Source organism: Klebsiella sp. Q2 (genome assembly GCF_009900705.1).
Classification (GTDB): Bacteria; Pseudomonadota; Gammaproteobacteria; order Enterobacterales; family Enterobacteriaceae; genus Klebsiella; species Klebsiella quasipneumoniae.
Genome location: NZ_JAAABE010000001.1, coordinates 1,134,699 through 1,250,041 on the forward strand (window position 1 = coordinate 1,134,699; position 115,343 = coordinate 1,250,041).

The 115,343-nt window shown below is 59.6% G+C and carries 101 protein-coding genes, 1 tRNA gene and 3 pseudogenes (1 of these 105 only partly in view); 44 read left to right on the forward strand and 61 right to left on the reverse strand.

Annotation, left to right across the window (positions count from 1 at the left end; translation table 11 throughout):
* The 4 genes in view from GT756_RS05585 to GT756_RS05600 are tightly spaced (each overlapping or abutting the next) and all read left to right on the forward strand, a layout consistent with a single transcriptional unit that may run on beyond the window.
* Positions 1-80, forward strand: partial view of an ABC transporter permease gene (locus GT756_RS05585; RefSeq protein WP_064178052.1) — the 3' portion only. The gene continues 943 nt to the left of window position 1, outside the view; 80 of the gene's 1,023 nt are visible here — the last part of the coding sequence; the start codon falls outside the window, past its left edge; the stop codon is at positions 78-80.
* Entirely contained in the window at positions 80-913 is an 834-nt protein-coding gene (locus GT756_RS05590) for an ABC transporter permease (protein WP_004885647.1), read from the forward strand. The genes GT756_RS05585 and GT756_RS05590 overlap by 1 nt, the downstream gene beginning before the upstream one ends.
* The gene (locus GT756_RS05595; RefSeq protein ID WP_160124588.1) at positions 906-1,742 is read left to right on the forward strand and encodes an ABC transporter ATP-binding protein; all 837 of its coding nucleotides are present in this window, start codon (positions 906-908) and stop codon (positions 1,740-1,742) included. The genes GT756_RS05590 and GT756_RS05595 overlap by 8 nt, the downstream gene beginning before the upstream one ends.
* On the forward strand, positions 1,729-2,433 hold the full coding sequence (locus GT756_RS05600) for an ABC transporter ATP-binding protein (RefSeq protein WP_049116395.1): 705 nt from the start codon (positions 1,729-1,731) through the stop codon (positions 2,431-2,433). The genes GT756_RS05595 and GT756_RS05600 overlap by 14 nt, the downstream gene beginning before the upstream one ends.
* Before the next feature lie 428 nt (positions 2,434-2,861).
* Here GT756_RS05600 and GT756_RS05605 read toward each other — a convergent pair whose 3' ends face one another.
* Positions 2,862-4,199: an aspartate aminotransferase family protein gene (locus GT756_RS05605; RefSeq protein WP_160124589.1), complete on the reverse strand. Its 1,338-nt coding sequence runs from the start codon at positions 4,197-4,199 to the stop codon at positions 2,862-2,864.
* Positions 4,200-4,379: 180 nt separating this feature from the next.
* Here GT756_RS05605 and GT756_RS05610 point away from each other — a divergent pair, with 180 nt between their 5' ends.
* Positions 4,380-5,144 carry an SDR family NAD(P)-dependent oxidoreductase gene (locus GT756_RS05610; protein ID WP_004885636.1) on the forward strand — a complete coding sequence of 255 codons (765 nt, stop codon included), beginning with the start codon at positions 4,380-4,382 and terminating at the stop codon, positions 5,142-5,144.
* 53 nt (positions 5,145-5,197) lie between these two features.
* On the opposite strand, the gene GT756_RS05615 is transcribed toward GT756_RS05610, so the two are convergent.
* Genes GT756_RS05615 through GT756_RS05630 form a run of 4 tightly spaced genes read right to left on the reverse strand, consistent with a single transcriptional unit; the run spans position 5,198 to position 8,172 of the window.
* A complete protein-coding gene (locus GT756_RS05615) occupies positions 5,198-5,959 on the reverse strand; it encodes an amino acid ABC transporter ATP-binding protein (protein WP_004885633.1) in 762 nt (253 codons plus the stop codon).
* A complete protein-coding gene (locus GT756_RS05620; RefSeq protein WP_004885631.1) occupies positions 5,952-6,617 on the reverse strand; it encodes an amino acid ABC transporter permease in 666 nt (221 codons plus the stop codon). Before GT756_RS05620 ends, GT756_RS05615 begins: the two co-directional genes overlap by 8 nt.
* 14 nt (positions 6,618-6,631) lie before the next feature.
* Complete coding sequence (locus GT756_RS05625) at positions 6,632-7,273, reverse strand: amino acid ABC transporter permease (RefSeq protein ID WP_160124590.1); 642 nt, start codon at positions 7,271-7,273, stop codon at positions 6,632-6,634.
* Between the two features lie 47 nt (positions 7,274-7,320).
* A complete protein-coding gene (locus GT756_RS05630) occupies positions 7,321-8,172 on the reverse strand; it encodes a transporter substrate-binding domain-containing protein (protein WP_004885627.1) in 852 nt (283 codons plus the stop codon).
* A gap of 240 nt (positions 8,173-8,412) precedes the next feature.
* On the opposite strand from GT756_RS05630, the gene GT756_RS05635 reads away from it, so the two are divergent.
* Positions 8,413-9,876, forward strand: coding sequence for a PLP-dependent aminotransferase family protein (locus tag GT756_RS05635; RefSeq protein ID WP_048323295.1), 1,464 nt, complete (start codon positions 8,413-8,415; stop codon positions 9,874-9,876).
* Here GT756_RS05635 and GT756_RS05640 read toward each other — a convergent pair.
* Positions 9,873-11,183, reverse strand: a complete 1,311-nt coding sequence (locus GT756_RS05640; protein WP_160124648.1) for a PLP-dependent aminotransferase family protein — start codon at positions 11,181-11,183, stop codon at positions 9,873-9,875. The genes GT756_RS05635 and GT756_RS05640 overlap by 4 nt on opposite strands.
* Here GT756_RS05640 and GT756_RS05645 point away from each other — a divergent pair.
* A pseudogene (locus GT756_RS05645) lies at positions 11,148-11,981 on the forward strand (DMT family transporter); the annotation flags it as partial. The gene GT756_RS05640 and the pseudogene GT756_RS05645 overlap by 36 nt on opposite strands.
* Before the next feature lie 106 nt (positions 11,982-12,087).
* Here the strand turns inward: GT756_RS05645 and GT756_RS05650 are convergent.
* From GT756_RS05650 to GT756_RS05675, 6 genes are all read right to left on the reverse strand, one after another.
* Positions 12,088-13,356 (reverse strand): Zn-dependent hydrolase, encoded by a 1,269-nt coding sequence (locus tag GT756_RS05650; protein ID WP_160124591.1) that lies wholly within the window; start codon positions 13,354-13,356, stop codon positions 12,088-12,090.
* Between the two features lie 94 nt (positions 13,357-13,450).
* A complete protein-coding gene (locus GT756_RS05655; protein ID WP_017899022.1) occupies positions 13,451-14,461 on the reverse strand; it encodes an ABC transporter ATP-binding protein in 1,011 nt (336 codons plus the stop codon).
* Positions 14,451-15,488 (reverse strand): ABC transporter ATP-binding protein, encoded by a 1,038-nt coding sequence (locus tag GT756_RS05660; protein ID WP_017899021.1) that lies wholly within the window; start codon positions 15,486-15,488, stop codon positions 14,451-14,453. The genes GT756_RS05655 and GT756_RS05660 overlap by 11 nt, the downstream gene beginning before the upstream one ends.
* A 3-nt stretch (positions 15,489-15,491) precedes the next feature.
* Entirely contained in the window at positions 15,492-16,385 is an 894-nt protein-coding gene (locus GT756_RS05665; protein ID WP_032455678.1) for an ABC transporter permease, read from the reverse strand.
* A gap of 2 nt (positions 16,386-16,387) precedes the next feature.
* Positions 16,388-17,341: an ABC transporter permease gene (locus tag GT756_RS05670; protein WP_160124592.1), complete on the reverse strand. Its 954-nt coding sequence runs from the start codon at positions 17,339-17,341 to the stop codon at positions 16,388-16,390.
* Positions 17,342-17,359: 18 nt separating this feature from the next.
* Positions 17,360-19,027, reverse strand: a complete 1,668-nt coding sequence (locus GT756_RS05675) for an ABC transporter substrate-binding protein (protein WP_160124593.1) — start codon at positions 19,025-19,027, stop codon at positions 17,360-17,362.
* Between the two features lie 326 nt (positions 19,028-19,353).
* Between GT756_RS05675 and GT756_RS05680 the strand changes: the two genes are divergently transcribed.
* Both GT756_RS05680 and GT756_RS05685 read left to right on the forward strand, forming a co-directional pair.
* On the forward strand, positions 19,354-20,469 hold the full coding sequence (locus GT756_RS05680; RefSeq protein WP_004202501.1) for a YbdK family carboxylate-amine ligase: 1,116 nt from the start codon (positions 19,354-19,356) through the stop codon (positions 20,467-20,469).
* Positions 20,470-20,516: 47 nt separating this feature from the next.
* Positions 20,517-21,236, forward strand: coding sequence for a phosphodiester glycosidase family protein (locus GT756_RS05685; RefSeq protein WP_004202500.1), 720 nt, complete (start codon positions 20,517-20,519; stop codon positions 21,234-21,236).
* A gap of 348 nt (positions 21,237-21,584) precedes the next feature.
* On the opposite strand, the gene GT756_RS05690 is transcribed toward GT756_RS05685, so the two are convergent.
* Genes GT756_RS05690 through GT756_RS05700 form a run of 3 tightly spaced genes read right to left on the reverse strand, consistent with a single transcriptional unit; the run spans position 21,585 to position 28,546 of the window.
* Positions 21,585-24,677, reverse strand: coding sequence for an efflux RND transporter permease subunit (locus GT756_RS05690; RefSeq protein ID WP_004202499.1), 3,093 nt, complete (start codon positions 24,675-24,677; stop codon positions 21,585-21,587).
* A 13-nt stretch (positions 24,678-24,690) separates the two neighbouring features.
* Entirely contained in the window at positions 24,691-25,770 is a 1,080-nt protein-coding gene (locus tag GT756_RS05695) for an efflux RND transporter periplasmic adaptor subunit (RefSeq protein ID WP_004202498.1), read from the reverse strand.
* A 52-nt stretch (positions 25,771-25,822) separates the two neighbouring features.
* Positions 25,823-28,546, reverse strand: coding sequence for a cation-transporting P-type ATPase (locus GT756_RS05700; protein ID WP_017899015.1), 2,724 nt, complete (start codon positions 28,544-28,546; stop codon positions 25,823-25,825).
* A gap of 501 nt (positions 28,547-29,047) precedes the next feature.
* Here GT756_RS05700 and GT756_RS05705 point away from each other — a divergent pair.
* Positions 29,048-29,296, forward strand: coding sequence for a DUF1158 domain-containing protein (locus GT756_RS05705; RefSeq protein WP_002893037.1), 249 nt, complete (start codon positions 29,048-29,050; stop codon positions 29,294-29,296).
* A 17-nt stretch (positions 29,297-29,313) separates the two neighbouring features.
* Here the strand turns inward: GT756_RS05705 and GT756_RS05710 are convergent, their stop codons facing one another.
* Together GT756_RS05710 and GT756_RS05715 are read right to left on the reverse strand one after the other, a co-directional pair.
* Positions 29,314-29,655: a RamA family antibiotic efflux transcriptional regulator gene (locus GT756_RS05710; protein ID WP_004202492.1), complete on the reverse strand. Its 342-nt coding sequence runs from the start codon at positions 29,653-29,655 to the stop codon at positions 29,314-29,316.
* Positions 29,656-29,685: 30 nt separating this feature from the next.
* Entirely contained in the window at positions 29,686-30,801 is a 1,116-nt protein-coding gene (locus GT756_RS05715; protein ID WP_025999133.1) for an MBL fold metallo-hydrolase, read from the reverse strand.
* 179 nt (positions 30,802-30,980) lie between these two features.
* Between GT756_RS05715 and GT756_RS05720 the strand changes: the two genes are divergently transcribed.
* The 9 genes from GT756_RS05720 to GT756_RS05760 all read left to right on the forward strand — a co-directional run bounded on the left by GT756_RS05720 (position 30,981) and on the right by GT756_RS05760 (position 37,593).
* On the forward strand, positions 30,981-31,562 hold the full coding sequence (locus tag GT756_RS05720) for a TetR/AcrR family transcriptional regulator (RefSeq protein WP_017899014.1): 582 nt from the start codon (positions 30,981-30,983) through the stop codon (positions 31,560-31,562).
* Positions 31,562-31,930, forward strand: coding sequence for an MmcQ/YjbR family DNA-binding protein (locus GT756_RS05725; RefSeq protein WP_004202487.1), 369 nt, complete (start codon positions 31,562-31,564; stop codon positions 31,928-31,930). Before GT756_RS05720 ends, GT756_RS05725 begins: the two co-directional genes overlap by 1 nt.
* 119 nt (positions 31,931-32,049) lie before the next feature.
* On the forward strand, positions 32,050-32,703 hold the full coding sequence (gene nfsB / locus GT756_RS05730; RefSeq protein ID WP_064188086.1) for an oxygen-insensitive NAD(P)H nitroreductase: 654 nt from the start codon (positions 32,050-32,052) through the stop codon (positions 32,701-32,703).
* 247 nt (positions 32,704-32,950) lie between these two features.
* Positions 32,951-33,385, forward strand: a complete 435-nt coding sequence (locus tag GT756_RS05735) for a PTS sugar transporter subunit IIA (protein WP_002893017.1) — start codon at positions 32,951-32,953, stop codon at positions 33,383-33,385.
* Entirely contained in the window at positions 33,378-33,848 is a 471-nt protein-coding gene (locus GT756_RS05740; RefSeq protein ID WP_004202482.1) for a PTS sugar transporter subunit IIB, read from the forward strand. The genes GT756_RS05735 and GT756_RS05740 overlap by 8 nt, the downstream gene beginning before the upstream one ends.
* A gap of 14 nt (positions 33,849-33,862) precedes the next feature.
* Positions 33,863-34,606 carry a PTS mannose/fructose/sorbose/N-acetylgalactosamine transporter subunit IIC gene (locus tag GT756_RS05745; protein WP_004183295.1) on the forward strand — a complete coding sequence of 248 codons (744 nt, stop codon included), beginning with the start codon at positions 33,863-33,865 and terminating at the stop codon, positions 34,604-34,606.
* Positions 34,607-34,608: 2 nt separating this feature from the next.
* Positions 34,609-35,463: a PTS system mannose/fructose/sorbose family transporter subunit IID gene (locus tag GT756_RS05750; protein WP_004176976.1), complete on the forward strand. Its 855-nt coding sequence runs from the start codon at positions 34,609-34,611 to the stop codon at positions 35,461-35,463.
* 17 nt (positions 35,464-35,480) lie between these two features.
* Positions 35,481-36,542, forward strand: a complete 1,062-nt coding sequence (locus GT756_RS05755) for an SIS domain-containing protein (RefSeq protein WP_064150539.1) — start codon at positions 35,481-35,483, stop codon at positions 36,540-36,542.
* Between the two features lie 64 nt (positions 36,543-36,606).
* Positions 36,607-37,593 carry an SIS domain-containing protein gene (locus tag GT756_RS05760; protein ID WP_064150541.1) on the forward strand — a complete coding sequence of 329 codons (987 nt, stop codon included), beginning with the start codon at positions 36,607-36,609 and terminating at the stop codon, positions 37,591-37,593.
* 52 nt (positions 37,594-37,645) lie between these two features.
* Here the strand turns inward: GT756_RS05760 and GT756_RS05765 are convergent, their stop codons facing one another.
* From GT756_RS05765 to GT756_RS05775, 3 genes are all read right to left on the reverse strand, one after another.
* Complete coding sequence (locus GT756_RS05765) at positions 37,646-40,375, reverse strand: sigma 54-interacting transcriptional regulator (protein WP_008805532.1); 2,730 nt, start codon at positions 40,373-40,375, stop codon at positions 37,646-37,648.
* Positions 40,376-40,471: 96 nt separating this feature from the next.
* On the reverse strand, positions 40,472-41,506 hold the full coding sequence (locus GT756_RS05770; RefSeq protein WP_160124594.1) for a DUF2157 domain-containing protein: 1,035 nt from the start codon (positions 41,504-41,506) through the stop codon (positions 40,472-40,474).
* A 28-nt stretch (positions 41,507-41,534) separates the two neighbouring features.
* Complete coding sequence (locus GT756_RS05775) at positions 41,535-42,401, reverse strand: helix-turn-helix transcriptional regulator (RefSeq protein WP_160124595.1); 867 nt, start codon at positions 42,399-42,401, stop codon at positions 41,535-41,537.
* A 108-nt stretch (positions 42,402-42,509) separates the two neighbouring features.
* Here GT756_RS05775 and GT756_RS05780 point away from each other — a divergent pair, with 108 nt between their 5' ends.
* Both GT756_RS05780 and GT756_RS05785 read left to right on the forward strand, forming a co-directional pair.
* Positions 42,510-43,937 carry an MFS transporter gene (locus GT756_RS05780; protein WP_160124596.1) on the forward strand — a complete coding sequence of 476 codons (1,428 nt, stop codon included), beginning with the start codon at positions 42,510-42,512 and terminating at the stop codon, positions 43,935-43,937.
* 70 nt (positions 43,938-44,007) lie between these two features.
* Positions 44,008-45,252 carry a mechanosensitive ion channel family protein gene (locus tag GT756_RS05785; RefSeq protein WP_004202471.1) on the forward strand — a complete coding sequence of 415 codons (1,245 nt, stop codon included), beginning with the start codon at positions 44,008-44,010 and terminating at the stop codon, positions 45,250-45,252.
* 2 nt (positions 45,253-45,254) lie between these two features.
* Here the strand turns inward: GT756_RS05785 and GT756_RS05790 are convergent, their stop codons facing one another.
* Positions 45,255-46,235 carry a LacI family DNA-binding transcriptional regulator gene (locus tag GT756_RS05790; protein ID WP_017900840.1) on the reverse strand — a complete coding sequence of 327 codons (981 nt, stop codon included), beginning with the start codon at positions 46,233-46,235 and terminating at the stop codon, positions 45,255-45,257.
* 248 nt (positions 46,236-46,483) lie between these two features.
* Between GT756_RS05790 and GT756_RS05795 the strand changes: the two genes are divergently transcribed.
* Positions 46,484-46,900 carry an Exc2 family lipoprotein gene (locus GT756_RS05795; protein ID WP_160124597.1) on the forward strand — a complete coding sequence of 139 codons (417 nt, stop codon included), beginning with the start codon at positions 46,484-46,486 and terminating at the stop codon, positions 46,898-46,900.
* 18 nt (positions 46,901-46,918) lie between these two features.
* Here GT756_RS05795 and GT756_RS05800 read toward each other — a convergent pair whose 3' ends face one another.
* From GT756_RS05800 to GT756_RS05830, 7 genes are all read right to left on the reverse strand, one after another.
* A complete protein-coding gene (locus GT756_RS05800; protein WP_049116868.1) occupies positions 46,919-48,070 on the reverse strand; it encodes a Gfo/Idh/MocA family protein in 1,152 nt (383 codons plus the stop codon).
* A 1-nt stretch (position 48,071) separates the two neighbouring features.
* On the reverse strand, positions 48,072-49,094 hold the full coding sequence (locus tag GT756_RS05805; protein ID WP_049004396.1) for a sugar phosphate isomerase/epimerase: 1,023 nt from the start codon (positions 49,092-49,094) through the stop codon (positions 48,072-48,074).
* A 16-nt stretch (positions 49,095-49,110) separates the two neighbouring features.
* Positions 49,111-50,316 carry an MFS transporter gene (locus GT756_RS05810; protein WP_025999301.1) on the reverse strand — a complete coding sequence of 402 codons (1,206 nt, stop codon included), beginning with the start codon at positions 50,314-50,316 and terminating at the stop codon, positions 49,111-49,113.
* Between the two features lie 187 nt (positions 50,317-50,503).
* On the reverse strand, positions 50,504-51,880 hold the full coding sequence (pheP, locus tag GT756_RS05815; protein ID WP_032455670.1) for a phenylalanine transporter: 1,377 nt from the start codon (positions 51,878-51,880) through the stop codon (positions 50,504-50,506).
* A gap of 107 nt (positions 51,881-51,987) precedes the next feature.
* Positions 51,988-54,171: a TonB-dependent siderophore receptor gene (locus tag GT756_RS05820; RefSeq protein ID WP_160124598.1), complete on the reverse strand. Its 2,184-nt coding sequence runs from the start codon at positions 54,169-54,171 to the stop codon at positions 51,988-51,990.
* A gap of 59 nt (positions 54,172-54,230) precedes the next feature.
* Positions 54,231-55,313 carry a YncE family protein gene (locus GT756_RS05825; RefSeq protein ID WP_160124599.1) on the reverse strand — a complete coding sequence of 361 codons (1,083 nt, stop codon included), beginning with the start codon at positions 55,311-55,313 and terminating at the stop codon, positions 54,231-54,233.
* Positions 55,314-55,710: 397 nt separating this feature from the next.
* A complete protein-coding gene (locus GT756_RS05830) occupies positions 55,711-57,195 on the reverse strand; it encodes an aldehyde dehydrogenase family protein (protein ID WP_017900837.1) in 1,485 nt (494 codons plus the stop codon).
* Positions 57,196-57,354: 159 nt separating this feature from the next.
* Here GT756_RS05830 and GT756_RS05835 point away from each other — a divergent pair, with 159 nt between their 5' ends.
* From GT756_RS05835 to GT756_RS05850, 4 genes are all read left to right on the forward strand, one after another.
* Entirely contained in the window at positions 57,355-58,656 is a 1,302-nt protein-coding gene (locus GT756_RS05835) for an FAD-binding oxidoreductase (RefSeq protein ID WP_017900836.1), read from the forward strand.
* A gap of 13 nt (positions 58,657-58,669) precedes the next feature.
* Entirely contained in the window at positions 58,670-59,035 is a 366-nt protein-coding gene (locus GT756_RS05840) for a cupin domain-containing protein (RefSeq protein ID WP_002892824.1), read from the forward strand.
* Positions 59,036-59,467: 432 nt separating this feature from the next.
* Complete coding sequence (locus GT756_RS05845; protein ID WP_002892820.1) at positions 59,468-60,967, forward strand: APC family permease; 1,500 nt, start codon at positions 59,468-59,470, stop codon at positions 60,965-60,967.
* On the forward strand, positions 60,945-61,484 hold the full coding sequence (locus tag GT756_RS05850) for a DUF3156 family protein (protein ID WP_160124600.1): 540 nt from the start codon (positions 60,945-60,947) through the stop codon (positions 61,482-61,484). The genes GT756_RS05845 and GT756_RS05850 overlap by 23 nt, the downstream gene beginning before the upstream one ends.
* Positions 61,485-61,501: 17 nt before the next feature.
* Here the strand turns inward: GT756_RS05850 and GT756_RS05855 are convergent, their stop codons facing one another.
* The 5 genes from GT756_RS05855 to GT756_RS05875 form a co-directional block, all read right to left on the reverse strand.
* Positions 61,502-61,864 carry a type II toxin-antitoxin system HigA family antitoxin gene (locus GT756_RS05855; RefSeq protein WP_023341146.1) on the reverse strand — a complete coding sequence of 121 codons (363 nt, stop codon included), beginning with the start codon at positions 61,862-61,864 and terminating at the stop codon, positions 61,502-61,504.
* A complete protein-coding gene (locus GT756_RS05860) occupies positions 61,865-62,167 on the reverse strand; it encodes a type II toxin-antitoxin system HigB family toxin (protein WP_004178884.1) in 303 nt (100 codons plus the stop codon).
* 83 nt (positions 62,168-62,250) lie between these two features.
* Complete coding sequence (locus GT756_RS05865) at positions 62,251-63,366, reverse strand: class II histone deacetylase (RefSeq protein ID WP_065696686.1); 1,116 nt, start codon at positions 63,364-63,366, stop codon at positions 62,251-62,253.
* A 16-nt stretch (positions 63,367-63,382) separates the two neighbouring features.
* Positions 63,383-64,555: an MFS transporter gene (locus tag GT756_RS05870; RefSeq protein ID WP_160124601.1), complete on the reverse strand. Its 1,173-nt coding sequence runs from the start codon at positions 64,553-64,555 to the stop codon at positions 63,383-63,385.
* A gap of 117 nt (positions 64,556-64,672) precedes the next feature.
* Positions 64,673-65,356, reverse strand: coding sequence for a response regulator transcription factor (locus GT756_RS05875; protein ID WP_004202446.1), 684 nt, complete (start codon positions 65,354-65,356; stop codon positions 64,673-64,675).
* Positions 65,357-65,781: 425 nt separating this feature from the next.
* On the opposite strand from GT756_RS05875, the gene GT756_RS05880 reads away from it, so the two are divergent.
* The 4 genes from GT756_RS05880 to GT756_RS05895 all read left to right on the forward strand — a co-directional run bounded on the left by GT756_RS05880 (position 65,782) and on the right by GT756_RS05895 (position 70,428).
* Positions 65,782-66,969: an anaerobic sulfatase maturase gene (locus GT756_RS05880; RefSeq protein WP_017900833.1), complete on the forward strand. Its 1,188-nt coding sequence runs from the start codon at positions 65,782-65,784 to the stop codon at positions 66,967-66,969.
* Positions 66,970-67,014: 45 nt separating this feature from the next.
* Entirely contained in the window at positions 67,015-68,748 is a 1,734-nt protein-coding gene (locus GT756_RS05885; protein WP_065878460.1) for an arylsulfatase, read from the forward strand.
* Positions 68,749-68,834: 86 nt separating this feature from the next.
* Complete coding sequence (locus tag GT756_RS05890) at positions 68,835-69,611, forward strand: SDR family NAD(P)-dependent oxidoreductase (protein ID WP_004202438.1); 777 nt, start codon at positions 68,835-68,837, stop codon at positions 69,609-69,611.
* A gap of 25 nt (positions 69,612-69,636) precedes the next feature.
* Positions 69,637-70,428: a MoaF C-terminal domain-containing protein gene (locus GT756_RS05895; RefSeq protein WP_004202437.1), complete on the forward strand. Its 792-nt coding sequence runs from the start codon at positions 69,637-69,639 to the stop codon at positions 70,426-70,428.
* A gap of 547 nt (positions 70,429-70,975) precedes the next feature.
* On the opposite strand, the gene GT756_RS05900 is transcribed toward GT756_RS05895, so the two are convergent.
* The 3 genes from GT756_RS05900 to GT756_RS05910 form a co-directional block, all read right to left on the reverse strand.
* On the reverse strand, positions 70,976-71,929 hold the full coding sequence (locus tag GT756_RS05900; RefSeq protein ID WP_008805510.1) for an aldo/keto reductase: 954 nt from the start codon (positions 71,927-71,929) through the stop codon (positions 70,976-70,978).
* A 128-nt stretch (positions 71,930-72,057) separates the two neighbouring features.
* Positions 72,058-72,834 carry an ABC transporter substrate-binding protein gene (locus GT756_RS05905; protein WP_004202434.1) on the reverse strand — a complete coding sequence of 259 codons (777 nt, stop codon included), beginning with the start codon at positions 72,832-72,834 and terminating at the stop codon, positions 72,058-72,060.
* A gap of 19 nt (positions 72,835-72,853) precedes the next feature.
* Complete coding sequence (locus GT756_RS05910; protein ID WP_004202432.1) at positions 72,854-74,032, reverse strand: M20 aminoacylase family protein; 1,179 nt, start codon at positions 74,030-74,032, stop codon at positions 72,854-72,856.
* Between the two features lie 233 nt (positions 74,033-74,265).
* On the opposite strand from GT756_RS05910, the gene GT756_RS05915 reads away from it, so the two are divergent.
* Positions 74,266-74,853 (forward strand): YSC84-related protein, encoded by a 588-nt coding sequence (locus GT756_RS05915; RefSeq protein WP_048294343.1) that lies wholly within the window; start codon positions 74,266-74,268, stop codon positions 74,851-74,853.
* 60 nt (positions 74,854-74,913) lie between these two features.
* Here GT756_RS05915 and GT756_RS05920 read toward each other — a convergent pair whose 3' ends face one another.
* Positions 74,914-75,369, reverse strand: coding sequence for an RcnB family protein (locus GT756_RS05920; RefSeq protein WP_048294342.1), 456 nt, complete (start codon positions 75,367-75,369; stop codon positions 74,914-74,916).
* Positions 75,370-75,547: 178 nt separating this feature from the next.
* A complete protein-coding gene (locus GT756_RS05925; RefSeq protein ID WP_002892699.1) occupies positions 75,548-75,937 on the reverse strand; it encodes a hypothetical protein in 390 nt (129 codons plus the stop codon).
* Between the two features lie 269 nt (positions 75,938-76,206).
* Between GT756_RS05925 and GT756_RS05930 the strand changes: the two genes are divergently transcribed.
* The 3 genes from GT756_RS05930 to GT756_RS05940 are packed head-to-tail and all read left to right on the forward strand — an operon-like array spanning position 76,207 to position 79,208.
* Positions 76,207-77,325: an ABC transporter substrate-binding protein gene (locus tag GT756_RS05930; RefSeq protein WP_094334200.1), complete on the forward strand. Its 1,119-nt coding sequence runs from the start codon at positions 76,207-76,209 to the stop codon at positions 77,323-77,325.
* Positions 77,326-77,385: 60 nt separating this feature from the next.
* A complete protein-coding gene (locus tag GT756_RS05935) occupies positions 77,386-78,414 on the forward strand; it encodes an iron ABC transporter permease (RefSeq protein WP_074194124.1) in 1,029 nt (342 codons plus the stop codon).
* A complete protein-coding gene (locus GT756_RS05940; protein ID WP_160124602.1) occupies positions 78,411-79,208 on the forward strand; it encodes an ABC transporter ATP-binding protein in 798 nt (265 codons plus the stop codon). The genes GT756_RS05935 and GT756_RS05940 overlap by 4 nt, the downstream gene beginning before the upstream one ends.
* Positions 79,209-79,249: 41 nt before the next feature.
* On the opposite strand, the gene GT756_RS05945 is transcribed toward GT756_RS05940, so the two are convergent.
* The 3 genes from GT756_RS05945 to GT756_RS05955 all read right to left on the reverse strand — a co-directional run bounded on the left by GT756_RS05945 (position 79,250) and on the right by GT756_RS05955 (position 81,515).
* The gene (locus tag GT756_RS05945; protein WP_160124603.1) at positions 79,250-80,392 is read right to left on the reverse strand and encodes an HlyD family secretion protein; all 1,143 of its coding nucleotides are present in this window, start codon (positions 80,390-80,392) and stop codon (positions 79,250-79,252) included.
* Complete coding sequence (locus tag GT756_RS05950; protein WP_004202413.1) at positions 80,392-80,736, reverse strand: DUF3302 domain-containing protein; 345 nt, start codon at positions 80,734-80,736, stop codon at positions 80,392-80,394. The genes GT756_RS05945 and GT756_RS05950 overlap by 1 nt, the downstream gene beginning before the upstream one ends.
* Before the next feature lie 137 nt (positions 80,737-80,873).
* A complete protein-coding gene (locus tag GT756_RS05955; RefSeq protein ID WP_167878469.1) occupies positions 80,874-81,515 on the reverse strand; it encodes a Crp/Fnr family transcriptional regulator in 642 nt (213 codons plus the stop codon).
* Positions 81,516-81,753: 238 nt separating this feature from the next.
* Here GT756_RS05955 and GT756_RS05960 point away from each other — a divergent pair, with 238 nt between their 5' ends.
* From GT756_RS05960 to GT756_RS05980, 5 genes are all read left to right on the forward strand, one after another.
* Positions 81,754-82,677, forward strand: coding sequence for an aminoimidazole riboside kinase (locus tag GT756_RS05960; protein WP_017898799.1), 924 nt, complete (start codon positions 81,754-81,756; stop codon positions 82,675-82,677).
* 164 nt (positions 82,678-82,841) lie between these two features.
* Complete coding sequence (locus tag GT756_RS05965; protein WP_004202408.1) at positions 82,842-84,359, forward strand: carbohydrate porin; 1,518 nt, start codon at positions 82,842-82,844, stop codon at positions 84,357-84,359.
* 104 nt (positions 84,360-84,463) lie between these two features.
* Positions 84,464-85,834, forward strand: coding sequence for a sucrose-specific PTS transporter subunit IIBC (locus GT756_RS05970; protein WP_017898801.1), 1,371 nt, complete (start codon positions 84,464-84,466; stop codon positions 85,832-85,834).
* Positions 85,834-87,234, forward strand: a complete 1,401-nt coding sequence (locus GT756_RS05975; protein ID WP_160124604.1) for a sucrose-6-phosphate hydrolase — start codon at positions 85,834-85,836, stop codon at positions 87,232-87,234. Before GT756_RS05970 ends, GT756_RS05975 begins: the two co-directional genes overlap by 1 nt.
* Positions 87,235-87,257: 23 nt before the next feature.
* Complete coding sequence (locus GT756_RS05980) at positions 87,258-88,268, forward strand: LacI family DNA-binding transcriptional regulator (protein WP_017898803.1); 1,011 nt, start codon at positions 87,258-87,260, stop codon at positions 88,266-88,268.
* A 53-nt stretch (positions 88,269-88,321) separates the two neighbouring features.
* Here GT756_RS05980 and GT756_RS05985 read toward each other — a convergent pair.
* From GT756_RS05985 to GT756_RS06005, 5 genes and pseudogenes are all read right to left on the reverse strand, one after another.
* Positions 88,322-88,925: pseudogene (locus GT756_RS05985) on the reverse strand (hypothetical protein).
* A 184-nt stretch (positions 88,926-89,109) separates the two neighbouring features.
* Entirely contained in the window at positions 89,110-90,132 is a 1,023-nt protein-coding gene (locus GT756_RS05990) for an ABC transporter permease (RefSeq protein WP_025999105.1), read from the reverse strand.
* Between the two features lie 19 nt (positions 90,133-90,151).
* Positions 90,152-91,636, reverse strand: coding sequence for a sugar ABC transporter ATP-binding protein (locus tag GT756_RS05995; RefSeq protein WP_004202401.1), 1,485 nt, complete (start codon positions 91,634-91,636; stop codon positions 90,152-90,154).
* 32 nt (positions 91,637-91,668) lie between these two features.
* Positions 91,669-92,592 (reverse strand): sugar ABC transporter substrate-binding protein, encoded by a 924-nt coding sequence (locus GT756_RS06000; protein ID WP_002892597.1) that lies wholly within the window; start codon positions 92,590-92,592, stop codon positions 91,669-91,671.
* A gap of 429 nt (positions 92,593-93,021) precedes the next feature.
* Positions 93,022-94,041, reverse strand: a complete 1,020-nt coding sequence (locus GT756_RS06005; protein WP_048294337.1) for a LacI family DNA-binding transcriptional regulator — start codon at positions 94,039-94,041, stop codon at positions 93,022-93,024.
* Positions 94,042-94,144: 103 nt separating this feature from the next.
* Between GT756_RS06005 and GT756_RS06010 the strand changes: the two genes are divergently transcribed.
* Positions 94,145-95,152, forward strand: coding sequence for a Gfo/Idh/MocA family oxidoreductase (locus tag GT756_RS06010; RefSeq protein WP_064178028.1), 1,008 nt, complete (start codon positions 94,145-94,147; stop codon positions 95,150-95,152).
* A gap of 205 nt (positions 95,153-95,357) precedes the next feature.
* Here GT756_RS06010 and GT756_RS06015 read toward each other — a convergent pair whose 3' ends face one another.
* From GT756_RS06015 to iolE, 3 genes are read right to left on the reverse strand one after another with little or no spacing between them, the layout of a single operon-like run.
* A complete protein-coding gene (locus GT756_RS06015; RefSeq protein ID WP_160124605.1) occupies positions 95,358-96,389 on the reverse strand; it encodes a Gfo/Idh/MocA family protein in 1,032 nt (343 codons plus the stop codon).
* Between the two features lie 9 nt (positions 96,390-96,398).
* Positions 96,399-97,571, reverse strand: a complete 1,173-nt coding sequence (locus GT756_RS06020) for a Gfo/Idh/MocA family protein (RefSeq protein WP_004202397.1) — start codon at positions 97,569-97,571, stop codon at positions 96,399-96,401.
* Positions 97,568-98,488: a myo-inosose-2 dehydratase gene (iolE, locus tag GT756_RS06025; protein WP_004202396.1), complete on the reverse strand. Its 921-nt coding sequence runs from the start codon at positions 98,486-98,488 to the stop codon at positions 97,568-97,570. The genes GT756_RS06020 and iolE overlap by 4 nt, the downstream gene beginning before the upstream one ends.
* 573 nt (positions 98,489-99,061) lie before the next feature.
* On the opposite strand from iolE, the gene GT756_RS06030 reads away from it, so the two are divergent.
* The gene (locus GT756_RS06030) at positions 99,062-99,487 is read left to right on the forward strand and encodes a hypothetical protein (RefSeq protein WP_043521403.1); all 426 of its coding nucleotides are present in this window, start codon (positions 99,062-99,064) and stop codon (positions 99,485-99,487) included.
* A 131-nt stretch (positions 99,488-99,618) separates the two neighbouring features.
* Here the strand turns inward: GT756_RS06030 and lysS are convergent, their stop codons facing one another.
* The 7 genes from lysS to GT756_RS06065 form a co-directional block, all read right to left on the reverse strand.
* Positions 99,619-101,136 (reverse strand): lysine--tRNA ligase, encoded by a 1,518-nt coding sequence (gene lysS / locus GT756_RS06035; RefSeq protein WP_004202393.1) that lies wholly within the window; start codon positions 101,134-101,136, stop codon positions 99,619-99,621.
* A gap of 338 nt (positions 101,137-101,474) precedes the next feature.
* On the reverse strand, positions 101,475-102,950 hold the full coding sequence (gene dtpD / locus GT756_RS06040) for a dipeptide permease DtpD (protein ID WP_004202391.1): 1,476 nt from the start codon (positions 102,948-102,950) through the stop codon (positions 101,475-101,477).
* A gap of 59 nt (positions 102,951-103,009) precedes the next feature.
* Positions 103,010-105,157: a lysine decarboxylase CadA gene (cadA, locus tag GT756_RS06045; protein WP_002892486.1), complete on the reverse strand. Its 2,148-nt coding sequence runs from the start codon at positions 105,155-105,157 to the stop codon at positions 103,010-103,012.
* Positions 105,158-105,239: 82 nt separating this feature from the next.
* Positions 105,240-106,574 (reverse strand): cadaverine/lysine antiporter, encoded by a 1,335-nt coding sequence (cadB, locus tag GT756_RS06050; RefSeq protein ID WP_004202389.1) that lies wholly within the window; start codon positions 106,572-106,574, stop codon positions 105,240-105,242.
* Between the two features lie 365 nt (positions 106,575-106,939).
* The gene (gene cadC, locus GT756_RS06055; RefSeq protein ID WP_017898812.1) at positions 106,940-108,508 is read right to left on the reverse strand and encodes a lysine decarboxylation/transport transcriptional activator CadC; all 1,569 of its coding nucleotides are present in this window, start codon (positions 108,506-108,508) and stop codon (positions 106,940-106,942) included.
* Between the two features lie 289 nt (positions 108,509-108,797).
* Positions 108,798-109,070, reverse strand: a complete 273-nt coding sequence (locus GT756_RS06060) for a DUF1471 domain-containing protein (protein ID WP_004202387.1) — start codon at positions 109,068-109,070, stop codon at positions 108,798-108,800.
* A gap of 100 nt (positions 109,071-109,170) precedes the next feature.
* Positions 109,171-110,091 carry a Kdo(2)-lipid IV(A) acyltransferase gene (locus GT756_RS06065; RefSeq protein WP_017898813.1) on the reverse strand — a complete coding sequence of 307 codons (921 nt, stop codon included), beginning with the start codon at positions 110,089-110,091 and terminating at the stop codon, positions 109,171-109,173.
* A gap of 508 nt (positions 110,092-110,599) precedes the next feature.
* On the opposite strand from GT756_RS06065, the gene GT756_RS06070 reads away from it, so the two are divergent.
* The gene (locus tag GT756_RS06070; RefSeq protein WP_004202384.1) at positions 110,600-111,466 is read left to right on the forward strand and encodes a GNAT family N-acetyltransferase; all 867 of its coding nucleotides are present in this window, start codon (positions 110,600-110,602) and stop codon (positions 111,464-111,466) included.
* A gap of 72 nt (positions 111,467-111,538) precedes the next feature.
* Here the strand turns inward: GT756_RS06070 and GT756_RS06075 are convergent, their stop codons facing one another.
* Positions 111,539-112,843, reverse strand: a complete 1,305-nt coding sequence (locus GT756_RS06075) for a citrate synthase (RefSeq protein WP_064150565.1) — start codon at positions 112,841-112,843, stop codon at positions 111,539-111,541.
* Between the two features lie 45 nt (positions 112,844-112,888).
* Positions 112,889-113,029 (reverse strand): hypothetical protein, encoded by a 141-nt coding sequence (locus GT756_RS25780; RefSeq protein ID WP_053087926.1) that lies wholly within the window; start codon positions 113,027-113,029, stop codon positions 112,889-112,891.
* A 302-nt stretch (positions 113,030-113,331) separates the two neighbouring features.
* On the opposite strand from GT756_RS25780, the gene GT756_RS06080 reads away from it, so the two are divergent.
* The gene (locus GT756_RS06080) at positions 113,332-113,502 is read left to right on the forward strand and encodes a hypothetical protein (protein ID WP_023319874.1); all 171 of its coding nucleotides are present in this window, start codon (positions 113,332-113,334) and stop codon (positions 113,500-113,502) included.
* A gap of 78 nt (positions 113,503-113,580) precedes the next feature.
* Here the strand turns inward: GT756_RS06080 and uraH are convergent, their stop codons facing one another.
* Positions 113,581-113,982 (reverse strand): hydroxyisourate hydrolase, encoded by a 402-nt coding sequence (uraH, locus tag GT756_RS06085; RefSeq protein ID WP_160124606.1) that lies wholly within the window; start codon positions 113,980-113,982, stop codon positions 113,581-113,583.
* 392 nt (positions 113,983-114,374) lie between these two features.
* A complete protein-coding gene (locus GT756_RS06090; RefSeq protein ID WP_004202381.1) occupies positions 114,375-114,668 on the reverse strand; it encodes a hypothetical protein in 294 nt (97 codons plus the stop codon).
* A gap of 298 nt (positions 114,669-114,966) precedes the next feature.
* Here GT756_RS06090 and GT756_RS06095 point away from each other — a divergent pair.
* Positions 114,967-115,104, forward strand: a pseudogene (locus GT756_RS06095) (integrase); the annotation flags it as partial.
* Positions 115,105-115,119: 15 nt separating this feature from the next.
* Here the strand turns inward: GT756_RS06095 and GT756_RS06100 are convergent.
* Positions 115,120-115,196: transfer RNA gene (locus GT756_RS06100), tRNA-Arg, on the reverse strand.
* Positions 115,197-115,343 lie beyond the last annotated feature (147 nt).

Consider the following 115,343-nt stretch of genomic DNA (forward strand, 5'->3'; position numbering starts at 1 on the left):
TGCTGATTGGCGTGAGCTTTGTGCTGATCAATAACCTGACCGACCTGCTGGTGCGGTTAACCGACCCGAGGGTGCGCTGATGCCGACTTATCTGTTTTTACGCCGTCTGCGCCGATCACCCGCCGCCTTCAGCGGCCTGGCCCTGGTGATCCTGCTGGTGCTGACCGCGCTATTCGCCCCGTGGCTGGCGCCGCACGATCCCAACTGGCAGGATGCCGCCGCCCGTCTGCAGGGACCTGGCGCGGGGCACTGGCTCGGCACCGACAGCTACGGCCGTGACCTGCTGTCGCGCCTGCTCTACGGCGCCCGTCCGGCGCTGGGTCTGGTGGCGCTGGTAACCGCCATTACCCTGCCCGTCGGGCTGCTGGTGGGTATCCTCTCCGGCTACTATGGCGGGTGGCTGGAGCGAATACTAATGCGGTTTACCGACGTGGTGATGTCGATGCCGCGGTTGATCCTCGCCTTCGCGTTCGTGGCGATGCTCGGCCCGGGGCTGGTCAACGGCGCGCTGGCGTTAGCCCTGACTACCTGGCCGGCTTACGCCCGTCAGGCGCGCAGTGAAATTCAGCGCCTGCGCCATAGCGACTATCTCGCCGCGGCGGAGATGCTGGGCATCCGCGGCGGGCGGCTGCTGGTCGGCCATATTCTGCCGCTATGTCTGCCGTCGGCAATTGTCCGGCTGGCGCTCGATCTGGCGGGTATTATTCTCGCCGCCGCCGGGCTCGGCTTTCTCGGCCTTGGAGCTCGCCCGCCGATGGCGGAGTGGGGAGCGATGATTGCCGACGGGATGCAGGTGATTTTCGACCAGTGGTGGATCGCTGCCATCCCCGGCGCGGCGATCCTGCTCGCCAGCCTGGCGTTTAACCTGCTGGGCGATGGCCTGCGCGATATTCTGGAGCCGCAACATGACTGACATCCGACTGACCGTGCAGGGACTCGCTGTCGACTACCCCACCGCCCGGGTGGTGGACAACGTCAGCTTCACCCTCGGCAACGAGCGGCTGGCGCTGGTGGGCGAATCCGGCTCCGGCAAATCCATGACCGCCCGGGCGCTGATGGGCCTGGTGCGCAAGCCCGGGATAGTGAGCGCCGAACGGCTGGAGGTGCTGGGGCGTGATGTGCTGACCCTTAGCGCCCGCGGCTGGCGCGAGCTGCGCGGCAACGATATCGCTATGGTGCTGCAGGACCCGCGCTATGCGCTGAATCCGGTGCAGTCCATTCAGACGCAGCTGGAAGAGGCGTTAACCCTGCATCAGCGTCTCAGCCGCCGCGGGCGCGCCGAGGCGGTCAAAGACGCTATCGCCGCCGTCGGTCTGGAGCTCCCGGTCCTCAGCCGCTATCCCGGCGAACTCTCCGGCGGGATGGGGCAGCGGGTAATGATCGCCCTCGCGCTGCTCAATAACCCGAAGGTGCTGATAGCCGACGAGCCGACCTCAGCCCTTGACGCCCGCCTGCGCAACCAGATCCTCGAGCTGCTGGTGGAGCAGTGCGCGCAGCGGCAGATGGCCATGTTACTGATCAGCCACGATCTGCCGTTAGTGGCCGCGCATTGCGATCGCGTGCTGGTGATGTACCAGGGGAGACAGGTCAACGAGATGCCAGCGCGAGCGCTACCGACGGCGACGCACCCTTATACCCGCACCCTGTGGACCTGCCGGCCGAATGCGCATACTTACGGCCAGATGCTGCCGACCCTCGACAGAACTCAGGACTTTACGGAGACGGCCCATGGCGATCGTTAATCTTCAGGATTTACAGGTAACATTCGGCGCGAAGACGGCGGTCTCCGCCGCCAGTTTCCGTGTCGACGCCGGGGAAACCTTCAGCCTGATCGGCGCCTCGGGCTGCGGTAAATCGACGATTTTGCGCGTGCTCGCCGGATTACAGCGCGAATGGCGCGGCAGCGTGGATCTGCTCGGCCAGGCCATTACGCCGGGCGCCCGCTTTCAGGGCGAGCTGCGGCGCAACGTGCAGATGGTGTTTCAGGATCCGTATGCTTCGCTGCATCCCAACCATACCCTGTGGCGCACCCTGGCGGAGCCGCTGCAGATCCACGGCATCCGCGACGTTGCCCCGCGGGTGACCACCGCCCTTGAGCAAGTGGGTCTGGCCGCCGACGCCGCGCGCCGCTATCCGCATCAGCTCTCCGGCGGTCAACGGCAGCGCGTGGCCATTGCCCGCGCCCTGCTGCTGCGCCCGCAGCTCCTGCTGCTGGATGAGCCGACCTCGGCACTGGATATGTCGGTACAGGCGGAAATCCTCAATCTGCTTAACCGCCTGAAACAGGAGCACGGCATGACCTATCTGCTGGTCAGCCATGATGCCGACGTCATCGCCCATATGTCCGATCGGGCAGCGTTTATGGCGGAGGGCGTGATCCAGCGCTTTTTCGATCGCGACGCGCTGGTCAACGGGGAACACCGAATGAGGTGAAGGCAGCGGATGCGCCGTTGTTTTGTCGGGTGGCGCTTCGCTTACCCGACCTACGATTCGTGCGACCTGCCGTTAATTTACCCACTTGCGGCGACTGAAACTGCCGGTGCTGGCGGCCTCAAAATCGCTGAGACGTTCCCGGAAGGCCGGGGGTACAGGGGGCGGCGGCGACTGGCCGCCCCCTGTGCGCTCCTTGCGCCATGATTGACATAACGCAGAAGAAATATTGGGAGCGCAATCTGCCCGGAATTAACACAGAAGCTGTAGCCCTGCCAGACGCAGCGCGAACAGGGAAATATTCAGTTGTGACGTTATTTCGCCGGGTGGCGGCTGCGCCTTACCCGGCCTACGGGATCCACACACAGGCTCATACCCCGTAGGCCCGTGCAAACGCAGCGCCGCCGGGCAACAGTATCCGGCCCCCTCCCCTACTTCGCCAGGCTGGCAAAGCGGGCGAATACCGCATCAAAAATCGCCAGCCCCTGCGCCACCTGCTCAGCAGTAATGGTGCACGGCGGCACCACGTGAATGCGGTTCTCCACCACAAAGACCAGCAGCCCGGCCTCGGTCAGGGCCCCTTTGATCGCGGCCATGTCGGCGGCGGTCAGCGGCGCTTTTTGTTTACGGCTGTTTACCAGCTCCAGCGCCTGGAACAGGCCGCGACCGCGCACCTCGCCGATAATGGCGTGCTTCTCCGCCAGCGCCTCGAGGCCGGGTCGCAGCACCTCGTTGCCGATATAGGCCGCGTTCTCAACCACCTTCTCCTCTTTCATCGCGTCGATGGTGGCGACAATCGCCGCCATCGCCAGCGGATGGCCGGAGTAGGTCAGCCCCCCGGCAAAGAAGTGGTCGTCAAAGTAGCGGGCAATCGGCTCGCTAATCAGCACCCCGCCCGCCGGCACGTAGCCGGCGTTAACCCCCTTGGCAAAGGTCACCAGATCCGGCACCACGCCATCCTGTTCGAAGGCGAACCAGCTGCCGGTGCGGCCAAAGCCGGCCATCACCTCATCGAGGATCAGCACGATGCCAAACTCGTCGGCCAGAGCGCGCACGCCCTGCATATAGCCTGCCGGCGGCACGAGGATCCCGGCGGTGCCGGGGATGGACTCCAGCAGGATCGCCGCGATGGCCGTCGGCCCCTCGCATTCAATGATCCGCCGCAGATGCGCCAGCGCGCGCTGGCACTCCTCTTCCTCAGTCGCGGCGTTGAACTCGCTGCGGTAAAGGTAGGGGTTGAAGAAGTGCACATGGCCGCGGGAGAACTCATTCGGCACCCGGCGCCAGTCGCCGGTGGCGGCGATCGCGCTGCCGGTGTTGCCATGGTAGGAACGATAAGCCGAGAGCACCTTGTCGCGCCCGGTATAGAGCCGCGCCATGCGAATCGCGTTCTCATTGGCATCCGCCCCGGCGTTGGTGAAGAACACCTTGCTGAAGCCCGCCGGCGCCAGGTCGACGATGCGCTTCGCCGCTTCGCCGCGGGCAAGGTTGGCGGTGGCGGGCGCGATGGTGACCAGGGTCTCCAGCTGAGCTTTCATGGCCGCCAGCACCCGGGGATGTTGATAGCCAATGTTGACGTTCACCAGCTGGCTGCTGAAGTCGAGCCAGGTATTCCCCTCATAATCCCACAGCTCGCAGCCTTGCGCCCCGGCGATGACCAGCGGGTTGAGATTGCCCTGCATCGACCATGAATGAAACACATAGGCGCGATCCAATTGCCGAACTTCGTCATTGCTTACCGCGACCTCGTTGTGAATTGCCAGCTTCATACCCTGCCCTCTCTCATGTCGTAGTGGTTGGCTTCATCATTGGCCGCGGCCGCGCAAATCGGATAGAGCCAGTGCGCGCAAAACGATGTGACACGGTGTCACATCCCCGCCCGTCGTCTGGCCCTGTGCCTTGCCGTCCGGCGTTTTTATAGTGAAGAGACAACCGCACAGGAGAATGAGATGGCAACGAGCAACGTAGTGTTTATCACCGGGGCGACCTCGGGTTTTGGCGAAGCGGCAGCGCAGGTGTTTGCCGACGCGGGCTGGTCGCTGGTGTTGAGCGGGCGCCGCTATCCGCGACTGAAGGCCTTACAGGACAGCCTCGCCGCTAAGGTGCCGGTGCATATTATTGAGCTTGACGTTCGTGACAGCGAGGCAGTGGCTGCCGCCGTGGCGTCGCTGCCCGCCGATTTCGCCGATGTCACCACCCTGATCAACAACGCCGGGCTGGCGCTGTCGCCGCTGCCGGCGCAGGAGGTGGCGCTGGAGGACTGGAAAACGATGATCGACACCAACGTCACCGGTCTGGTGACGGTCACCCACGCCCTGCTGCCGACGCTGATTCGCCATGGCGCCGGAGCGAGCATTATCAATATCGGCTCGATCGCCGGACAGTGGCCCTATCCCGGCAGCCATGTCTATGGCGCCAGCAAGGCCTTCGTGAAACAGTTCAGCTATAACCTGCGCTGCGATCTGCTTGGCACCGGCGTGCGAGTCACCGATCTGGCGCCGGGGATTGCCGAGACCGAATTTACCCTGGTGCGCACTAAGGGCGACCAGGCGGCATCGGATAAGCTCTATCGCGGCACCACGCCGCTGAGCGCGCGCGATATCGCCGAGCAGATGTTTTATATCGCCACGCTGCCGGCGCATATGAACATTAACCGGGTAGAAGTGATGCCGGTGCGTCAGGCGTGGCAGCCGTTCGCCATCGACCGGGATTAAGTAAAGTCTGACGTTTCCCCTGCCGGCGTTGCCGGCAGGGGGGACAGGCCGGTCTAGCGGCTGCTTTGCAGAAACTGCCTGACGCGTTCGGAGTCAGGTTGCGTGAAGAACTTCTCCGGCGGCGCCTTCTCAATCAGCAGCCCCTTCTCCAGAAACACCACCTCATTGGACACCTGGCGGGCAAAATCCATCTCGTGGGTCACCACCACCATGGTGTAGCCCTCGGCGGCAAGGGCTTTCATCACTCCTAACACCTCGTTCACCAGCTCCGGATCCAGCGCCGAGGTCGGTTCATCGAAGAGGATGACTTCTGGCGACATCGCCAGCGAACGGGCGATCGCCACCCGCTGCTTCTGCCCGCCGGAGAGGGTGATCGGGTAGACATCGGCTTTGTGCGCCATGCCGACTTTCTCCAGCTGCCGCATAGCCATGGCCTTAGCCTCGTCTCGTTTCATGCCCTTAACGCGCAGCAGCGCCTCACTGACGTTTTGCTGCACGGTCAGATGCGGCCACAGGTTAAAACTCTGAAACACCATCCCCACCCGCTCGCGGATTTTGGCCAGCTGGCGGTGCGACATCGCCCGGCCGCGCTGTTCATCAATCCCCAGCCGCTGACCGCCGATATGAATTTCACCGCGGTCCGGCTGTTCCAGCCAGTTCATACAGCGCAGCAGGGTGGATTTTCCCGACCCGGACGAGCCGAGAATACTCACCACGGTCCCCTTCTCCACCGTCAGGTTAATATCCCGCAGGACTTCCACATTATCGAACTGCTTGGAGACGTTTTTGACGCTTACGGCAATAGACTCAGGCATGGCTCATTCCTCGTTTGGCTCCCCAGGCGGTCAGGCGCTTAATCAGCAGTTCCAGCAGAATGCTGATCGCCCAGTAAAGCCCAATGGCGACGATAAAGGCGTTAAACGGAATAAAATAGGTCGCCTGGACGCTGTTGGCGGCGGCGGTGATCTCCTGAACGGTAATAATGCTCAGGAAAGCGGTGTCCTTCAGGCAGATAATCAGCTGATTGCCGATCAGCGGTAAGGCGGAAGAGACGATATTGGGTAAAATAATCCGCCGAAAAATGGCATAGCGAGAAAAGCCCTGAGCAATCGCCGCTTCAATATACCCGCCGGAAAATACCCGCCGCTGGCTGCGCAATATTTCAAAGAAGTAGGCGCCATGATAAATAATCAGGGCCAATAAACCGGCGGTCCACGGCTCCATGCTAATACCGAGCTGCGGCAGTCCGTAATACAGCAGATAGGCGAGGATCAAAAAAGGGATCGCGCGCATCAGGCTGACAAAGCCAATGATAACCCGGTTAAGGACTTTCTTTTGATATTCACTCAAATAGCACAGCGCAATACCGATAATAAGGGCCGCCAGGGCGGCGGTAATAAACAGTTCGAGGGTCGCGAATAACCCGGCAATAAAGCTATCGCGTACCGACCAGATAACGCCCCACTGATTCATAATACCTCCCGTTGCTAGCGCGCCAGGCGCCTGGCTTTCCGTTCCGCGATCCCCTGCAGCTTCAACAAACAGCCGATGATCGTCACATACAGCAGGCCGGCGGCGAGGATCGGCGACAGCGGCTCGTAGGTGACCGAGGAGATACGGTTGGTCACCCGGGTAAGATCCACCACGCCAATCACGGCGATCGCCGGGCTACCTTTGATCAAAAACGACATTTCATTGACCAGCGCCGGCAGGCTCTCGATCCACATCTGCGGCAGCATGATGTAGCGGAAGTAGGTCCAGCGGCGCATTCCCACCGACTCCGCCGCCTCCCGCTGTTCGCGCGGAAAGGTACGGAAGGCGTTGCGCCAGATCTCAGCGTTAAACGCCGACGTGTTAAGCGTCAGCGCCACGATGGCAGCCACGTTCTTGTCGAGGTTAATACCCATCGTGGGCAGCGAAAGAAACAGAAACAGCACCAGCGTCACCAGCGGCGTCGCGCGGGCCAGGCTGATATAGACCACCAGCAGCTGGTCGATAACCGGCAGACGCAACATCCGCACCAGGGCGATCAGCAGCCCCGCCACCACCCCGAAGGCGATAGCGATGGCCGAAATCCAGAGGGTCGTCCATGCGCCTTCGATTAATAACTGCCAGGAAATTGCATCCATGAGGCCCTCCTTCTCAGCAACAGGCGGCGGTCGCCCGCCGCGGAACATTACAGACCGGCAAGCTTATGAAACTGTTCCGGGCTGGTGATCGCCTCGGTGGGCAGGTTGTCATAGGTTTCGCCGAACCATTTTTTCTGCAGCTCGGCGAGCTTGCCGGTCTCCTTCATGTAGTTCATAAACTTGGTCATATAGGCCAGCAGCTGCGGCGAGTTTTTCGGGATCGGCCACGCCATATAGCCCGGTCCGGAGACGGCCAGCCCTTTGGCGAAGACCTTCGGTTTGGCTTTCGCCAGGTCGTTTACCGAGATAACCACGTTAATCACGTAATCCAGCCGCTTATTCGCCAGGTCGGCGTAGGCTTCCGGATAGGAGGGGTACTCCACCACCGGTCCCAGCTTGCCGCCGGTCTTCTCCAGCATCGCCTTCAGCTCCGGCAAACGCGCCAGCAGCGCGCTGCCTGCCTGCACGCCCACTTTTTTGCCGCTGAGATCGGCAATGGTATTTAGCGAGGTATCGCCAGCGCGTTTGACGAAATAGTGCTGCGCGGAGGCCCATGGTGGGGTGAAATCAAAGACTTTCAGCCGCTCATCGGTAATAACCGCCCCGGTTAAGGCCATATCGTATTGTCCGGTGGAGACAGCCGCTAATAATCCGGTCCACGGTAATATGCTCTGGTCGACATGAAATTTGGCGTATTTACGTAACTCCTCAAGCATATCTTTGTTAAAGCCATCGGCCTGGCCATTATTCATAAAGTTAAACGGCGCATAATCATCTTCCGTCGCCACTTTCAGGGTGCCGGATTTTTCTATTTCCGGCAGATCGGCCGCGACGGCGTGATAAGAAAAAGCAACCGTTAATACAGCGCTCAGACATATTGATGCCAATGATTTTTTCATTATTTCACCCCTGATGGATTGGCCAGACGGGTTCATTCCAGAACGCGAAAAGGTTTATGCAAAATAGAGGCCGGGAGGTTCCGGTCCACGGCGGCTGAATGCGTTTTTAATGTGGGAGCGTTTTGCAATTCCGTATAGAGCCAGATGGGCCGCATCGCTGTGTCAGATGGCGGAAGGGTGGTATGGAATTTGCTGAGCTTAGCGGGTGGTCGCGATGCGTTATTGCCAGAGGAGCCCCGTATGATCCGTCACCTGTTACACGTTGATTTTGAGCCTGGCCGCGGTTTGCAGGAACAGGTGCGAGAGACGCTGGTGAATGCCATTCTCAGCGGGATCTTCGCCGCCGACACCCCGCTCCCCTCCTGCCGCCAGCTGGCCAGCCAGCTGCGCGTCTCGCGCAACACCACCGCCCTGGTGTTCGAAAGCCTGGTCAACGAGGGCTACCTGATTAGCCGCCCGCGAAGTGGTTACTACCTGCACCCCGACTATCACGATGCTTCGCCGCCCGCGGTCGAGAGTGCACCGCAGCGCGAAGCGGCTGCACCACGCTGGGGCGACCGGCTGCAGATGACCCCCAGCCAGCAGGAGTCGATCCTCAAACCGGCGGGCTGGATGCACTACCGCTACCCGTTTATCTACGGCCAGCCCGATACCCGGCAGTTCCCGCTGGCCACCTGGCGCTCGGCGGCGAACTGGCTGCACGGCGGGGTGCGCGACCCGGCGTGGGTCATCGACCATATTGACCAGGATGTGCCGATGCTCATCGAGCAGATCCGCACCCGGGTGCTGCCCAAGCGCGGCATTGTCGCCGCCCCGGACGAAATTCTCATTACCCTGGGCTCGCAAAACGCCCTCTACCTGCTGACCCGGCTGCTGCTCTCCTCCACCACCCGCATTGGCGTCGAAAACCCCTGCTTTCGCGAAGCCATCAACACCTTTCTGCTCGCCGACGCCGAGGTGGTGCCGCACCCGGTGGATGAAGAGGGGATCGTGCTTAACGAACGTCCCTGCGATTACTACTATGTCACCCCCGGCCACCAGGTGCCCACCGGGGTGGCAATGAGCAGCGCGCGCCGCCGCCAGCTGCTGGATCATGCCGCCCGCCATGACGCGGTGATCATTGAAGATGATTATGACTCGGAAAGTAACTTTACCCTCAACCCGCTGCCGGCGCTGAAGGCCAGCGACCGCAGCGGCCGGGTGGTGTATGTCAGCAGCCTGTCAAAGGCGCTGTCGCCGGGGCTGCGGCTGGGATTTATGGTCGCCGACCCGGACCTGATCGACGAGGCGCGCGCCCTGCGCCGGTTGGTCTATCGCCATCCGCCGACCAACATTCAGTACCAGATGGCCCATTTCCTCGCCCAGGGCCATTATGAAACCCATCTGCGGCGCTACCACTACGACTCCGCCCAGCGCTGGGAGCGCCTGCACGCCGCCCTGCAGCGCTATCTGCCGTCGTGCCGCGCGCTGGCGGGGAGCGAACACGCTAACGCCTTCTGGCTGCAGACACCGGCGCAGATCAACACCCAGCAGCTCACCTGGCGCGCCGCCCACGCCGGCGTGCTGATTGAGCCCGGGGCGCGCCATTTTCTCAGCGCCGCGCCGCCGGATAACTACTTTCGCATGGGTTTCCACGCCATTAACCCCGACGCCATCGCCCAGGGGGTGGAGGTCCTGCGCGGCCAGCTGGAGCAGATGGGTTAGCGAAATTGTTCGTACTCAACGGCATCGCGCACGCTGAGCAGCGCCGGGCGCAGACTGTCGAAAGGCACCGATCCGAGCGCAATGCGCAGCGCCTGTGGAATCGTGGCGGAGACGCAGAACGGCTCGGCGGTCGACACCGAAATACGCCGTTCCATCAGCGCGTTCGCCAGCCGATCGGCCCGGCTCTCTTCCCCCAGAGGCAGCCAGACGAAGTACGAATCGGGATGACTGACAACGGGAAGCCCACAAAGCACCTCGCGGGCCACCTGTTGCCGCTGCCGCGCATCCTGGCGTTTCTGCGTTTCAAAGCGGGCCACCGTGCCATCTTCAATCCAGGCGCAGATCAGCGAACTTATCAGCGTCGGCGTATTCCACGTCGTGGCCCGGATGGCGCGCTCAATCTCCGGCCGATAGCGCGGCGGAGAAATCACCACCCCCACGCGCAGTCCGGTGGCGATATTTTTCGAAAAGCCGGTGACATACACCGTTCTTTCCGGCGCATAGCTGACCACCGGCGGCGGCGGGCGGCTCACCAGCCTGGCGTAAGCCGCATCTTCAATAATCAGCAGATCGTGCTGGCGCGCGAGGTCGGCCAGCGCCTGCCGCTGCCCGGCGTTGAGCACCCAGCCCAGCGGATTGTGCAGCGTCGGCATGGTATACACCGCCCGCACTCGCCGCTGCTGGCACAGCGCATGAAGCGCCTGCAGGTCCGGCCCCTCGGCCCCACAGGGGATGGCCGCCAGCTCCAGATGATAGAGCGCCGCCAGAACCTTGAAGCCCGAATAGGTCAGAGCATCAACCGCCACCACATCGCCCGGACGTAACAGCCCCATAACGGTCACCGCCAGCCCGTGCTGTGCGCCGTTAACGATCAGGACATTTTCCGCGGCCGGCGCAAAGTGTCGGCAGGTCAAATGGCGGGCGATAATGTCCCGCTCGGCGAGCCGCCCGGCGTGAGGCTGATAGCGCAGATGCGAATCAATATCGCCCGCCATCGCCAGCTGCCTGAGCGCCTCGCGCAGCGCATCGCCCTGCGCCGGCAGCGAAGGGTAGTTGAAGTTAAGATCCACGACGTCAGCGGCCACCACCTGCTGATCGACCCCATGCCCCGGCGGCAGCGCGAGGTCGCGCACGAAGGTGCCGCGGCCGGTTTCGCCGCTAACCAGCCCCATCTCTTCCAGTTCACGGTAGACGCGGGTGGCGGTGGCCAGCGAGAGGCGTTCATCGGCGGCAAGGGTACGGTGCGTTGGCAGACGGCTGCCGGCGGGCAGCTGCCCGCGACGCGGCTGGCGGTGCAGGATATGGATCCGTTGTTATTGACCTTTCTGCGCGCCTCCATCGCCGGACTGCTTGCCATCGCCCTGCTGGTCGGCTTTCGCCAGAAACGCCCGCGCCTGGCGCAGCTTGTGCCCTTGATCATCGTCTCATCAGGGGTGGTGATCGGCTTTCCCCTGCTCACGGCGCTGGCCCTGCAGCGCATCACCTCGGCGCATTCGATTGTGTTTATTGGTCTGCTGCCGCTGATGACCGCTATTTTTGGTGTGCTGCGCGGCGGCGAGCGTCCACAGCGCGCTTTCTGGATCTTTTCGCTGCTGGGCAGCCTGCTGGTGATGGGATTCGCCCTGACGCAAAGTGCGGCGACGTCGCTCAGCGGCGATCTGCTGATGCTGGCGGCAGTTATCGCCTGCGGCCTCGGCTATGCGGAAGGGGCGAAGCTGACGCGGGAGCTCGGCGGCTGGCAGGTGATCTGCTGGGCGCTGGTGATTGCCCTGCCGTTGATGCTCCCCGCCTCGCTGATGGTTCAGCCTGCGTCCTGGCATGCCATATCGGCCTTATCCTGGGCCGCACTCGGCTATGTGTCGCTCTTCAGTATGCTGATCGGTTTTATCTTCTGGTACAAAGGGCTGGCCGCGGGCGGGATCGCCGCCGTCGGCCAGCTCCAGCTATTGCAGCCGTTCTTCGGGCTTGGCCTGTCGGCGGCGCTGTTGCACGAAACCGTCAGCCCCTTGATGCTGGCGGTTACCCTCGGCGTGGTGCTGTGCGTGGTGGGCTCGCGCAAATGTGGCCGCCGGCGGGTTAGCGCAGAGAGCAGGAGCAGTGATTGACCGCCCCTACATCCGCCGTCCCGGGTTTCGGCGGCGTAACCGCTGACCCGGACTACCGCATGACAAACGGCTGAAAACAGGTCGCCCCGCCGGGGAGGGCGACCGCCTACAGCGGCCGCGCGTACTGAAGCATCACCTGCAGCAGCACGTTGGCGCCGGCGGCGACGTGCTCCGGCGAGGCATACTCCATTTCGTTATGGCTGATCCCATCCTTGCAGGGGATAAAAATCATCCCGGTCGGCGCCAGGTAGCTCATATACACTGCGTCATGCCCGGCGCCGGAGACGATCGGCCGCGCCGGGTAGCCCAGCCGCTGCGCGGCATCGGCAATGGCCTGCTGGCATTCGCCATCGAAGGGCGCCGCCGGATAGTGGCTCACCTGCTTCAGGGCCACCTGCAGACCGCTTTCCCGCTCAACCTCCGCGATAAACGCCCGCAGCTGGCGATCCATTTCATCCACCAGCGCATCGCTGAGATTGCGCATATCAATGGAGAAGGTGACCTCTCCGGGCACCACGTTGCGGCTGTTGGGCCACACCTGCACGCTGCCGACGGTGCCGCGTCCCTCTTCGCTGCGTCCGGCAATCGCTACCACCTCCTGCATAATGCGGGTCGCCACCTGCAGGGCATCCTGACGCAGGCGCATCGGCGTGGGCCCGGCATGCGACGCCTGACCGGTCACCACGCAGTCGTACCAGCGGATCCCCAGCACGCCCTGCACGATACCGATGGTTTTCGCTTCATCTTCGAGAATCGGCCCCTGCTCAATGTGCGCCTCAAAATAGGCGCCGACGGGATGCTCTCCCGGGGTCTGCTCGCCGATATAGCCGATCTGCGCCAGCGCCTCGCCGACGCTGACGCCCTCTTTATCCGTGACGGCCCAGGTCTCCTCCAGCGGGAAGACCCCGGCAAAGACCCCGGAGCCCATCATCACCGGCACAAAGCGCGACCCCTCTTCGTTGGTCCAGAACACCACCTCAATCGGCGCCTCGGTGGCAATCTGCAGATCGTTGAGCGTGCGCACCACCTCCAGCGCCGCCAGCACGCCGTAGTTGCCGTCAAATTTGCCGCCGGTGGGCTGGGTGTCGATATGGCTGCCAGAGACGATGGGCGGCAGGCTGGGGTTGCGCCCTTCCCGACGCATAAACACATTGCCGATTTTATCGATGGTGACGCTCATCCCGGCCTCCCGTGCCCAGCCAATCACCCGGTCCCGCCCATGACGGTCGAGGTCGGTGAGGGTCAGACGGCGGCAGCCGCCCTTCGGCGTGGCGCCGATCTGCGCGAGATCCATTAACGACGCCCACAGGCGGTCGCCATTGATGCGCCAGCCGGTGGTGTCGGTCGCGGGGGTAAAAAGTACATCACAGCTCATGGTGGTCTCCTGACATCAAGGTCGCCGCCAGCGCAACCGGCGGTGGGAAAAAAGGCATCAGCGCCTGGTCTTCATCGTGGTGTGTTGCCGCCGGTCAGACGGCCAGGGCCTGCGCGTTGGCGTCAATCGCCAGCTCGCGCCAGCGGTGGCAACTCACCGCATGGCGCTCCGCGACGGATTCCGTCGGCGGCAGGCTCTGCTCGCAGACCGGGCGACGGTGCGGGCAGCGCTCGGCAAAGGCGCAGCCGGGCGGCAAGCGCGCCAGATCCGGCGGCGCGCCGGGAATGCAGTGCAGGGCATCGCCTTTCTTAAGCCCCTCTTTCGGCCGGCTGCCCAGCAGCACCCGGGTATAAGGATGGCGTGGGTGGCGCAGGATCTCACTCATAGAAGCCTCCTCGACGATCCGCCCGGCGTACATCACCGCCACCCGGTCGGCGATCTCCACCGCGGCGCCGATGTCGTGGGTCACAAACACGATCGACAGCCCGCGCTGCTTTTGCTGCTCGCGCAGCAGGATCAGGATCTGGATTTGCACCGTGGCGTCGAGGGCGGTGGTCGGCTCATCCGCCAGCAGCAGCTGCGGGTTACAGGAGAGCGCGAGGGCGATCATCGCCCGCTGGCGCATCCCGCCGGACATCTCGTGCGGGTAAGCGTCCAGCCGCCGCTCGGGGCTGGGAATGCGCACCTGGCGCAGGGCCTCCAGCGCCCTGTCCCGGGCCGCCTGGCGCGACAGCCCTTCGTGGCGACGCAGCCCTTCAATAATCTGCTGCCCAACGGTGTAGACCGGGTCGAAGGCCAGTAGCGGCTCCTGAAAAATCATCGCGCAGCGCCCGCCGCGGTAGCGCCGCAGCTGGCTGGCGCTCATCGTCAGCACCGCGTCGTCACCCACCCGCAGGGTGCCGGAGAGCTCACTGCTCCCCGGCGGGTGCAGGCGCATCAGCGCCCGCAGGGTCACGCTCTTGCCGGAACCCGACTCGCCAATCAGCGCCATCACCTCCCCCTTTTGTACGTCAAAGGAGACCCCGTTGACCGCGTTGATGGTCTGCCCGTCGCGGCGAAAGACGACCCGCAGGTCGCGCACATGGACAAAGGCGTTATCCGACATGGCTGACCTCCTTAAGGGGGATGCTCTGATGCCAGAGCGAGGCCGGCTGCGCCATCAGGCAGGCGCTCTGGTGCCCCTCCCCGACCGCCTCCAGCCGCGGTTTCACTTCGGCGCAGACCGCCTTCGCATGCGGGCAGCGGGTGTGAAAGCGACAGCCGCTCGGCGGCGCGATGGGGCTGGGGGGATCGCCGCTCAGCGGCGAGGTCAGGGTGCGGTGTTCCGGGTCCATGGAGGGCATGGAGCTTAACAGCGCCCGGGTATAGGGGTGGGCGGAGGCGGTAAACAGCTGCTCCGCCGGGCCGATCTCTACCACTTCGCCAAGGTACATAACGAGGATCCGATCCGACAGCCAGCGAACCACGTGCAGATCGTGGCTGATAAACACATAGGTCAGCTCGAGGGTGCGTTTTAGCTCCTGCAGCAGCTGCAGCACCTGGGCTTCCACCGATTTATCCAGCGCCGACACCGCCTCATCAAGAATGACCAGCCGCGGCTTCATCGCCAGCGCGCGGGCGATATTCACCCGCTGCCGCTGGCCGCCGGAGAGCGCATGCGGGTAGCGGTCGGCAAAGCGCGCCGGTTCAAGGCCGACGTGCGCCAGCAGATAGCGGGCGTATTCGCTGGCCTCTCTGGCGCTGACGCCGTGGACGCGCTGGCCGAAGGCGATGCTCTCCTCCATGGTCATGCGCGGATTGAGCGAGGCATAGCTATCCTGGAAAACCATCTGCACCTGGCGACGGTAGGCTTTCATGGGCAGACGCGACGAGCCAACCTCCAGCCCGTCGAAGATCAGTTCGCCGCTGTCCTGGGTGAGCAGCTGCATCAGCAGTCGGGCGGTGGTCGATTTGCCGCAGCCCGACTCGCCGACCACCCCCAGGGTTTCACCTTTCATCACCGTGAAGCTGATATCGTCCACCGCCTGGACCACCTCCCGGCCTTTGCCGCCGCGGAAGTACTTCAGCAGGTGATTGACCTTCAGCAGCGGCTGCGCCGGCCCGCCGAGATCGATATTGATAAAGGGTTGCATCGCTTACTCCTTAATCGCCATTGCCGCACGCAGGCGGTCCGCGAGGATATTGAACGAAATGGAGGTGATAAAAATCATCAGGCCCGGCAGGGCGGCCACCCACGGCTGGGTATAGATTGCCGTGCGCAGGGTATTGAGCATCAGCCCCCACTCGGGCTCCGGCGGCCGCACGCCGAGGCCGAGAAACGACAGGCCGGAGGCGAGGATCATGCACACCGAAATCAGCCCGGTGGAGAAGACGAAGATCGGCCCGAGCACGTTACCCAGCACCTGGACGCGGATAATGGTCAATGCGCTGGCGCCGGTGGCCCGGGCGGCGTCGATATAGTCCATATGCCGTACCTGGGCGGTCACGCTCTCGGCAATCCGCGCCACCTGCGGGACAAACACCAGGGTCAGCGACAGCAGCGCATTACCGATGCCCGCCCCCAGCGCCCCCGACAGCGCAATCGCCAGCAGGACCGAGGGAAAGGCATAGAACACATCCACGGTGCGCATAATCACGGTATTGATTTTGCCGCCCATGTAGCCGGCGATGATCCCGATGGCGCCGCCGATAAAAAAGGCGAACACCACCGGGACAATCCCCATAAACAGCGACAGCCGGGTGCCGAGAATCAGTCGCGACAGCATGTCGCGCCCCAGCTCATCAGAGCCCAGCGGGAAGCCGTCGCTGCCGATGGGCTTCAGGCGCAGGAACATTGACGTTTGATAGGGGTCTTTGACGATAAGCCATGGCCCTAACAGCGCCAGGGCCAGCAGCAGCAGGATCACTACCCCCACCACCACGCCGCCGGGATCGCGCAGTAAGCGGCGCAGCACGCCGCGCCAGTAACCTTGCCGGGAAGCGTTGGCCGGCGCGGCCGGGACCGCTTTCGTCGTTGCCGTATCCACCATGGTCAGCTCCTCTTAATGCGCGGGTCGAGGGTGGCCTGCAGAATATCCACCAACAGGTTGAGCAACACGAAAAACAGCGCCAGCACCCAGATAGTGCCCTGCAGCAGGGGCAAGTCGCGCTGCAAGATGGCGGTATTGAGCAGCAGCCCGGTCCCCGGCCAGGAGAAGACGGTCTCCACGAGGATCGAGCCGCCCATCAGATAGCCCACCTGCAGCCCCATCACCGCCAGCGCGGTTGGCGCGGCATTTTTCATGACGTGGACAAAGATGCGCGATTCGTTAAGGCCGCGGGCGCGCAGGCCAACGATAAACTCCTGGCTGAGGATATCGGCTACCTGCGAGCGCACGGTGCGGGCGATAATCCCGGTCGGGATCACCGACAGCGTGATGGCCGGCAGCAGCATGAACTGCAGGTGCGCCCAGTCCCATTGCCAGCCCACCTCGCCTATTGGCCCGCCGCCGGTGGCCGGCAGCAGCGCGAACTTGACGCTGCAGAGGATCACCAACAGCATCCCCAGCCAGTAATGCGGCACGCTGACGCCAAACACCGACAACACCGAGGCCAGACGGTCAATGACGCTGTTGCGAAAATAGCCGGCGACAAAGCCAAACAGGCTGCCGAGGACGAAGCCGATCGCCGTCGCCAGCAGCGCCAGGCGCAGGGAGTAAGCCACTGCGGTCATCACCTCGTCTATCACCGGGCGGCCGGTGGCGACCGACATACCGAGGTCGCCGTGCAGCGCCCGCCACAGCCAGTGGATAAACTGCAGAGGCAGCGGCTTATCAAAGCCGTAGGCCTGCATCAGCGTCTGGCGCAGCGCCTCCGAGGCGTCCGGCGGCATCACCGACACCAGCGGGTCGCCCGGCGCGATCTGCACCAGCATGAAACAGATCACCGCCACCCCAAGCATGGTGGGGATAGCCAGCAGAATGCGGTATAGCAGCGTATTGATCATCGGTTGCCCCTTTCGCGATTACTCTTTTTTGCTCACCAGGCTGAGGTCGATAAACCAGCTCTGCGGTTGCACCACTCCGGCCACCGCGGGCGAAATCGCGCGCGGCCCGACGTCGTGGGCGACAAACAGGAACGGCACCTGATCCACCAGCGCGGCGTGCAGATCGCCGGCGGCTTTATTCATCGCTTCCGGGGTAAAGGCGTGCTTGACGGCGGCGGCGAGTTTTTCCGTCTCTGGGGTGGCGAAGTAGCCCCAGTTGGTCGCCACCGGCGGAAACGCTTTGGCGGTCGAGAAGCGGATCAGGCCAAAATAGGGATCATTGACCGCGGCGCTGACGTTGATCGCGTCGATCCCTTTTGCCGAGGGATCCCGGGCGCCCAGGCGCCAGTTGGTGAACAGGGTGTTCCATTCCACCACTTTAATATCCACATTGAAGAAGCAGCTCTTCAGGCTCTGCTGGATATACTCGTTCATCGGCAAGGGCTGCATCTGCCCGGAGCCGGAGGCCGAGGTGGCCACCGTGACGGGCAGCGGCTTGCCGGCGCTGTATCCAGCCTCGGTCATCAGCTGACGGGCGGCGTCCGGGTCATATTTGATCTGGAAGGTGGGTTTGCCATGCCACGGGCTGTCGGCCTCGTAGACCCCGGTGGCCTCGGTCATGTAGCCGCCGAGGTAGCTCTTCAGCTCGGCGCGGTTCAGACACAGGTTGGCCGCTTTGCGCACCCGAATGTCCTGCCACGGCGATCCTTTTTCAAAGGAGAACTGCCAGGGCCACAGGTGCGGCTGGGTGTTGGCGTAAAGGTGAAAACCCTGAGACTTGATCTGATCGATGGCGTCCGGCGCCGGGGCTTCAATCCAGTCCACCTGCTTCGACAGCAGCGCTGCGGTGCGGGCGTTGGCCTCCGGCAAAGGGATCAGCACCACCTTATCCACCCGGGGAATGCGATCTTTGTTCCAGTAGTCGGGGTTTTTCGCGAGGATCAGCTGCTGACGCGGCACCAGCTTCTCCAGTTTGAACGGGCCGCTGCCCACCGCATGGGCGGCGAAGGCGGTCCACGCCTGTTTGCTGCGCGCGGCGCTATCCCCCGCGCTGGCCGGCACCGCGTCATACTGCTTTTGCCACGCCGTGGGCGAGACAATAAACAGGTTGGTGATGTTGTACGGCAGCAGCGCGTCCGGTTCCGAGGTGGTCAGCGCCACGGTGTGGTCGTCAATTTTCTCCGCGCCGGTGAGGGTCGGCATGCGCGACAGGGTGTTGCCGATCTGGCCCGGGGCGTACTGCGGCGCTGCTTTATTGAGCACCTTATCCACGTTCCAGACGATGGCGTCGGCGTTCACCTCCGTCCCATCATGAAACTTCACCCCCGGACGCAGGGTGAAAATCCAGCGGCTGGTGTTCTGCGGATCGATGTGCCACTCGGTCGCCAGCCCTGGCACCAGACCGCTGGGCTTTTCACCTTGCGACAGATCCCACTCCACCAGCGCGTCATACAGCGGGATGCCGGTAAAGCGGTTGCCCTCATAGCCCTGATCCGGCTGGCCGAGGGTTAACGGAATATCCGCGGCGGTCATGGCGATCCGCAGCGTGGAGGCGTTGGCAGGTAAGGCGGCGCCCGCCAGGGCCAGTGCGCCGCTCACCGCCACGGCGAGACGACCGGCACGCGAAAATAACGTTGTTTTGTGCATCACATGATCCCTGTTAAATAAAGTGTCACGAATTAACAGGCAAAATGCGTACCAGCTCTTGCGCGGGCGGAAATAGGCCGAAACCGACCGGTAAAATAAGAAGGACTTATATTATCACCATGATAATTATGGGAAAATAATTGCACCTTATTCCGTCGCACCGCCAGCGGGAAATATGTTGCAGAATTGCACCAGTCGCTATATGGCAAATTTCAAATAATCACTCTGCGTCACTTTTTTATTCATCCCCGTCCTCCGCCGCGGCGTATTCTCCGTCGGGATCAATCCCTTCTATACTTCAGGGAACACATCGACCGGGAGAGACTATGCCTTTAGCCGATTTTCACCGCTCCGATCCTTTTACCCTCGGTATCGAACTGGAGCTGCAGGTGGTGAACCCGCCGGGTTACGACCTCAGCCAGGATGCCTCGACGCTGATTGCCGACGTCCAGCATGAGCTGACCGTGGGAGAAGCCAAGCACGATATCACCGAGAGCATGCTGGAGATCGCCACCGGGGTGTGCCGCGACATCAGCCATGCGCAAATCCAGCTCAGCGCCATCCAGCAGGCGGTCCAGCGCGCGGCGCTGCATCATCATCTGCAGATCTGCGGCGGGGGTTCCCACCCCTTTCATGCCTGGCAGCGTCAGCAGATCAGCGACAATCCGCGCTATGTCAAAACCGTCGAGCATTTTGGCTATCTGGCGCAGCAGGCGACGGTCTTTGGCCAGCATGTGCACGTCGGCTGTCAGAGCGGCGACGACGCCATCTATCTGCTGCACGGCTTGTCGCGCTTTGTGCCGCACTTCATCGCCCTCAACGCCGCCTCGCCGTGGTTCGACAGCACCGACAGCCGCTTCGCCTGTTCGCGCCTCAACCGCTTCTCCTCTTATCCCGACAACGGTCCGATGCCGTGGGTGGCCGACTGGCAGGGGTTTCGTCGCCTGTTCCGCCAGCTGAGCTACACCAGCATGATCGACAGCATGAAGGATCTGCACTGGGATATTCGCCCCAGCCCGCAGTTTGGGACCGTCGAGGTGCGGGTGATGGACACTCCTCTGACCCTCGCCCAGGCGATCCATATCGCCGGCTTTATACAGACCCTGGCCTGCTGGCTGTTGACGGAGCGCCCCTTTAAGCACCAGCCTGATGATTATCTGCTGTACCCTTTTAACCGCTATCAGGCCTGCCGCTACGGGCTGGACGGGACCCTTACCGACGTGCGCAGCGGGGAGCAGCGCAGCATCCGCCAGGAGATCCTGCAGCTCGCCGACCGGCTGGCACCTTTCGCCCATCAGCTGAAGGCGACGGCGGCGCTGGAGGCGGTGGTTCGCCAGGCGAAATCGCCGCACAGCGAGGCGCAGCAGATGCGCGAGTTTATCGCCAACGGCGGTTCGCTTTCCGGGCTGGTGCAAAAACACTGTGAGATTTGGGCGGCATAAGACAGCGAGGCGGGTATACTCGGCGCAGACCATAGAAAGGATTGCCCATGTTATTACGCTGCCTGCTCCCCCTGGCGCTGCTGCCCCTGGCCGCCGTCGCCAGCGCCGCCTGTACCCTCACCGACCCGACGCTAACCCTGCAGAGCTATCGGGTGGATGCGCAGAAAGAGCGCATTGCAATGTACTGGCTGGATCGGCACGGTAAAGCCTGGGGTTCCCTGCGTTCGCTGCTGGCGGGTATCGATGGCGATGGCCGGGTGCAGATGGCGATGAACGGCGGCATTTACGATAAGGCCTACGCGCCGCTGGGGCTGTATATCGAAGACGGCAAACGCCTGACGCCGGTAAACCGCTCCGCCGGCGGCGGGAACTTCTTTATCCGCCCCGGCGGCGTATTCCTGGTGGAGAACGGCCGGGCGAAAATCGTGCCGCTGCCGGCGTACAAACGCTCTCCCGCCATCCGCTATGCGGTGCAGTCCGGCCCGATGCTGATTGAGAATGGCGTCATCAACTGGCGGCTGAAGCCCTCCGCCAGCTCGCGCAAACTGCGCAACGGGGTTGGCATCGATAAGCAAGGCCGGGTGGTGTTTATGCTCAGCGATCGCGAGACCAACTTCTATGATTTTGCCTGCTATGCGCAGTCAAAGCTTGGGGTGCGGCAGATGCTTTATCTCGACGGCACCCTGTCGAAGATGTACCGCAAAGGCGGCAGCGTGCCGTGGCAATATCATCCGTTCGTGACCATGATAACGGTGGAGAGGAAATAGCGGGCGCGTTTGGGGGCGGCCATTCCAGCCAGGAGAGTGAATAAATTAACGGCAGGCCGGGCAAGGTATTGCCGCCGTGCCCGATGTCCTTGCCCGGTGGCGCTGCGCTTACCGGGCCTACAGAGTCTGTTCGCTATGATATGGCCCCTGAAATCTACGGGCGTGCAGCAGGGCCGATTCCCGCTGAAATCGGCTAACCGGAGGTCGGCAGATAAGGCGGGGCTCACGCCCAAACGCAACGTGAACGCAAAACCCCCCCTCACCCTCCCCCTCTCCCTAAGGGAGAGGGGACCGCCCGGTAGTCGTTGCAGCCTGGAGTATCCCCGTTACCGACCGGTAACGCCGCGCTTACCCCCGCCGATGTGCCCACTCGCGCATACGCTGAAACAGAACATACAGCGAAGGAATAAACAGGATGCCAACCATCGTCGCCACCAGCATTCCGCTGAACACCGTGGTGCCGATGATCCGCCGGCTCTGCGCCCCGGCGCCGGTGGCGAGCATCATCGGCATGATGCCGATAATAAACGACACCGCGGTCATCATCACCGCGCGGAAGCGGCGGGTGGCGCCCTCGCGCGCGGCGTCGACTATCGACAATCCCTCTTCGCGCCGGCTGCGGGCAAACTCAACGATCAGAATCGCATTCTTCGCCGCCAGGGCGATCAGCAGCACCAGTCCTATCTGGACATACACATCGTTGGCATAGCCCGCCGTCCACAGCCAGAGCAGCGCTCCGCCGATGGCGAACAGCACCGAAAGCATGACGCTCGCCGGCAGCGTCCAGCTCTCATACTGCGCCACCAGGAACAGCCACGCCATCGCCACCGCCGCCAGCACGATCCACACCGCCTGATTGCCGGTCTGCTGCTCCTGCCAGGAGATGCCGCTCCAGGCGTAGTCATACCCCGGCGGCAGATGGGCCTGCAGAATCTGCTCCATAGCCGCCATCGCCGTACGGCTGCTGACCCCCTCGGCCGCTGAACCGCTCACCGATACGGACGGGAACTGGTTGTACTGCTGAATAAACGGCGCCCCCACCGTCGGCGTAATGGTGACCAGATTGCTCAGCCGCACCCGCTCGCCGTCGCGGCTGCGGACGTACAGCTCGCTAATCTGCTCAGCCCGCTCGCGCCACTGCATCTCATTTTGCATCACCACATGATAGACACGGTTGTTAAGGCTGAAATCACCGGCGCGCGTGCCGCCGAACGCCGTCTGCAGGCTGCTGAAGATCTGCGCCACCGGCACATCCAGCAGCGCCGCCCGGTCGCGGTCGACCGTCAGGGTCAGCTGCGGCACGTTGCTGCTCCAGGTGGTAAACACCCGGCTCAGCTGCGGATGCTGGTTCGCCAGTTGAAGGATCTCCTGCGTCACCTGCTCCAGCTCCGCCGACGACTGACCGGCCTGCGCCAGGATGCGCAGATCAAATCCCGAGGCATTGCCCAGGCCCGGCAGGGTCGGCGGCGCGAAGGTCATGATCGTCGCCTCCGGCAGCGACAGCAGCTGGCGCTGGATATCCGCCATCACCGCATCCAGCGGCGGCCGCTGATGCCAGTCCTTGAGCATTACCGAGATAAACCCGCCGTTAGAGGCGCTGGTGCCGTTGAGAATGTTGAAGCCGGACACCTGAATCACATCCTCCACCGCCGGGTTAGCCGTCAGCAGCTTGCGCGCCTGGGCCATCACCGCTTCGGTGCGCTCCAGCGACGCCGCCTCCGGCAGCTGCACGCTGGCAAACAGGTAACCCTGATCTTCCTGCGGCAGGAAGCCTTTCGGCATTGAGCTAAAGCTGAACGCCACCAGCGCGCCCGCCGCGACCGTCGCCGCCAGCGCCAGCCAGGGGCGGCGGTTCATCCAGCCAACCAGCCGGCCATAGCCGTCGCGGGTGCCGTCGAGGAGACGGTTAAACGCCCGCCACACCGCCGCCGGCCGGGCGGGACGCGGGCGCAGCAGTAGCGCGCAGAGGGCTGGGGTTAGGGTTAACGCCACCAGGCTCGACAGGGCCACCGCGGTGGAGAGCGTCACGGCAAACTGCCGGTACAGCTCGCCGACGATCCCCGGGAGCAGCGCCACCGGCACAAACACCGCCAGCAGCACCAGGGTCGTAGCGATCACCGGCCCGGCGATCTGCCGCAGCGCCTGGGCGGTGGCCTGCAGGCGATCCAGCCCTTCCGCCATTTTGGTTTCCACATTCTCCACCACCACAATGGCGTCATCCACCACCATCGTCAGGGCGAGAATAATTGCGAACAGGCTGAGGGTGTTGGCGCTGTAGCCCAGCAGATAGAGTACCGCAAAGGTGCCGATCAGTGACACCGGGATTGCCAGCACTACGATCAGCGTCGCCCGCCAGCTCTGCAGGAACAGCGACACCACCACGACCACCGCCAGCAGGGTCAGCGCCAGCGAGACGCCGATCTCTTTGATCGTCGCCGCCACAAAGCGGGTGGTATCGAACTTCACCTCCCAGGTGAGATCCGCCGGAAAGCGGGTGTGCAGGCGGTTAAGCTCAGCGCGCACTGCGCTGGCGACCTGCAGGGCATTGGCGGTGGGCGTCGGGTAGATACCCAGATAGGCCGACGCTTTACCGTTGAGCTGCGCGCCGGAGCTGTAGCTGCGGGCGCCCAGCTCGATGGTCGCCACGTCGGTGAGGCGCACCAGCTGTCCCTGCGCGCCGCGACGGAGGATAATCTCGCCAAAGCTGGCCGCCTCGTTCAGACGCCCCAGCCCGTTGATGGTCAGCGTCTGCTGCTGACCGTTGAATACCGGCGGGGTGCCCACCTGCCCCGCCGCGCCCTGCACATTCTGCTCGCGCAGCGCCTGGGCAACGTCATCCGTGGTGATGTTGAGGGCGTTCATGCGGTCCGGACGCAGCCAGATGCGCATACTGTAATCCCGGGCGCCAAACATCTGCACCTCGCCGACGCCGGGCAGGCGCGCCAGCGCCTCGCGCACCTGGGTGCTGGCGTAGTTACTGACAAACAGCGGCGACAGCGTGCCCAGCGGCGAGTAGAGGCTCACCCCCATCAGCAGGTTGCTGGCGCGCTTGCGTACCTGGACCCCATTCTGCTGCACCTCCGCCGGGAGCTGAGCCAGCGCCTGCGACACCCGGTTTTGCACGTCGATCGCCGCCAGGTCGGCGTCGGTGCCCGCCGCGAAGGTAATACTCAGACGGTACGTTCCCTCATCCGAGCTGGTGGACTCCATATACAGCATATGATCGACGCCGTTGAGCTGGGTCTCCAGCGGGGCGGCGATAGCCTCCGCCACGTCTGACGCGCTGGCGCCTGGCCAGCTGGCGGTAACGTTCACCACCGGAGGCGTGATCGCCGGGTACTGCTCCACCGGGATCAGCTTCAGCGACACCGCGCCGACAAAGGTCAGCAGCAGCGCGATCACCATGGCAAATCGCGGACGACGGATAAAAAAGGTCAGCATCCCTTCTCCTTACTTAGTTCAGCACCTGTACCGCGGCGCCTTCGCGTAAACGCTGCGCGCCGTCGGTGATCACCTGCTCGCCCGCCTGCAGCCCTTTCTCAACCGCAAACTGCTGCCCCTGCTGCCCGGCGAGGGTCAGACGACGCTGCCCGGCGGTATGGTCCGGCTTCAGCACCCAGCTGAAAAAGCCCTGCGGATCCTGCTGCACGGCGGCGGCCGGGATCATCACCCGTGACTGCAGCTCCTGCGGACGGAACAGGATTGTTACGCTGCCGCCCGGCAGCAGACGGTGCTGCGGATTGGCGAACTCCGCCCGCACCGCCACGCTGCCGGTGCGGGCGTCAATCCGGTTATCGATGGAGGTCAACACCCCATCGCGCCGTTTGCCATCCACGTCAATCTGCGCCAGCCACGCCTGCTTCAGAGCGTGGATGTCGGCATGCTGGCCGGTTTTGCTGAAAAACGCGGCTTCGTCGAGGGCGAACGAGACCCGCACCGGATCCAGCTGCACAATGTCCACCAGCACGCCGCTGGATGGGTTAATCAGCGTCCCGACGTGAAAGGCGCTGTGGCCCACCCGTCCGGTCACCGGCGCCGCAATCCGGGTATAACTGAGCACAATCTGCTGGGCCTCGACGCGGGCTTTCGCCTGCTGCACGGCAGCGGCGGCGACGTCGCGCTGCATCCGGGCTGTGTCGACGTCGTTGCGGCTGATGGAGTGGTTGTTGATGAGTCGCTCGTAGCGAGTGAGCAGCTGTTGCGACTGGCGTAATGAGGCCTCTGCGCTTTTCAGCTCGGCCTGCGCCAGGGCCAGCGCCGCGCGGGGCTGTGCGTCGTCGAGGGTAAACAGCAGGTCGCCCTCGGTCACATACTGCCCGTCCTGGAAGTGGCGCTGAACAATCACCCCTTCGGTGCGCGCGCGAATGTCGACGGCGCGGATTGCCTCGACCCGTCCGGGGATGGCGCGTTCTTCAGCATGAGGAGCCAGTTCGGCCGTGGCGACGCGGACCGGCACCGCCGGCGCGGCGGTGGCCGTCAGGGCGCTGCTGGCCAGGGCGCTAGCCAGCAGCGCAAAGCGGAAGGTTTTAATCATAGGGGATCCTTGCGACAGTAACGCGCGCCTGCGGCGAGGCGCGCGAGATCGATCAGGCCGTTTTGCGGAACCGGCGCGTCAGACGCTTCTCGATTTCCACCACCAGGAACATGGCGATGCCGATGACCAGGGTGACAAACCAGTAGCGCAGCGGCAGCGCTTCCGTGCCAAACATGTTCTGCATCAGCGGGACATAGATAATCACCAGCTGCATCAGCAGCAGGACACCGGTCACCAGCCAGATGCCTTTGTTGCGCAGCAGGCCCATGCTCAGGGAGAAGCTGTCGCTGCTGCGGCAGTTGATCATGTAGACCCACTGCGCCGTCACCAGCATCTGCAGCAGCACGGTGCGGATAAACTCCGGACTGTGGCCGCGCGGCGCCAGCCAGGCCTCAAGGATAAAGGCGGCAATAGCAATCATAGACCCGACAAAAGCCACCCGCCACACGGCGAAACCATCCATCACGTGCTGGCCGGTTTTACGCGGCGGGCGGTTCATCACGTTGCGCTCCGCGGCCTCAAAGGCCAGGCCGAAGGAGAGCGTCGCCGACGTCGCCATGTTCATCCACAGGATCAGCACCGGGGTCAGCGGAATCATGTTCCCCGCCAGCAGGGCGATGATGATCAGCAGCCCCTGCGCCAGGTTGGTCGGCATGATGAAGAGGATGGTCTTCTTCAGGTTGTCATAGACCCGACGGCCCTCTTTTACCGAGCTGGCGATGGTGGCGAAGTTATCATCGGTCAACACCATGTCAGCCGCCTCTTTGGTGACTTCGGTCCCTTTGATACCCATCGCGATACCCACGTCGGCCTGGCGCAGCGCCGGCGCGTCGTTGACGCCGTCGCCGGTCATGCCGACCACTTCGCCGTTATCCTGCAGGGCTTTCACCAGGCGCAGCTTATGCTCCGGACTGGTGCGGGCAAAGATGTCGTACTCCACCGCCGCCTTCGCCAGCGCCGCATCGTCCATGTGCTCCAGCTGGTAGCCGGTCATGGCCTGGCTGCTGTTGGTGATCCCCAACATCTGGCCGATGCTCATCGCCGTCTGCGGGTGGTCGCCGGTGATCATCTTCACGCGGATGCCGGCGGTCTGGCAGGCGTGGATAGCGTCAATAGCTTCCGGACGCGGCGGATCCATCATTCCGGCGATGCCGAGGAAAATCAGTCCCTCCTGCAGATCCTCATGGTTCAACGTGGTGGCATCAAGGCTGGCCGGCTTACAGGCCGCCGCCACCATGCGCAGCCCCTGACGGGCGAAGCGCGCCATCTCCTCTTCCCAGTACTGCGCCTCGAACGGCACCGCGCCCTGGCGGCTCATCTGCTCACGGCACATGCCGAAGATGACGTCCGGCGCACCGGTGATTAACACCCGGGCATCGCCATCGATGTGCTGCAGTGTGGACATATATTTGTACTGCGAGTCAAAGGGGATCTTGGCCACCAGACGGGCCTCCACCGCCGGGAGCTGCGCTTTCGCCGCCAGCACCTTCAGCGCCCCTTCGGTTGGCCCGCCGGTGATCCCCCACAGGCCGCGCTCATCCTGGATAAGCTGGCTGTCGTTGCACAGGTCGATGGTGCGCAGCCAGGTCTCCAGCACGGTACCCGGCTGAACCTGCACGGGCTCATCGCTCCCCTCAAGGAAGATCCGCCCCTGCGGCTCATAGCTGTCGCCTTCCACCCGGTAGCAGCAGTCGGCGGTGATGATCGCCTTGACGGTCATTTCGTTCATCGTCAGGGTGCCGGTTTTATCCGAGCAAACCACGGTCATGGCGCCGAGGGTTTCCACGGTCGGCAGCTTACGGATAATCGCCCGCTTGCGCGCCATCGTCTGCACGCCGAGCGACAGAATAATTGAGATGATCGCCGGCAGTCCTTCCGGTACCGCGGCCACCGCCAGGCTAATCAGCGACAGCAGCAGCTCGCCCATCGGGATATCCCGCAGCGCGAGGCTGAAGATAAACAGCGCCACCATCATGGCGAGGATAATGACGAAAATCGCTTTGCCGAGCTTATCCATCTGCACCAGCAGCGGGGTGCGGTGCTTCTCAATGCCCGCCATCATCTGGTTAATGTGGCCGAGTTCGGTCTGCGCGCCGGTGGCGGTCACCACGCCGACGCCGCCGCCGGCGCTGACGGTGGTCCCGGAGAAGACCATGTTCACCCGGTCGCCCAGCGGCAGGTCGCCTTCCAGCGCGTCGGTGATTTTATCCACCACCGTCGACTCGCCGGTAAGGATCGCCTCTTCCACCCGCAGGTTGTGCGTTTCAATCAGCCGCATGTCCGCCGGCACGCGGTCGCCGGCGCGCAGGATAACGATATCCCCCGGAACCAGGTCGCGCGTCGGGATAGTCTCATGTTTGCCGTTACGCTGGACGCGGGCATCGCTGGAGAGCATGTTGCGGATCCCCTGCAGGGACTTTTCGGCGTTGCTCTCCTGGATATGGCCGATCAGGGCGTTAATCACCGTCACGCCGAGGATCACCAGGGTATCGACCCAGTGCCCCATGATGGCGGTCAGCGCCGCGGCGGCCAGCAGCACGTAAATCAGTACGTCGTTAAAGTGGGCAAGAAAGCGCAGCCAGGCCGGTTTCCCTTTCTTTTCCGGCAGCGCGTTCGGCCCACAGCTATTCAGGCGCTCGGCGGCGTCTGCGGAACTTAACCCAGCGGCCTGGCTTTTGGTCTGCGCCAGCACTGCGTCAACGGTCTGCTGCCAGACCTGCCGTGGCGCGGTGTCGCCCGAGGGCGTCGTAAACTTTGGGTTATTCATCTTGGTCAAATTACATTTTCCTTATAAATTCCGTGAGTCGGAAAGCCTGAAATCATTCCTGGCCAATGCAGTAAAAGGTGGCGAAAAAGCCGATAAAAATGTGAACCAATACAAGCCTAAATTTTTCGCAAAATAAAAAATATGTGGTAAGTTAATTCCACGAGCCAACTATTACAGAATATTAATAAACCAAAACTAAACGAGGTTAAATATGTTTGGAATCTACCGCGGACGCCGTCTGGCGCTGTACATCTTGCTGGCCATCATCGCTGCCACGCTGGTGGGATATAGCACTTATAGTTTTGTAAAAGCGCTGGCATAATAATGACAGTAATTTACAGGAGACTGATTTTAATTTAATTACAAATTATTTCAGATTAATTAACATGGGAATAAAAGGCAGGCCATAATATTAAACAGAAGCGCATTAAGGCGAGTAAAATACAAAGCATATTGCGTTAGGGATTATTTTGCCGGACAATATGTTTTTTAACTGATGATTAACATGACATGAAACATCCGCTGGAAACGCTCCTCTCCGCCGCCGGGATCCTGCTCCTGGCTCTGCTCTCCTGTCTGCTGTTGCCCGCGCCGTCGCTGGGCCTGACGCTGGCGCAAAAGCTGGTTGAGACATTCCATATGATGGATCTCAACCAGCTTTATACGGTGTTGTTTTGTTTGTGGTTCTTAGCACTGGGCGCCATTGAGTATCTGGTGCTGCGCTGGGTGTGGCGTCGCTGGTTTTCGCTCGAACGCTAAACCAGGAAGGGCGCGCCTCAGTGGGCGCGACTGTGGTTCTCTTTACGGTAGGCGCCCGGCGGCAGATTGAAGGTCCGGGTGAAGACGCGGGTAAAGGTCTGTTGCGAATCGAAGCCATACTTCAGGCAGATATCGTAGACCCGCTGATCGGTGTCACGCAGATCGCGGGCGGCCAGCAGCAGCTTCCTTTCGCGAATATAGCGCCCCAGGCTCTCCCCTTTATACTGTAAAAACAGCCGTTGCAGATGCCATTTCGAATACCCGGCATGGCGAGCGATATCATCAATACGCAGCGGTTGATGCAGGTTGTCATCAATCCACTCGACGATAGTATCAATCACCTGAGCGGAAATCGTCATATGCTCTCTCCTCTGATACTGCACTGGCGCTTAGCGCCACCAGGCGTTAAATGATTGCGTCTTATCGGCGACCCACACCGGCTCGCCCTGCACAGGCGTCAGCAGACGCCAGGCCCTTCCTTCGCTGGCAGCCGCCAGCCGTTGATACGGTTCATCCCAGCTGTGTTTCGCCAAAACGAATCGTCCTGCATGCCCAGGCAGCACCGCGCGAGCGCGCAGGTCGTCGGCGGCCTGAGCTGTTTCATCCGGCATCATGTGAATATATTTCCAGTCCTGGTCATACTGCCCGTTCTCCATGATCGCCAGATCGACCGGACCAAATTCATCGCCTATCGCTTTAAAGTGCGGCCCATAGCCGCTGTCGCCGCTGTAATAAATCTTTTGCTGCGGGGTAACGAACAGAAAACTGGCCCACAGCGTCTGATTGCGCTTCAGCCCACGACCGGAAAAGTGCCGCGCCGGCAGGACGTGGACGGTGAGCTCGTCGTTAACCGGAATCGCCTGCTGCCAGTCCGCTTCGGTAATCAGCGCCCCGTCCATCCCCCAGTAACGCAGGTGCGAGCCAACCCCCAGCGGCGTAATGACCCGCTTAATTTTCGGCAGCAGAGCGCGGATGGTGGCGTAATCCAGATGGTCGTAATGATCGTGGGAGATGATCAGCAGATCGATCTCCGGCATCCCTTCCGCCCGCCACGGATAGTCGCCGGGGAAAGCTTTATTAATAAAGGAGAACGGCGCCGCGTAATCGCTGAACACCGGGTCGATCAGGATGCGTTTTCCCGCCAGCTGCAGATACCAGGAGGAGTGGCCGAGCCAGACCATCACGTCCTGCCCGAGGGGCAGCGTCGCCAGATCGGTCTTTACCAGCGGCAGCGGCTGCGCGGGACGGGCGTTTTCCCGTTTAGTCATCAGGAAATCCCACCATGCCGCCAGCATATTTTTTTGCCCGGTGAACCCCGGCGTGGGCAGCTGGTTATGGAACTGGCCATCCCGGTAGTGGGGGGACGCTTCCACCTGGCTAAGCTGTGCCCCCTGCGGCGCCTTACCAAAACCGGCATTGAGGACAAACGGCAATGTCGTTGCTGCTGCGAGTAACATGATGGCGACCACGCTGAAAGTGACACGGTTCATATCCTGACCAGACAAAAGCCCCCATCCCGGAGGCTTTATGATATAACTTGATTATGAGTGAGTACGCACTCATTATTAGGAATGTGATGAAAGTCGTCAAGACGATTTTCAATTTTTGCGTTCCGCCGTTGCAGCAACCAGGTCAGACGTGCAAAGATCGGCGGTTTGTTTAAACCTGCGTGAGGAAAAAAGTAGTGGCTCGTCCAAAGAGTGAAGATAAAAAGCAAGCGTTACTGGAAGCTGCCACCGCGGCTTTCGCCCAGTCCGGCATCGCCGCCTCGACGTCGGCCATCGCCCGCAGCGCCGGTGTGGCCGAGGGGACGCTGTTTCGCTATTTCGCTACCAAGGATGAGTTGCTCAACGAACTGTACCTCGCCATTAAGCTGCGCCTGGTGCGCACCATGATCGCCGGGCTGGATCCGGACGAGAAGCGACCGAAAGAGAACGCGCGCAATATCTGGAACAGCTATATCGACTGGGGAGTGCGCAACCCGATGGAGCACAAGGCGATCCGCCGTATGGCGCTCAGCGAGCGCATCACTGACGAAACCCGCCGCCAGGTGAAAGAGAGCTTTCCGGAGCTCAACGAAATGTGCCAGCTGTCGGTGAAAGAGATATTCCTCAGCGAGGCGTATCGCGCCTTTGGCGACGCCCTGTTTTTGTCGCTGGCGGAAACCACCATCGAATTCGCCAGCCACGATCCGCAGCGCGCCCGGGAGATTATCGCCCTCGGTTTTGAAGCCATGTGGAACGCCCTGCATGAGGCGGACGCCTAATGACGCCGGAAACACTGCATCCCTGCGCTCACCGTATCGCCCTGACCTACCCGTTTACCGAACATTGCTGGCCCTTTGGGCCGGAGTACGATGTGTTTAAGGTCGACGGCCGCATCTTTATGATCACCATGACCATTCGCGGGCGGGCGCTGGTCAACCTGAAGGCCGAGCCGCAGAAGTCGCTGCTCAATCAGGAAATTTATCGCAGTATCGAACCCGGCTACCATATGAACAAGAAACACTGGATCACGGTGGTGCCGGGCGACGACATCAGCGAGGATCTGCTGGCCGAGCTGATTGACGATTCGTGGCACCAGGTGGTGAACAAGCTGAGCAAAAAGGCGCAGCAGCGCCTGCGTCCGCGCTGATTTTCAGCCAAACGCGATAAGTGTTATCGCATTTTTCACCCTTATCATTTTGCGATCTTCGCTGTACTCTTCCTCTCCTGAACGCACCGGTAAGGTGCTGTAAACTGTGAGGAAGAGTTATGGATATCGTATCGGTCGCTTTGAAGCGCTATTCCACCAAGGCCTTTGACGCCACGAAAAAGCTGACTGCCGGGGAAGCGGAACAGCTGAAAACGCTGCTGCAGTACAGCCCGTCAAGCACCAACTCCCAGCCGTGGCACTTTATCGTTGCCAGCACCGATGAAGGCAAAGCCCGCGTGGCGAAAGCCGCCAGCGGTACCTACGTGTTCAACGAACGTAAAATTCTTGACGCCTCGCACGTGGTGGTGTTCTGCGCGAAAACCGCGATGGACGACGCCTGGCTGCAGCGCGTCGTGGATCAGGAAGAGGCCGATGGCCGTTTCGCCACTCCTGACGCAAAAGCCGCTAACCACAAGGGTCGCACCTTCTTTGCCGATATGCACCGCAAAGAGCTGAAAGATGACGATCAGTGGATGGCGAAGCAGGTGTATCTCAACGTTGGCAATTTCCTGCTGGGCGTAGCGGCGATGGGCCTCGACGCCGTGCCGATCGAAGGGGTTGATTTTGCGATCCTCGATGAGGAGTTTGACCTGAAAGCCAAGGGCTACACCAGCCTGGTGGTGGTCCCGGTTGGCCACCATAGCGTGGAGGATTTCAACGCTGCCCTGCCGAAGTCGCGTCTGCCGCAGTCGACGACCATTACCGAGATTTAATTCCCTTCTGCCGGGAACGCCCGGGCCATGGCGCAGCAGCGTCTCGCCCGGGACTTTCTTCCCCCACTCTTTCCCCTCTTTTTCTGCCGTTTGTGCCAGGTTTCTGGCGCTAATGAGCCCGCTTGTGCCAGGAATAACGCCTTTAGTGTGAACCAGCTGGTTTAATTAATTGATAAATAATATTTTTTATTTCTGGCACGCCCTTTGCTCTTAACAGATACCGCTATCTGGATGAAGGAGAAACCGGGTGAAACATATCTATGTGGCCAGCCACGGCCATTTTGCTCGCGGACTGGTGAACAGTTTGTCGCTGCTGATTGGCGATGAACACGGCGTTATCCCGGTCTGCGCCTATGACGAAGATATCGTGACCACCGAACAGCTGGAGCAAACCCTGGAGCATCTCATCGTCCAGGCGAATGGTGATGAAGTGGTGATCTTCACCGACCTGCTTGGCGGCAGTATTAACAATAGCGCCGTGAGCGTCTTGATGCGACATCGCAACGTTTTCGTGGTCGCCGGCATCAATCTGACTCTGCTGCTGGAGTTTCTGCTGTGCGAAGAAGCCACTACCGAGGCCGCGATTATCTACGCCACCAGCGCGGCGCGTGAATCCATTGTTTTCATCAATCCTCTAATAACACAACCATCCTCTGACCCACAGGGAGAATCTCATGATTAAACTCGTGCGCATTGATTATCGGCTGCTGCACGGCCAGGTGGTTTTTGCCTGGACCCGAGCGCTGGATATCGACCATATCATCGTCGCCAACGCCAAAGCCGCGGCGGATGCCTTCATTACGATGTCGCTTAACCTGGCAAAGCCAGCGGGCGTCACGCTGGACATCGCCACCGTTGAACAGGCGGCGGAAAAGCTTAACAGCGGCAAGTTGGATCATAAAAAAGTCATGGTGGTCCTTGGCAATACTGCGGAAACCCTCGCGCTAGTGGAAAAAATCCCGGAAATTAGCGCAATTAATTACGGTGGTCTGCCACAGAAGGAAGGGGCAAGACAATTCGGCAAGGCCATCTATCTGACCGACGAGGAAATCGCCCATAGCAGAGCGCTAAAAGAAAAAGGCATTCGGCTGGAGATGCGTCAGGTACCCGCCCACTCGGCTGAACTCCTTAACGACCAACTTTAACTTCGGAGGTCACTATGTTGCTCACCGCAACGTTACTCGGCCTGATCGCCGCTCTGGGGATACTTGATGGCCGCCTGCTTGGGGTATCAATGATCGATCGACCGCTGGTGATGTGCGCCCTCACCGGTCTGGTCTGCGGTAATTTGCATGAGGGGATTCTGATTGGCGCTACGCTGGAGCTTATTTTCCTCGGCAACGTCGCCATCGGCGCCGCGCACCCGCCAGATATCGTGACCGGCTCCGTATTGGCCACCGCGTTTTCGATCATGTCCGGCCGCGGTCCGGAGGCTGCGCTCACCATCGCCATCCCTGTCTCAATGCTGGCGCAGACGCTGGGCATCCTGGTGCGCGTGGTGAACGCCCGCTTTGGTCATCTGGCGGATCGCTATGCGGCACAGGGTAATACCCGAATGGTCGGCCTGATGCACCTCGCCGGTCCGACGCTACTCTATTTTTTAAACGGATTTCTACCGGTTTTTTTTGCCATTCTGCTTGGTTCTTCGGCGGTAAGCTGGTTCCTGGAGGCCATTCCACCGGTGATAACCAACGGATTGATCGTCGCCAGTAAGATCCTGCCAGCGCTCGGCTTCGCCCTGCTGATCAGCATGATGCTCAGCAGCAAACTGATGCCGTATCTCGGTCTGGGATTTCTGATAGCGGCATATACCAAACTGGATATCATCGCCATTGCGCTGTTCGCTGTGGTGTTGGCATTTATCATCAGCCAGTTCCTTAATCTTAAGCAGCAGGAGAGCTAATCATGAGCGAAATGACGCAAACTGTGACTGGCGCTACCCAGCCGCAAAGCGATGACGCAAGCCGCATCACCGCCCGCGATTTACGCAGCGTGTTCTGGCGCTCCTTTACGCTACAGGGCTCGTGGAACTACGAGCGCCAGCAGCATATGGGCTACGCCTTCGCCATGTCGCCAGCCCTGAAGCGTATCTATCAGGACCCAACGGAGCTGGGGCGCGCCCTGCAGCGTCATCTGGTGCTGTTTAACACCACGCCCCATCTCTCGACCTTTATCTTCGGCCTGTCGATTGCCATGGAAGAAGAGAACCAGCGTAACCCCGAATTTAATGAGGAGTCGATAAACGCAATTAAAACCAGCCTGATGGGACCGCTGGCGGGCATCGGCGACTCCATTTTCTGGGGATCATTAAAGGTTATCGCCGCCGGGATGGGTATCTATTTCGCCCAGCAGGGCAGCCTGCTGGGACCGATACTGGCGCTGTTAGTTTATAACCTGCCGCATCTTTTGTGCCGCTGGTATGGCCTGAAGCTCGGCTACCGGGCGGGTACGACCTGGCTGATGAGAATTTACCAAAGCGGCCTTATGGACCGGGTGACCTATATCGCATCAATTGTTGGCCTCATGGTCGTCGGCGCGATGACCGCCAGCATGATAGATATCACCACCCCGCTCAGCTTTACCGCCGGGCAGACCACCATGAAGGCGCAGGAGTTTATTGACAAAATTCTTCCTTCGCTGCTGCCGCTGCTTTTCACCCTCGGGATGTACAAGTTGATCCGTAAGGGAGTCAATATTAACTGGATCCTGCTAGGAACCGTCGCGTTTGGCATGGCGGCCAGCGCGCTAGGCCTGCTTTAAGAAGAGGAATATCACCCATGCACGTAGAAGACTATATGAATGAAACACCCGCCCGTCTGCTCGCTATGCTGACGCAGACGCGGGAAGATCTCTGGCAGGCGGCGAAAGCGCTAACGGAGCGCGGCGTCACGCGTATTATCCTGACCGGCTCCGGTACCTCTTATCACGGCGCGCTGACCGCCCGCTCGTTTATGCAGCAGTGGTGCGGGCTACCCGTTGATGTCTACTGGCCTTTTCTGCTGGATGATTCGGCGCTGACCCTCAGCGACAAAGCGCTGGTCATCGGCATTTCTCAGGGAGGCGGCAGCCTCTCTACCCTCGCCGCAATGGAACGCGCCCGGGCAGCCGGGCATCTCACCGCTTCCATGGCCGGGGAAGCGCCAGCCGTTATCGACCGGGCGGCAGATTTGGTCTTAACAGTACCCTGTGGAGAAGAACGGGCTGGCGCTAAAACCAAAGGGTATCACTGCACCATACTTAATCTGATGCTGCTGGCGCTTGCTGTCGCCAGTCGCCAGCGGCGCCTGAGCGATGAGGAGCGCAAAGCGCTACTCATCCGCATGGATACCACGTTTAATCATTTGCCGACGCTCATTGAGGCCTCGCAGGCGTGGGTTCTCAATCATGCCCGACCGCTTATCGACAGCGCGGACATTCGCCTGACCGGTCCGGCAAGGCTGTTTGGCACCGTTCAGGAAGGTGCGCTAAAGATGCTTGAAACGCTACGCTGTCCGGTTGCCGGTTACGAATTTGAGGAGTTCATCCACGGGATCTATAACGCCTTCGACGAGCGCTCTACCCTGATCATGCTCGATCCGTTTCCCGATGAACGTCAGGATCGCCTGGCGGAAATACTTGGCGGCTGGACTCAGCATATTTATCGCATTGGTCCACAAGTCGAAAATAACGGCAAAAATATGCCCTTCGCATTTATTAACGATCCAGACTTTGCGGTCTTTGAATATATCATTCCGTTACAAATGGTTTGTGCCCGACTGCCACCAGTGAAGGGCATCGATCCCGCGATACCGAAGGATCCGCAGTTCCACCAGAAAATGAAAAGTAAACAACCCAATTAATTGACGCATAGTAAAAGTTATCCGCTATTCAGCGGAGGACCCGTTACATCTCAAGGAGACCAATATGTCTATAGCTCATAAAAACGCACATACTATTATTCGCGATATTTTATCTAAGCAGCACATTGAGCGCGTATGGTTTGTTGGCTGCGGTGGTTCATTAACCGGTTTCTGGCCGGGGAAATATTTTCTCGATTGTGAAGCTAAAAAGCTGGCCGTCGGCTATGTTACCAGTAATGAATTTGTCCACGCGACGCCGAACGCGTTAGGTAAAAACAGCGTAGTGATCCTCGCCTCGCAGCAGGGCAACACCGCTGAAACGGTGGAAGCCGCCCGCATCGCGCATCAGAAAGGCGCCGCCACTATTGGACTGGTATATACCCCCGGCACGCCGCTGTGCGAACACAGCGATTACACTATTGAATACTGCTGGGCGCGCTATCCCGAAACCGTCGATCCGACGCAGCAAAAAGCGGCATACAGCCTGTGGCTGGCGCTGGAAGTGCTTGCGCAAACTGAGGGATACGCCCATTACGATGAGATGGTCAGCGCCTTTGCCAGTTTTGAATCCGTGGTACGCGGCGCTCAGCAGCAGGTTCAGGCGGATGCGCGCCATTTTGCCGAAGCCTGGAAGAGCGAAAAGGTCATCTACATGATGGGCAGCGGCCCCTCATTCGGCGCCGCGCATCAGGAATCCATCTGTATTCTGCTGGAGATGCAGTGGATTAACTCCGCGAGCATCCATAGCGGCGAGTATTTCCACGGTCCCTTTGAGATTACCGAAGCGGGAACGCCGTTTATTTTATTAAAAAGCAGCGGCCGCACACGCCCGCTGGATGACCGCGCGATCCGCTTTATCGAACGTTACCAGGGAAAACTGCAGATTATTGACGTGGAAAAGGTGGGAATCGACACACTGCACGCCAGCGTGCGCGAATATTTCTGCGGCCTGCTGCACAACTGCGTACTGGATGTTTACAACCTGGCGCTGGCCACAGCCCGCAACCACCCGCTGACCACCCGCCGCTATATGTGGAAAGTCGAATATTGATTCGCTAACCGCCTGCCAGCCCCGGCGTAATTCTCCGGGGCTGCGTTGAGAATTACCAGCTAAAATCTTCAATACGTAATTCAAAAATATCGTGAATATAGCCAATTTCCGCTACCGGTAGCGCCACGTTATAGAGTATTTTCAGGCGCTGGAACGAGTGATTCACCATGGCAATAAATTCGCCATGCTGGCGGGTAAATTGCTCAAGATCTTTATAATGGCTAATTTCATTACGCATTACCAGACGCTCAATCATACAGCTGAGATGCACATATAAACTGATAATTAAGTTATTATTAAAATGAAAACCAAGCGTATTTTGCCACTCAGCGATAATGGTTTCGATATGCCCCATGGTTTTTCCGGCATTCAGTATCGTCAGAGAGTTGACAACGTTATGCAGCGAAAACTCACGAACCATATTTTTATTAATCAGCGCAATTTGCTTTTCATTAAGATAGCCACTTAAGAGCTGACTCAGATGTCGATGCCCCTGCTCGCCAAGTAGTTCCTCAATGCCAACCCAGGGCACTCCGGCCAGCTGCGGGTCGTGGGTACCCACGACCGCAATAACTTCATACTGGTGGAGCAACGATACCGCCGTACGACTGTTTTTTAAGCGCGTATACTCGCAGGCGATGATGTTAATATCAAAATCGTTGAGCAGGCTCTTCTCCATCAGATTTTTAAATTTAAATGCGGTACCGATACCTGTAATACAGGTCACCAGCAGCGCACGCTCTTTTTTTTCTGCGGGCCAGAACACATCCCAACGCGACTGATTAAGCGGCACGATCTCTTCGGCGATTTGTTCGATGTTTTTTCCCAGCGCGATCTCGCTGGCAACGTTCAGCGCCATGCGGGTCGTGACGTTATCCACCACCACCAGCGGGCCGTGAATCACCGACAAAAGCGCATCGGCAATCTCCTTGGTGTAGCCCATATCAATAAGCACCATCACACCCGCACGCGTGTCCGTATGCTGGAGATAATCAACCACGGCGCGACTGACATCGTTAAACGCCACCTCCATCGGCATATCCATGGCCTGGTAGATCTTTTCGCCAATCAGGCGGTTGGCAACGCCGGCAATGCTGCTGGCGGTCGAATAACCGTGGGCGATTATCAGCGCTTTCACTTTTCCGCCGCTGGTCGCATCAATCGCATTGCTGACGATAGCGGCAACCGCCAGGCGGTCAAGCGTATCGATGAGCAGATCGTATTTATTATTGACGACATCCAGTAGTTTCTCCGCGATACGCTGCGCCAGCCCCGCCGAGGAGTCCAGCCAGCGCTGCATCACCAGACGCACGGGCTCAGCAACGCTACGCGGCGCCAGAGGGAGGCTGGTGAGGTAGCGGCCGGTAAGATAAGCGAATTCGACATTTAGCTGAAGGTCATAATTGACAGCGATTGCTTTGCCCACATCTTCAATAAAGCGCAGCCGTTTGTCCTGCAGAGAGACCGTACTCTCCTGATTCATCAGCGCATCAAGATAGAGCGTCACGTTCTGATAAATAAGCTTTTCAAAGGTCCGCACGCTAATATTATCCTGAGCCAACTCCTCGCACAGGCTACAAATATTTTCCGTTAGCCGTTGGTATTCATGGTGACGACCAGAAAAAAGAGGCTGCGCGTCGCCATCGCGGTAAATCATAACCCGCTCGCTATTTTGCTGAAGGGAAAAAGGCGCATCCGCCAGTAATCGGTCGGGCAGCAAACCCGCTTTTATGTGTAAAAGACCGCTATCACGTTCGCCAAATGTCCAGGCGCTGGCGCAAATATTGCGAATCAAATTTTCCAGCCCACCGACATTTCCTTCAAGCGTTTCACGCATGAGCTGGCTGACGATTTCGCCATCCAGCGCCAGATCGTGGTTCAAACGCTGGGCTTCACGGCGGAAAAAGTGGTGGATAAACGCCAGCCGCTCGAATTGGCCGCGTTCAGCGATCGGCAGAATTTTTACAATTACCGGAATACGGCGAATAAAGGTCGCCAGGAAATGTTTTTCCAGATCCTCGGTTGAAGCAAAAATTAGCCGCACCGTGGCGCTGCGCTCATCGGTGCTCTCCCCCAGCCGGCGCCAGCTACCGTTATCCATAAAATGAAACAGCTTTTCCTGACCTTCGGGCGGCAGCCGATGAACCTCATCGATAAACAACACCCCACCGTTGCTGGTCTCGATAAGACCAGGAACGGCTTTATCGGCGCCGGTAAAGGCCCCCTTCGCATGACCAAATAACTTCGAGGTCAGTAGTTCTGGATTATTCGCGTACTCGGCGCAGTTAAATACGGTAAAAGGCGCATCGGCAGGTAAAATGCCTTCATCTATTGCGTAGTGCCAGAGCTGGCGAGCTAGAAAACTTTTCCCAGTGCCAGTAGGGCCCCGCAGCAGCAGCGGCAGACCTGCGCCAGGGTAGCTGATGGCAGCCTTGCACTGGCGCAATGCTTCCTGCAGGCTGCCCTGCGCGCCAATCAGCTGCGCCAGACTATCCTGACGCTCCGCGCACAGCGCCTGAATGGAGGCGTATTCGCCGTGCCGAACCGCCAGGCGGTGATGATCGCGCAGAACGGTAACGGGTAAAAACAGCACCGGGCGACCATTCACTTTGACCACCCGCTGCTCGCGATGGAGATTATTCAGATGATGGCTGATGATGCTGCGTTTTTGCTTCAAGCTATCGGCAATGGCCATAGCGTTAAACTCGCCCAGCGCTTCCGCCGTCAGCGCTCGCCCGGCGATCCGTTGTTCTAGCTGGCGAAAAATCGACTCCTTGTTCATCTCGCTCCCCTGTCAAAAGCGTAAAATTCGCTTATACGACAATTCGCGCAGGACGTCGCTGCCGTCAGCCACACTTCTTTAAAAGCGCTTAATTTTTCATGGCTTAACGTTCCCCGCGTGCCAGATGCGCTCGGCATAACGGCCAATCACCGCCAGCGAGACGGCAAGGATCAGGAAAAACAGCACCTTGTGCATCCCGTTCCAGAAAAACTCAAAGAAGCGGGTATAGAGATTGATCGCCAGGAAGGTTAACGCAAAGCCGCGCAGCATTGCGTCATCGGTTTTCAGACTGATAAAAATGCAGACGCCGGCCGCCGCGGCAAACAGCAGCCCCCACGGCAGGAGTCGCGCCTGGCTTACGTTGTACCAGCTGTCAGCGTCGTAATTGCCGAAAATCGACAGGATCCACAGCGCAATAAACAGATACGTGAGGCCCATCGCCTTGCTGACGGTAAACAGCTGCCGCTGGCGAAGCAGGGACTGCGCGCCGTAGCAGAGCGCCAGCAGCGCGCCGCCGAACAGGACGAAGCGAATCGGGTAGTTCATGCCCAGCCAGTAGGCGCCCCACCCCGAGACGTAGCCGGTTTCTGCGCCAAACCAGTTACCCAGCGCCAGCAGAAAAAAAAGCCACACCAGCCCGGAGCGGGCAACATAGCCGATAGCGCCGTAAATCATGCATCCGGCCAGAAACAGCGGCGCGATATGGCCGCTGCCGTTATCCAGCCGTTCACCCAACTGCCATAGCGCCACCGCGGTAAAGACGACGCCCAGAAACAAAATCGCCTCGGTGCTGTAGTGCCACTGCGTCTCCCGCTGCTGGCGGCGAAAACCCCAGCCGTAGCAGGCGACTGCCAGCAGTGCAGGCAGCAGGATCCGCGTCAGCGCCGAGTGGCTGAACAGGCTCAGCAGCCACGCCACCAGTTCGCTGTCGGCAAACAGACTGCCCAGAGCAATCAGCACGCAGGCCAGCGCGGTCCAGAAGGCATAGCGGCTCAGGCGCCGCCAGTCGAAGGGGGAGACGCGCAGCGTGTGCGCCAGCCGCTGACTGTCCCCCGGGGTTAACTCCCCGCTGGCCTGCCAGGCATTCAGCGCGCGCTGAATAATGCGCTGCTCTTTTCGGGTTACGTTCATCTGCTTTCCTTGTCCTTATTCCTTGTGATTAATGTTGATCCAGCCACGCCAGCGCCTGCTCGCCCGCCTCGTCCATCGGCAGGTAGACCAGCAGACGCGAACCATTGCGCGGCGCCGAATACCAGTACATCTGCTGCAGGCTGAATCGCCCGAGCTGCGGGTGGTTAAAATGTTTAATCTGGTTTTCCACGCCGCGCACCTCGTAGCGCTGATGCCACAGCGCTTCAAACTCCGACGAGGCGGCGAAAAAGCGCGCCAGTTTATTTTCCCATGCCGGATCGCCACGGTGCTCGGCCATCGCGGCGCGGAAATAGGAGACAAAAGTCGGCAGCACATCGCGATTTTCAATCCGGCTGCGCCAGGTCTCATGGGTCAGATACAGATAAATGCAGTTGCGATCTTCTTCCGCAAGGGTGGCGAAATCGACACCCATCAGGCGGCAGAAGCTGTCGTTCCAGGCCACAATATCAAAGTTCGGTTTTTGAATGCTGGCCGGCTGCGGCATCAGGCTGTCCAGCATGCGGCGGGTGCCGGGGCTGATGCCTTCGCACGCCGTCACCTGGGGGGCTTCCGGCGGGGTCAGCCCGGCGAGCACGAACAGATGCCGGGTCTCCAGCGGACTGCACTGCAGGGCATTCGCCACCCCCACCAGCACTGCCTCCGACGGATTCACCTCCCGCCCCTGCTCCAGCCAGGTGTACCAGGTAACGCCGACGTCGGCGAGCATCGCTACCTCTTCCCGGCGCAGACCCGGCGTGCGTCGGCGGCCCACCCGGGGTAACCCCAGGCGCTGCGGATCGAGGCTTTCACGGCGGGCGCGCAGAAACGCCCCCAGCTGTTTGCGCCGATCGTCCGGCACGGCGAACGTCGACTCCCGTTGCGGCATCGTGGTCATCACCCCTCCAGCATGGTAGTTCCAGTACCAGTATAGACAGGAACTGGTACCCGTTTAATTTATCGGTAATGCTACGTCGGTCTGCTGAATGACGCAATGGAGATTCCCATGAAAACGTCTGCTGTTTCACCCGGCCGCGTCGGTCTGTTGCTGCTGCTGGGCGGCCAGATGCTGCCGCTTATTGATACCTCGATCACCAATGTGGCGCTGGACGCCATCACCCATACCCTGGCGGCCAGCGCCACGCAGCTGGAACTTATCGTCGCGCTCTACGGTGTCGCCTTTGCCGTCTGCCTGGCGATGGGCAGTAAGCTTGGCGATAACTATGGCCGCCGGCGCCTGTTTATGTGGGGCGTCGCGCTCTTTGGCATTGCTTCCCTGCTGTGCGGCATAGCGAACAGCATCAGCGCCCTGCTGGCCGCCCGCACTCTGCAGGGCGCCGGTGCGGCGCTGATTGTGCCGCAGATCCTCGCCACCCTGCACGTCACCCTCAAAGGCCCGGCCCACGCCCGGGCTATCAGCCTGTACGGCGGGATCGGCGGGATCGCCTTTATTGTCGGACAGATGGGCGGCGGCTGGCTGGTATCGGCGGACATCGCCGGGCTGGGCTGGCGCAACGCCTTTTTTATCAATGTGCCGATCTGCCTGCTGGTGCTGGCCCTGAGCCGCCGCTATGTGCCGGAAACCCGTCGTGAGACGCCGTCGCGGATTGACTGGCAGGGCACGCTGTACCTCGCCCTCATCCTCTGCTGCCTGCTGTTCCCGATGGCCCTCGGTCCGGAGCTGCGCTGGCCGCTGTGGCTGCAGCTGATGCTGGTGGCGGTCCTGCCGCTGCTGTTCGCCATGCGTCAGAGCGCCCTGCGCCAGCAGCAGCGTGGCGATCATCCCCTGCTGCCGCCGCGTCTGCTGCAGTTGACCAGCATCCGCTTCGGGATGGCCATCGCCCTGCTGTTTTTCAGCGCCTGGTCCGGCTTTATGTTCTGCATGGCGCTGACCATGCAGGAGGGGCTGGGGATGGCGCCGTGGCAGTCCGGCAATAGCTTTATCGCCCTCGGCGTGGCCTATTTTATTTCGGCGCTGTATGCCCCGCGGCTTATCGCCCGCTACAGCATGGGGCGGATCCTGCTGACCGGTCTGGCGGTGCAGATCGCCGGTCTACTGCTGCTGTGCGCCACCTTCTCCCGCTTCGGGATCGCCACCACCGCCCTGACGCTGGTCCCCGCCACGGCGCTGATCGGCTACGGCCAGGCGCTGATCGTCAACAGCTTTTACCGGATTGGTATGCGCGATATCAGCGCCAGCGACGCCGGGGCCGGGAGCGCCATCCTCAGTACCCTGCAGCAGGCGACTCTCGGCCTTGGGCCGGCTATCCTCGGCTCGCTGTTCCTGGCGCTGGCCCGTCGCGGCGGCGGAAACTATCCGCAGGCGCTGATTGATTTTCTGCTGGTTGAGGTGGCTATGATGCTATTGCTGGGGGCCATCGCGCTGTGGCTGCGTCATCATCTCAACCGACAGCCGGCGACGGTAGCGTCGTAATACCGGCGGCGGTGATTTGCATAATCGTTATCCAGCGGTCATCATACCCGCTGGATATTCAGGAGACGTTATGCAGGAATTAATATCGCAAATTGCCGCCTTAGGAATCGAAATAACTCCCACCCGCTCGCTGATGATTATCTTCGGCATTATCTTGTTCACCGCCGTCGTCGTGCATCTGATATTGCATAAAGTGGTGCTTCGCGCTTTTGAAAAACGGGCATTGGCCAGCAGCCATCTGTGGCTGCAAATCATCACGCAGAATAAACTCTTTCACCGACTGGCCTTTACCCTGCAGGGGATCATCGTCAACGTGCAGGCGGTGCTGTGGCTGCAAAAAGGCAGCGAGGCCGCGGAAATATTAACCACCGTGGCTCAGCTATGGGTGATGATATATGCCATGCTGTCCTTCTTCTCACTGCTGGATGTGATCTTAAAGCTGGCGCAGAAATTTCCCGCCGCCTCTCAGCTGCCGCTGAAGGGGATATTCCAGGGAATTAAGCTGGTGACGGCGATTATTATCGGCATCCTGATTATTTCCCTGCTGATAGGCCAGTCGCCAGCGATCCTGATTAGCGGGCTCGGCGCCATGGCCGCGGTGCTCATGCTGGTATTTAAAGATCCGATCCTTGGCCTGGTGGCCGGTATCCAGCTCTCGGCCAACGATATGCTCAAGCTTGGCGACTGGCTGGAGATGCCGAAATACGGCGCCGACGGCGCGGTGATCGATATCGGCCTCACTACGGTCAAGGTACGTAACTGGGATAATACCATCACCACCATTCCGACCTGGTCGCTGGTCTCCGACTCGTTTAAAAACTGGAGCGGCATGTCGGCCTCCGGCGGCCGCCGCATTAAGCGCAGCCTCAACATCGACACCACCAGCATTCATTTCCTCGATGAACAGGAGCAGCAGCGCTTGATCCGGGCGAAGTTGCTTAAACCCTATATGGATTCGCGCCACGAGGAGATTAGCGCCTGGAACCAGCAGTATGCCGGGGAACAGTCGGTTCTCAATGAGCGGCGAATGACCAATGTCGGCACCTTCCGCGCCTATCTGCAGGAGTATTTACGTCATCATCCGCGCATCCGCCAGGATATGACCCTGATGGTGCGCCAGCTGGCGCCGGATGCCAACGGCTTGCCGATCGAGATCTATTGCTTCACCAACACCGTGGTGTGGGCGGAATATGAGGGGATCCAGGCGGATATTTTCGATCATGTCTTCGCCGTGGTGGAGGAGTTTGGCTTACGCATTCATCAGACGCCCACCGGCAACGACATTCGCGCGCTGGCGGGCGCCTTCTCCCGCTGACCTCAGGCGCTGGCGCGGGCTATCACGCGCCAGTCCATCATCACCCGCTCGACGGCAGCGTCGGGATCGTCGATGCGTTTCATTAACAGATCCACCGCCGTGCGGCCGATCGCCCGGGAGGGCTGTTCGACGGTGGTCAGCTGCGGGGAGACCACTTCCGCCAGCTCGGTGCCGTCGAAGCCGATCACCGCGATATCCTCCGGCACCCGCAGTCCAGCCTGGTCAATCGCCCGTAGCGCCCCGGCGGCAAGGGAGTCCGAAACGGCAAACACCGCGTCAGGCTTCTCGTCTTGCGACAGCAGCTGCTCCATCGCCCGTTTACCGGCCGCCGCGCTAAGATCCTGCGCGTAGGTCACTTGCTGATACGCCAGGCCATGCACGTGCAGCACGCTTTTATAGCCGCGCTCGCGCAGGCGGGCGTAGCGATAGCTGAGGTCGTGATTAATGAGCGCGATGCGGCGGCGGCCGCCGTCGGCCAGTCGGGACACCGCCCCCTGAGCCGCCTCGACGTCGTTAATCCCGACGCAGGAGATGCTGCCGGTGTCGGCATACTCCGCGCACTGCACCCAGGGTGCATCGCCAATCATGGTGGTCAGTTCCGGCAGGCTGGAGAGCGCGTTCATGGTAATAATGCCGTCGACCATTTTGCCGGAGAGCAGCTGCAGTCCCGAGGTCGAGCGGGCCAGATCCGACCCGGAATTACACAGCAGAATGCGGTAGCCGTTCTTCTCCGCCTCTTCTTCTATCCCTTTCACCACCTCGGCGCAAAAAGGGTTAGCGATATTGGAGACCATCACCAGGATCATATTGCTGCGGGCGGTTCGCAGCTGACGCGCCAGCAGGTTCGGCTGATAGTTGCTCTCTTTGATCGCCTGCAGCACGCGCTCACGGTTTTTGGCTTTTACCGTATCGCTGTTGTTCAGCACCCGCGACACCGTAGCCACCGAGACGCCGGCCAGACGAGCAATTTTCTGAATAGACATAAACCCTGCACTTCCTGCGATAGAGGTGGATCCTGCAGGCTATCATAAATGAGCTCTGGTTGGCCTGCCAGCCTGGCGCGAAAGCGTGGCTCAGTGAGACGGCGTCTCGGGACACTATTAATAATCAGGGCTTCTCTCCCGCCCCGATAACGCGCATCCTTTTGCCGTTTCATATTCTCATTAGCGCAGGAGGCGCAACAGACCGCCTGCGCCCCATTTGTTCTTTTATGATTAAGGATGATATCCCCATGAGGCTCTCCACCGCGATTCTCGCCCTCAGCTGTGCCCTGGCAACGATCACCGGCTGCACCTCGTCAAAATCGTCACCGGAACGCCACGCCTACGCGTTCGTCGCCCACCGCTCCGATTTTGTCGGCGGCAACTTCACCGTCAACCGTCAGGAAAATTACCGTTTAAACCTGCCGACCTTCACGGCGATGTACGCCCGCGGCCAGCAGGATAAAGCCGCTGGCATGAGCGAAAGCGACGCCCGCCACACCGCGGAGGCCATCAAACAGCAGGCGGCGCAGGGCACCCGCATCGAGCACGCCTTTACCGGCAACGCCAGCGACAAATGGGATAATGCAATGGAAAATAAAGATGCCGTCCTGTTCGGCAACGAACTCTCCGGTGCCTATCTCGACGGCTATCTTGGGGTGAAATAATCCTTCGCTCCCCCGCCCTCAGCGTTCGACGCTCACCCAGCGCTGCTGCTGATGGCTTTTGACGATCGCTTCGATGATGTACATCACATCGGCGCCGTCGTCGAAAGCGGCGAAGCGTCGGGCCCCGGCCTCCGGCATCTTCCCGGCGCGCACCGCCTGATAAAAATGCCCCATCATATTCTTAAAGGCGTCCGGCCAGCCCTCAATATGGCCGCCGGGGTAATGGGCGCTGTCAGCGATCTCCGGCCACAGCAGGCTGGGGTCGTCGCTGAGCCGCCGATCCGGCTGCTCGCGGTGGCCGATCCACAGCCGCTGGGGCACTTCCTGATCCCAGGCCAGAGAACAGCGGCTGCCGTTAACCTCCACCGCCAGACGGTTTTTCCGCCCGGCGCTCACCTGAGAGACCATAAAGCTGCCTTTGCTGCCATCGTCAAAACGCAACAGCACCGAGCCAAAGTCCTCGGTATCGACAGGCCGGGTTTCATATCCCTGCGCCTCATGAACGGCGCTGAAGGTCGCTTTGCCATTGACCGGCGCTTTACGCGTCGGCCAGACGATAGACAGATCCGCCATCACCTCGACAATCCGCCGACCGGTCATAAACTGCACGGTATCGCACCAGTGGGAGCCGATGTCAGCCACCGTCCGCGATGCGCCGCCCTGCGCCGAATCAACCCGCCAGTTGTAATCGGTCTCCAGCAGCATCCAGTCCTGTAAATAGCTGCCGTGCGCCGCGAAGATCCTGCCGACCTCGCCATGGCGGATCATCGCCGCCGCCTGCTGGACCATGGCGAACTGGCGATAGACGAAGCTGACGCCATGCACCACGCCGGCCCGGGCGGCAAGCGTCACCAGCTCCCGCGCCTCCTCCGCCGTCATACACAGCGGTTTTTCGGAGAAGACGTGCAGCCCGGCGGCGAGGATCTGCCGGTTAATCTGGGCATGCAGATGGTTCGGCGTACAGTTATGCACCACCTGTAGCCCCGGATGGGTCAGCAGCGCTTCCACGCTGTCGTAGGCATGGGCAATATTCAACGCTTGCGCCTTGCGCTGCGCCGCCTCAAGGCTGCTGTCGCACAGCGCCACCACCTCGATATCCCCCAGCCGCCGCAGCGCCTCCAGATGCGCCGGGCCAATAAACCCAGCCCCAATAATCGCAACCTGAATCATGTTATTCCCTCCCACCGGCGGCAAAGTCATCGAAGGCCCGTCCGGCAACGGGAATTATATGGCGACGAATAAACTCGCTGCCCTCGCGCGCGCCGGTCTCGGCATCCTTCAGGCAGCACTCCCACTCCAGCACCGCCCAGCCGTCAAAATCATATTCGGTCAGCTTACTGAACACTCCTTTGAAGTCGATCTGCCCGTCGCCGGGAGAGCGGAAACGGCCAGCCCGCTGCTGCCAGGGCTGATAGCCGCCGTAGACGCCATTGCGCCCGTTGCGGCGAAATTCGGCGTCCTTGACGTGAAACGCTTTAATACGCGCATGATAGATATCGATATAGGTCAGGTAATCCATTTGCTGCAGATGCAGGTGGCTCGGGTCATAGAGCATATTGCAGCGCGGATGGTTATTCACCCGCGCGAGAAAACGCTCAAAGGTCACGCCATCGTGCAGGTCTTCGCCGGGGTGGATCTCGTAGCAGACATCGACCCCCTGCTCGTCGAAGAGGTCCAGCAGCGGCCGCCAGCGCCGGGCCAGCTCGGCAAAGGCCTCATCCAGAAGCGACTGATTATGCGGCGGCCACGGATAAAAAAAGGGCCATGCCAGCGCCCCGGAAAAGGTCGCATGCGCCTGCAGCCCCAGGCGGCCGGAGGCCACCGCCGCCTGGCGCACTTTCTCCACCGCCCAGCGCTGGCGCGCCTGCGGATCGCCGTGCAGCGCCGCCGGGGCGAAGGCGTCAAACGCCGCGTCATACGCCGGATGCACCGCCACCAGCTGTCCTTCAAGATGAGTGGACAGCTCGCTGATGACCAGCCCATGCTCCGCCAGGGTGCCGCGGACCTCGTCGCAGTAGGTCTGGCTCGCCGCCGCCCGCTCGACATCGAAAATCGCCGGGTGGTTGCAGGGGATCTGCAATGCCTTGTACCCCAGGCCGGCGGCCCACTGCGCCATCCCCGCCAGAGTGTTGAACGGCGCCTGCGGGCCGATAAACTGCGCCAGAAAAATGCCCGGTCCCTTGATCGTTTTCATACCCCCTCCTGTAAAATTAGTGCGGCTCTTTCTCGTTGTACTGGAAAGAGAAAAGGAAAATCAGCGCGATAACCGCGGCGGCCACCGCCGGGATCCACCAGAAGGTCACCCAGGCCTGCGGCACGCTCTGGCCGGCCACCAGATGGTTATACAGCGCGCCGGAGATCTGCGAGCCCAGCAGCATGCCGATCCCGTAGGTGAACATCACAATCATGCTCTGCGCCTGGCCTTTGACCTTCTCGCCCGCCACGCGGTCGGTGTAGATAAAGCCGACGACAAAGAAAAAGTCATAGCACACGCCGTGCAGCAAAATACCCAGATAGAGCAGGAAGCGCCCCTCTTCGCTGACCCCGAGGGCGAAAAAGGCATAGCGAACAAACCACGCCGCCATGCCGATAAGCAGCATGTATTTCACCCCGAGGCGACGGAACAGCAGCGGGATCACCAGCATAAAGACGATCTCTGACATCTGGCCGAAGGACATCGCGGTGCTGACATCCTTAACGCCGGCATCCGCCAGATACGACGCGGTATAGGCGTAATAGGTGCCTAACGGCACGGAAATTAAGGTGGCGCAGAGGGAGAAAATCAGGAAATGGCGGGTTTTCAGCAGCGCGAAGGCGTCCGCGCACAGCAGATCGCGAAACTGAACCGGCATGCCTTTGGCCGGCGCCGGGGTGTGGGGCAGCGTCAGGCTGTAGATCGCCAGCGCCACCGAACAGAGCGCCGCCACGGTGAAGATGCCGGTGGTGTCAGAGATGCCGGTCACCCCGATGCAGATCCCAGCGATAATCCAGCCGATGGTGCCGAACACGCGGACCACCGGAAAGGTTTTATCGACGTTAGCCAGGCTGTGGAAGGCGATATTGTTGGTCAGCGCCAGGGTCGGCATATAGCACAGCGTATAGCCGAACAGCAGGCCAATCAGCAGCGCGCCATTCTGCGCCACCAGCGCCTGGGGGACAAACCACAGGATCGCCGCCCCGGCCAGGTGCATCACCGCCATCACCTTCTGCGAGGCGAAAAAGCGATCCACCAGCATCCCTAGCACAAAGGGGGACAGGATGGAGGCGATCGGCCCGGCGGAGAACGCATCGCCGATCAGCAATGACATCTCATAGCGGGTCATCACCAGCCCCAGGGTCACCGACCAGCTGCCCCAGATAAAGAACTGCATAAACATCATTAACGACAGCCGCGGCACCAGAAAACGGTGGCTCACGCGGACACTTTCCCGACCTTCTGTTGTTGTGACCATGTTGCTCGCCCTCAGAAAAGTAATCGATTACAAAATCGCTCCAAACAAAAGTAATCGATTACAAAAAGAAGATCGCCAGGCAAATGCCCCACCTGCGAAGAGGATCACAATAAAAAGCCAGGCAGCCCCGCCGGACGGCGGGGCATCTCGCTTACGCCGGGCGGCGCAGCAGTTTGAAGGCGATAAACAGGAACAGGATCCACACCGGCAGCAGGATCGCCGACAGGCGCATCCCGTCGATAGTGCACATCAGCGCCAGAATCAGCCCAAGGAAAGCAATGCAGAAGTAGTTGCTGGCGGGCGCCAGCAGCGCTTTAAACTTCGATTCACGCCCTTTGCGGCGCTGGGCGGCGCGGAACTTCAGGTGCGCCATACAGATCATGATCCAGTTCAGCAGCAGCGTCGCCACCACCAGGGCCATCAGCAGTCCCAGCGCTTCATGCGGCAGCAGGTAGTTCAGCACCACCACCAGTGAGGTGATAATCCCCGAGAGCAGCAGAGAGTTCACCGGCACGCCGCGCTTGCTGACGCGGGCGAGGAACGTCGGCGCATTGCCCTGCACCGACAAGCCGAACAGCATCCGGCTGTTGGAGTACACGCCGCTGTTATACACCGACAGCGAGGCCACCAGAATGACGAAGTTCAGCGCGGAGGCCACCAGGTTGCTGTCGAGATGATGGAAAATCATCACGAACGGGCTACTGTCGGATTTGACCTCCACCCACGGGTAGAGCGCCAGCAGCACCACCAGCGAACCGATATAGAACAGCAGGATACGATAAACCACCTGGTTGACCGCTTTTGGAATGCTCTTTTCCGGGTTTTGCGCTTCAGCGGCGGTGATGCCGATAAGCTCCAGCCCGCCGAAGGAGAACATGATCACCGCCAGCGACAGGATAAGACCGTGCCAGCCGGTGGCGAGGAAGCCGCCGTGTTTCCACAGGTTGTCGAACCCGGCTTTGCTGCCGCCGTGGCCGCCAAACAGCATCCACAGGCCAAAGGCAATCATGCCGATAATCGCCAGCACTTTTATCAGCGCAAACCAGAACTCCGCTTCGCCATACAGGCGCACGTTGACGAGATTGACGGCGTTAATAATAAGGAAGAAGGCCGCCGCCCAGATCCAGGTCGGGACGTCGGGCAGCCAGTACTGCATGTAGATCCCGGCGGCGGTCAGCTCCGCCATTCCCACCAGCACGAACATCACCCAGTAGTTCCAGCCGGAAAGGAAGCCGGCGAACGGGCCCCAGTATTTGTAGGCAAAGTGGGCAAAGGAGCCGGATACCGGCTCTTCCACCACCATTTCGCCCAGCTGGCGCATGATCAGAAAAGCGACAATCCCGGCAACGGCGTAACCCAGTAATACCGCCGGACCGGCCATCTGGATAGCGGGACCAATGCCGAGAAACAGCCCGGTGCCAATCGCGCCGCCAAGGGCGATAAGTTGAATGTGTCGGTTCTGTAAACCGCGATGAAGCGTCGGGCCGCTCTCTTCTACGGCATCCGACGACGTTGACGCGTCTTTCACGTCGTTCCCCTGTGTGTTTTTGCGAAGGGGCACCTTTTATCACTAAGGGGGGATTGTCGCAAGTTGCGAGGGGCGAGCGTCAGCCGCCCGCCCCGCTTTTTTTAGCGTCAGAAGTCGTAGCTCATTGAGACGCGAACGGTACGCGGATCGCCTTCGAACAGGTAAGTACCGGTATCATCAATGCCGGACCAGTACTTCTCGTTGGTCACGTTGGTCACCCCGACGCGCCAGGTCATTTCGTTCTGGTCGGCGTTCAGACGCATACGATAGCGCAGGCCTAAATCCAGGGTGGTGTAGCTATCCAGCTTTTTAGTGTTGGCCGCATCGGCATACTGCGGACCGCTATGATTCACACGCGCGGTCGCGGTCAAGCCTTCCACCGGCTTGATGTCATACTCGGCGCCGAGCACCGCGTAGAAGTTTGCCACCCCGATGGCATCTTTACCGTCGGTTGCGCCTTCAGCGGTTTTAGTCTGTTTTGCATCCAGCCAGACGGTACTGGCGTTAAGACGCAGTCCCAGCATCGGCTCGCCAAAGACGTTCATCTCTACGCCGCGGTTACGCTGCTCGCCGTCGAGGCCGTAATTGCCAGCGGTATCGGAAATGGCGTTCGGTTTTTTGATTTCAAACAGCGCCAGCGATCCGCCGATCGTACCGTAGTCGATCTTGACGCCCACTTCGTCCTGCTTCGAGTGCGCGATACCGGTGCTCTGACCGGCATTGGCCGCTGTCGTCGGCGCCACGGAACCCGGCTGCAGCGCTTCAGTATGGTTAGCATACAACGACAGCGACTCCCACGGTTTGTACACCAGGCCAAACGTCGGCATCCAGCGGCTTTGGGTATAACGCGAGGAAGTATCTTCCAGTCCGGTGGCGTTGCTGTAGTTGCGCACGACCACTTTCTGATGGCGAGCGGCGGCGGTAAACAGCACTTTATCGTTAAAGAAGCCGAGGGTATCGCTCAGCAACCAGCCCTGCGTACGACTGCGTGAGGTGACCAGCGGATCGTGGTAGTTACCGCCAAAATAGGCGTTATCCGGCATGGCCACATCGCGGTTGTCATAGATATTGGTGGTCGGATTCTTCGCCGACATCCGCCAGGCGGTGGCATCGGTATGCACCTGCGCCGCATAGCCGAGGTTCACCTTATGCGAAATCGCGCCGGTATTAAAATCGCCGCGAACCCCGCCCATGCCGCTTATCGCGTCGATGATGCGGTTAGTATCCAGGCGGCCAACCGTGGCATCGCCGTTTTTATTGAGCAGCTTCGGCGCGCTGTAGGTGCCAATTTCATGCGAATGCTGGCCGCCAAGGGCGCTGTATACCGTCCAGCTATCGGTCAGGTCATATTCTGCCTTCGCCATGCCGAATTCGCTTTCGATATCGCTATAGCCCCACTTCTGGCTGTAGTTTTTGCTGTTGTCCGGCAGCGCCGGGACGAAATCCACGCCGCTGATATTGACGCCCATCGTACCGCCGTGGAACGTTTTCTTCTGGTAGCCGAAATCCAGCGAGGAGCGGAAACGGTCGCCACGGTAATCAAGTCCCAGCGAAGCCAGCGTGGTACGGCGTTTATCGTTATCGATAGCGCCTTCACCCTCGCGATGCACCAGGTTGACCCGGGCGCCGAACTGGTTGTTGTCGCCGAAACGCCGCCCAAGGTCGAGGGTGCCGCCCACCTGAGAATCAGAGGTATAGTCGACGCCAACGCGCGCGGTCGGCAGATCTTCCGCCCGTTTCGGCTCAAGGTTAATCATCCCGCCGACGCCGCTGCTGGCCGCACCGTTAAGCAGGCTATTGGCCCCTTTAAAGATTTCAACGCGCTCCAGCATCTGGGTGTCCATCACCTGACGCGGCACCACGCCCGCCAGGCCGCCAATGGTCATATCGTCGCCATCGAGCTTAAACCCGCGGATTCGATAGGTCTCGGCGAAGTTGCCGTAGCCCTGTACGGCCTGCACGCCAGCGTCGTTACTGACGACATCGGCGATGGTTTTCGCCTGCTGATCCTGAATCAGTTTCGAGGTATAGCCGATAACGTTAAAAGGAACGTCCATCGCCTTTTGTTCGCCAAGCATCCCCAGACGACCGCCGTGAGCGATCTGCCCGTCGAGGAATGCCGGAACCACCAGGTCGCCGCCGGATTTAAAATCGCTGGTTTCGTTAGCCTCGACGATCAGAGTCTCTTCGCCAGGCTGCTTCGCGTCCACCGCCGCCTGGCTGGCGGCGCCGATGGCTAAGACCAGCAGCGTTTTACGCAGCGGGAAGGATGAATAGAGCGTGGTGTGCATAATTTGCCCCGTGGATGAGGATAAATGAATCAAAGGGCCCGTCGTCGGACCCGTTATTTTTATTGCGCGTTCAGGTCAATGCGTACGACGCTGTCCGGGCCTTTTGTGGAGTGGTCTTTATTGAAGGGCTGTTTGACGGTGACAAACAGCGTCTGACCATCGGCGGAAAGCAGCATACTGTTAGGATTGGCCGGTAACGCCCAGCTTTTCTTCAGCGTGTAGCGGCTGGCGTCAAGGCTGATGACCTTGCCGGATTCTCGCTGTGAAATATAAATTTCCTGGCGTTTCTTATTGAACTGCACCGCCAGCGAATCGCCGACGTCGAGCTGTTTAAGCAGCTTGCCGCTGTGGATATCCAGCACCAGCGTGGTTTTCGCTTTCGAGTTATCGGTCACGAACAGGCGGCCGGTGTCGCTATCTTCAGCCATATTAAGGAGCAGCGCTGGCTTGTCGCCCAGTGGCTTCCAGCGCTGTTCAATGCGCTGGTTATCTGGGTTGATCACCAGAATTTCACCGCTGCCGTTAGCGGCATATACGCGCCCGGTTTGTGCGGAGTAGTGCAGGCCGGTCATCCATTTACCGGTATTTGCAATGCGTGTTTTCAGCTTCAGGGAGGTGGCATCAACCACCCAGATTTGCGCCGGGTCGGCGACCGCGCCAACGTAGAGAGTATTGTTCAGCAACAGCAGCTGACGCGCCCCATAAGGGCGTCCTTTTTCATTGCGCTCGCTGAACAGCAGGCGGTTTTTGACCTTGCCGGTAGCGGTATCGATAGCGCTGATGCCGCCGTCCAGCGAATTGCTGACATAAAGCGTTTTACCATCCGCAGAGAGCTGCAAAGCGAAGTTTTTCAGATCGGTATGCGTCAGGCCGATGGTGTTGAGGGTTTGCGGATCCAGTGTGTAAACCGCCCCACCCTGCACATGTTTAAAGCCTTCGGCGCTGGCGACGTACAGCGCATCACCCTGCGGGCTTAGCGCCATCTCGTACAGTCCTTCCGCTAGCTGGCGCTGCAGCGGTTGCGCCACGTTAGGGGCTGGAGAGTCGATAACCGATTGGAAAACGGCAGAGGAATGATGCGTCGCGCAGCCGCTTAACGCCGCACTGATGGCCAGCATCAACGCCGGAAGTGTGTATTTCATTGGATCAACCCTATAAAAAATCAATGACCCGATGGACGCGCAGCGGCCGATATTGTGTGTTTCCAGCCTGCTGTCTTTACGTCACCCTACGCCTTCGCGACTCTTTGTGAACGACTCACTGGCGCAGCTCGAACCTTGCCTGACATGCAAATAAAAAAGAGAATGAGAACTATACGCATTATCTAATGTCAGGCAAGCCCTGGCGGGCAAAAAAGATAATCTGCTAATTTTTTTTACGGCAATGGCGGATAACGGGGGGAAGAAAGGATCCGCGAAGGGAAAAAGAGTCCCGGAAGCGAGGCAGTGCCCCCTCCCGGTTTCAGGGCCAGAAGGCGCAGGATGTGTCGCCCATCTGGCGCAAAACGACAAATGCCTGCGCTATTTCGCTGAGCGGCGGTTAATAGCGCACCATCACCGACTTCAGCTCCGTGTAGTCATCGATAAACGCGCTGCCGAATTCGCGCCCGATGCCCGAGCCCTTCATGCCGCCGAACGGTACCGCCGGGTCGAGGAAAGTATGCATATTGACCCACACGATGCCGGCCTCAATCGCCTCCGAGTAGCGTAGCGCCAGGCGAATATTATCCGACCAGACGCTGGCCGCCAGGCCATACGGCGAGGCATTGATCCGCGCCAGCGCCTCGTCTTCACTGTGATAACCGATAAAACTGCACACCGGGCCGAAGGTCTCCTCGCGCATCAGGGTGCTCTCTTCGCTGCGCACTTTGACCGCCGTCGGCTGCAGGAAATAGCCCTCCCCCGGCAGGGCTTCGCCGCCGCAGACGATGGTATCGCCCTCGTCGCGCGCGGTCTGAATGAGCCGCAACACTTTGTCATACTGCTGGCGGTTGGCCAGCGGCCCCATCAGCGTGCGCTCATCCAGCGGCGATCCCGGCGCGAAGGCGCTGAGCTTATCTTTCAGCAGCGCCAGCACCGCATCCAGTTTACCCTGCGGCAGATAAAAGCGCTCCGCGGCGGCGCAAATCTGCCCCTGGTTCAGGTAGCCGGCTTCCAGAATGCCGTTGACCATCGCCTCCGGCGTCAGATCATCCAGGAACAGCGCGGCGTTTTTGCCCCCCAGCTCAAGGGTCACCCGTTTACCTGACGCACTGGCCGACTGCTGGACTTTCTCGCCAGTGGCCACCGAGCCAGTGAAGCTCACCTTGGCGCAGGCCGGATGGGTAATCAGCCGCTGAGCAATCTCGCCGCCGGCGCCGTTGACCACGTTAATCACCCCGTCCGGAATACCCACCGCTTTCGCCAGCTCCGCCACGCGCAGCAGCGTCAGCGGCGTATACTCGCTCGGCTTGAGAACAATGGTGCAGCCGCAGACCAGGGCCGCCGCCAGCTTCCAGACGGCAATCATGATGGAGAAGTTCCACGGCACGATGCCCACCACTACCCCCAGCGGCTGACGGCGAGTGAAGGCGGTATATTTCTCCCCGGCCATCGACGGCAGCGACACATTCAGGGTTTCGCCGGTGACTTTCCCCGCCCAGCCGGCGAAGTAGCGCAGGAAAGCGACCGATTGATCCAGCTCGAGCATGCGCGCCAGCGTGATGGTCTTGCCGGAGCAGAGACTTTCCAGCTGCGCCAGCGCTTCGCGATGCTCAGCCAGGGCATCCGCCAGCTTCAGCAGCAAGGTTCCGCGCGCCAGCGTCGGCATTTCGCGCCACTGATTAAACGCCTGGCGGGCACTCTCTACCGCGCGATCCGCCTGGTCGCTATCCGCCGCGGTGACCTCGGCGATCGCCCGCCCGGTGGCCGGGTTGATCACCGCAAACGGCGCGCCGCGGCCCGCCTCTCGCTCACCGGCGATAAACTGCCCGTGCGGCTGGCGTAAAAAGGCGGTCACTTCCGCCAGTAAGGTTATCTCGCTCATCGTCAGTACCCGTTTTTTCAGCAACGTTGGCCCATCACAGCACGGCTTCCCGCCGCCGCCTATCGTTCTAAAGAACGTCATTCTTCCGGACGATATTCAACGCCCGCGCGGCGTGCTGTGATGAGGCACTTGAGCGAGGCAAGACCACAGGGTAACGCGATGAACATCAAAATCGATGCGCTGAACTACTACGGCGCGACGAAGAAATACCACCTCCATTTTCCGGCGCTGCGGGAAGATATTGAAGCCGACGTGGTGATTATCGGCGGCGGCTTCTCCGGTATTAACACCGCCCTTGAGCTGGCGGAACAGGGCATCACCAACGTGGTGGTGCTGGAAGCGCGCCATCTCGGCTATGGCGGCACCGGGCGCAACGGCGGCCAGGTGATGGCCGGTATCGGTCACGACATCGAAGCGGTGAAAAAGCACGTCGGCAAAGAGGGGCTGGAAACGCTGTTTAAAATCGCCAACCTTGGCGCGGGCATCATTCGCGAACGCATCCGCAAATATAATATCGACGCCGATTTCGTCCCCGGCTACGGCTATCTCGCTTATAACCAGCGGCAACTGAAAACGCTGCGCCAGTGGGAGAAGGAGTTTAAGGCTGCCACCCCGGATGAAGAGATCGAGCTGTATACCGGGAAAGAGGTGCAGCAGGTGGTGGGCTCCGAGGTCTACTGCGGCGCGCTGAAACATATGGGCGGCGGCCAGATCCATTCGCTCAATATGCTCCTCGGCTCGGCGCAGGCCGCCCATTCGCTGGGAGTGAAGATCTTCGAATCCTCGCCGGTGGTGGAGGTGAATTACGGCAAACAGGTGCGGGTACGTACCGCGATGGGCAGCGTCAAAGCCGCCAAACTGCTGTGGGCCTGCGACAGCTTCCTCAACAATATGGAGCCGGAGATCTACAACAAAACGCTGGTCACCTACTCCTATCAGGTATCGACCGAGCCGCTCTCCGATGAACTGATCGAGCGCATCAGCCCGCTGCGCGGCGCCTTCAGCGATATTCGCCCGGTGATTAACTACTACCGCGTCACCCGGGAAAACCGCCTGCTGTTCGGCAGCGCCACCCGCTTTGTGGAGTATACGCCGAACGATTTCGCCGCCTGGAACCGCACCCTGCTGGCGGAGGTCTTCCCCTATTTGAAGGATGTGAAGATCGATTTCGCCTGGGGCGGGCCAATGGCCTGTAGCGCCAACCTGTTTCCACAGATCGGCACGCTACGCGATCACAACAACGTCTTTTACGTCCAGGGGTACTCCGGCTTCGGCGTCACCCCATCGCACATCGTGTGCAAAATCCTCGCCGAAGGGATCAACGGCGGTTCAGACCGCTATCGTCTGCTGAGCAGCATCCCCCACGCGACCATCCACGGCCGTGACAGCCTGCGCCTGCTGCTGGTCACCGCCGGAAAATTGATGCATCAAACCGCCGGTTTCTGGAAAGGCCGGAGTTAACCAGGAGAACGCTATGCACGCTTTTAAACTTAAACACCCGGTGCCCGACCTGCAGCCAATCGGCAGCGTCAGCCTGCTCGGCGCGACGCCGACCGCCGGCGACCCGCAGGTGGCCGGGGCGATGATCTACGGCGAGCCGCAGGATGCCTTTACCTGCGGACTGTTTTCGTCCACTGAGGGGAGCTTTACCATGACCTATCCGTTTACCGAACACGCCACCGTGCTGGAAGGCGAAGTAGAGCTGACCGTCGCCGGCGGTGAACCGCAGCGCTTTGCGCCAGGCGATAGCTGGTTTGTTAAACAGGGCACCGAAGTGGAGTGGAAAATCCTGACGCCGCGCTTTGTGAAGCACTACCTGGCGAACGTCGAGACGCGCTAACGCGCTGATACTGCCCGGCGGCGCAGGGGGGGGACCCGGAGGCGACGCATTGCGCCTTCTCCGGGCTACCAAATCGCACAGCGCTGTAGCCCCGGTAAGCGGCAGCGCCACCGGGAGTTTTGAGGCCGCCAACACCGGCAGTTTCAGTCAGCATGGTGAATAAATTAAAGGCAGGCCGCGCGGATCGTAGGCCGGGTAAGGCGCAGCCGCCACCCGGCAGAAACAGGCGCAACGTGGCAAGACGGATGGCCCCGGTTTTCGGGGTCATCTTGTTTATCCACCCTCACATTCATGGACTGCGTCACAGAATCATGCGCCACCCTCCACCTTCCGGACGATATTCGTTGAGCAGGATGCCCGCCTAAATTATGACTATCCGGGAGTGGCGCTGGCTATTCCCTGCCCTACCCCATTATTGTGCAGAGGTTGACTATGTTTAGTAACAGACTTGCCAGCCATCTTGAGCGCGGCGTCGTCGGCTTCCCGACCACCCTCGCCAGCTCCGTCGGGCTGATTATGGCCAGCCCGGTGATCCTGACGGTGACCAGCGGCTTCGGCATGGGCGGCGATACCTTCGCGCTGGCGGTGCTGCTGGCCTTTATTATGATGCAGGCGCAGGTCACCACCTTTGCCGAGGCGGCGACGCTCATTCCCACCACCGGTTCGGTGTACGACTATATCTCCTGCGGCATGGGCCGCTTTTTCGCTATCACCGGCGCGCTGTGCGCCTATCTGATCGTCCATATTTTCGCCGGGACGGCGGAGACGATCCTGGCGGGCATTATGGCGCTGGTGAACTTCGAATCGATCAACGCCCAGATGGCCGCTCACCAAAACACCTGGATGGTGGGCGTCGGCATGGTGGTGATTTTCGGCCTGCTGAACGCCATCGGCGTGGAAATCTTCGGCAAGGTCGAAGTGGTGCTGACCTTCGGCATGTGGACCACGCTGACCATTTTCGGCCTGTGCGGCATTTTTATGGCGCCGGTGACTCATCTTTCCGGCTGGTTCGGCACACCGCTGAACGTTAGCGATATCAACGGCCTGTTCGGCTATATCGGCATGGCGATGTTTATGTTCGTCGGTTGCGAACTGGTGACGCCGATGGCGCCGGAGATCAAACAGGCCCACCGCACCATACCGCGGGCGATGGCGCTGGGCCTGCTGGGGGTCGCCAGCTGCATGTTTATCTACGGTGCGGCGATCAACCGCCAGGTGGAGAATACCGTGCTCGACGCGGCCAACAACGTCCATCTGCTGGATACGCCGATGGCGATCCCGGCCTTCGCCGAGCGGGTGATGGGCCACGCCGGCCAGTACTGGCTGGGGGTCGGGCTGCTGCTGGCGGGCTGCGCCACCATCAATACGCTAATGGCCGCCGTGCCGCGCATTATCTACGGTATGGCGCTGGACGGCGCGCTGCCCCGCTTCCTGACCTGGCTGCATCCGCGCTTTAAAACGCCGGTAATCGCCATCGCCATCGGGGTGGCGATCCCCTGCCTGCACGCCTGGTATCTGAACGGCGATCTGGACCGCATCGTGCCGCTGATCCTCGCCGCGGTCTGCGCCTGGGGCGTCGCCTATCTGCTGGTGACGCTGTCGGTGGTGATGCTGCGCATTCGCCGCCCGGACCTGCCGCGCGCCTACCGCTCGCCGTGGTTCCCACTGCCGCAGATTATCTCCAGCGTCGGCATTATCATCGCTATCGTCAATATCACCCCGCCGGGGATGGACAGTCGCCAGGTGCTGGTGCCGTTCGGCATTATGCTCGGCCTGACCGCCGCCTACGCCCTGTTCTGGACGGTGTGCGTGCAGCGCGTCAATCCGTTCAAGCCGCTGGTGGTGGAAGAGGTAGTGGAGCGCGCCATCAACAACTACGAAAAACAGACCCGCGGGGAGATGACGCCAGATGTCCTCCGTCCCCTGGTTTGAAACGCCGTTAATGAACGCGGTGCAGCGCGATCTGGCCGGCTGGCCCTGCGAAAAGCTGAGCGAGCGCAGCGCGCTGCGCTTGAACAACGCCACCGCCGTGACCTTCAGCGTGCGTCAGAAGCGGCTGTTTATGGCCAGCATTCACAGCTGCGAGTTTGTCGTCGAGGGGCCGGTGACCCGGCCCGTGCGCGGTAACATTCGCGCCCATCAATCCGGCTGGTGGAAACGCCAGCCGATCCGCTTTATCGGCGGCAAAGGCAGCGAGGTACTCGCCGGCTATCTCAATGGTTTCCCTAATCTCCAGCAGACCTTAAGCGAGCTGGACTACCGCCGCTTTTCGCTGACCTTTGACGGTCGCGGCTGGCGCTGCAGCATTGAACCCTGGGCCGCCAGCGAAGTGGTCTGTAAAATGCCGCCGCTGCGCCGTTATTTGCGGCTGGAAGCGCAGCAGCGGATGCTGCTGCTCAGCGTGCTGGCGATGATTAATCAGGCGGTAAGTCAGTGGATGCATGAATGAGCCGGATGCCCGCGCCATCACGCGCCGATCAGGCTCTCCAGAGGAATGCCGAACTGTGCGTGAAGTCGGCGAATCATCGGGAGCGTCAGGTTACGCGTACCATTGAGAATTTCATACACGCGATTAGATTTACCAATCGCCGGCTCCAGATCTTTGACGGTCAGCCCCTGCTGCTCCATGCGAAACTTGATCGCCTCTATCGGCGTCGGCGGCTCGATGGGATAGTGCTTTTTTTCATACTCAGCAATCAGCAGGCACATCACCTCAAAAAAATCCCCTTCCGGCGTGTCCGGCGCAGGTTCATTATCAAAAAAAGGTTCGACCGCGCTTAACGCGGCTTCGTAATCTTGTTCAGTGCGGATAGGCTTCACATTCATCATTTACTTCCTCTCTATCGTCTCAGCGTTTATCTCGTCATATTCCTTATGCGAACCGATAAACTTAACGAACACCCACCCCCGCAGATAAGCAACGGCTACGATTAACCGGTAATCATTTCCTTTAATGTTGAATACCACCCGCTTATTTTTCAGAATACTTGCGCTGCGGTATTGGTCCTTTATCTCCGCCGGGGTTTTCCAGTCTGCTTTTGTCGCTTCGTCTACCCAGGCCTTTAGCGGTTGTTCAGCGTCGGGATTCTCCGCCCAGAAGTCCCTTAAGGTTTTCACTGAGATTATCTTCATGTGCAGAGACTAGTCCCATTTCGGGACTAAGTAAAGTAAAAGTCCCATATTGGGACTTTAGGGATCAACGTGAGCGGGAGCGACTACTGCAGGCCAAACTGCTGCGCCAGCCGATCGAGAGCCTGCCTCTGGAACTGCGCAAACTCCGCCCGCGGCTGTTGTTGTTGAATAAATTCCCGCAGCGGATCCTGGACCTCGGTGCGGATGCCGCTCAGAGCCTCCATCACCGCCAGGCCGCAGAACGGCACGTAGGATTCGGCGTAGCCGCCTTCGTGCACCATCACCAGTTTCCCGCCGCACAGGCGATCCGCCGCCTGCTGGACCTGTTCAGTCATCGCCCGGAAGCTGTCGCTGTGCAGCTGCATGCGCGCCAGCGGATCCATGGCGTTGGCATCATAGCCGCAGGCGATGATAATCAGCTCCGGCTCAAAGCGCGCCAGCGCCGGAATAACGATGGTTTCCAGCGCATAGCGCCAGCTGTCATCCCCCGCGCCGGCCAGCAGCGGAATATTGATGTTGTAACCCTCCCCCGCCCCCACGCCGCGATCCTCCTCACCAGAGTAGCCCGGCGGGAAGCAGCCGTCCTGATGCAAGGAGATAGTCAGCACGTCGTCGCGCTGCAGGTAGATGTGCTGGGTGCCGTTGCCGTGGTGAACGTCCCAGTCAATGATCGCCACCTTGCCGAGCCCGAGCAGCGCTTTCGCTCGCTCCACGGCAATGGGGATATTGGCGAGAAAACAGAAGCCCATCGACTGGTCCGGCAGGCAGTGGTGTCCGGGCGGACGCGACAGCGAATAGGCGTTATCCAGTTCCCCCTTCAGCACCGCTTCCACCGCCGCGCAGGCCAGCCCGGCGGAAAGACAGGCGATTTCATAACTGCCCGGCCCCAGCGGCGCCTCTTTGCCGAGCATGCCGCCGCCGTTATCGCTTATCGCCTTGAAGCGCTCCAGATAACTGTCGGGATGGATCCGCCGCAGGTCCGAAAGGCTCGCCGGCGCCGCGCTGCGCAGCGCCAGCTGCGGCGTCAGCCCGGAGACATCCATCAGGTTTTTCATCCGCCGTTTGGTCTCCGGCGATTCGGCATGACCGCCGCCGGCGGGTGGCTGTACCCACCCGCCCACCGGCAGCGTCACTGCGTGCAGCCCGGTACTGTGCCAGAAACAACGTTCATCAAAGAAGAAACCGGTTTTTCTTTTCACTCTATCCTCCCGTGGGCTAACCCTTCCCGGCGGCGGAAGCCGCCACAATTAAAATCAGTGACAGCAGCGCGCAGACGCCTGCCGCCGCCAGCAGCGGGTCGGCGCTGGCGAAGTGTTGCAGTAAGGCCCCCGCGAGCGCCGGGCCGGCCGCCATGCCGCCGCCGATCACCAGATTGATGCTGTTCATCAGCCGACCGCTGTTATCGAGCCCGGCGACGCGGGCGAGAATAAAGGGCAGCACGAAGGTCCAGGTGAACTTAAACAGCAGCGCCGCGATGGCGTAGCGCGCCAGCAGCGGCTGGCCAACCAGCAGCCCGACGCTGACGATCAGCAGGCCGTAGCCCAGCCACACCAGTAAGCGATCGTCGCGCCGGGTGCCGCGCAGGGCCGCGCCGCCGGCGCCGATAATGCCGCAAACCGTCGCCGCCGCCAGCACCAGCCCCACCTGCGTCGGGCTCAGCCCCGCCGTGCTGCCGATGGTGCCGATAAAGGTCCACACTGCGCTGAGGCTGATATAGAAAGTGAGCACCGCCAGCACCGCCAGCGCCTGACGCCACAGCGCCGTCGACGGCTGCTGGCGGGAGGCAGAGAGCGGTTGAAAGCGCGGCGGGAAAGCGGAGACCAGCGGCAGGCAGCAGAGCATGATGGCGGCGAGGATCAGATACACCACCTTCAGGCCAAAGGTCGCGAACAGGCCGGGCAGAGCCAGCAGGCCAAGCATCCCCAACAGTAGTTGCCCGAGCACCCAAAAGGCGTAGACCCGCGACGGGTTCGGCGTTCCCGCCGCGCAGCTGATGCACAGAATCATCAGCGTGCCGCCCGCCAGCGAGGCGATAAAGCGCGCCGCCAGCAGCGTCTCATACTGGGTGACCACCGCCGAGGCGAGGTTGGCGGTCAGAAACACCGCCCCGGCCGTCAGGGCGACCCGCCGCCAGTCGAGGCGACTCATCCACCACCACGCCGGGAGCGTCGCCAGGCTCATCGCCCCCAGCTCCGCTGAGAACAGCCAGCCTACCTGCCCGGGTTTTAGCTGCCATTCGCTGGCCAGCTGCGCCGCCACCGCCGGCGCGGTCATCAGAATACCCGGCGCAATAGCGGCAAAAATCACAATCGCCGCCAGCAAACGCAGGGACACCACCAGCCCGGCGTGCCGGGAAAGCGCATTATCAGTGACAGGTGTACTCGACATCGTAGGGCGTGCTCCGGTCAAAAAAGCCTCCCCCCGGAGGATCCTCCAGGGAGTGATACCCACAGGCATCAGGAAAACGCCGTGTTGCCACGGCGCGCGCGGGATGTGAAAGTCAGATCACAGATGCAGCGTACGCTGAGCAGCCGGCATCCAGGTTCGGGAAACCAGTTCGGTACGATTGACCACTTCGGTCTTGGCGAAGATATTGCGCAGGTGCGTTTTCACCGTCGAGAGCGAGATATCCAGCTGGCGGGCAATCAGCTTATTACTGGCCCCTTCGCGCACCATGCCGACGATTTCCCGCTCTTTGGCGGTCAGGATAGCGGGCAGGTCATCTTCTTCCTGCAGGCAGTCGCGGATCGCCAGCTCCACCAGCGGCAGCACCGCCTGGGCCCGATGACGCTCTTCGCTGGAGAAAGGCACGTCGCGCATCAGCGAGATACCGGCGATGATCCGCCGCTCGCGGCGGATGAAGATCTCGGTCATGTCACGCACGTTATTCGGCAACATAAATTCATGATAATAATGTCGGTTGCGATCGCAGAGCCGCGGCGTCATCGCCGCCACGGTGGTGTTCTGGTGGCTAAAGTGCGCCGGTAAATGCGGATCCAGCGGCTGGAAGTTTTCCAGATATTGTTGGTGCGTATTATCGGAAATATTATGCAATATATAGTTTTCGGGTTTTAACCGGTTATTTACTCGATAAAACACCGCTGAAGTCAGTGGAATTAACTGAGAAATAGTCTGTAAACAACGGGCTATTATCGCATCATTACGGCTGGCTTTTAACAAAGCAGACATGATAGGGCCTCCCCGTCGAGATGATGGTGCATGACACATGGATGACTACCGATAATTGAAGCATACATTTCACATTTAAGTAACACAATCATTAACATATTAACAATGTGATAGCCGTTACAAAATTTTCAGCAATGCATTGTTATATAAAGCATTTAAAAAACACACTCGCCATGCCTTACGATAGCGGCGTTAAAACATAAACAAAAAAGATTAATACCCGGCGTACCTGCCTCTGGTGATAAAAAAACCCTATCCCGGACGCGTCTCTCTCATCCTTAAGAACGATGGATTTCTGTTTTTTTTCACTTATACCCTTAACAGGATGCCATTAATTTTCGCCGCGGCTTAATCATGTGATTACGCCTGACCCGCTGTTGCCAAAATAATAGCAACAGCGCCGGTCATTAACCGAGGATAAGCCGATGCTGAATATCGCCGCCCTGCGCCAGCAGCAAATTCCGCTGGCCGCTGAGCCGCGCTCGCCGGTGCCGTTTCATATTCTGATGAAGCCGATTGGCCCCGCCTGCAATCTCGCCTGCCGCTACTGCTATTACCCCCAGGATGAAACGCCGGTCAACAAAATGGACGAGGCGCGGCTGGAGCAGTTTATCCGCCGCTACATCGCGGCCCAGCCCGTCGGCGCGCGGGAAATCAACTTTGTCTGGCAGGGCGGTGAGCCGCTGCTGGCCGGCCTGAGCTTTTACAAAAAAGCGCTCGCCCTGCAGGCGCGTTATGCCCCCGACGGCGTCACCATCAGCAACAGTCTGCAGACCAATGGCACGCTGATCAACGACGCCTGGTGCCGGCTGTTCCGCGAGCATCGCTTTATTATCGGCTTGAGCCTCGAAGGCAGCGAAGCGCTACAGGACCAGCATCGTCCGGATAAACGCGGCCGGGCCAGCTGGCCGGCGGCACTGCGCGGCATCGGCTTTCTCCACCAGCATCAGGTGGATTTTAACCTGCTGGTGGTGGTGCATAACGAGATGGCGGCCCACGCGGCGGCGATTTATGACCGGCTGGTCAGCCTCGGCGCGCGCTATCTACAGTTTCAGCCGCTGATGAGCGAAGGCGCAGCGTTGCGCGAGGGCTATCAGCTGAGTGCCGATAACTGGGGGCGTTTTATGGTCGGCATCTGGCGGCAGTGGCAGAAGCGCTGCGACAAGGGGCGGGTGTTCGTCATCAATATCGAGCAGGCGTGGGCGCAGTACTTCACTCACACCAGCGGCAGCTGCGTGCACAGCGCCCGCTGCGGCAGCAATCTGGTGATGGAGCCCGACGGAGAGCTCTACGCCTGCGACCATCTGATTAACGCCGAACATCGGCTGGGCCGCCTTGACGACATGACGCTGGCGCACGCGGTTGACGCCTCGGTGCAGCTGCCTTTCGGTCAGCAGAAAAGCCTGCGCCGCGAATGCCAGACCTGCGCGGTCAAAATGGTCTGCCAGGGCGGCTGCCCGGCGCATCTGAACGCCGCGGGCAACAACCGCCTCTGCGGCGGCTACTACCGCTTCTTTAGCGAAATTCTGGCGCCCGTGCGCCCCTTTTCCCGCGACCTTCAAGGGCTACAAGCCTGGCGGGCCGCGTTTGTCGGGGCCGCGCATCCGGCGTAGCCCATTGCTCTGAAAGTGATACCCGCAGAAACAGGAGAATCCGTTGTGAATAAAACAGCCATGGCCGCGGCGGTCAGTGTGATCCTCGCCGGTGGCGCGCACGCCGCCCAGCAAGAGCGTCCGAACGTCATCGTGATTATCGCCGATGATATGGGCTACTCTGACATCAGCCCCTTCGGCGGCGAAATCCCCACCCCCAACCTGCAGGCGATGGCCGAGCAGGGGATGCGCATGAGCCAGTATTACACCTCGCCGATGTCGGCCCCGGCGCGTTCGATGCTGCTCACCGGTAACAGCAACCAGCAGGCCGGGATGGGCGGTATGTGGTGGTACGACAGCACCATTGGCAAGGAGGGCTACGAGCTGCGGCTGACCGACCGCGTCACTACCATGGCCGAGCGCTTTAAAGACGCGGGGTATAACACCCTGATGGCCGGCAAGTGGCACCTCGGTTTTGTTCCAGGCGCCACGCCGAAAGATCGCGGCTTTAATCACGCCTTCGCCTTTATGGGCGGCGGCACCAGCCACTTTAACGACGCGATACCCCTGGGGACCGTTGAAGCCTTCCACACCTACTACACCCGCGACGGCGAGCGCGTCTCCCTGCCGGACGATTTTTACTCCAGCGAAGCCTACGCCCGGCAGATGAACAGCTGGATTAAAGATACGCCGCCGGAACAGCCGGTCTTCGCCTGGCTGGCCTTCACCGCCCCGCACGACCCGCTGCAGGCCCCCGACGAGTGGATCAAGCGCTTCAAAGGCCAGTATGAGCAGGGTTACGCCGAGGTCTATCGCCAGCGCATCGCCCGCCTGAAAGCGCTGGGAATTATCCATGACGACACCCCGCTGCCGCACCTTGAGCTGGATAAAGAGTGGGAGGCGCTGACCCCGGAGCAGCAGAAATATACGGCGAAAGTGATGCAGGTCTACGCGGCGATGATCGCGAATATGGACGCGCAGATCGGCACCCTGATGGAAACACTGAAGCAGACCGGACGCGATAAAAATACCCTGCTGGTCTTTTTAACCGATAACGGCGCCAACCCGGCGCAGGGTTTCTACTACGAATCTACCCCGGAATTCTGGAAGCAGTTCGATAACCGCTATGACAACATCGGCCGCAAAGGCTCGTTTGTCTCCTACGGCCCCCACTGGGCCAACGTCAGCAACGCCCCCTACGCCAACTACCATAAGACCACCAGCGCCCAGGGCGGGATTAACACCGACTTTATGATCGCCGGTCCCGGGATCACGCGCCACGGTCACATCGACGCCTCGACGATGGCGGTGTACGACGTAGCGCCGACCCTGTATGAATTCGCCGGTATCGATCCGAACAAATCGCTGGCGAAGAAGCCGGTGTTGCCGATGATCGGCGTCAGCTTTAAGCGCTATCTCACCGGCGAAGTACAGGCGCCGCCGCGCGGGAAATACGGCGTTGAGCTGCACCATCAGGCGGCGTGGGTCGATGGTGAATGGAAGCTGCGGCGGCTGGTGCCGCGGGGCCTCACCGCCGGTGACGCGCCGTGGCAGCTGTTTAATCTGCACGACGACCCGCTGGAGACCCATGACGTCGCGGCCCAACATCCCGATCGGGTCAAAGCGATGAGCGAGGCCTACGAGGCGTTCGCCAGACGCACCATGGTCACCCGGGCGCAGGGCAAGATGATCGATTACGTCGGTATCGACAGCAAAACCGGACGCTATCTGGCGGTTGATCCCGCCACCATGAAGCCGGTTCCGGCGCCGCAGGCGATCCCGGTGAGCGAGATCCATTAACCCCGCGGCTATCGTTCTTCCGGGCGATAGCCGGGAGCTGACGCGCTTTTTAAGGTAATCGGAAACCCCATTACAGGAGAGAGCGAATGGCGAGAGTCGTGGTGATCACCGGCGGCGGAACCGGAATTGGCGCCGCCTGCGCGCGGCTGATGCGCGCCGCAGGCGACCGGGTGTTTATTACCGGACGGCGCGAGGCGCCATTGCAGGCTGTTGCCGATGAGACCGGCGCCACGGCGCTGATGGGCGATGCCGCCGACGGCGAGGTGTGGCGCCAGCGGCTGTTGCCGGCCATTCTCGACCAGAGCGGCGGTGTTGATGTCCTCATCTGCAGCGCCGGCGGGATGGGCAACAGCCCCGCCGCCGAGACCAGCGACCGCCAGTGGCGCGAGGCGCTGGACGGCAATCTCACCAGCGCCTTCGCCAGCGTTCGCGCCTGCCTGCCCTCGCTGATTACCCGCCGTGGCAACGTGCTGTTTGTCGCCTCCATCGCCTCGCTGGCCGCCGGTCCGCAGGCCTGCGGCTACGTCACCGCCAAACACGCCTTAATCGGCCTGATGCGCTCCGTCGCCCGCGATTACGGTCCCCAGGGGGTGCGCGCCAACGCCGTCTGCCCCGGCTGGGTCACCACGCCGATGGCGGATGAAGAGATGCTCCCGCTGATGCAGGCGGAAGGGCTATCGTTGACTGAGGCTTATCAGCGAGTCTGTCGCGACGTTCCGCTGCGCCGCCCCGCCAGCCCCGAGGAGATAGCCGAGGCTTGTCAGTTTCTCTGTTCGCCGCAGGCCGCCATCATCAGCGGCGCCACGCTGGTCGCCGACGGCGGCGCCAGTATCGTCGATGTTCCCACTCTGGCGTTTGCCTAACGCCCTACTCTGTTCAGGAGCCCCTATGACTTCAGAAGCCGTATTTATCCAGGTCGGCGCGCTGGCCGATGGTTTTGCGCCACACGGTAATTTACTCGCCACCGCCAGCCTGCCCGCAGGCGAGCGCTTTACCTTTTATGTCGCCGGAAGTGAGCCACAGCAGCTGATCATCGAAGATGAGCAGACGCTAAGCTGGAACGGCAAGCGCGCCCCCTGGCGGGCGACCGCCCTGCGCCCGGATATTCTGTTTATCGACTTCCTTGACCCGGAGCGGGATAACGCCAGCGTCAGCGCGGTATGCAACCTGACGCAGCGCAACGCCACCCTGGTCTACGGCCAGCTGCCGGACGAAGCCGCCGCGCGGCTGGACGCTTTCAGCCGGGTGGAGCGAGGCCTGCCGCTGACCGCGGTAGAAGCGCGCTTTGTCTTCGCCCGCCTGGATGCGCAGCCGGGGCCGCTGCCGGGCTTTACCGATGCGCTGGTCGGCATGCGCAATCAGTACACCTACAGCCCGACTGAGCGCTATGAGCACATCTATCTCAACGACAATTTTTACGCCTGGCAATGTCTGGACGGCGTGGAAAAGGGGCTGGCGGATGTTGACCGCTGCCACTACGTGCAGGTGGCGGAGGATCTCTATCTGTTTGTCTGGCGGGAGAAAATCATTCCCACGCTGGGGGTGATCCTGATCGATCTTCAGCAGATGCGCACCGACGGCAAGATCATGGGCTATCAGGGCAGCGACTTCGGCGCCCTCAGCAATTTCCCGGTCGGCGCCAGCGCGAAGATCCTCAACCTCACCCGCCATCAGGAATAAAGGGCCGCCGCCGGGCACGCTTTCAGGCCCCCTGCCCGTCATGTTGCCGGGTGGCGGCTGCGCCTGACCCGGCCTACAGGGTTCGTGCGACCTGTCCTTGATTTACCCACTTGCACGACTGAAACTGCCAGTGCTGACGGCCTCAAAATCGCTGAGACGTTCCCGGAAGGCCGGGGCAGCCCGCATGGATGCGGGCTGAGGGCCGTGTTTTGCACGGACGCTGCCTCGGCCCGACCCGAAGCCTGCAGGGATAAGTCGAAGGGACCGCGCAGCGGCGATTTTGCTGGCCGGAGCCCGGGGGTACAGGGGGCGGCGGCGACTGGCCGCCCCCTGTGCGCTCCCAGCGCCATAAGAGACATAGCGCAGAAGACATATCGGGAGCGCAATCTGTCCGGAAATCACATAGAAGTTGTAGCCCTGCCAGGCGCATTGCAAACAGGGAAATTGACGATTGTGCCGTTATTTCGCCGGGTGGCGGCTGGCGCCTTACCCGGCCTGCGGTCCGCGCCATTTGTCCACCCTCTCCCCGCCGGGAAGAGGGCGTGACTCAGGCGCTGGCGCTATCCAGTCGCGCCACCTGCTCCGCGCTCAGGCTCAGCGCCGCCGCGCGGGCAAAACTTTCCACCTGGGCCACGCTGGTGGCGCTGGCGATCGGCGCGGTCACCCCTTCGCGGCCGATCAGCCACGCGAGGGCCACTTCCGCCGGCTTCGCCCCCTGCTCATCCGCGACCGCCACCAGGGTATCGATAATCCGCATCCCGCGCGGATTCAGGTACTTACCAATCCCCCCTCCGCGCTGGCTCTGCGCCAGATCCGACGGCTGACGGTACTTACCGGTTAAGAATCCCGAGGCCAGGCTGTAGTAGGTCACCACCCCGATATCGCGGCTGACGCAGAGATCGCACAGCGCGCCTTCAAACGCGGAGCGGTGATAGAGGTTATATTCCGGCTGCAGCACCTGCCAGGCAGGCAAGCCGCCCTTGCGCGCTACCTCCAGCGCCCCCGCCAGCTGCATTGCATCGAGGTTAGAGGCCCCCATCGCGCGAATTTTCCCCGCCTGTTGCAGGCTGTGGAAAGCCTCCAGCGTTTCCGCTACCGGGGTTTGCGGATCCGGCCAGTGGGAAAAGTAGAGGTCGATATAGTCGGTATTGAGGCGGCGCAGGGAGTCGTCTACCGCCTGCTGGATCCAGGCTTTGCTGAGTCCCTTATGGCCGGGAAGGCCGAGATCGGAGCCGACTTTGGTGAAGATTTTGACCTTATCGCGCATGCCGGGACGCGCCTGCAGCCAGCGGCCAATAATGGTTTCGGATTCGCCGCCCTGGTTGCCCTCTGCCCAGCGGGAATAAACATCCGCCGTATCGATAGCGTCAAAGCCGTGGTCAACAAAAGCATCAAGAAGGGCAAAACTGGTTTTTTCATCAATGGTCCAGCCAAAGACGTTACCGCCAAACACTAACGGGGCGATGGAAAATCCGGTTTTGCCCAAGGGACGTGTCATCATGCCGAGTACTCCTTAGCTTATATTCTGCTTCCCTCAGGTAACCACAATGGTCAGGAGAGGAGGTCGATTGGATAATCAGAAAAGGAATCTTACGGCGGGCGATCCATGCCCGCGGGTACACTCAGACATTATGTCCCGGAATAAACATCAAAGCTAAAATATTTGCTGGCTAATTTTTTATAGGTGCCGTCGGCAAGGATCTTCGCAATCGCGCCGTTTATTTCCTGACGCAGCGCCTCATCGTCTTTACGTAAGCCGATAGCCGCCCCGGCGCCAAACAGCGTATCATCCTGCAGATGGCCGCCGACAAAGGCGAATTCCTTACCCTGCGGCTGCTGCAGGAAGCTGTAGTCGGCCATCATGCCGGAGAGTACCGCGCCGTCGATGCGCCCGGACTCCAGATCGCGCACCACGCTATCGGCCCCCTGGTAGGCCACAATGTTGATCCCCTGCGGACGCCAGTGCTGATTAACGTAAGTCTCCTGCGCCGAGCCCTGCTCGACGCCAATGGTTTTGCCCTTCAGCTGCTCCGGCGTATTGCCTTTCAGGGTATTTTTACGCGCCACGAGGAACACCGGCCCGTTATACAGCTTGTCGCTAAAGGCAATCTGCGCTTTACGCTTCTCGGTCATGTACATCCCGGAAAGGATGGCGTCGAATTTCCGCGCCTTCAGCGCCGGGATAATGCCGTCGAAATTGCTTTCCACCCACACGCATTTCGCCTGCAGCTGCTGGCAAATGGCGTTGCCTAAATCGATATCAAACCCCGCCAGCTTGCCCTGCGGATCCTTCCATTCAAACGGCGCGAAGGTCGGGTCGACGCCAAAGCGGATCGCCTTTCCCCCTTCGGCCAGCGCCGACGTCGACGCCATTAACGCCAGCCATAGCAGTAGTGATTTTTTCATTCCAGTTCTTCTCCAGAGGTTAACGGCAGTGCTTTTCCACCAGACGGGCGAACAGCGTCGCGCCGGTGGTGATAATGTCATCGTTGAAGTCGTAGCCGGGGTTATGCACCATGCAGCCGCCTTTCTCCCCCTTCTCGCCGTTGCCCAGCAGGAAGTAGCAGCCCGGACGTTCGCGCAGCATAAAAGCGAAATCCTCGCTGGCGTTCATCGGCGAGACCGACTCCAGCACCCCTTCGCGGCCAAACACCTCCAGAGCCAGCGCCCGGGCGAAGTCAGTCTCTTCAGGGCTGTTGGTTAATACCGGGTAGGAGTCGTAAACCTCCACCGCGCTGCTGGCACCATAGCTTTTAGCGGTAAATTCGCTGAGCTCGTGAATACGTTTGATCAGCAGGTCGCGGATTTCCGGCTTCATCGCCCGCACGCTGAGCTCCATCACCGCGCTCTCCGGAATGACGTTGGAGGCGATACCGGCCTGGAAGGTGCCGACGCTGACCACCGCCGTTTCGCCCGGCGGCACGTTGCGCGCCACGATGCTCTGCAGGGCCATCACCAGCGCCGCGCCGGCGACGATCGGGTCGACGGTGCGCTCCGGATGGGCGCCGTGGCCGCCGTAGCCGGTAAGGGTGATTTTGACGGTGTCCGCCGAGGCCATAAAGTTGCCGGCATAGAAGCCCAGCTTACCCACCGGCAACCCCGGCATGTTGTGCAGACCGAAAATGCGTTCGCAGGGGAACTGCTCAAACAGGCCGTCTTTAATCATTAAATCGGCGCCGCCGATAGCCTCTTCCGCCGGCTGAAAAATCAGATGCACCGTGCCATTGAACTGACAGGCCGGCGAGGCGATGTATTTCGCCGCCGCCAGCAGAATGGTGGTATGGCCGTCATGACCGCAGGCATGCATTTTCCCCGATACCGTACTGGCCCAGGGTAAACCGGTGGTTTCCTCGATCGGCAGTGCGTCCATATCGGCGCGCAGGCCGATGGTGCGCGGCGAATCGCCTTTGCTCAGGCTGCCGACCACCCCAGTCTTGCCAAGGCCGCGCGTCACCTGATAGCCCCACTCGGTCAGCTTGCTGGCGACCAGTTCGCTGGTATTAAACTCTTCCAGACTTAATTCCGGATTGGCATGTAAATAATGACGCAGAGAAATCATTTCCGCTTCCGTCGCTTTAATTTCTGGAATTACATAATCACTCATGCCGCTCTCCGGGAAATATCGTAAGGACTTAACACGGTATCGTGGTGAAAACTTTATGCAAGCAGGATTTCTAATATCGGAAATGACGGCATCTTATTTAATAATGCGTTCGCGGCAGTGTAAAAAGCATTCGAAACGGTGAAATTTAAAAATAAATGTTTATTTTATGGAGGATTAACCGTTATTTACCCTACTATTTCCGGCCGTATTCAGATTTAAATAAAAAGACTTCTATGAGATTACAGACGCTTTTCCTCGTCGCCATGACCGCGCTGGCGGGCTGCAGCGCGCAGGGGGATACCGCCAGCCAGCAGCGGGCCAGTATTCAGAAGATGCGCAACGAAACCCTCAATAAACTTTACACCGTGCAGCCCGAGGCCCGCAGCGATATTCAGCATGCGAAGGGTTATGCGGTCTTCGCCAACAACAGCAGCAAGATCCTGCTGTTCGGATTTGGCAGCGGCTACGGCGTGGTGCGGGATAAGGCCACCGGGAAGGACACCTATATGAAAATGGCCCAGGGCGGCGCCGGCCTGGGGATGGGGATTAAACAGCAACGCACGGTGCTGGTTTTCCATGATAAAGCGGCCCTGGAGACCTTTATCCGCCAGGGATATATGGTCGGCGCCGATGCGAACGCCGCGGCGAAATATGATGACAAAGGCATCGCGCCGATCGCCGCCTCCGCGAACGGCGTAGCGAAGGACACCTCCTCGCTGCCGTCAAAAGTGAACGTCTATGAAATCACCGACAAGGGGCTGGCCGCCCAGGCGATGGTCAATGGCTATAAATACTGGCCGGATGACGAACTGAACCCGTAGCCCCGGCGGTGATCCATCGCCGAGTCAGGTGTTCCCTGCCCGGCGTTGGGAGACGTGCATTTAGTGGCCGAGGGCGCCGCTCACCAGAATCGAGGTGATGATCCCGGTCGCCGCGGCGATCAGCACATAGTTACCGTCGATATAGGACCAGTGATGGCCCTCCGGCGGGGGCGGCAGGCCGCGGTCGCTCCAGTCACGGACGCGATACTCATCGCCACGGAACGGCGCCGGAGCCGGGTGGCCTTTGCGGAAATCGTTACCGCGCCAGGCGAAATGGTCCTGCTCATGCCGTGCCTGATCGCGCTTGTCATGCCCGTCACGATCCGGGCCACGCTGGTCATGGTCACCCTGACGATGCGCGTCAGGTCCGCCCTGCGGCGCATGCCCATGATGATCCGAACCGTTCTGCCACACCGTTGGCTGCCCCGGACGATGGCCGTCGTTTGGGCCATCGGCAAAGGCCTGGACGCTCAGCACAGTGGATAATATTACCGCCAGAGAAATCATCTTTTTCATCGTACACCTCCTGATTGAAGTTCTTTGTAACGGGAAAATGTGAAGAAAGAGTGAGTATCCGCTTAACCAGGACGATTCCTGGCATCTGGGGTTTCTGCTGTCGGGGAAGGCATTATGGGGGAGTACGAGCAATAAAAAAGGCCGCTCTCGCGACCTTTATTCAGACTGATATCAGGACTTACTCAGTCACTTTATTTTTTAACTCTTCAGCGCCGGTTTTGGTTTTATCCCAGCCCTTTTCTGCGCCGGATTTGGTGGCGTTCCAGCCTTTTTCGCTGACCTCTTTGGTCTTATCCCAACCTTTCTCAGTCCCTTCTTTGGTCTTGTTCCAGGTCTTCTGCGCGCCTTCGCTCACCTGGCTGCCGACGCTATCCTGTTTGCCTTCGGCCGCATGTTTCGCCTTCAGCTGCTGCTCTTCACCTTCGTGCTGGGCCTGATGCAGCTTCTCTTTGGCGGTGTTGGCGTTGGCATTGGCCGCCGCGACGGTATCATCTGTTGCATGTGTTGTCGCAGCAAAAACCGGAGCCGCAACCAGAATAGCCGATAACGCAATCATTGCTTTTTTCATAATATCCTCTCTCACGTGTCGTGTTATGAGTCGTATTCAGGATGGCACAACGAACCGGGGATGACATTAGGAATTAGCCTGAAAAACGTCTTCGACCTGCAACCATGGCAGAAAATGCTGCCGCTGCGCACCCTGTCGGCGTTGGCATAATTTCCATCATGTTTGTTACATTTCGTGAAATTTGCGCTTGATATACTTGCCGTTGACGTTTACTCGAGAATAATTCTCAGAATCATTATATTTATAAATTGGCAAACGGAACTCATTTTATGGCAAGAAAATCAGTAAGATCGCTGTTGCTTACTGCGCTGATCGCGACTCCCTTCCTCAGCTATGCGACCCAATATCCTCTGACGGTTACCGACCTTGACGGCCGGCAAGTCACCCTGGCTAAAGAGCCGCAGCGTATTATTTTGCAGGATGGCCGCGACATTATGACCCTCGCCCTGCTGGACCGGGACAATCCGTTTAAGCGGCTGGTGGCATGGAATAATCTGGCGAAAAAGCAGGACGTTGCCACCTGGCAGATGCTGAAAACGACGTGGCCGCAGTCGGCCACGATCCTTGACATGGGCTTCAGCGACAAGGGGAATGTCGATCTTGAAAGCGTCATCGCCCGCCAGCCGGATCTGATGATCGCCCAGCTGCGCGCCAGGCCAGCGCTGATGGAGAGCGGCGTCATCGACAAGCTCAGCGCCCTGCACGTTCCGGTGCTGTTTGTCGACTATGAGATCGACCCGGCGAAAGATACCGCTCCCAGCATCGACCTGCTGGGCAAAGTCCTCAACCGCGAGAGCCAGGCCAAAGCCTTTACCGATTACTATCGTCAGCAGCTGCAGTCGATTCGCCAGAAAACCGCGACCATCACGCCGAAGGCCAACGTCTTCGTGGAAGCGCTGGCCGGCAACAGCGACGCCTGCTGCTTTACTCACGGCCACAGCGGCTGGGGGGGGCTGGTGGAGGCGGTCGGGGCGAACAATATCGGTTCGCAGCTGCTGCCGGGCGCCTCCGGGTTCGTCTCGCTGGAGAAAATCATCAGCATGAAGCCCGACGCCTGGATAATGACCGGCTCGAAGCGCGGAAACAGCCAGGTGCTGCCCCTCGGCTATGAGGTTAAGCCGGAGGCGGTGAAAGCCCAGGCCCAGACGCTGCTGGCGCGACCGGGGGTCAGCCAGATCCCGGCGGTACAGGAAAAGCGGGCCTATGGCATCTATCACCACTTCTATAACCATCCGTGGAATATTGTCGGCATGGAATATCTGGCGAAAGATATCTATCCGCAGGCCTTCCGCGATCTCAACCCCGATGAGACTTACCATTATATCGTGCGTCACTTCACCGACCTGCCGGACCAGCCGTTCGTCTTTTCCTGGCAGCAGAGCGAGTAATCCGGCATGCGTTTAACCTCCGACTCCGTGCTCGACGAGCTGCCCGCCGGGACTTCTGGCGTGATGGATCATTATCGCCATATCGTGCGTCGCCGCCTGCTGCTGTTGCTGCTGCTGGCGCTGTTGATTGTCGCTTCACTGCTGTTCGATTTTATGCTCGGCCCTTCCGGACTGCCGCTGCAGAGCCTGTGGCAGACGTTAACCGATCCGGCCAGCGCCGATCCGGGCATTCGCGCCATCGTCTGGGATATCCGCCTACCCTATGCGGTGATGGCGATTATCGTCGGTCTGGCGCTGGGACTGGCTGGTGCCGAAATGCAGACCATCCTCAATAACCCGCTGGCCAGCCCGTTTACCCTGGGCGTCTCCTCGGCTGCGGCGTTTGGCGCCGCGCTGGCGATTGTGCTGGGTATTGGTCTGCCCGGTATTCCCGGCCAGTGGTTTATCTCGGCCAACGCCTTTATCTTCGCCCTGCTGGCGGCCCTGCTGCTGGATGGCATTACCCGCTGGACCCAGGTGGCTACCTCCGGCGTCATTCTGTTCGGCATCGCGCTGGTCTTTACCTTTAACGCCCTGGTCTCGATGCTGCAGTTCATCGCCAATGAAGACACTCTGCAGGGGCTGGTGTTCTGGACCATGGGCAGCATCGACCGCGCCTCCTGGAGCAAAGTCGCCATCCTGCTGGTCGCCCTGGCGCTGGTGATGCCCCTGTCGCTGCGCAGCGCGTGGGCGCTGACCGCCCTAAGGCTGGGCGAGGACCGGGCCATCAGCTTTGGCATTAACGTTCGCCGTCTGCGCCTGAGTACGCTGCTGCGGATCAGCATTCTGTCGGCGCTTTCGGTGGCCTTTGTCGGGCCAATCGGCTTTATCGGCCTGGTGGCGCCGCATATTGCGCGGATGCTCTTCGGCGAAGATCATCGCTTTTACCTGCCCGCCAGCGCGCTGATCGGCGCCCTGGTGCTCTCCCTGGCCTCCATCGCCTCGAAGAACCTGATACCGGGGGCCATTATTCCGGTGGGGATCGTCACTTCCCTGGTAGGGGTCCCGTTCTTTTTGAGCATTATTTTACGTCACCGGGGGCAAGTATGAGCGACCAGACGTTATCCGGGCTGTCGCTGTCTCACTTCAGCGCTGGCTACCCCAGACGCAAGGTGATCGAGAACCTGACGGTTCCCCATCTGCCGCGGGGGAAAATCACTGCGCTGCTGGGGCCAAACGGCAGCGGTAAATCGACGTTAATGCGAGCGATGGCGGGGCTGGGCCCCTGCCGCGGCGAGCTGCGCCTGGAGGGAGAAAATCTGCTGATGCAGCCGTCCTCACGTCGCGCAGAACAGGTGGTCTATCTTCCGCAGACGCTGCCCGCCGGCGTGCATCTGCATGTGCTGGAGTCGATTATCGTGGCCCAGCGCGCCGCCGGGGGACGCCACAGCGCCCAGCAGCAGGAAGAGGTAATGGCGTTGCTGCGACAGCTGGGAATTGCCCACCTGGCGATGAGCTACCTCGATCAGCTCTCCGGCGGGCAAAAACAGTTGGTGGGTCTCGCCCAGTCGCTGATTCGCCAGCCGCGCCTGCTACTACTCGATGAACCGCTCAGCGCGCTTGACCTCAACTACCAGTTTCACGTGATGGATCTGGTGCGCCGGGAGACCCGGCGGCGCAACATCGTGACTCTGGTGGTGGTGCACGACATCAATATTGCCCTGCGTCACGCCGACCACGTGCTGATGCTCAAAGCGGGCCAGCTGCTCGGCGACGGCACCCCGGCCACGGTCATCACCCCTGAGACCCTGGCGGCCGTCTATGGCGTGCGCGGCCGTATTGAACCCTGTTCGCAGGGGGTGCGGCAGGTGATTATTGACGGGCTGGTGGACCGCGAGGCCTGACCGCGGCGCGGGGATGGTTGGTCCTCCCCGCGCCCGCCGGCTTAGTGATCGAGATAGATGTAGTTTTCCCAGCTCTTCATGCGGATCAGGATCTTCCTGATCAGCGACAGCTCTTTCAGGTGATCTGAGTAGACCGCCGCCTCGAGGGTAGCACCCTGCGGCAGAGCGTATTCGGCAAAACGTGGATCGGTCACCTTTAGTACCACCAGCGCCCGGCCATGGGTATTGAGCGCGTCCGTGGTCAGCAGTTTGCCCTGGCCCTGAAACTGACTCTCGCCAATCGCCGGCAGCACATCGGCCACTTCCCCGCGGAAGACGGTGCCCGGGATGGCCGGAAACATCAGCTCCGCGGGCTCGCCTTTGTACAGACGCTGCAGGGCGTTCTGGCGAAATGCCGCGACATACTCCCGCGAGGCGTCGCCCTCCACCGGCACAAAGGTCATCAGCGGCAGCATTCCCAACGCGGTGGACATGGTGCCTGGCCGTAAGCCGAGGGTGCTGACATAGCCGTCTTCCGGGGCGCGGACGACGGTGTTATCCAGCTGAAACTGCGCCTTCTGCAACTGCGCCAGCAGGGAGGCCACGGTGGTATTTTTGCCCTTCACCACCGAGTCCAGCGCGTTACGCGCCTGAACCACTTTCGCCTGAGCCGCGCTGACGCTGGCTTCATCGGCTTTCCACGTCTGCAGACGGGTATCGACCATTTGATCGGAGAAGGCGCCCTGGGCATGCCCCTCCCGAAAGCGGGCATACTCCCGCCGCGACTGGTCGCGCTGAGCCACCGCTCTGCTCAGCTCGGCCTCCGCCTGGCTTAACGCGGCGTTGAGGGAGAGCGCATCCTGGCTGGCCGCTTTAATCTGCGCCTGCAGATCGTCCACCTTTGCCTGGAACGGCGTCGGGTCGAGAGTAAACAGCACATCGCCCTTATGCAGCCTCTGGTTAGGTCTCACCGGTACGCTCTGCACCCGACCGCGCACCTGCGACACAATCGGTACGGTGCGAAACACCTGATTGCCGACGTCGGTATAGGGGAAGTTGTAATTCATCCCGAAGATCACCGCGCCAATCAGGGCGATACCGCCGAGCACCGCCGTCGGCACGGTCCACTTATTGAGCGGGATGCGGAAGACTTTAAACACCACGATGCATAGCGCGGCGTAGGTCAGCAACATTAACGTTTCCATTATTTTGCCTCCTTCGCTTTCAGAAGGTCCACTTCGCGCTGCACCTGCTCCAGCCGCTGGACCACCGTTTCCAGACGCTGATGCAGCACCTGCTGGTCGTCGGCGATGCGGCGCATCCCCCATCCGCGGTCTTCGCGCCACAGCGTCGCCCAGATCCACAACAAGGGCCACAGGGCATGCAGGGTAAATAAGCTGACCCAGCCGGCATAATGAATCGCATCCTGATGAGGATGGCGCCGCTCTTTGGCGATTTCATAAGGAATATCGTGAATAACAATCACGCCATAAAAAAGTATTAAGGCCACGGCGATCAGAATCGCCAGCGCCACATAGTCCAGGGTCATAAAATAACTCCAGAGTGCAAGGTTAAATAAATAAAACGGCCAGATTCAGGCGTAGCAGGGCCGGGAGAAAACGCGCGCTTAGCGCTTTCCCCGGGCGGGTTTTAGCGACGTTATGTCGGGGAACCGACGAATCTGAATCAGAATTTCTCAGGAATAGGGCGGTCGATGGAAATCAGTTTGCCTTTTTTCACCGTGATATATCCCCCCTCGCGCAGGGCGGCCAGCACCTGATAAACATAGCTGCGCGAGAGATTGGTCCGTTTAATAATAAATGCCGACAGACTTTCATGTTGCCCACCATCGATTTCAGCGCGATATAAATAGCGCGACAGCATCGACTTAATAGTCTGAAAGCTAGTCTGGCTGCCGCGTTCATAGTGGGCATCAAGGGCAAATATACCCATATAGGCCAGGATCGTGGTCAGCTCTTGCATATAGCCCGGCGACAAATGAAAGAATATCCGTTCAAAATCGCTGGCGGATATTTTCGCCAGCTGGCATTCGCCCAGACACTGATAATAGAGCGCCACCGACGGACAATAATGTTCCAGCAACCCTAACGGCATATGCGCGATAACAATCCCAATAAGGTTCTGCTCGTCACCAAAGGCCAGCGTCATTTGCCCCTGCAGCAAAAAATAGAGATAGCCCGGCTGCGGCAGAAACGGCTGGTCTTTACTCAGGCTCAGGGTTTCACTGCAGGCGATCACCGCCGGCAGGTGCGTGGTCAGCGTCAGCTTCTGGTACCGATCGTAAATATCGCCAAAACTGGGGTTCATCGCGCTACGCACTCCTTCACCTTTTATCACCGCGGCGGGGCTAACCGCGGCCTGTGGAACTATACCTAAGCGGGTCAGGAAGGAAAAGTCCAGATCTGGAGTGGCGAAATATTCCGCCTGGCTCACATTTTTCAGCCTCGCCCCGCCCTTTCGTCCGCCAATCGTTCCGCTTGCCGCCAGGCTGTGCTTTAATTAGCTAAAACGGTTTAACAAAGTTTAGCTAAGAGGAACTAGTCCTATGAATGGTAAAATCTGGGTACTCGGCGATGCGGTCGTCGATCTCCTGCCCGACGGAGAGGGCCGCCTGCTGCAATGCCCCGGCGGCGCGCCGGCCAACGTCGCGGTCGGCGTGGCGCGGCTCGGCGGCGATAGCGGGTTTATCGGCCGCGTCGGCGACGATCCCTTCGGCCGCTTTATGCGTCACACCCTGGCGCAGGAGAAGGTGGATGTGAACTATATGCGCCTCGATGCGGCGCAGCGCACCTCCACGGTGGTGGTCGATCTCGATCGCCACGGGGAGCGCACCTTTACCTTTATGGTCCGCCCGAGCGCCGACCTGTTTCTTGCGCCTGAGGATCTTCCGCCGTTTGCCGCCGGTCAGTGGCTGCACGTTTGCTCTATCGCTCTCAGCGCGGAGCCGAGCCGCAGCACGGCATTCGCGGCGATGGAGGCGATAAAGCGCGCCGGGGGCTATGTCAGCTTCGACCCCAATATCCGCAGCGACCTGTGGCAGGATCCGCAGGAACTGCGCGACTGTCTCGACCGGGCGCTGGCCCTCGCCGACGCCATAAAACTCTCGGAAGAGGAGCTGGCTTTTATCAGCGGCAGCGACGACATCGTCAGCGGCATCGCCCGGCTGAACGCCCGCTACCAGCCGACGCTGTTGCTGGTGACCCAGGGCAAAGCGGGGGTGCAGGCCGCGCTGCGCGGGCAGGTTAGCCACTTCCCTGCCCGCCCGGTGGTCGCCGTCGATACTACCGGCGCCGGCGATGCCTTTGTCGCCGGGCTGCTCGCCGGACTCGCCGCCCATGGTATCCCTGACAACCTCGCCGCCCTGGCTCCCGACCTCACGCTGGCGCAAACCTGCGGCGCGCTGGCCACCACCGCCAAAGGCGCCATGACCGCCCTGCCCTACAGGGACGATCTTCAGCGCTCGCTGTGATCCCGTTGGGCCGGCTAACGGCCCACTTTGCTGGCGACATCACAATTCTTAAACCGGTTTAGCAATTTTTATTTTCACCGCATTACCGACATGTTTACCATATTAACTAAACCGGTTTAGCAAACGTTAGCACACTCACTGATTTACCTTTGGATGTCACCAACATGTATAAAAAACGGAAGTTAGCCATTCTTATTGCTTTGCTAACCGGCGCCGCCGCCGCCCATGGGCAGACAGACCTGAACAGCATTGAAGCGCGTCTCGCCGCCCTGGAAAAACGTCTGCAGGATGCCGAGACTCGCGCCAGCACTGCCGAAAGCCGCGCCGCCTCGGCGGAGCAGAAAGTTCAGCAGCTAACCCAGCAGCAGCAACAAACCCAGGCCACCACCCAGCAGGTGGCCAAACGCACCACCCAACTGGAAGAAAAAGCCGAACGGCCCGGCGGCTTTGAGTTCCACGGCTACGCCCGCTCCGGGGTGATCATGAACGACTCCGCCGCCAGCACGAAATCCGGGGCCTATATGACCCCCGCCGGAGAAACCGGCGGCGCCATTGGTCGTCTGGGCAACCAGGCCGACACCTATGTGGAAATGAACCTCGAACATAAGCAGACCCTGGACAACGGGGCGACCACCCGGTTCAAAGTGATGGTGGCCGACGGGCAAACCACCTATAACGACTGGACGGCGAGCAGCAGCGACCTGAACGTGCGCCAGGCGTTCGTCGAGCTGGGCAACCTGCCGACCTTCGAGGGTCCGTTCAAAGGCTCGACCCTGTGGGCCGGGAAGCGCTTTGACCGCGACAACTTCGATATCCACTGGATTGACTCGGATGTGGTGTTCCTCGCCGGGACCGGCGGCGGGATCTACGACGTGAAGTGGAACGACAGCCTGCGCAGCAACTTCTCGTTATACGGCCGCAACTTTGGCGATATCGCCGACAGCAGCAACAGCGTGCAGAACTATATCGTCAGCATGAATAACTTTGCCGGCCCGGTGCAGATGATGGTCAGCGGGATGCGGGCGAAAGATAATGACGACCGCCAGGACGCGAACGGCAATCTGGTGAAAGGCGATGCCGCTAACACCGGGGTTCATGCCCTGCTGGGTCTGCACAATGAGAGCTTCTATGGCCTGCGCGACGGGACCAGCAAAACGGCCCTGCTGTACGGTCACGGCCTGGGCGCCGAGGTCAAAGGCATCGGCTCCGACGGCGCGCTGCGTCCGGGGGCCAACACCTGGCGTTTCGCCAGCTACGGCACCACCCCGCTGAGCGATCGCTGGTTTATTGCCCCGGCCGTGCTGGCGCAGAGCAGTAAAGATCGCTATGTCGATGGCGACAGCTATCAGTGGGCCACTCTCAACCTGCGTCTGATTCAGGAAGTGACGCAGAACTTCGCCCTCGCCTGGGAGGGCAGCTATCAGTACATGGATCTGCAGCCTGAAGGCTACAACGATCGCCATGCGGTTAATGGCAGCTTCTACAAGCTGACCTTCGCCCCAACCTTCAAGGTCGGCAGCATAGGCGACTTCTTCTCGCGCCCGGAGATCCGCTTTTATACATCGTGGATGGACTGGAGCAAAAAGCTGGATAACTACGCCAACGACGACGCGTTAGGCAGCAACGGGTTCAAATCGGGCGGCGAATGGTCGTTCGGTATGCAAATGGAGACCTGGTTCTGACGTGAACCCGGGCGACAGGGTAAGTAAAACATAAATATAAGGTTCGCGGTGCCAGCCATGGCCGGCGCCGCCCACGCCATATCATCATGCATTCAGAGGGTACTATGGATTTTGAACAGATTTCCCGCTCACTGCTTCCCCTGCTGGGCGGCAAGGAAAATATCGCCAGCGCCGCGCACTGCGCCACCCGGCTGCGGCTGGTGCTGGTCGACGACGCGCTCGCCGACCAGCAGGCGATTGGCAAAATCGACGGCGTGAAAGGCTGCTTTCGTAATGCCGGACAGATGCAGATCATCTTCGGCACCGGGGTGGTCAATAAAGTCTATGCTGCCTTTATCCAGGCGGCGGGCATCAGCGAATCGAGCAAATCCGAAGCCGCCGACCTGGCGGCGAAAAAGCTGAACCCGTTCCAGCGCATTGCCCGCCTGCTGTCCAACATCTTTGTGCCGATTATTCCCGCCATCGTCGCCTCCGGCCTGCTGATGGGCCTGCTGGGGATGGTGAAAACCTACGGCTGGGTCGACCCGGGCAACGCTATCTATATCATGCTGGATATGTGCAGCTCGGCGGCGTTTATTATTCTGCCGATCCTGATCGGCTTTACCGCCGCCCGCGAATTTGGCGGCAACCCTTATCTGGGCGCGACCCTCGGCGGGATCCTCACCCACCCGGCGTTGACCAACGCCTGGGGCGTCGCCGCCGGCTTCCACACCATGAATTTCTTCGGCATCGAAGTGGCGATGATCGGCTACCAGGGTACGGTCTTCCCGGTGCTGCTGGCGGTGTGGTTTATGAGCCTTGTCGAAAAACGGCTGCGCCGCGTTATTCCTGACGCGCTGGATCTGATTCTCACGCCGTTCCTGACGGTGATTATCTCTGGCTTTATCGCCCTGCTGCTGATCGGCCCGGCCGGCCGCGCGCTCGGCGACGGCATTTCGTTTATCCTCAGCACGCTTATCAGCCATGCCGGCTGGCTGGCGGGCCTGCTGTTCGGCGGCCTCTATTCGGTGATCGTCATTACCGGTATCCACCACAGCTTCCATGCCATTGAGGCGGGTCTGCTCGGCAATCCGTCGATCGGCGTCAACTTCCTGCTGCCTATCTGGGCGATGGCCAACGTCGCTCAGGGCGGCGCCTGCTTTGCCGTGTGGTTTAAAACCAAAGATGCCAAAATCAAAGCCATTACTTTGCCGTCGGCGTTTTCGGCGATGCTGGGGATCACCGAGGCGGCGATCTTCGGGATTAACCTGCGCTTTGTGAAACCGTTCATCGCCGCGCTGGTGGGCGGTGCCGCCGGCGGCGCCTGGGTGGTGTCGATGCACGTCTACATGACCGCGGTGGGCCTGACGGCGATCCCGGGAATGGCCATCGTGCAGGCCAGCTCGCTGCTGAACTACATTATCGGGATGGCGATCGCCTTCGCCGTGGCCTTCGCGCTCTCTCTGACGCTGAAATACAAAACGGACGCTGAATAATGTCTTTACCGTCACGCCTGCCTGCGATCCTGCAGGCCGTTATGCAGGGCCAGCCGCAGGCGCTGGCCGACGACCATTACCCGCAATGGCATCTGGCGCCGGTCAGCGGACTGCTGAACGATCCCAACGGCTTTTGCCAGGTCGCCGGGCGTTATCACCTGTTTTATCAGTGGAACCCGCTCGCCTGCGACCACACCTATAAGTGCTGGGGACACTGGAGCTCAGCCGACCTGCTGCACTGGCGGCATGAACCTATCGCCCTGATGCCGGACGAAGAGTATGACCGCAACGGCTGCTACTCCGGCAGCGCGGTCGAGTTCGAGGGTACCCTGACCCTGTGCTACACCGGCAACGTGAAGTTCCCCGACGGCGGGCGCACCGCCTGGCAATGTCTGGCGACGGAAAATGCCGATGGCACCTTCAGCAAGCTGGGGCCGGTACTGCCGCTGCCGGAAGGCTATACCGGCCATGTACGTGACCCTAAGGTGTGGCGCCAGGACGGGCGCTGGTACATGGTCCTCGGGGCGCAGGATGTGCAACAGCGCGGCAAAGTGCTGCTGTTTACCGCCAGCGACCTGCGGGATTGGCGCCTGGTGGGCGAGATAGCCGGGCATGACGTTAACGGCCTGGCGAACGGTGGCTACATGTGGGAGTGCCCGGACCTGTTTCCGCTGGCGGACACCCACCTGCTGATCTGCTGCCCGCAGGGGCTGGCCCGCGAAGCTCAGCGTTTTCTCAATACCTATCCTGCGGTGTGGATGGCAGGCCGTTTCGACGCCGAACGCGGCGCCTTCGACCATGGCCCGCTGCACGAGCTGGACAGCGGCTTTGAGTTCTACGCGCCGCAGACCATGCTGGCCGAAGATGGCCGCCGCCTGCTGGTCGGCTGGATGGGCGTCCCGGACGGGGAAGAGATGCATCAGCCCACCCGCGCGCAGGGATGGATCCACCAGATGACCTGCGTGCGCGAACTGGCGTGGCAGTCGGGTGCCCTGTATCAGCGTCCGCTGCGCGAACTGACCGCCCTGCGCGGGGAAGCCCAGGGCTGGCGCGGGCAGACCCTGTCCCTCGCCCCGATGGAGCTGGCCTTTGACATCGCCCCCAACAGCACGCTGGGGCTGGATTTTGCCGGCGCCCTGCAGCTCACCGTCAACCGCGACGGCCTGCGCCTGTCGCGCCGCGGCCTGCAGACGGCGGAGATGCATCATCGCTACTGGCGCGGCGAGGCGCGGCGGCTGCAGATCTTTATCGACCGCTCCAGTGTGGAAATTTTCATCAACGATGGCGAAGGGGTAATGAGCAGCCGCTTCTTCCCGGGCTATCCGGGGCAGCTCATCTTCAGCGGTGCGACGCCGGTGGCATTCTGCCGCTGGCTGCTGCGGCCATGCATGGTAGAATAAGCGTTTTGCTTTCAGGCTCCCGGGTGCTGATGAAAACCAAACGCGTAACTATCAAAGATATCGCCGAACTGGCGGGCGTCTCCAAAGCGACCGCCAGCCTGGTACTCAACGGTCGTGGCAAAGAGCTGCGCGTGGCGCAGGAGACGCGCGAGCGCGTGCTGGCGATCGCCCGCGAGCAGCACTATCAGCCAAGCATTCACGCGCGCTCGCTGCGTGATAACCGCAGCCATACCATTGGCCTGGTGGTGCCGGAAATCACCAACTACGGGTTTGCCGTTTTCTCCCATGAGCTTGAGACGCTCTGCCGGGAAGCCGGCGTGCAGCTGCTTATCTCCTGCACCGACGAAAACCCCGGCCAGGAGAGCGTGGTGGTCAATAACATGATTGCCCGCCAGGTCGACGGCCTGATCGTCGCCTCGTGCATGCACAGCGATGCCGACTACCTGAAGCTCAGCGAACAGCTGCCGGTGGTGCTGTTTGACCGCTCCCCCAGCGACAGCGCCCTGCCGCTGGTGATGACTGACTCGGTCACCCCAACGGCCGAACTGATCTCCCGCATCGCCCCTCAACATGCGGACGAGTTCTGGTTTCTCGGCGGCCAGCCGCGGCTATCGCCTTCGCGCGACCGGCTGGCGGGATTCACCCAAGGCCTGGCTCAGGCGGGGGTTACGCTGCGTCCCGAATGGGTGATCAACGGCAACTATCACCCCAGCTCCGGCTACGAGATGTTCGCCGCGCTCTGCGCGCGGCTGGGACGGCCGCCGAAGGCGCTGTTCACCGCGGCCTGCGGCCTGCTGGAAGGGGTCCTGCGCTATATGAGCCAGCACCATCTGCTGGACTCCAATATTCATCTCGCCAGCTTCGACGATCACTATCTGTACGATTCACTTTCCCTGCGCATTGATACCGTGCAGCAGGATAATCGCCAGCTGGCCTGGCACTGCTACGATCTGCTCAGCCAGCTGATCGACGGCCAGGCGCCGGAGCCGCTCCAGCGCTATCTGCCCGCTACCCTGCAGTTTCGCCATGCCTGACGGCGCCGGCGGCGATTAGCGTTTTCGCCGGGCGCGCGCCGCCTGCCTCAGCGTCAGCAGCACGCTGGCGAGCACCACGCCGAGGCCAATTGTTACCTGCCAGCGGTAAGCCATCAGCAGCGAGGGCAATCCGCCGTCCGGCGCCAGCATCACGAGATTCCAGCCCGCCAGGCCGGCATTGCCGTTCAGCGCCCGGCTTAACATCCGCTGATGCGGGGCGAAGGGCTGAATGGTCTGGTAATGGCTGCCGAACAGCGGCGGCTGCATCTCCCGCGGGAACTGTGCCTGCACTTGGGCCAGCACGCTGGCCGGCAGCGCATGCGATGCCGCCAGCAGATGCCCGTCGCCATTCACCAGCAGTAGCCGATAATGCCGCTGCCGGGCCAGGGTATGCAGATCGGCGCGCATCACCGCCAGCGGCCAGGTCGCTTCCCGCTGCGGAGCGGGGGTGTTCATCCGCTGTTCAAGGCGTTCCGCCACCCACCGCGCATCCTCCTCCAGCTGCCGGGTATGCATCTCACGGTAAACCTCTCTGGCCGGCAGGTTCACGCCCCGACTGAGGATCAGGATCGCCAGTCCCGCCAGCAGGCTGACGATAATGCCCCTTCTCCCCGGTCGCGAGAGCGGCGAGGATTTGATTAAGGATGGTGTATTCATACGACTCCAGAAACAGGGGGCAAGGCGTGGCCCCCTGGCGAATGGACAACAAAAGTCGCGAAACTGTACAGGATGCGCAGCGCGGGAAAAATAGACAGCCGGCGCCTGGCGGGACGTATTTTGTTTATTTCTGGACAGGGCTGGCGGCAACGACGCGCTTCGCCGTTGCCGCCAGTTGATAAGATTAGCGTTTTTTCCGGTTGCGGCGCATGTCGATGGTCACCGCCGCGACGATAATGATCCCTTTAATAATATCCTGCACGTAGGCATCGACGCCGACAAAGGTAAAGCCGCTCTTGATCAGGCCAAGGATCATCGCGCCAATCAGGGTGCCAGTAATGCGCCCCACCCCACCCATTAAGCTGCTGCCGCCGATCACCGCCGCGGCAATCGCGTCCAGCTCGTAGGACATCCCCATGCTGGACTGGCCACTGCTGACGCGCGCCGCCAGCACTACCCCAGCCAGCCCGGAGAGCGCCCCGGCGATGGTGTAGACGATCACCAGGTATTTATTCACGTTGATGCCGGACACTTTGGCCGAGGTCATGTTGCCGCCGATGGCATACACATATTTGCCATACCGGGTATGCTTCAGCGCAATGTGAAACACTGCGGCAATCACGAAGAAGATGATCACCGGCATCGCCCCCTGGCCTATCGCCGTAAAGCTGTCGGAGAGGAAGCTTATCGGATTGCCCTGGGTGTAATACTGCGCCAGACCGCGCGCCGAGACCATCATCCCGAGGGTGGCGATAAATGGCGGGATGCCGGTTCGCGTCACCAGGAAACCGTTGGTCAGCCCGCACAACAGGCCGACGCCGATCCCCGCGCAAATCGGGATCACCGCCGGCAGGTTGACCAGCGCCGGGAACATTGGCGACAGGCTGTCGGAGGTTTGCGCCAGGCTCGCCGCCACCACCGCCGCGAGGGCGATAACCGAACCGGAGGAGAGGTCAATCCCGGTGGTGATGATCACCTGGGTGACGCCGACGGCGATGATGCCGATGATCGCCACCTGCAGCACAATCAGCACCAGGCGGTTGGTATTGAGCAGGAACGACTGGTCGCGAACATACCAGCCGGCGATTTCAAAGGTCAGGGCAATCACCAGCATCACCACAAAGATGCCGGTATCTTTCGGCATTTTATGCCGCAAATTAGCGAAGAAGGAGGAACCCTCGCTGGCCGGAGCCGCCGTTAATTTCATATTACTCATTCTCTGTGCCTCAATGGGATGCCAACGACAAAATGGTTTCCTGGTCGGCTTCGTCTTTTTCCAGGATGCCGGTGATACGGCCTTCATGCATCACCATGACCCGGTCACTCATGCCAAGGATTTCCGGCAGCTCAGAGGAGACCATAATGACCGCCACCCCCCGGTTCGCCAGTTCACTGATAAGATGATAAATTTCCGCCTTCGCCCCGACGTCGATGCCGCGGGTCGGCTCATCGAGAATTAAGATTTTCGGTTGCGCTAACAGCCAGCGCGCAATCAGAACTTTTTGCTGATTCCCCCCGCTGAGGTTATTAATAATTTGATCCATCGTCGGCGTTTTAATATTGAGCCGACGGATTTGCTCCATGCAGTCTTCGGCCATTTTCACGTGCTGGACAAAACCGCTCTTGCCGATATATTCCGGCATTTTGACGATACTCATATTTTCCAGCACCGACAGCACCAGAAACAGGCCCGACTTTTTACGGTCTTCGGTTAATAACGCCATTCCCTTTTCAATCGCCACGGAGGGGGAATCAATGGTCACCGGCGCCCCGTCGATCAGCACTTCGCCGCTGTCGAAGCGTTCCATGCCAAACAGGCTTTCCATCACCTCGCTGCGCCCGGCGCCCACCAGCCCGGCCACGCCGAGGATCTCGCCGCGACGCACGGTAAAGCTGACATCATGGAACACGCCCTGGCGCGTCAGATTGCGCACCGTCAGCACCTCTTCGCCGATGGTGTTATTAAATTTCGGGAACAGCTGGGTTAATTCGCGGCCCACCATCTGGGTAATCAGCGACTGGCGGGTAAATTCGGTGGTGTTTTTGCTCCCCACCCAAGTCCCATCGCGAAAGACGCTGATCTCATCGGTGATAGCGAAGATCTCATCCATTTTATGGCTGATATAGATGATCGCTTTGCCCTGGGCCCGCAGGTCGCGGATGATGGTGAACAGGTGAGCTACCTCGCCTTCGGTCAGCGCCGAAGTGGGCTCATCCATGATCACAATATCCGCGTTCCATGAGACCGCTTTGGCAATCTCCACCATCTGCTGGGCGGCGATGCTCAGGTCGCCCACCAGTCGGTCGGCGGTTAAGCGAATATTCAGCTTATCCAGCAGCGCCTGGGTCTGGCGGGTCAGCTGGCCGTGGTCGACAAAGCCGTACTTCATCGGCTCGCGCCCCAGCCAGATATTCTCCGCCACCGTCATATGCGGCACCAGATTCAGCTCCTGGTGGATCATCGATATCCCCGAGCGCAGCGCATCCATGGTGTCGGTAAACTCAACCGGCTCTCCTTTCACGCGAATCGATCCTTTATCCGGGCGATAGATACCGATCAGGCACTTCATCAGCGTGGATTTACCGGCGCCGTTCTCGCCCATCAGGGCGTGCACCGTTCCCGGGCGCACGCGTAATGAGACATTGTCGAGCGCCTTCACGCCGGGGAAGAACTTACTGATACCTTCGGCTTCAAGGGCAAAAGCGTTCATACATCCACCTCCGTACCACAGGTTGGCCAGGATTATTTCTGATTACGATTGGTAAATTCAGCCATGTTCTCTTTGGTGATCAGCTGATACGGCACGTCGATGATTTTCTCGACTTTCTCACCGTTCGCCAGCTTGATGGCCGCGTCTACGGCGCCCTCGCCCTGGCCTTTCGCATCCTGGAAGATGGTGGCGATCATCTTGCCGCTCTTCAGCATCTGCAGCGCATCCGGGGTGCCATCCACGCCGGCGATAAGAATATGGTTCGGATTTTTACCCAGCGCCTGCAGGGCGCCGATCGCCATTTCATCGTTGTTGGAGGCGATGGCCTGGATATCCTCGCCGCTGGTCATCCAGTTGCTGACCACGTCCACGGCGTCATTGCGGGTGAATTTCGCGGTCTGCTTCTGCACGATTTTGATGTTCGGGTATTTGGCGACAACCTCTTCCACCCCTTTGGTGCGGTCGCGAGTGGATTCATTCGCCAGGTCGCCGAGCAGGATCGCCACATTGCCCTTACCGTTCATCGCTTTCGCCAGCGCTTCCATCTGCAGACGGCCGGCGAGAATCGAGTCCGACCCCACATAGGCCATCTTGTCGGTCAGCTCCGCCTGCGGGCGACGGTTCACAAATACCAGCGGGATCCCGGCCTTGGTGGCCTGATCCATGATCGGTTTGACCGCATTGGTATCCACCGGGTTAACGATAATGGCGTCCACCCCCTGGCCGATAAAGTTCTGCACCTGCTGCAGCTGCTGGGAGACATCCCCTTTCGCGTCCTCGATCTGCGATTTCACCCCATCTTTTTTCATCTCTTTTTGCATCGAGGTACGCAGGATCGTCAGGAAGTTATCGTCAAACAGCGCCATCGAGACGCCAATGGAGACATCTTTTGCCATAACCACCGCAGGCAGCATGCAGGCTAACAAAGAGGCAACAATCGTTTTCTTAATATTCATAGTTGATCCTTGATTTTGTAGGTACGCCGGTGAATGAAACAAAATGAAAAATTAATTTCAGTCAGGTTGCGACAAATGTCTGTTGTGACGGCGACGGCGCTGCGGAGTTTTCCGCATTTCGTCGTGATCGGAATCACAAATAATGGCTGTTTTATCATCACTTTTTTGAAACATCAGTCCATTTATGCCACACCGTGAATTCCAGACCATTTATTTCATTAACAAGACATTTGAAACTTTTATAAGTAAATAACTGAAATGAAAATTTTAAAACTATGCAGTAACAGAATTTTGACAGACATCTAACATTGCTGCATAAATGAGCGAAAAATGAGAGGCAGACAACGCTTTAAAGCGATCGCCCCCGGCGGGGTTGGCATTTACCCGCCGGGGAAATCCGTGTTGTCAGGAAGGGAGGCGCCGCACGCCTTAGTCCACGTTCTCGGCGCTGTAGAGGATAAAGTCGACTTTCCCGTCGGCATAGGTTTGCGGCTGATAGCCGGACTCCAGATGGCGCAGCATCAGGTCGATCGCCAGCTGGGCGTGCTGGCGGGTGTTCTGATCGAGCGTTAACGCCAGGCTGCCCCGGGCCAGCTGCTGGCGGGTGGTATTGTAGCGCTCATGGGTGATCCAGCAGACGTCGCTTTCGCGGCGGTGGCGAGCCAGCGCCTCGGCTATCTGAGTATTGCCAAGCCCGGTGTTATAGATCCCGACAATATGCCGGCTGCGGCACAGAGCCTGCTCCAGCAGGCGGGTGATCTGCTCCCGCCGCTCCTCGCCCGCCAGCACCTCATTAAGCTGCAGGTGGGGAAAGCGCTGGCTCAGCACCTCGCGGAACCCCTGGATGCGCAGGCGATGCGCGCTGTAATCCTCCCGGCCGCTCACCATCAGCACCTCCCCGGGCCGCGGCGTCATTCTCCCCATCATTAACCCCGCGGTGCGGCCAGCCTGCAGCTGATTGATCCCGACGTGGCAGAGCCGGTCGGCGCCGGGCAGATCCGTCGCCAGGGTGATGGCGGGGACGCCCGCTTCCCGGCAGCGGCGCAGCGCGTCATGCACCACAGGGTGGTCATTGCCGAAGACGATGATCCCCTGACGCTGCTGGCAGCTGCGCATAATGCGCCGGGCCAGGGTCGCCGGCTGCGACTCCGGGACAAAGGTGCGGTGCAGGGTCAGACGGCGATAGCCGAGGCTATCCGCGACGGCGGCGAAATCCTGCGCCAGCTGCGGAAAAAAGAACGAGTCATTGCTGCTGAGAAAGAGCTCAATCTGCCACGGAAAGCGGTGCTCCTCCGGCAGGATCCGCTTCAGCCCCGCCTCCCGCGCCGCCTGCAGCACTTTGCGCGTGGTCTGCGGCGATACGCCGCCGCGTTCGTTCAGCACCCGGTCCACAGTGGCCACGCCGACGCCAATCTGTCTGGCCAGCATCGCCAGTGACATGTTTTTCATCGCCCCTCTCTTCAATGATGGAAATACATCAAAACGGCAGTGTCAGTGAGTTTAGCAAACCGATTATGGTGGCACCGTCCCTTCGCCATTCTGGAGAAAAATAATGAATTGCAAACGTTTTGCCCTGGTAGGCAGTGGTTTTATCGGTCAGGTTCATGCCGCCAGCCTCGCCCGTCATGACGGGAGCGAGTTGACGATGGTAGCCGATGTCGCGCCGGAGCGCGCCCAGGCGCTGGCCGCCCGCTATGGCGCCCGGGCGGTGACGGTGAGCGAGGCTCTCCGTAGCGACGCCATCGACGCTGTGCTGATCGCCAGCTCGACCCCGTCGCATGCCGAACTGCTGGAAGCCGCCGCCCGGGCGGGCAAGGCAGTCTATTGCGAAAAACCGATCGACCTCTCCCTGGCGCGCGCCCGCGAGGTGGTGGAGCGGGTGCTTCCCCTGAACGTGCCGGTCACCGTCGGCTTTAACCGGCGCTTCGACAGCAGCCATCAGCAGCTCCGCCGCCAGCTGGAGCAGGGCGCGATCGGTCGGGTGGAGCTGGTGCAGATGGTCTGCCGCGCCTCCAGCATGCCGCCGCTCGACTATCTGCGCAGCTCCGGCGGTCAGATGCGCGATCAGGCGATTCACTTCTTCGACCTTCTGCGCTTTCTCACCGGCGATGAAGTGCATACCGTGGCGGCGATGGGCGCGGCGCTGGCCCTGCCGGAAATCGCCGAATTTGGCGATGTTGACACCTCCATCCTGATGATGCAGATGCGCGGCGGCGCGCTGGCGCAGCTGGATAACACCCGCCGCACCGGCCACGGGTATGATGAACGGATCACCCTGCTGGGCGCAGAGGGCGCGCTGGAGTCCGGTAGCCAGTCGCCGGCGGGCCCTACCCTGTGGCGCGGCAATCAGCGCATTGAGCCAGGCCTGTGGCCGGACTGGTTCAGCCGGGTGCAAGGATCTTATTACCAGCATCTTGACGCCTTTATCCGCGCTCTGAATGGTGAAACCGTGGCCGACCTGCCCGGCCTGGTGGACGGCCTGCAGGCGCAGGCGATTGCCGAAGCGGCCGTTCAGTCTCTGCAGCGCGGCCAGTTTGTCGCCGTCGACGACTGTCGATGAGGGGTTGCGTGGCACCAGCTATCAGGCTCTGAACCTGCCTTTATGCCGGGCGGCGGCAACGCCTTGCCCGGCCTACATAACACAGGCATTAATCTGCTTTAATATCAAATGGTTGCATAGATATCCCAGGCCCGCGCAAGCGCAGCGCCGCCGGGCAATGGCGGACACGCTCGCGCTGCCTGCAAACCAAAGCCCGGCCGGCCCCTTAGCGTTCTTCGTTAAACACCGCGCCCACCTGGCGCCGCACCTCATCCATCACCTGCAGATTCTGCAGCACCCGACTGAGCGGCCGCAGCGGCGAGTCCTGCAGCCCCTGACCGACGCACCAGGCAAAATGCTCCGCCTGCCAGAACAGCTGGTCGTAGCGATTGCGCGGCTCTTCCCAGCGCAGCGCCTGCCCGCCCTGGCTGGCAGCGAGGGTGAACCCGCCGGGGGCGTAAAACTGACCGTCGATCGTCAGGGTCGCCTGGCGTCCGGCCACCACCGCCCCGCCCGGCGTGTTGCTGAACAACGTCGTGTTTAACAGCCCCTGCATCCCGTTCCGCCAGCTGAACAACATCGACGTCTGGCCGTTAAGCCCCTCTGCCGTCGCGCTGCCGCGGGCGACTATCTCCTGCGGCATGCCGCCCACCATTAGCGCAAACGAGGTCAGATAGCTGCCGAGATCCATCATCGGCCCGCCGGCAAGGTCGGCATTAAAGATGCGGTGGTCGGTAGTAAAATACTCGCCGTGATCGGCCAGCAGGGTATGCAGGTCGCCGAGCACCCCATCCTCCAGCAGCTGGCGGATCACATCATACTTCGGCGCGTAATCGCACCACATCGCCTCCAGCGCCAGCTTTCCCTGGCGGGTGGCTTCGGCCTGCAGTTCACGTCCTTCGCCAAGGTTGAGCGCGAAGGGCTTCTCAATCAGCACGTGTTTGCCCGCCTTCAGCGCCTGCATGCCGTCGGGAAAGTGATGGTTGTGCGGCGTCGCAATATACACCGCATCAATATCCGGACGCGCCAGCATCTCCGCCACATGGCCGTAAGCCTGGGGGATCCCCCATTCCGCGGCTACCCGGTCGGCCTTCGCCTGGCTGCGGGAGGCAACGGCCACCACCTGCTGCCGGCTCTGGGTTTTCAATGAGTGCACAAAGCGCTCGGCGATCCAGCCTGGACCGATGATGCCCCAGCGCAGGGAGGGAATGCTCTGCGCCGCCGGGCGGCGCGGGGTCGGTAATTGTGAGGGAAACATAGCGGCTCCTTAATCCTTAACCACGTTAACCCAGCGACGGCTGACCATTGAGGCTTCAATCGCCGACAGCACGCGCTGATTCTGTAAACCAAATTCAAAGCTGGGATAGCAGTCGTCGTCCCCGCAAATCCCCTGCACCAGGTCATGCACTTCAATCACCTTGACGTCAAAATAGCCCAGCCCGCCGCCGCCAAAATCGAAGCCGAAGAAGCCGGCATAGGCCGGGATCTGGCTCCCGGCATACAGCGTTTTAAAGCCGCGGTCGTGTTTGTCATCGCGGAAGCGATAGACCTGCAGTTCGTTAAAGCGCTCCCCGTCCATATACAGCGTGCCTTCGGTGCCGGAGACCTCCCAGAACACGCCGAAGATGCGCCCGGCGGCGATGCGTGAGGCCTCAATCACCCCCGCGGCGCCGCTGTCGAAATTGACCAGACACTGAACCTGATCGTCATTTTCCACTTCCCGCCACTCGGCATCGGCCGCGACCCGGCTGGCATACCCGGCATCGGTCTGCGGTACCGGACGCTGGCGCAGACAGGTTTGCGCGCTGGCGGTCACTTCACGGATCCCGCCCATCAAAAACTGGGCGACGGACAGGGTATGGGCGCCGAGGTCGCCAAGCGCCCCGCTGCCGCCGAGGGTTTTCGAGCAGCGCCAGGACCAGGGCAGGTTCGGGTCGTTATAAAACCCCTGATCAAAGGTGCCGCGAAAGCGCACCGGTTCGCCAATATCGCCCCGTGCGATAATCTGCTTTGCCAGCAGCGCCGCCGGGGTTTTGATGTTGTTAAAGGCCACCATGGTCTTCACCCCCGCGCGCCGGGCCGCCTGCGCCATCTCCTGCGCCTGCTGCTCGTTAACCGCCAGCGGCTTCTCGCAATAGACATGTTTACCCGCCGCGATCGCCGCCATCGCCATCGTGTAGTGCAGATGGTTCGGCGAGGTAATATCCACCACGTCCACCAGCGGATCGTTCACCAGTTCGCGCCAGTCACCGTAAGCCTTCTCCGCCCCCAGCTTCACCGCATGACGTTCGGCCAGCGCCTGATCCTGATCCGCCAGCGCGTAAAGATAGGGGCGCTTCGGCAGATCGGGATAGAACATGGCCGCGCGACGGTAAGCGTCGGCGTGCGCCTGGCCCATAAAACCGGAGCCGATGAGACCAATATTTAACCGCGCGCTCATGATGCGTGCTCCTCTGATGATGAAGGGGACGAGAAATGGTGTGCCAGCCAGGCGAAGGCGCGGCGGGCGGTGGCCAACGGCGGCGCCATCGCCGGGTCCTGCTCGGCTTCGATAATCAGCCAGCCGCGGTAGTCGCTGTCGCGGGCAAAGTCGAGGATCGGCGCATAGTCGATGCAGCCGTCGCCTGGGATGGTAAACAGCCCGGCGCGCACCGCCTCGTTGAAGCTCAGGTTTTCGCGATACAGGCGCCCCAGCACCTGCGGACGGACGTCTTTCAGATGCAGATGGCGTATACGGTGACCATATTTTTCCAGCACGCGCGGGATATCGACCCCGGCGACGAAGGCGTGTCCGGTATCAAACGCCAGCCCGACGTTGTCATGGGTCTGTGACAGAAACCGCTCCAGCTCATCGTCGTGCTCCACCAGCATCATCAGGTGATGGTGATAGGCCAGCCGCAGACCGTAGTCCCGCAGCAGCAGGTCGGCAAAGGTATTCAGCTTATGGCAATACGCCGTCAGACTGACGCGGCTTAACGGCGGTGAGAGCGAGATCGGCTCATCAAGCGGCGTTTCACCGGGCAGTTGCCCGCACTCGCCATAGACCATGACCCTGGCGCCGAGCTGCTGGAGGAGCTGCGCGTGGCCCCGCACCGCCTCCAGCTCCGCTTCCACGCTGCGGTCAGCCAGTAAGCCGCTGTACCAGCCGGACGCCAGCCGCAGGTCAGCCGCCGCCAGCAGAGGCCCCAGCGTCTCCGTTTGGCGGGGAAACTTGCGCCCTAACTCAATGCCCTGAAATCCCGCCTCCCGCGCCTCGCGCAGACAGGTGTCGAGAGGGATATCGCCGCCTAAATCCTCCAGCACATCGTTGGTCCAGCACAGGGGGCTAATGCCCCACTGCAGGTGCTCTGTCGCCATGTTTATCTCCTTTTCAGCCAGTCGTCTGGTGTGCCGTCACTATAAGCAGGCGACGACCAGCGATGAAAACGGAGAAATGATGGAAATCCATCATTGCCGCGGGCGGAATATCCGTTGTCGCCAGTAGCCCTGAAAAATTAATGGAAATAATGCTTGCTGCAGGCTTATTTTGCAGATAAAAATTACTGGCTTAATAACCCGTTCCAGAGGTTATCCCTTTCATTCGAAATATGATGATAGCAATATGAAAAAAACTCAATACCGCACCAGCGCGGGCTTTAGCCCTGCGCCCAGGCCTGGCCTGCTGTTATTTGCGTAAGTGACAAATAATCGCTTTTAAAACATCAATTACTTAACATTCTCTCTGCAATAATATGACAAGCAGCGGGAAGATACGGTGATAAATAAAATCAGGGTAATGATGTTTTTACAAATAAATAACTCTTCGCCTTTCTGCTCATTATTTGTCAGGAATGGCTGCGGTTATATTTATTCTGACGCCCCCGGAGAATACACCAATGTGTATCAACCTTTATGACAATGCGCGCCGCTATCGCAATGAGAAACAATAAGATGAATAAGATCTGGCTTTTCACCACCCTCACCCTGGCGCTGGTCGCCGCCGCGCCGGCCCACGCCATTAGCGCGAAATACCGGGAGCAGCTTGAACGCTCCGGATGTACGCAGATGACCGACGGGACCACCTGCGATATTCATAAAACCAAAGCCGAGAATGCCGCCGCCGCGCAGCAGGCCAGCAGCGGCTTCGGCCCCTGGCTGGGCACCTGGTATGTTTATACTGAATATGGCGATAAAATTGATGAGATTACCGTCACCGCTAAAACGGTGAAAACTCATGGTCATCTGGTGGAGGACGCGAAAGCGAGCCAGGGTAAGCTGACTTTCCGGGTGAAAAACTCAACCTTTACTCTCAACGACGCCTTTAACGGCAACTGGACAAACGGCAGCCAGCGCGGCACGTTGCAAAAAATAGAGTAAACTCCCTGCTCCCCGGCGGGGGCACACCATGCCGATAGACTGCGGTGACCGGTTCGTCCGGCCAGGCAAGCAATGTGATGTGACTCATGCGGGGAGACCTCCCGGCGCGGGCCGGGAGGAAGTGCAACAGATTACTTCTGCGGACGCATGGCCGGGAAGAGGATTACGTCGCGGATGGTATGGCTGTTGGTAAACAGCATCACCATGCGGTCGATACCGATGCCCAGACCGGCGGTCGGCGGCAGGCCGTACTCCAGCGCGGTGACGTAGTCTTCGTCATAGAACATCGCTTCGTCATCGCCCGCCGCTTTGGCGTTGACCTGATCCTGGAAACGCTGCGCCTGATCTTCCGCATCGTTCAGCTCGCTGAAACCGTTACCGATTTCGCGGCCGCCGATGAAGAACTCGAAGCGGTCGGTGATTTCCGGGTTCACGTCGTTGCGGCGCGCCAGCGGGGAGACTTCTGCCGGATATTCAGTGATGAAGGTCGGCTGGATGAGGTGCGCTTCCGCCACTTCATCGAAGATTTCGGTGACGATGCGCCCCAGACCCCAGCTTTTCTCTACCTGAATGCCGAGAGATTCCGCCAGCGCTTTCGCCGCGTCGAAGTTATCCAGATCCGCCATGTTGGTTTCCGGACGATGTTTTTTGATCGCCTCGCGCATGGTCAGTTTTTCAAACGGCTTGCCGAAGTCAAACACCTGGTCGCCATACGGCACCTCGGTTTTGCCCAGCACCGTCTGCGCCAGGGTGCGGAACAGCGACTCGGTCAGTTCGATCAGGTCTTTGTAGTCCGCGTACGCCATGTACAGTTCCATCATGGTGAACTCTGGGTTATGACGTACCGAGATCCCTTCGTTGCGGAAGTTACGGTTGATTTCAAACACGCGTTCGAAACCGCCGACCACCAGACGTTTCAGATACAGTTCCGGCGCGATGCGTAGGTACATATCGAGATCGAGCGCGTTGTGATGAGTGATAAACGGACGGGCGGACGCGCCGCCAGGGATCACCTGCATCATCGGGGTTTCCACTTCCATAAAGCCGCGAGCCACCATGAACTGACGCATGGTCGCGAGGATCTGCGAGCGGATGCGGAACGTATGGCGCGACTCTTCGTTAGCGATCAGATCCAGATAGCGCTGGCGATAGCGGACTTCCTGATCCTGTAGGCCGTGGAATTTATCCGGCAGCGGGCGCAGGGCTTTGGTCAGCAGGCGCAGCTCGGTGCAGTGGATGGAGAGTTCGCCGGTTTGCGTTTTGAACAGCTTGCCGCGGGCGGCAATGATGTCGCCGAGATCCCATTTCTTAAACTGTTCGTTGTAGACGCCTTCCGGCAGGTCATCGCGGGCCACGTACAGCTGGATACGGCCGCCGACGTCCTGGAGGGTGACGAAGGAGGCTTTGCCCATCACGCGGCGGGTCATCATCCGGCCGGCCACCGCAACTTCAACGTTCAGGGAAGCGAGTTCATCGTTATCCTTCGCATCGAATTCAGCGTGCAATTGGTCAGAGGTATGATCGCGACGGAAATCGTTGGGGAAAGCTACGCCCTGCTCACGCAGCGCAGCCAGTTTTTCGCGACGAGTTTTCAGTTCATTATTAAGGTCAATGGCCTCATCGGCACCTTGTGCTTGTTGTTCAGACATATGGGTTCCTCATAACCTTGCTTTCAAACTAGCTTCGATAAATTGAACCAGGTCACCCTTCCGCGCGGCCTGTCTCCGGCTTTACACCGAAGAACAAGAGTAACGAATCTGGCTTCACTTCAAGCTGATCTCACTCAGCTATGCCTTCACTAACGGTATTTTTTATCGTTGGCTTCCGCGCCTGCCAGAATATCCTCCTCCTGTTCACTACGCTGTGCAAGGAGCGGCTTTGCGCTCCGCTGTTGATGGAATACCCCCGATCGCGCTGCGCTTACCGGGGCGATAAATCGCGCTGGCCGATAGCCCGGCGGAGGCGGTTACACCCGCCGGGACGCGCATCAGGCGCCGCCGCCGGGAAGTTCGCCAGCCGCCGCGCGGCGTTTGCCGACGCTACAGGCTGCGGCAAAGGCGATAATCACCATCACCGCCACGCAGCCGAGGGTCCATTCGCCCATCTGCGAGAAAAAATGCTGATAGGCGGCAATCGCCGTATCGCTGATTTGCGATTCGGTGGTCTGCTGGGCGACCACGCCCGCCAGCCAGTTGGCCACCGCGCCGGTGGCCAGCATGTAGATCCCGGTCAACACCCCGGTGACGCCGGGCATGTTCAGGCGGGTGATTTGCGCCATCGCCACCGGGTCGATAAACAGTTCGGCAAAGCCCATCATCGCCAGCCCGGCGACCATCATGCCCATCGAGGCCTGACCGTCAGCGGCGCCGTGGCGGGCATTAAGCGCCAGCAGCATAAAGCCGCCGCCCATCAGCAGCAGGCCGAAAGCGAATTTCAACCAGACGCGCAGCACCGAACGTACGCTGCCTTCCGGACGCATCAGCCACGCCAGTACCACGCCGGCCGCCATCACCGCCACCGCATTAACCGACTGGAACAGCGCCGTCGGCACCTCCCAGTTCAGCAGGCGGCGGTTAACAAAGTGGTCGATAAACAGGCTAATCGAGCTCCCGCCCTGCTGAGCCAGCACCCAGAACAGCGTCCCGGCAAGCATCAGCAGGACGATCTGCCATAGCGCGCGACGATGCTCGGGCGCTTTGATCATGATCCGCGCCACCATCTGGGCGGCAAACAAGCAGACGATCGCCAGCAGATAGCCGGACCAGTTGTTTTGCAGTAGCAGTGTGAAGAACACCGGCGCCAGGCACAGCATCACCAGCAGCCAGCCCCAGGTCGGCAGCACGAATTTCACCGCCCGCAGCGCCGGTTTATCGACGCCGCGGGTATGCCGGAAATGGCGGCTGCCGCTTAAGAAAATCATCAGTCCGATGAACATACCGATTCCCGCCAGGGCGAAGCCGATATGCCAGCCGTACCACTGGGCCGCCAGCCCGCAGGCGATGGGCGCGGCGATGGAGCCGACATTGCCGGCGGCGTACAGCAGCGAGAAGCCGCCGTCGCGACGCGGATCGTCGTGGGCGTAGAGTTCGCCAAGCAGGCAGCTGATATTGGATTTGAACAGGCCATAGCCGCAGATAATGATCGCCAGCGCGACGTACAGGCTCCATGCGGAGGTCGACTCAACGCCCAGCACCACGTGGCCGAGAGTCATCAACAGCGCCCCGGCAATCACCGCCGTGCGGTTGCCGAGCAGACGGTCGGCAAGCCAGCCGCCGAGAATAGGGGTAACGTAAACCAGAGATGCGTAAGCGCTGAACAGGCTGATGGCGTGGCTGTCGTCGAAGCCAAGCTGGTGGGTGAGGTAGAGGATGAGTAAGGCGCGCATGCCGTAAAAGCTGAAGTACTCCCAGATCTGGATCGCAACGATGTAGTAAATCGCGCGCGGCTGTGAGGGTGTTTTCATGTGTTCTCCTTGCAGCGTGAAAAAGGGAAGTGGCAAGCCACTTCCCTGGTGTGCGTCTATTACTTGTTATTCTCTTCTTTCAGCACTTTAACGGTGTAACGACCATCCGCCTGACGATAGGCGCCGTGGATATCGGTTTCGAAGCCCGGGTAGTGGGCGCCGATTTCGCACAGCATCTGCAGGAACTCCAGCACCGGACGGCTCTCTTCGGTGATCATTTCACCCGGCATCACCAGCGGCACTCCCGGAGGATACGGCAGGATCATGTTGGCGTTGACGCGGCCGACCATCTCTTCGAGGTACACTTCTTCCGTCTGACCGTGCAGCTCTTTCTGGAACGCGGCATACGGGGTCATCACCATCGATGGCAGCACTTCGAAGGCGCGGAACATCAGATCCGGCAGGTTGTGGTGCTCAATCAGTTTGTGAATGTTCTGCGCCAGGTCCTGAATACGCATGTTCTCATAGAATTCAGGATCTTCACGGTACAGCGACGGCAGCATGTTTTTCACCCGCAGGTTCAGGTCGAACGCGCGTTTGAAGTCGGTCAGCGCACGCAGCAGGCTCAGCGCTTTGGTTTTGTCGATACCGATGCTGAACAGGAACAGCAGGTTGTACGGACCGGTTTTCTCCACCACGATGCCGTGTTCGTCGAGATATTTCGCCACGATGCTTGCCGGAATACCGAAGTCATCCATGGTGCCGTCTTTCTTCATCCCCGGAGTCAGCAGCGTGACTTTGATCGGGTCGAGGTACATGTGTTCGTTATCGATGTTTTTGAAACCGTGCCATGCACTGTCGGAGCGCAGCGGCCAGCATTCAGGGCCGTCGATATGTTCCGGCTGCCATACGTCGAAGAACCAGCCGTCAGACTCGCCTTTCAGACGTTTGATCTCTTTACGGAACTTGATGGAACGTTCGATAGAGCCGTCGATCAGGCGCTTACCGGCGTTGCCTTTCATCATCGCTGCCGCGGTTTCGGTGGACGCCACGATCCCGTAGTGCGGAGAGGTGGTGGTGTGCATCATGTAGGCTTCGTTAAAGGTCTCTTCGTTAACGTCGCCTTTCACGTGGATCATCGACGCCTGAGAGAACGCCGCCAGCAGTTTGTGCGTGGACTGGGTTTCGTAAATCACTTTCCCTTCGACGCGGCCGCCGCTCATCCCGCATTTGCCTTCATAGATCGGCGAGAAGTTGGTGTAAGGCACCCACGCGGAGTCAAAGTGGATGGATTTCACATCCAGGGTTTTCTTGATGAAGTCAGTGTTGTACAGCAGACCATCGTAAGTCGAGTTGGTGATCACCGCGTGTACCGGCCAGGTCGCGTTCGGCGTCTCTTTCACACGCTTGGCGATAGTCGCGTGCTGGAATTCGCTCTGCGGGATACCGCCGAGGATGCCGTAGGCGTTACGGGTCGGACGGAAGTAGATCGGCGTAATGTCGCTCATCATCATCAGGTGAGTCAGCGATTTGTGGCAGTTACGGTCAATCAATACGGTGCTGCCGGCCGGCGCGGAGTACATACCGACGATTTTGTTGGCGGTAGAGGTGCCGTTGGTCACCATATAGCTGCGTTCAGCATTGAATACGCGAGCGATATACTCTTCCGCTTCTTTGTGCGGGCCGCTGTGGTCCAGCAGGGAACCCAGTTCAGAAACCGAAATCGAGATATCGGATTTCATGGTGTTGGAGCCAAAGAAATCGTAGAAGATGCTGCCTACCGGGCTTTTCTGGAAGGCGGTACCGCCCATGTGGCCCGGGGTACAGAAGGTGTATTTGCCTTCACGCACATATTTGAACAGCGCTTTGGTCAGCGGCGGCAGAATGGTGTCGATATATTCGTCAGTGTTCTGTTTGATTTTGTTCGCGATATCTTCCGCAGCGCCCAGCGCATATTCGAAGAAGCGAACCTGCATGCGCAGATCGTTCAGGCTAACGTCCAGCGTGGAGTAGGTGTTAGCGAACGCATACAGCGGCATGTACTCGTTCATTTTGCTGATTTCTTCGCACAGCTCGAGATTGTATTTATCCCAGTCGAAGATCACGCCGCACAGACGAGAGTTGTTTTCGATCAGTTTTAATAAGTCGTCACGGTCGTTCGGGTAGACAATGCGGAAGTCCAGGCGTTCGAGAGCACGATGCAGTTCACGGATGGGTTCTTCTTTGAAGTAAACCCCCATGTGATTCATGATTGCAATAACGTTCATAGTCAAATCTCCAGATGTAGAAAGCCCCTCCCGTCGCGCTATGACAGGTGATGGAAGGAGCCTCAGGAAAAAGGGTTACTGATTAGTGCGCGTTAGCGGGGCTGTTGCTATCCGATGTGTTGTTCTGGCGCTGGTGCATTTTGCGACCGTAGAACATCAGGATAATAAGGCTAACGATAAAGGTGCCGGCCAGTTCGAAGGAGCTTGCGCCCATCAGCGCGATGAAGCAGAACACGCAACCCAGTACCGAACAAATCAGGCTGACAAAGTTACGGATGTTGATGCCTTCGAAACGAATCAGGTCAACACAGGAGTAGAAGTAAGGCAGCATGGTCAGCAGTACCGCGATACCGGTCAGTTCGCCGAACAGGTCAGAGGCTTTACCACCGGCGGAGTTCATCAGGGTAATCAGCACCATCAGCGCGGTCATTTTCACTGCGGCCAGCAGCAGGCCTTTTTTCGGGATACCGTTGCTATCAACTTCGCCATACACTTTCGGGAAGTTACCGTCGTTGGCGGCGCGGACACCGGCCTGGCCAACCAGCATCATCCACGAGCCCAGAGAAGTCAGGCAGGCAAAGGCGGTGAAAGCGGATACCATCGGCGCAGCCCAGCCGCCGAGAATAGTAGAGGCGCTAATCGCGAACGGCGCACCCGACGCAGCCATCTGAGAAGCAGGATACATACCGGCGATAACCTGAGTCGCGGCGATATAGACGATACCGGCCATCGCAGTACCCAGCATGGTAGCCAGCGGTACGGTACGTTTCGGGTTTTTCACCATCCCGGTACTCACGGCGGCGGATTCTACGCCAACGAAGGCCCACAGGCAGAGCAGGATACTTTTAATGACCGCGTGGCTATCGGTGGTGCTGGAGGTGTTCCAGTTCGCCTGATAGGTAGCGACATCAAACCAGTGCCAGCCGACGACCGCGGTCATCACCACTGGAATAAGCACCAGCACCAGACCAATAGTGGTCAGACGGCTGACCCAGGTCCCGCCGAGCATATTAACGAAAGTAAAGATCCACACGATGGCAATACAGGCAATCCCTGCTGGCACCGGGTTATTTAAAATGGGGAAGAACGTAGACAGATAAGAAACTGCGGTAATCCCGATAGCCAGGTTACCAATCCAGTTTGCGTGATAATAAAGTACACCGGTCTGGAAACCGAATGCCGGAGATATTTCTCCTGCGTAAGCAATTGGGCCACCCTGCTGCGGGTTTTTAGTGGCCAGTCGGGCATAAACATAAGCCAGAGACATCGCACCAATAATTGAAATTACCCAGCCCCAAATGGCAATACCACCGATGCTGGCCAGGTTCGCAGGTAATAATGCAATACCGCTCCCCATCATATTACCGGCGACAACACCGGTACAGGCAAATAGCCCGATCTTCTTGGCAGAACTCATGGTTGTTTTTCTCCTAAGTTTATTTGGGAGGTACAGATCATGATACAGAACCATTAATTGACCCGACCAACTGCCAACAAGATTACTGATTTGTACGAGATAAGTCATAAAGATAAAGTGAAATAACAACAAACATCAGACAAATGATATTTTGACCTTTTTCGCTTAACATATAAACATGACAACAGGGTGTCAGAAAAAGATAAACATTGTTGTTTTACATACACTTAAACCAGATGCGGCGTGTTGCCGAACTGTTATTTAAAGCCTCCTGAATGCTAAATACAAATAACAACAAGAGGCTTCATGAGAAACATAAATTTAACCTCATCATGCCCAAAACCTTGCACACGATGAGGGTTTACTTATTCTGAAGAGAGGAAATTATCGAGATACGGAACCACCCGGTTGACCGACGTCTGGAAAACCCCGTTTTCAATCCAGTACAATGTGTCTCCCCCGGGGCGTAAATTAAACGCCGTAATGTAAGAATCTGCTGCCAGCCGGTTCTCACCTTTCATCTCATAGACTTTGCCTAACAGCACATAATTCAGCCACGACATCTCTAAATCGATCGCACTGTTAATAGCGGTATTCGCTTCATCGACTTTGCCCTTCCCCAGCAAATCCACCGCTTTTATTTGATAATAAATCGCCATGTCTTTAATACCTGGCATCTCCCCTACCCGCTCAACTTCGCTATAGAGGGCTGCCAGCTGTTTATCATCCAGCGGCTGTTGCGAATGGCGTAATACATCCACCAGCGTCTTTTCGGCATACGCATAAATAAAATCAGGTGCCCGTTTAATCACATCATCCAGCAGGCTGCTGGCCTTACTTAATGAGTCAACATCGCCCTTCATTAACAGCTGATGCGACTGGTAGAAATAGGTTAACGCCACGCTTTGCGACGGCTGATACTGCCTGAGCATCGCCTGCATCCGCGCCGGCCACGGCTGCGTCAGGGCATCCGACAGGCTGTTCATCAGATCGTTCTGGATGGTGAGCTGGTTGTCATTGGTCACAAAGTAGCGCTTATCGAGCATCGTCGAGCTGTCGGCATTATCCACCAACTGGACCGACATAAAGCACTGCTGCGCCCGGTAGTGGCGCTGATTGACGAACTCAATGGTTAGCGTTTTACCGGAACTGCTCGGCTCATTGATGTTGTAGTCCGTTTTGTCATGCACCATAAAGGTCGAGAAGGTGTTCAGCGAGGTGGTGATCAGGCTGGCCAGGCCGACCGCGTAGGAGTGCTGCGACGACCAGTTGGTGCAGGAGTTACCATTCACCAGGTGGATATCGATATCGCGCGGATTAAGCAACAGGCGCGCCTTGTTGACCGGCGGCCGCGATTCCATGCTCGACAGCGCCACCAGCGCCACGCAGGTGCCCAGCGCCAACAGGAACAGTCCCCACACCAGGGCAGTGGTGAGCCGTTTACGCACTGACGGCGCGCTGGCCACTGTCGGAGCGGGAGCTGGCACGGCGGGATCGGCGGCGGAGACGGGCGCATCGGGCGGCGCACCGGCAGCCGGCGGCGCGGTCGCGGCGACCGAAGGCGAAGGCGTCAGCGCCTCCATCTGTGGGGCGAGTTCCTCCCCTTCTTCGGTGCACCAGATCACCGGCACCGTGAGCTTATACCCCCGTTTGGGTACCGTCGCGATGTACTCAAGGCTAACGTCGTCGCCGTCTTTGAGCGACTTGCGCAGTTCAGAAATACTCTGCGTGACGACGTGGCTGGTCACAACATTCCGGGTCCAGACGTTTTCGATAAGCTCGTCCCGGCTAAGCACTTCCCCCGGATGGCGAGCGAAAAAGACCAGAAGGTCGATTAAACGCGGTTCAAGGGTAAGCTGGCGCCCCTTCCTGCTGATTTGGTTTACAGAGGGGGTTACCAGCCATTCACCGACGCGAACAACAGGTTGTAGCATACAAGAAAGCCCCAGACAAAAAGGGAAAGGCGCGATGATAACACATTTGTCCTACCTATTTTTGCCAGGGGTCACTCCCTCAGGCATTAGGTCAGAATTGGCTCTTTATTAACAATAAAAAGCAATAATTCATTAACATCGTGATCATGAAATCTATATATAGCGATAAAAAACGTTTTCGCTTCCGCTTAGCCGTCGGAACGTGGGCAGCGGAAAAAAATAAGCCCGGAGGCGTAATGCGCTCCAGGCTCAGTCAATGGCGTGCCGTTATGGCACGCGGAAGAATCGATTATTTATACACTTCCGCTGTGGCTTCAAAGTTAGGACCGTGCTCACGCGCAGCAGTAATCACGTAGTACTTTCCGCCTTTCTCATCGGCCAGCTTAGAGAGCTGATCGTGCAGATCGGAAGGTGAAGAGAACTGCCCACCTGACGGCCCCACCGAGATCGGTCCGACCTTGGTCAGTTTGAAGTGTTTAGCTTCTTCTTTGGTGATCAACTGCGCGGCGGACGCGCCAAATGCAACGGCGGAAAGGGCTAACGCGACTATCACTTTTTTCATCCTGCAATCTCCTTGGAATGGGCCTTAGATCAGGCTCTTTCAGTATAGACGGCGATTTAATAAGCGTGCTACCGGTGCGCTGATTTTTTGGCCGCAGCGTTCAGTAACGCGGCGGCACCCCTTCCGGGCGGGTCTTAAAGCGCCGGTGCAGCCACATATATTGTTCAGGCGCCATCAGGATGCACTGTTCGATAATCTGGTTCATCCACGCCGCGGTAACCTCGGCGCTGGCCAGCGGCGGCGTGCGCTCCGGCGTCAGGGAGATCAGCTCATATCCCATACCGTTAGGCTTGCGTCGCGGAACAAACGGCACAATCGTCGCCCCGGACATCTTCGCCAGCATCCAGGTGCCGGTGGTGGTCGCCGCCTGCTCGACAGCAAACAGCGGCGCAAAAACGCTGCTGGCCGGCCCGTAATCATGATCCGGCGCGTACCAGAGGATCTCTCCCTCTTTCAGCGCCCTGACCATGCCTTTCAGATTTTTTCGATCCAGCATGGTCTTGTTCGAGCGCAAGCGTCCCCAGGTCTGCAGCCAGTCAATCAGCGGGTTATCATTGGGCCGGTAGACGCCGATCCCCGGGGTAAACATGCCATACATTCTCGCCCCCATTTCGAGGGTCAGAAAATGGATACCGATCAGTAAGATGCCCTGCTTTTGTTCCAGAAGTTCGACCACCTCGTTTACGCCGCTGGTCTCGGTCCAGCGCGCCACCCGGTGCGTCGGCCAGAACCAGGCCATGCCGGTCTCCATCAGCCCCATGCCCAGCGATTCAAAGTTTTTCACCAGCAGTGCCTCACGCTCGGCGACGCTCATCGCGGGAAAGCAGAGTTCGAGATTACGTCTGGCAATCCGTGCGCGGCTTTTCATCACCCGCATTGCCAGCCGCCCGAGCGCAGTGCCCAGTCGGTAGATCACCGGATACGGTAATTGCACCAGCAGCCATAAGAGGCCAATTCCCAGCCATAACAGCCAGTAACGCGGGTGCAACAGCGCGCGGGAAAATTTGGGTAAATTTGACATAGTAATCCTGTTAATTCACTCAATAATAGCTGAGCAAAAACCGCGAAATAAAGTAGCGGATCCTGCCGGTTGTATTTTTCCAATTCGTGCGGTAACACTAAGACACAAAGCACGATATTATACGTTGTTCAATCACTAATTTCAGTCTTGCGATTGCGGCTACTCTATTATTAGCCACATCGCGTAAAACTTCCTTTTTTACGCATAAAAAAATAAACCAGACCTCTACAGCGCGACTGGTTGCCCAAAAAACAAACAGCATATTTTCTCATCGCCTGTTGCATTGGCCCCGTGGTTGCTCTGCAGCACGGAGATAACGTGCTGCGCGGCGGGATGTTCAACGTCATTTGTGACGCCTTCATGCGGTTATTTGTGACTCGGGCAAAGGTTAAGCATCGACATTGCGGATCCTTTTCCCAGATATGCTACGTTTACAGCGCTCATTCGACGCAAGTGCCTTTGCCGACGTCGTCGCTTTCAGAAGCCATAGTGAGAAGGAACTATGACAATGAATTATCAATTAGTGAAGCAAGTCAGAGAAAATAACATATTAAGAAAAAGCTTCATTGACCTTGCCGTTAAGACTTTCGACCTGTCTTTTGAAGAGTGGTATCAGCAAGGTTACTGGACCGACGCCTATATCCCCTACGCCTTTGTCGAACGTAATAAAATTATCGCTAACGCCTCGGCCAACATCATCGATCTGCGCTGGCAGGGCGAGCCCCGGCGGTATATTCAGATTGGTACCGTGATGACCGAACCGGACCACCGCAATAAGGGATTAGCCGGCCAGCTTATCCACCATATTCTGCAGGACTGGCAGCAGGAGGCGGACGCCTTCTTTTTATTTGCCAATCCCACCACGGTGGATTTTTACCCCAAATTTGGTTTCACCCGCAGCGAAGAGCATCAATATATTATGCCGGTCGCTCCGCGCGCTGGTGATTTTCGCAAACTGGATATGGACAGCGCTGACGATGTCGCCCTGCTCCGCCATTACTATGAAAAATCCAACCCGTTCTCACCGCTGCGGGTGGAGCACAACTTTGGCCTGCTGATGTTTTATTGCTCAGCCTTTATGAAGCATTTCGTTTACTATTCGGCAAAAAATGAGGCAGTGGTTATCGCCATGCAAAACGGTCCGGTGCTGATCTGCTTTGACCTGTTCTGCGATGCGGGCAAAAGCCTGTCGACGCTGGTCAACGAGCTGGCCGATGACCATGTTTACCAGGCTATCCTCGGCTTTACCCCCAATGAAGACCGGCTCGGCGAGTACGAGAAGATTGAAGGAGAAGATATCCTCTTTGTCTATGACCAGAAGGAAAACTTGTTTAAAGACAGGAAGTTGATGTTTCCTTTACTGGCGCATGCCTGACGGCGCCGCGCCGCCAGGCAGATCAGTTATAGGTCACCACGAAGGTCGCGCTGGCGTTCGCCTCACCCGCTGTCACTGCGGGCCCGTTGACCGCTCGCCGCGTCGGGAGACGTAATCCCGATAGCCCTCGCCAACGTAAATCTGCCGTGGCCGGTAGATGGTCAGCGGCGCCTGGTGCATCTCGTTCCAGTGCGCCACCCAGCCGACCGTCCGGCCGACCGCGGTGACCACCGCAAACATCGACGAAGGCAGATGCATCGCCTTGAGGATCACCGCGGTATAAAAATCCACGCTCGGCGACAGGCCATTTTCCACAAAGTAGGGATCGGTCAGCGCCACGTCCTCAAGGGCCATCGCTACCTGCAGCAGGCGGTCAGACATGCCTACCTCCGCCAGGACCCGATGGCTGGTTTCACGCAGGATATCGGCGCGCGGGTCACGGTGACGGTAGCGTGAGTTGCCAAAACCGAGGCGGCGAAATGCCTGCGGATCGCGCTTCGCCTGGCGCAGAAACGCCGGAACCTGATCGACGCTTTCAATCTCCTCCAGCATCCGCATGCTCGATTCATTGGCGCCACCGTGCATTGGCCCCCACAGCGACGCCAGCCCGGCGGCGACGCAGGCGAATAAGTTCGCTCCGGAGGAGCCCGCCGCGCGCACCGTGGTGGTGGAGGCGCACTGCCCATGATCGGCATGCAGGACCAGGATCTGGTTCATCGCCTGCTCGATAACCGGATTGAGGACGTACTTCTCGGCCGGGATAGCAAACAGCATCTGCAGGAAATTTCCGGCATAGGAGAGATCGTTGCGCGGATAGGCGGCGGGTTGTTCAATGGTGTACTTGTAGCTCATGGCGGCGATAGTGGGCATTTTCGACAGCAGCCGCGTGGCGGCCAGCGCCCGGTGCTGCGGATTTTCCACGTCCAGGACATCATGATAGAACGCCGCCAGCGCCCCCACCAGAGCACACATCAGCGCCATCGGGTGCGAATCGCGGCGAAAGCCGCTGCACATGCGGGCTATCTGCTCGTGCACCAGGGTATGGCGGGTGATGGTCTCGCGAAACGTTTGATAGCTGGCCTCATCCGGCGCGTCGCCCCGCAGCATGATGTACGCCACCTCGAGAAAATCACACTGGCGAGCCAGCTGATCCACCGGATAGCCGCGGTGCAGCAGCACGCTGTTTTCCGTATCGATCCACGAGATCGCCGACTGGCATCCGGCGGTGTTGGCGAAGCCGGGGTCGTAGCTGCAGAATCCGGAGTGATTCAGCTCGCGTATGTCGACTCCCACATGGCCCCGGGTTCCCGGCACCTGCGGCAGGGTGATGGGCGTCGGTTGCCCGGCAATAGAAAGCGTTAACGGTGTGGTGCTCATCCTGTCAGTTCCCCCAGCAGCTTATCAGCGACCTGAAGTCATTCTTCAGGCGGAAAGACCAACATAACCAATGTGATGCAGCTTATTCATTGATGTCATCACTATGACTCTGACAAAGAGGATATTTTGCTGGCCTTTCCGGGGAAACAGGCCATCTTTCCCCACCCCATCGTCGGATAGCGGCACAAATCGCCAAGGATAAAGGCGATCAGCGCTGTCAAAATTTACGCTGAGTACAGAAAGGATGAAGAGGAGCTACCATGAATTTTGTGCTGTCGATGACGCTTATCTGCATCGCCATCGCCTGGCTGATGATGAGCCTCCTGCCGGTCTAACCGCCCCACAGTGGCCTGGATAACGCCCCCCTTCCGCCGTGGTCTTCACCGCTGAGGTTTCACCAGAGCCAGACAAGAAGCACTGGTTGCATATCAGGCTGTTGCGTTTTTCCGCCCAGGGGTAGGCTAAAGGCCCACTGTTAAGGAGGTGATATGTCTGGACTGATCAACCCACATGCGGCCCCGGAAGAAGCAGCCTATGCGCTGCTGATTGAGCTGGTTCGCGCCCAGCGCGTGCCGCAATATGAAGGCGATATTTCCGGCCTGCTGGCGATATACGACGAAGCCGTTAAACACTTTAAAGAGAAAGAGCCCGAGCGTTAGGCATGGAGGTCGTTGTGCGGGGAAAGGGTGACGCCTGCGGGAGACGCGCAGGCGTTGGCTGGATAGCGGCTTGGGTCATCAGCTGCCGCGGTAGGTAGAGTATCCGTACTGACTGAGCAGCAGCGGGATATGCAGTTTTTGATTTTGCTTTGTGACATTGAAAATAACCGGAATCACCGGGAAGAACGTATTCATGTTTTGGCTTTTAAAATAGTCACCGGTTTTAAACGTCACTTTATAAACCCCCGGCTCCATATTCTCCGCCTGCGGATAGAGCGATTTAATCCGCCCATCGGCATCCGTTTTGCCGGTGGTGATATGCTGCCAGCTCTCCCCTTGCTGCTTATCCAGCTCAATCTGCACCCCCGGCGAAGGGAGCCCGGTTTGCTGATTAAGAATGTGTACGCTGAGCGTCCCCTCTGGCGCCGCCAGCGCGCTGAAGCTGAGAAGGGAAATTACGGAGGCGATAACTAATTTCATAATCGTGACCTTTTGGGCAAGTGAAAGTGCCCTAACTATAGTCAGGGCGGCGGGGAAAAAAATTAAACTTTTTGTTATCAGATTGAGTTGATGGGTACTGTCTCCACACACAACACGCTGAACCGGTTTTGTCGTGAGAAGAGGGAGTATCTGATGTGTGAGTAATCCGGTGCTCTTCGTAACAGGATACGTGGCACTTAATCCGTCAGAGAGGGAAAAAGATTAGCTGGGGTCAAATATCACAAGGTTAAATAATATATGCCGTGGCCTCTGCCGCCTCTAACAGAACAGTGCTTACTGCAAATGGCCTGCCGTATTCGAAATAATCATTTAATATTATTTAACCTACTATTCCAGTGTAAGTAATCACCTGGTTCAGATAATGATTAGTATCATTGATTCTCTTGTCGCCACGCCTTCACCATCTCCTTTGTTACCTCTTTCTTGTAGCAAATAGGTGAGTACCCACCAGCTTTGCTCCAGGCACTGCGGCCACCGCACGAGCTGCCGTTCCGGGCTGTATTGAAGGGACAGGCACAGGTACCGGGATAGGATGCGACAGAGTCATCAATAATTCTTTGCCTGACCTGATCATCGCTTAAGGAATTCGATTTGGCGATGGAAATATCTGATGCAAAGACACACACAACAGCGAATACGGAGATGGCGACGAATTTGATGTTCATTTGGATCTTTCCAGGCAGTGGATGAACATCGAGGGTATGCTTTCAAATAGTGTTCAATATTGATCTTTAACAACTGTACTTCACGCCAGCTTAAAATGCGATACTTAACCCAGTCAGACATAACCTAAAGCTATAATGACTATTAGCCTGTTACCGGCAACATATTTTCACATTCCTGCAGAGCGCTTATTCTGCACTCAGCTATAACCAGCATTAACCATTCTGTTCGATATTACAGAGCCGTAATGCTGTACTCTCACTGGCCATCGTCCGACAGATACTGCAAGACATTAGAATCATCGAAATGGTCCGTCGCTATGCTCACCTGGCGTCGAACCACCTGACTGAACACGCACGGAAAATTTTGGTCATTTTTGTCGCTAGCGACACAAATACGACACAAGGAGGAAATCCGACTGGGTTAAAACTGACATAACTTATTGTTTTTTAATGGCACGCCCTACAGGATTCGAACCTGTGACCTACGGCTTAGAAGGCCGTTGCTCTATCCAGCTGAGCTAAGGGCGCCCTGAGAAGCGAGTGCTTCGCGGAGTGAAACGCCTGGAATTATACGGTCCACGTCGGTTGAGTCAATCCATTTTGCCAGGAAACTGCGGGGCTTATACGACGCTGGCGAAATATCCTCCACCAACTGTACAAGAAGCATACCGCCGG

Excerpts from the sequence above, each read along its gene's own strand:
- GT756_RS05670 (WP_160124592.1), bottom strand. The coding sequence starts at position 17,341 with ATGATCAATACGCTGCTATACCGCATTCTGCTGGCTATCCCCACCATG.
- GT756_RS05825 (WP_160124599.1), bottom strand. The coding sequence starts at position 55,313 with ATGAAATACACACTTCCGGCGTTGATGCTGGCCATCAGTGCGGCGTTA.
- iolE (WP_004202396.1), bottom strand. The coding sequence starts at position 98,488 with ATGGCGACAGAGCACCTGCAGTGGGGCATTAGCCCCCTGTGCTGGACC.
- GT756_RS06090 (WP_004202381.1), bottom strand. The coding sequence starts at position 114,668 with ATGAACATCAAATTCGTCGCCATCTCCGTATTCGCTGTTGTGTGTGTC.
- GT756_RS05605 (WP_160124589.1), bottom strand. The coding sequence starts at position 4,199 with ATGAAGCTGGCAATTCACAACGAGGTCGCGGTAAGCAATGACGAAGTT.
- GT756_RS05955 (WP_167878469.1), bottom strand. The coding sequence starts at position 81,515 with ATGAACCCCAGTTTTGGCGATATTTACGATCGGTACCAGAAGCTGACG.
- GT756_RS05725 (WP_004202487.1), top strand. The coding sequence starts at position 31,562 with ATGACGCCGGAAACACTGCATCCCTGCGCTCACCGTATCGCCCTGACC.
- GT756_RS06060 (WP_004202387.1), bottom strand. The coding sequence starts at position 109,070 with ATGAAAAAAGTGATAGTCGCGTTAGCCCTTTCCGCCGTTGCATTTGGC.
- GT756_RS05675 (WP_160124593.1), bottom strand. The coding sequence starts at position 19,027 with ATGCACAAAACAACGTTATTTTCGCGTGCCGGTCGTCTCGCCGTGGCG.
- GT756_RS05660 (WP_017899021.1), bottom strand. The coding sequence starts at position 15,488 with ATGCAACCCTTTATCAATATCGATCTCGGCGGGCCGGCGCAGCCGCTG.
- GT756_RS05760 (WP_064150541.1), top strand. The coding sequence starts at position 36,607 with ATGTCTATAGCTCATAAAAACGCACATACTATTATTCGCGATATTTTA.
- GT756_RS06070 (WP_004202384.1), top strand. The coding sequence starts at position 110,600 with ATGAATTATCAATTAGTGAAGCAAGTCAGAGAAAATAACATATTAAGA.
- GT756_RS05960 (WP_017898799.1), top strand. The coding sequence starts at position 81,754 with ATGAATGGTAAAATCTGGGTACTCGGCGATGCGGTCGTCGATCTCCTG.
- GT756_RS05665 (WP_032455678.1), bottom strand. The coding sequence starts at position 16,385 with ATGGTGGATACGGCAACGACGAAAGCGGTCCCGGCCGCGCCGGCCAAC.
- GT756_RS05880 (WP_017900833.1), top strand. The coding sequence starts at position 65,782 with ATGCTGAATATCGCCGCCCTGCGCCAGCAGCAAATTCCGCTGGCCGCT.
- GT756_RS05630 (WP_004885627.1), bottom strand. The coding sequence starts at position 8,172 with ATGAAAAAATCATTGGCATCAATATGTCTGAGCGCTGTATTAACGGTT.
- GT756_RS05740 (WP_004202482.1), top strand. The coding sequence starts at position 33,378 with ATGATTAAACTCGTGCGCATTGATTATCGGCTGCTGCACGGCCAGGTG.
- GT756_RS05690 (WP_004202499.1), bottom strand. The coding sequence starts at position 24,677 with ATGCTGACCTTTTTTATCCGTCGTCCGCGATTTGCCATGGTGATCGCG.
- GT756_RS05765 (WP_008805532.1), bottom strand. The coding sequence starts at position 40,375 with ATGAACAAGGAGTCGATTTTTCGCCAGCTAGAACAACGGATCGCCGGG.
- dtpD (WP_004202391.1), bottom strand. The coding sequence starts at position 102,950 with ATGAAAACACCCTCACAGCCGCGCGCGATTTACTACATCGTTGCGATC.
- GT756_RS06080 (WP_023319874.1), top strand. The coding sequence starts at position 113,332 with ATGTCTGGACTGATCAACCCACATGCGGCCCCGGAAGAAGCAGCCTAT.
- GT756_RS05685 (WP_004202500.1), top strand. The coding sequence starts at position 20,517 with ATGTTATTACGCTGCCTGCTCCCCCTGGCGCTGCTGCCCCTGGCCGCC.
- GT756_RS05835 (WP_017900836.1), top strand. The coding sequence starts at position 57,355 with ATGAACATCAAAATCGATGCGCTGAACTACTACGGCGCGACGAAGAAA.
- GT756_RS05875 (WP_004202446.1), bottom strand. The coding sequence starts at position 65,356 with ATGTCTGCTTTGTTAAAAGCCAGCCGTAATGATGCGATAATAGCCCGT.
- GT756_RS05635 (WP_048323295.1), top strand. The coding sequence starts at position 8,413 with ATGATCCGTCACCTGTTACACGTTGATTTTGAGCCTGGCCGCGGTTTG.
- GT756_RS06010 (WP_064178028.1), top strand. The coding sequence starts at position 94,145 with ATGAATTGCAAACGTTTTGCCCTGGTAGGCAGTGGTTTTATCGGTCAG.
- GT756_RS05620 (WP_004885631.1), bottom strand. The coding sequence starts at position 6,617 with ATGAATCAGTGGGGCGTTATCTGGTCGGTACGCGATAGCTTTATTGCC.
- GT756_RS05900 (WP_008805510.1), bottom strand. The coding sequence starts at position 71,929 with ATGATGACACGTCCCTTGGGCAAAACCGGATTTTCCATCGCCCCGTTA.
- GT756_RS05755 (WP_064150539.1), top strand. The coding sequence starts at position 35,481 with ATGCACGTAGAAGACTATATGAATGAAACACCCGCCCGTCTGCTCGCT.
- GT756_RS05945 (WP_160124603.1), bottom strand. The coding sequence starts at position 80,392 with ATGGAAACGTTAATGTTGCTGACCTACGCCGCGCTATGCATCGTGGTG.
- GT756_RS05625 (WP_160124590.1), bottom strand. The coding sequence starts at position 7,273 with ATGGATGCAATTTCCTGGCAGTTATTAATCGAAGGCGCATGGACGACC.
- uraH (WP_160124606.1), bottom strand. The coding sequence starts at position 113,982 with ATGAAATTAGTTATCGCCTCCGTAATTTCCCTTCTCAGCTTCAGCGCG.
- GT756_RS05910 (WP_004202432.1), bottom strand. The coding sequence starts at position 74,032 with ATGAGTGATTATGTAATTCCAGAAATTAAAGCGACGGAAGCGGAAATG.
- GT756_RS05680 (WP_004202501.1), top strand. The coding sequence starts at position 19,354 with ATGCCTTTAGCCGATTTTCACCGCTCCGATCCTTTTACCCTCGGTATC.
- GT756_RS05845 (WP_002892820.1), top strand. The coding sequence starts at position 59,468 with ATGTTTAGTAACAGACTTGCCAGCCATCTTGAGCGCGGCGTCGTCGGC.
- GT756_RS05890 (WP_004202438.1), top strand. The coding sequence starts at position 68,835 with ATGGCGAGAGTCGTGGTGATCACCGGCGGCGGAACCGGAATTGGCGCC.
- GT756_RS05855 (WP_023341146.1), bottom strand. The coding sequence starts at position 61,864 with ATGATGAATGTGAAGCCTATCCGCACTGAACAAGATTACGAAGCCGCG.
- GT756_RS05820 (WP_160124598.1), bottom strand. The coding sequence starts at position 54,171 with ATGCACACCACGCTCTATTCATCCTTCCCGCTGCGTAAAACGCTGCTG.
- GT756_RS05705 (WP_002893037.1), top strand. The coding sequence starts at position 29,048 with ATGAAACATCCGCTGGAAACGCTCCTCTCCGCCGCCGGGATCCTGCTC.
- GT756_RS05995 (WP_004202401.1), bottom strand. The coding sequence starts at position 91,636 with ATGAACGCTTTTGCCCTTGAAGCCGAAGGTATCAGTAAGTTCTTCCCC.
- GT756_RS05970 (WP_017898801.1), top strand. The coding sequence starts at position 84,464 with ATGGATTTTGAACAGATTTCCCGCTCACTGCTTCCCCTGCTGGGCGGC.
- GT756_RS05655 (WP_017899022.1), bottom strand. The coding sequence starts at position 14,461 with ATGTCGGATAACGCCTTTGTCCATGTGCGCGACCTGCGGGTCGTCTTT.
- GT756_RS06000 (WP_002892597.1), bottom strand. The coding sequence starts at position 92,592 with ATGAATATTAAGAAAACGATTGTTGCCTCTTTGTTAGCCTGCATGCTG.
- lysS (WP_004202393.1), bottom strand. The coding sequence starts at position 101,136 with ATGTCTGAACAACAAGCACAAGGTGCCGATGAGGCCATTGACCTTAAT.
- GT756_RS05745 (WP_004183295.1), top strand. The coding sequence starts at position 33,863 with ATGTTGCTCACCGCAACGTTACTCGGCCTGATCGCCGCTCTGGGGATA.
- cadC (WP_017898812.1), bottom strand. The coding sequence starts at position 108,508 with ATGCTACAACCTGTTGTTCGCGTCGGTGAATGGCTGGTAACCCCCTCT.
- GT756_RS06020 (WP_004202397.1), bottom strand. The coding sequence starts at position 97,571 with ATGAGCGCGCGGTTAAATATTGGTCTCATCGGCTCCGGTTTTATGGGC.
- GT756_RS05775 (WP_160124595.1), bottom strand. The coding sequence starts at position 42,401 with ATGACCACGATGCCGCAACGGGAGTCGACGTTCGCCGTGCCGGACGAT.
- GT756_RS05830 (WP_017900837.1), bottom strand. The coding sequence starts at position 57,195 with ATGAGCGAGATAACCTTACTGGCGGAAGTGACCGCCTTTTTACGCCAG.
- GT756_RS05990 (WP_025999105.1), bottom strand. The coding sequence starts at position 90,132 with ATGAAATTAACGGCGGCTCCGGCCAGCGAGGGTTCCTCCTTCTTCGCT.
- nfsB (WP_064188086.1), top strand. The coding sequence starts at position 32,050 with ATGGATATCGTATCGGTCGCTTTGAAGCGCTATTCCACCAAGGCCTTT.
- GT756_RS05790 (WP_017900840.1), bottom strand. The coding sequence starts at position 46,235 with ATGTCTATTCAGAAAATTGCTCGTCTGGCCGGCGTCTCGGTGGCTACG.
- GT756_RS05800 (WP_049116868.1), bottom strand. The coding sequence starts at position 48,070 with ATGATTCAGGTTGCGATTATTGGGGCTGGGTTTATTGGCCCGGCGCAT.
- GT756_RS05795 (WP_160124597.1), top strand. The coding sequence starts at position 46,484 with ATGAGGCTCTCCACCGCGATTCTCGCCCTCAGCTGTGCCCTGGCAACG.
- GT756_RS05950 (WP_004202413.1), bottom strand. The coding sequence starts at position 80,736 with ATGACCCTGGACTATGTGGCGCTGGCGATTCTGATCGCCGTGGCCTTA.
- GT756_RS05615 (WP_004885633.1), bottom strand. The coding sequence starts at position 5,959 with ATGCCTGAGTCTATTGCCGTAAGCGTCAAAAACGTCTCCAAGCAGTTC.
- GT756_RS05920 (WP_048294342.1), bottom strand. The coding sequence starts at position 75,369 with ATGAAAAAGATGATTTCTCTGGCGGTAATATTATCCACTGTGCTGAGC.
- GT756_RS05965 (WP_004202408.1), top strand. The coding sequence starts at position 82,842 with ATGTATAAAAAACGGAAGTTAGCCATTCTTATTGCTTTGCTAACCGGC.
- GT756_RS05695 (WP_004202498.1), bottom strand. The coding sequence starts at position 25,770 with ATGATTAAAACCTTCCGCTTTGCGCTGCTGGCTAGCGCCCTGGCCAGC.
- GT756_RS05785 (WP_004202471.1), top strand. The coding sequence starts at position 44,008 with ATGCAGGAATTAATATCGCAAATTGCCGCCTTAGGAATCGAAATAACT.
- GT756_RS05940 (WP_160124602.1), top strand. The coding sequence starts at position 78,411 with ATGAGCGACCAGACGTTATCCGGGCTGTCGCTGTCTCACTTCAGCGCT.
- GT756_RS05870 (WP_160124601.1), bottom strand. The coding sequence starts at position 64,555 with ATGTCGAGTACACCTGTCACTGATAATGCGCTTTCCCGGCACGCCGGG.
- GT756_RS05750 (WP_004176976.1), top strand. The coding sequence starts at position 34,609 with ATGAGCGAAATGACGCAAACTGTGACTGGCGCTACCCAGCCGCAAAGC.
- GT756_RS06030 (WP_043521403.1), top strand. The coding sequence starts at position 99,062 with ATGAATAAGATCTGGCTTTTCACCACCCTCACCCTGGCGCTGGTCGCC.
- GT756_RS05930 (WP_094334200.1), top strand. The coding sequence starts at position 76,207 with ATGGCAAGAAAATCAGTAAGATCGCTGTTGCTTACTGCGCTGATCGCG.
- GT756_RS05895 (WP_004202437.1), top strand. The coding sequence starts at position 69,637 with ATGACTTCAGAAGCCGTATTTATCCAGGTCGGCGCGCTGGCCGATGGT.
- GT756_RS05590 (WP_004885647.1), top strand. The coding sequence starts at position 80 with ATGCCGACTTATCTGTTTTTACGCCGTCTGCGCCGATCACCCGCCGCC.
- GT756_RS05840 (WP_002892824.1), top strand. The coding sequence starts at position 58,670 with ATGCACGCTTTTAAACTTAAACACCCGGTGCCCGACCTGCAGCCAATC.
- GT756_RS05905 (WP_004202434.1), bottom strand. The coding sequence starts at position 72,834 with ATGAAAAAATCACTACTGCTATGGCTGGCGTTAATGGCGTCGACGTCG.
- GT756_RS05975 (WP_160124604.1), top strand. The coding sequence starts at position 85,834 with ATGTCTTTACCGTCACGCCTGCCTGCGATCCTGCAGGCCGTTATGCAG.
- GT756_RS06005 (WP_048294337.1), bottom strand. The coding sequence starts at position 94,041 with ATGAAAAACATGTCACTGGCGATGCTGGCCAGACAGATTGGCGTCGGC.
- GT756_RS06065 (WP_017898813.1), bottom strand. The coding sequence starts at position 110,091 with ATGTCAAATTTACCCAAATTTTCCCGCGCGCTGTTGCACCCGCGTTAC.
- GT756_RS06075 (WP_064150565.1), bottom strand. The coding sequence starts at position 112,843 with ATGAGCACCACACCGTTAACGCTTTCTATTGCCGGGCAACCGACGCCC.
- GT756_RS05805 (WP_049004396.1), bottom strand. The coding sequence starts at position 49,094 with ATGAAAACGATCAAGGGACCGGGCATTTTTCTGGCGCAGTTTATCGGC.
- GT756_RS06015 (WP_160124605.1), bottom strand. The coding sequence starts at position 96,389 with ATGTTTCCCTCACAATTACCGACCCCGCGCCGCCCGGCGGCGCAGAGC.
- GT756_RS05915 (WP_048294343.1), top strand. The coding sequence starts at position 74,266 with ATGAGATTACAGACGCTTTTCCTCGTCGCCATGACCGCGCTGGCGGGC.
- GT756_RS05850 (WP_160124600.1), top strand. The coding sequence starts at position 60,945 with ATGTCCTCCGTCCCCTGGTTTGAAACGCCGTTAATGAACGCGGTGCAG.
- cadB (WP_004202389.1), bottom strand. The coding sequence starts at position 106,574 with ATGAGTTCTGCCAAGAAGATCGGGCTATTTGCCTGTACCGGTGTTGTC.
- GT756_RS05925 (WP_002892699.1), bottom strand. The coding sequence starts at position 75,937 with ATGAAAAAAGCAATGATTGCGTTATCGGCTATTCTGGTTGCGGCTCCG.
- GT756_RS05595 (WP_160124588.1), top strand. The coding sequence starts at position 906 with ATGACTGACATCCGACTGACCGTGCAGGGACTCGCTGTCGACTACCCC.
- GT756_RS05780 (WP_160124596.1), top strand. The coding sequence starts at position 42,510 with ATGAAAACGTCTGCTGTTTCACCCGGCCGCGTCGGTCTGTTGCTGCTG.
- GT756_RS05710 (WP_004202492.1), bottom strand. The coding sequence starts at position 29,655 with ATGACGATTTCCGCTCAGGTGATTGATACTATCGTCGAGTGGATTGAT.
- GT756_RS05610 (WP_004885636.1), top strand. The coding sequence starts at position 4,380 with ATGGCAACGAGCAACGTAGTGTTTATCACCGGGGCGACCTCGGGTTTT.
- GT756_RS05770 (WP_160124594.1), bottom strand. The coding sequence starts at position 41,506 with ATGAACGTAACCCGAAAAGAGCAGCGCATTATTCAGCGCGCGCTGAAT.
- GT756_RS05650 (WP_160124591.1), bottom strand. The coding sequence starts at position 13,356 with ATGAGCTGTGATGTACTTTTTACCCCCGCGACCGACACCACCGGCTGG.
- cadA (WP_002892486.1), bottom strand. The coding sequence starts at position 105,157 with ATGAACGTTATTGCAATCATGAATCACATGGGGGTTTACTTCAAAGAA.
- GT756_RS05600 (WP_049116395.1), top strand. The coding sequence starts at position 1,729 with ATGGCGATCGTTAATCTTCAGGATTTACAGGTAACATTCGGCGCGAAG.
- GT756_RS05860 (WP_004178884.1), bottom strand. The coding sequence starts at position 62,167 with ATGAAGATAATCTCAGTGAAAACCTTAAGGGACTTCTGGGCGGAGAAT.